This is a genomic window from Streptomyces sp. NPDC014889 (assembly GCF_043081205.1).
In the GTDB taxonomy this organism is placed as follows: Bacteria; Actinomycetota; Actinomycetes; order Streptomycetales; family Streptomycetaceae; genus Streptomyces.
The window spans coordinates 1-113,353 of sequence record NZ_JBIBWH010000001.1; the positions used below are offsets into that span (position 1 = coordinate 1).

At 72.0% G+C, this 113,353-nt stretch carries 100 protein-coding genes, 4 tRNA genes and 1 pseudogene (1 of these 105 cut by a window edge); 46 read left to right on the top strand and 59 right to left on the bottom strand.

What is annotated here, in order from left to right; all coding sequences use genetic code 11:
• Positions 1-173: 173 nt before the first annotated feature.
• The 3 genes from ACF09J_RS00005 to ACF09J_RS00015 all read left to right on the top strand — a co-directional run bounded on the left by ACF09J_RS00005 (position 174) and on the right by ACF09J_RS00015 (position 3,280).
• Positions 174-872: an alpha/beta hydrolase gene (locus tag ACF09J_RS00005; protein WP_392303080.1), complete on the top strand. Its 699-nt coding sequence runs from the start codon at positions 174-176 to the stop codon at positions 870-872.
• Between the two features lie 172 nt (positions 873-1,044).
• Positions 1,045-1,989 carry an RNA polymerase sigma factor SigJ gene (gene sigJ, locus ACF09J_RS00010; RefSeq protein ID WP_392303081.1) on the top strand — a complete coding sequence of 315 codons (945 nt, stop codon included), beginning with the start codon at positions 1,045-1,047 and terminating at the stop codon, positions 1,987-1,989.
• A gap of 91 nt (positions 1,990-2,080) precedes the next feature.
• Positions 2,081-3,280 carry an NAD(P)/FAD-dependent oxidoreductase gene (locus tag ACF09J_RS00015; protein WP_392303082.1) on the top strand — a complete coding sequence of 400 codons (1,200 nt, stop codon included), beginning with the start codon at positions 2,081-2,083 and terminating at the stop codon, positions 3,278-3,280.
• Positions 3,281-3,339: 59 nt separating this feature from the next.
• Here ACF09J_RS00015 and ACF09J_RS00020 read toward each other — a convergent pair whose 3' ends face one another.
• Positions 3,340-4,983, bottom strand: a complete 1,644-nt coding sequence (locus ACF09J_RS00020; RefSeq protein ID WP_392303083.1) for a M4 family metallopeptidase — start codon at positions 4,981-4,983, stop codon at positions 3,340-3,342.
• A 130-nt stretch (positions 4,984-5,113) separates the two neighbouring features.
• On the opposite strand from ACF09J_RS00020, the gene ACF09J_RS00025 reads away from it, so the two are divergent.
• Positions 5,114-5,566 carry a gamma-glutamylcyclotransferase family protein gene (locus ACF09J_RS00025; protein WP_392303084.1) on the top strand — a complete coding sequence of 151 codons (453 nt, stop codon included), beginning with the start codon at positions 5,114-5,116 and terminating at the stop codon, positions 5,564-5,566.
• Positions 5,567-5,596: 30 nt separating this feature from the next.
• Here the strand turns inward: ACF09J_RS00025 and ACF09J_RS00030 are convergent, their stop codons facing one another.
• Positions 5,597-6,340, bottom strand: coding sequence for a vancomycin high temperature exclusion protein (locus ACF09J_RS00030; RefSeq protein WP_392303617.1), 744 nt, complete (start codon positions 6,338-6,340; stop codon positions 5,597-5,599).
• Between the two features lie 865 nt (positions 6,341-7,205).
• Here ACF09J_RS00030 and ACF09J_RS00035 point away from each other — a divergent pair.
• From ACF09J_RS00035 to ACF09J_RS00050, 4 genes are all read left to right on the top strand, one after another.
• Positions 7,206-8,552, top strand: coding sequence for a deoxyguanosinetriphosphate triphosphohydrolase (locus tag ACF09J_RS00035; protein WP_392303085.1), 1,347 nt, complete (start codon positions 7,206-7,208; stop codon positions 8,550-8,552).
• Positions 8,553-8,778: 226 nt separating this feature from the next.
• Positions 8,779-10,044 carry an NAD(P)/FAD-dependent oxidoreductase gene (locus ACF09J_RS00040; RefSeq protein WP_392303086.1) on the top strand — a complete coding sequence of 422 codons (1,266 nt, stop codon included), beginning with the start codon at positions 8,779-8,781 and terminating at the stop codon, positions 10,042-10,044.
• A gap of 39 nt (positions 10,045-10,083) precedes the next feature.
• Positions 10,084-11,994, top strand: a complete 1,911-nt coding sequence (gene dnaG, locus ACF09J_RS00045) for a DNA primase (RefSeq protein WP_392303087.1) — start codon at positions 10,084-10,086, stop codon at positions 11,992-11,994.
• A 161-nt stretch (positions 11,995-12,155) separates the two neighbouring features.
• Positions 12,156-13,307 (top strand): RNA polymerase sigma factor, encoded by a 1,152-nt coding sequence (locus ACF09J_RS00050; RefSeq protein ID WP_392303618.1) that lies wholly within the window; start codon positions 12,156-12,158, stop codon positions 13,305-13,307.
• A 78-nt stretch (positions 13,308-13,385) separates the two neighbouring features.
• On the opposite strand, the gene ACF09J_RS00055 is transcribed toward ACF09J_RS00050, so the two are convergent.
• The 4 genes from ACF09J_RS00055 to ACF09J_RS00070 all read right to left on the bottom strand — a co-directional run bounded on the left by ACF09J_RS00055 (position 13,386) and on the right by ACF09J_RS00070 (position 19,175).
• A complete protein-coding gene (locus ACF09J_RS00055) occupies positions 13,386-15,314 on the bottom strand; it encodes an ABC transporter ATP-binding protein (protein ID WP_392303088.1) in 1,929 nt (642 codons plus the stop codon).
• Complete coding sequence (locus ACF09J_RS00060) at positions 15,314-17,047, bottom strand: ABC transporter ATP-binding protein (protein WP_392303089.1); 1,734 nt, start codon at positions 17,045-17,047, stop codon at positions 15,314-15,316. The genes ACF09J_RS00055 and ACF09J_RS00060 overlap by 1 nt, the downstream gene beginning before the upstream one ends.
• 277 nt (positions 17,048-17,324) lie before the next feature.
• Positions 17,325-18,779 carry an FGGY family carbohydrate kinase gene (locus tag ACF09J_RS00065; protein ID WP_392303090.1) on the bottom strand — a complete coding sequence of 485 codons (1,455 nt, stop codon included), beginning with the start codon at positions 18,777-18,779 and terminating at the stop codon, positions 17,325-17,327.
• Positions 18,780-18,872: 93 nt separating this feature from the next.
• Positions 18,873-19,175: a YtxH domain-containing protein gene (locus ACF09J_RS00070; protein ID WP_392303091.1), complete on the bottom strand. Its 303-nt coding sequence runs from the start codon at positions 19,173-19,175 to the stop codon at positions 18,873-18,875.
• A 146-nt stretch (positions 19,176-19,321) separates the two neighbouring features.
• Here ACF09J_RS00070 and ACF09J_RS00075 point away from each other — a divergent pair.
• The 3 genes from ACF09J_RS00075 (at position 19,322) to ACF09J_RS00085 (ending at position 19,738) form a co-directional block, all read left to right on the top strand.
• Positions 19,322-19,394: transfer RNA gene (locus ACF09J_RS00075), tRNA-Asn, on the top strand.
• A gap of 5 nt (positions 19,395-19,399) precedes the next feature.
• Positions 19,400-19,472, top strand: a tRNA-Asn gene (locus ACF09J_RS00080).
• A gap of 189 nt (positions 19,473-19,661) precedes the next feature.
• Positions 19,662-19,738, top strand: a tRNA-Ile gene (locus ACF09J_RS00085).
• Positions 19,739-19,910: 172 nt separating this feature from the next.
• Here ACF09J_RS00085 and ACF09J_RS00090 read toward each other — a convergent pair.
• The gene (locus tag ACF09J_RS00090) at positions 19,911-20,072 is read right to left on the bottom strand and encodes a hypothetical protein (RefSeq protein ID WP_392303092.1); all 162 of its coding nucleotides are present in this window, start codon (positions 20,070-20,072) and stop codon (positions 19,911-19,913) included.
• Between the two features lie 83 nt (positions 20,073-20,155).
• Positions 20,156-20,935, bottom strand: a complete 780-nt coding sequence (locus ACF09J_RS00095; RefSeq protein WP_392303093.1) for an ANTAR domain-containing response regulator — start codon at positions 20,933-20,935, stop codon at positions 20,156-20,158.
• A gap of 632 nt (positions 20,936-21,567) precedes the next feature.
• On the opposite strand from ACF09J_RS00095, the gene ACF09J_RS00100 reads away from it, so the two are divergent.
• Entirely contained in the window at positions 21,568-22,500 is a 933-nt protein-coding gene (locus ACF09J_RS00100) for an anti-sigma factor RsbA family regulatory protein (protein WP_392303094.1), read from the top strand.
• 335 nt (positions 22,501-22,835) lie between these two features.
• On the opposite strand, the gene ACF09J_RS00105 is transcribed toward ACF09J_RS00100, so the two are convergent.
• Positions 22,836-23,876 (bottom strand): rod shape-determining protein, encoded by a 1,041-nt coding sequence (locus ACF09J_RS00105; RefSeq protein ID WP_392303095.1) that lies wholly within the window; start codon positions 23,874-23,876, stop codon positions 22,836-22,838.
• Between the two features lie 467 nt (positions 23,877-24,343).
• Between ACF09J_RS00105 and ACF09J_RS00110 the strand changes: the two genes are divergently transcribed.
• The gene (locus tag ACF09J_RS00110; protein ID WP_392303096.1) at positions 24,344-25,213 is read left to right on the top strand and encodes a RimK family alpha-L-glutamate ligase; all 870 of its coding nucleotides are present in this window, start codon (positions 24,344-24,346) and stop codon (positions 25,211-25,213) included.
• A 4-nt stretch (positions 25,214-25,217) separates the two neighbouring features.
• Here ACF09J_RS00110 and ACF09J_RS00115 read toward each other — a convergent pair whose 3' ends face one another.
• Positions 25,218-25,814 carry a hypothetical protein gene (locus tag ACF09J_RS00115; RefSeq protein ID WP_392303097.1) on the bottom strand — a complete coding sequence of 199 codons (597 nt, stop codon included), beginning with the start codon at positions 25,812-25,814 and terminating at the stop codon, positions 25,218-25,220.
• A gap of 155 nt (positions 25,815-25,969) precedes the next feature.
• Here ACF09J_RS00115 and ACF09J_RS00120 point away from each other — a divergent pair, with 155 nt between their 5' ends.
• A complete protein-coding gene (locus ACF09J_RS00120) occupies positions 25,970-26,743 on the top strand; it encodes an IclR family transcriptional regulator (RefSeq protein ID WP_392303098.1) in 774 nt (257 codons plus the stop codon).
• A complete protein-coding gene (locus ACF09J_RS00125; protein WP_392303099.1) occupies positions 26,740-27,585 on the top strand; it encodes an SMP-30/gluconolactonase/LRE family protein in 846 nt (281 codons plus the stop codon). The genes ACF09J_RS00120 and ACF09J_RS00125 overlap by 4 nt, the downstream gene beginning before the upstream one ends.
• A 49-nt stretch (positions 27,586-27,634) precedes the next feature.
• Here the strand turns inward: ACF09J_RS00125 and ACF09J_RS00130 are convergent, their stop codons facing one another.
• The 13 genes from ACF09J_RS00130 to ACF09J_RS00190 all read right to left on the bottom strand — a co-directional run bounded on the left by ACF09J_RS00130 (position 27,635) and on the right by ACF09J_RS00190 (position 46,440).
• Complete coding sequence (locus tag ACF09J_RS00130; protein WP_392303100.1) at positions 27,635-29,032, bottom strand: FAD-dependent monooxygenase; 1,398 nt, start codon at positions 29,030-29,032, stop codon at positions 27,635-27,637.
• A gap of 26 nt (positions 29,033-29,058) precedes the next feature.
• Complete coding sequence (locus ACF09J_RS00135; RefSeq protein ID WP_392303101.1) at positions 29,059-30,234, bottom strand: MAB_1171c family putative transporter; 1,176 nt, start codon at positions 30,232-30,234, stop codon at positions 29,059-29,061.
• Between the two features lie 328 nt (positions 30,235-30,562).
• Positions 30,563-31,729, bottom strand: a complete 1,167-nt coding sequence (locus tag ACF09J_RS00140; RefSeq protein ID WP_392303102.1) for an MAB_1171c family putative transporter — start codon at positions 31,727-31,729, stop codon at positions 30,563-30,565.
• Positions 31,726-32,241: a toxin gene (locus tag ACF09J_RS00145; protein WP_392303619.1), complete on the bottom strand. Its 516-nt coding sequence runs from the start codon at positions 32,239-32,241 to the stop codon at positions 31,726-31,728. Before ACF09J_RS00145 ends, ACF09J_RS00140 begins: the two co-directional genes overlap by 4 nt.
• A 110-nt stretch (positions 32,242-32,351) precedes the next feature.
• Complete coding sequence (locus tag ACF09J_RS00150; protein WP_392303103.1) at positions 32,352-33,599, bottom strand: MAB_1171c family putative transporter; 1,248 nt, start codon at positions 33,597-33,599, stop codon at positions 32,352-32,354.
• 157 nt (positions 33,600-33,756) lie between these two features.
• On the bottom strand, positions 33,757-36,723 hold the full coding sequence (locus ACF09J_RS00155) for a beta-galactosidase (RefSeq protein ID WP_392303104.1): 2,967 nt from the start codon (positions 36,721-36,723) through the stop codon (positions 33,757-33,759).
• A gap of 645 nt (positions 36,724-37,368) precedes the next feature.
• Positions 37,369-38,964 carry a pyridoxal phosphate-dependent aminotransferase gene (locus tag ACF09J_RS00160; protein ID WP_392303105.1) on the bottom strand — a complete coding sequence of 532 codons (1,596 nt, stop codon included), beginning with the start codon at positions 38,962-38,964 and terminating at the stop codon, positions 37,369-37,371.
• Positions 38,965-39,145: 181 nt separating this feature from the next.
• A complete protein-coding gene (gene mmsB, locus ACF09J_RS00165) occupies positions 39,146-40,390 on the bottom strand; it encodes a multiple monosaccharide ABC transporter permease (RefSeq protein ID WP_392303106.1) in 1,245 nt (414 codons plus the stop codon).
• Positions 40,387-41,946, bottom strand: coding sequence for a multiple monosaccharide ABC transporter ATP-binding protein (gene mmsA, locus ACF09J_RS00170; RefSeq protein WP_392303107.1), 1,560 nt, complete (start codon positions 41,944-41,946; stop codon positions 40,387-40,389). The genes mmsB and mmsA overlap by 4 nt, the downstream gene beginning before the upstream one ends.
• Positions 41,947-41,999: 53 nt before the next feature.
• Entirely contained in the window at positions 42,000-43,109 is a 1,110-nt protein-coding gene (gene chvE / locus ACF09J_RS00175) for a multiple monosaccharide ABC transporter substrate-binding protein (protein WP_392303108.1), read from the bottom strand.
• A 60-nt stretch (positions 43,110-43,169) separates the two neighbouring features.
• The gene (locus ACF09J_RS00180; protein WP_392303109.1) at positions 43,170-44,138 is read right to left on the bottom strand and encodes a hypothetical protein; all 969 of its coding nucleotides are present in this window, start codon (positions 44,136-44,138) and stop codon (positions 43,170-43,172) included.
• A gap of 137 nt (positions 44,139-44,275) precedes the next feature.
• On the bottom strand, positions 44,276-45,280 hold the full coding sequence (locus ACF09J_RS00185; protein WP_392303110.1) for a zinc-binding dehydrogenase: 1,005 nt from the start codon (positions 45,278-45,280) through the stop codon (positions 44,276-44,278).
• On the bottom strand, positions 45,277-46,440 hold the full coding sequence (locus ACF09J_RS00190) for a mandelate racemase/muconate lactonizing enzyme family protein (RefSeq protein ID WP_392303111.1): 1,164 nt from the start codon (positions 46,438-46,440) through the stop codon (positions 45,277-45,279). The genes ACF09J_RS00185 and ACF09J_RS00190 overlap by 4 nt, the downstream gene beginning before the upstream one ends.
• A 220-nt stretch (positions 46,441-46,660) precedes the next feature.
• Here ACF09J_RS00190 and ACF09J_RS00195 point away from each other — a divergent pair, with 220 nt between their 5' ends.
• Positions 46,661-47,572 carry a hypothetical protein gene (locus ACF09J_RS00195; protein ID WP_392303112.1) on the top strand — a complete coding sequence of 304 codons (912 nt, stop codon included), beginning with the start codon at positions 46,661-46,663 and terminating at the stop codon, positions 47,570-47,572.
• Positions 47,573-47,913: 341 nt separating this feature from the next.
• Here ACF09J_RS00195 and ACF09J_RS00200 read toward each other — a convergent pair whose 3' ends face one another.
• A complete protein-coding gene (locus tag ACF09J_RS00200) occupies positions 47,914-48,363 on the bottom strand; it encodes a MarR family winged helix-turn-helix transcriptional regulator (RefSeq protein WP_392303113.1) in 450 nt (149 codons plus the stop codon).
• 87 nt (positions 48,364-48,450) lie between these two features.
• Between ACF09J_RS00200 and ACF09J_RS00205 the strand changes: the two genes are divergently transcribed.
• Entirely contained in the window at positions 48,451-49,449 is a 999-nt protein-coding gene (locus ACF09J_RS00205; RefSeq protein WP_392303114.1) for an NADP-dependent oxidoreductase, read from the top strand.
• Between the two features lie 119 nt (positions 49,450-49,568).
• Positions 49,569-49,988: an organic hydroperoxide resistance protein gene (locus ACF09J_RS00210; RefSeq protein WP_392303115.1), complete on the top strand. Its 420-nt coding sequence runs from the start codon at positions 49,569-49,571 to the stop codon at positions 49,986-49,988.
• 201 nt (positions 49,989-50,189) lie between these two features.
• Here ACF09J_RS00210 and ACF09J_RS00215 read toward each other — a convergent pair whose 3' ends face one another.
• Complete coding sequence (locus ACF09J_RS00215) at positions 50,190-51,338, bottom strand: serine hydrolase domain-containing protein (protein WP_392303116.1); 1,149 nt, start codon at positions 51,336-51,338, stop codon at positions 50,190-50,192.
• Between the two features lie 136 nt (positions 51,339-51,474).
• Between ACF09J_RS00215 and ACF09J_RS00220 the strand changes: the two genes are divergently transcribed.
• Positions 51,475-52,284: an EI24 domain-containing protein gene (locus ACF09J_RS00220; protein ID WP_392303117.1), complete on the top strand. Its 810-nt coding sequence runs from the start codon at positions 51,475-51,477 to the stop codon at positions 52,282-52,284.
• A 182-nt stretch (positions 52,285-52,466) separates the two neighbouring features.
• Here ACF09J_RS00220 and ACF09J_RS00225 read toward each other — a convergent pair whose 3' ends face one another.
• On the bottom strand, positions 52,467-53,438 hold the full coding sequence (locus tag ACF09J_RS00225) for an aldose epimerase family protein (protein ID WP_392303118.1): 972 nt from the start codon (positions 53,436-53,438) through the stop codon (positions 52,467-52,469).
• A 67-nt stretch (positions 53,439-53,505) separates the two neighbouring features.
• Positions 53,506-54,384 carry an SGNH/GDSL hydrolase family protein gene (locus ACF09J_RS00230; RefSeq protein WP_392303119.1) on the bottom strand — a complete coding sequence of 293 codons (879 nt, stop codon included), beginning with the start codon at positions 54,382-54,384 and terminating at the stop codon, positions 53,506-53,508.
• A 255-nt stretch (positions 54,385-54,639) separates the two neighbouring features.
• Between ACF09J_RS00230 and ACF09J_RS00235 the strand changes: the two genes are divergently transcribed.
• On the top strand, positions 54,640-55,134 hold the full coding sequence (locus tag ACF09J_RS00235) for a DUF3145 domain-containing protein (protein WP_326802325.1): 495 nt from the start codon (positions 54,640-54,642) through the stop codon (positions 55,132-55,134).
• A gap of 115 nt (positions 55,135-55,249) precedes the next feature.
• Here ACF09J_RS00235 and fabF read toward each other — a convergent pair whose 3' ends face one another.
• The 5 genes from fabF to fasR form a co-directional block, all read right to left on the bottom strand.
• Complete coding sequence (gene fabF / locus ACF09J_RS00240; RefSeq protein ID WP_392303120.1) at positions 55,250-56,521, bottom strand: beta-ketoacyl-ACP synthase II; 1,272 nt, start codon at positions 56,519-56,521, stop codon at positions 55,250-55,252.
• An 86-nt stretch (positions 56,522-56,607) separates the two neighbouring features.
• Complete coding sequence (locus ACF09J_RS00245) at positions 56,608-56,856, bottom strand: acyl carrier protein (protein ID WP_003989952.1); 249 nt, start codon at positions 56,854-56,856, stop codon at positions 56,608-56,610.
• Between the two features lie 100 nt (positions 56,857-56,956).
• Positions 56,957-57,988 carry a ketoacyl-ACP synthase III gene (locus ACF09J_RS00250; RefSeq protein ID WP_392303121.1) on the bottom strand — a complete coding sequence of 344 codons (1,032 nt, stop codon included), beginning with the start codon at positions 57,986-57,988 and terminating at the stop codon, positions 56,957-56,959.
• 21 nt (positions 57,989-58,009) lie between these two features.
• Complete coding sequence (locus ACF09J_RS00255) at positions 58,010-58,927, bottom strand: ACP S-malonyltransferase (RefSeq protein WP_392303122.1); 918 nt, start codon at positions 58,925-58,927, stop codon at positions 58,010-58,012.
• Between the two features lie 89 nt (positions 58,928-59,016).
• Positions 59,017-60,222, bottom strand: coding sequence for a fatty acid biosynthesis transcriptional regulator FasR (fasR, locus tag ACF09J_RS00260; protein ID WP_392303123.1), 1,206 nt, complete (start codon positions 60,220-60,222; stop codon positions 59,017-59,019).
• Between the two features lie 95 nt (positions 60,223-60,317).
• Here fasR and ACF09J_RS00265 point away from each other — a divergent pair, with 95 nt between their 5' ends.
• A complete protein-coding gene (locus ACF09J_RS00265) occupies positions 60,318-60,980 on the top strand; it encodes a pirin family protein (RefSeq protein ID WP_392303124.1) in 663 nt (220 codons plus the stop codon).
• A gap of 29 nt (positions 60,981-61,009) precedes the next feature.
• On the opposite strand, the gene ACF09J_RS00270 is transcribed toward ACF09J_RS00265, so the two are convergent.
• The 3 genes from ACF09J_RS00270 to ACF09J_RS00280 are packed head-to-tail and all read right to left on the bottom strand — an operon-like array spanning position 61,010 to position 62,894.
• Complete coding sequence (locus tag ACF09J_RS00270) at positions 61,010-61,567, bottom strand: GNAT family N-acetyltransferase (protein ID WP_392303125.1); 558 nt, start codon at positions 61,565-61,567, stop codon at positions 61,010-61,012.
• A gap of 13 nt (positions 61,568-61,580) precedes the next feature.
• Positions 61,581-62,405, bottom strand: coding sequence for a serine hydrolase domain-containing protein (locus tag ACF09J_RS00275; protein WP_392303126.1), 825 nt, complete (start codon positions 62,403-62,405; stop codon positions 61,581-61,583).
• A gap of 18 nt (positions 62,406-62,423) precedes the next feature.
• Complete coding sequence (locus ACF09J_RS00280) at positions 62,424-62,894, bottom strand: GNAT family N-acetyltransferase (protein WP_392303127.1); 471 nt, start codon at positions 62,892-62,894, stop codon at positions 62,424-62,426.
• 106 nt (positions 62,895-63,000) lie between these two features.
• Between ACF09J_RS00280 and ACF09J_RS00285 the strand changes: the two genes are divergently transcribed.
• Together ACF09J_RS00285 and ACF09J_RS00290 are read left to right on the top strand one after the other, a co-directional pair.
• A complete protein-coding gene (locus ACF09J_RS00285; protein ID WP_392303128.1) occupies positions 63,001-63,474 on the top strand; it encodes a MerR family transcriptional regulator in 474 nt (157 codons plus the stop codon).
• A 67-nt stretch (positions 63,475-63,541) separates the two neighbouring features.
• Positions 63,542-64,564 (top strand): aldo/keto reductase, encoded by a 1,023-nt coding sequence (locus tag ACF09J_RS00290; RefSeq protein ID WP_392303129.1) that lies wholly within the window; start codon positions 63,542-63,544, stop codon positions 64,562-64,564.
• Positions 64,565-64,592: 28 nt separating this feature from the next.
• Here ACF09J_RS00290 and ACF09J_RS00295 read toward each other — a convergent pair whose 3' ends face one another.
• From ACF09J_RS00295 to ACF09J_RS00305, 3 genes are all read right to left on the bottom strand, one after another.
• Entirely contained in the window at positions 64,593-65,441 is an 849-nt protein-coding gene (locus tag ACF09J_RS00295) for a DUF4429 domain-containing protein (protein WP_392303130.1), read from the bottom strand.
• 66 nt (positions 65,442-65,507) lie between these two features.
• Entirely contained in the window at positions 65,508-66,725 is a 1,218-nt protein-coding gene (locus ACF09J_RS00300) for an alpha/beta hydrolase (protein WP_392303131.1), read from the bottom strand.
• A gap of 149 nt (positions 66,726-66,874) precedes the next feature.
• A complete protein-coding gene (locus tag ACF09J_RS00305; protein WP_392303132.1) occupies positions 66,875-67,567 on the bottom strand; it encodes a TetR family transcriptional regulator in 693 nt (230 codons plus the stop codon).
• A gap of 142 nt (positions 67,568-67,709) precedes the next feature.
• Here ACF09J_RS00305 and ACF09J_RS00310 point away from each other — a divergent pair, with 142 nt between their 5' ends.
• Positions 67,710-69,329: an MFS transporter gene (locus ACF09J_RS00310; protein WP_392303133.1), complete on the top strand. Its 1,620-nt coding sequence runs from the start codon at positions 67,710-67,712 to the stop codon at positions 69,327-69,329.
• Positions 69,330-69,563: 234 nt separating this feature from the next.
• Positions 69,564-69,872: a small hydrophobic protein gene (locus ACF09J_RS00315; protein WP_392303620.1), complete on the top strand. Its 309-nt coding sequence runs from the start codon at positions 69,564-69,566 to the stop codon at positions 69,870-69,872.
• A 60-nt stretch (positions 69,873-69,932) separates the two neighbouring features.
• On the opposite strand, the gene aceE is transcribed toward ACF09J_RS00315, so the two are convergent.
• Complete coding sequence (gene aceE / locus ACF09J_RS00320; protein WP_392303134.1) at positions 69,933-72,680, bottom strand: pyruvate dehydrogenase (acetyl-transferring), homodimeric type; 2,748 nt, start codon at positions 72,678-72,680, stop codon at positions 69,933-69,935.
• A 412-nt stretch (positions 72,681-73,092) separates the two neighbouring features.
• Here aceE and ACF09J_RS00325 point away from each other — a divergent pair, with 412 nt between their 5' ends.
• The 6 genes from ACF09J_RS00325 to ACF09J_RS00350 all read left to right on the top strand — a co-directional run bounded on the left by ACF09J_RS00325 (position 73,093) and on the right by ACF09J_RS00350 (position 77,574).
• Complete coding sequence (locus ACF09J_RS00325) at positions 73,093-73,530, top strand: DUF3052 domain-containing protein (protein ID WP_392303135.1); 438 nt, start codon at positions 73,093-73,095, stop codon at positions 73,528-73,530.
• Positions 73,531-73,649: 119 nt separating this feature from the next.
• Entirely contained in the window at positions 73,650-74,108 is a 459-nt protein-coding gene (locus ACF09J_RS00330; protein ID WP_392303136.1) for a peroxiredoxin, read from the top strand.
• 135 nt (positions 74,109-74,243) lie between these two features.
• A complete protein-coding gene (locus ACF09J_RS00335; RefSeq protein ID WP_392303137.1) occupies positions 74,244-74,819 on the top strand; it encodes a TerD family protein in 576 nt (191 codons plus the stop codon).
• 115 nt (positions 74,820-74,934) lie between these two features.
• Positions 74,935-75,513: a TerD family protein gene (locus tag ACF09J_RS00340; protein ID WP_100567002.1), complete on the top strand. Its 579-nt coding sequence runs from the start codon at positions 74,935-74,937 to the stop codon at positions 75,511-75,513.
• A 51-nt stretch (positions 75,514-75,564) separates the two neighbouring features.
• A complete protein-coding gene (locus tag ACF09J_RS00345; RefSeq protein WP_392303138.1) occupies positions 75,565-76,716 on the top strand; it encodes a DUF475 domain-containing protein in 1,152 nt (383 codons plus the stop codon).
• Positions 76,717-76,836: 120 nt separating this feature from the next.
• Positions 76,837-77,574: a Tellurium resistance gene (locus tag ACF09J_RS00350; RefSeq protein ID WP_392303621.1), complete on the top strand. Its 738-nt coding sequence runs from the start codon at positions 76,837-76,839 to the stop codon at positions 77,572-77,574.
• 21 nt (positions 77,575-77,595) lie between these two features.
• On the opposite strand, the gene ACF09J_RS00355 is transcribed toward ACF09J_RS00350, so the two are convergent.
• Entirely contained in the window at positions 77,596-78,396 is an 801-nt protein-coding gene (locus ACF09J_RS00355; RefSeq protein WP_392303139.1) for a TerD family protein, read from the bottom strand.
• Between the two features lie 171 nt (positions 78,397-78,567).
• On the opposite strand from ACF09J_RS00355, the gene ACF09J_RS00360 reads away from it, so the two are divergent.
• Genes ACF09J_RS00360 through ACF09J_RS00370 form a run of 3 tightly spaced genes read left to right on the top strand, consistent with a single transcriptional unit; the run spans position 78,568 to position 83,172 of the window.
• Positions 78,568-79,746: an HpcH/HpaI aldolase/citrate lyase family protein gene (locus ACF09J_RS00360; protein ID WP_392303140.1), complete on the top strand. Its 1,179-nt coding sequence runs from the start codon at positions 78,568-78,570 to the stop codon at positions 79,744-79,746.
• A 37-nt stretch (positions 79,747-79,783) separates the two neighbouring features.
• A complete protein-coding gene (locus ACF09J_RS00365; protein ID WP_392303141.1) occupies positions 79,784-82,360 on the top strand; it encodes a phosphoribosyltransferase in 2,577 nt (858 codons plus the stop codon).
• On the top strand, positions 82,360-83,172 hold the full coding sequence (locus tag ACF09J_RS00370; protein ID WP_392303142.1) for an HAD family hydrolase: 813 nt from the start codon (positions 82,360-82,362) through the stop codon (positions 83,170-83,172). The genes ACF09J_RS00365 and ACF09J_RS00370 overlap by 1 nt, the downstream gene beginning before the upstream one ends.
• A 5-nt stretch (positions 83,173-83,177) precedes the next feature.
• On the opposite strand, the gene ACF09J_RS00375 is transcribed toward ACF09J_RS00370, so the two are convergent.
• The gene (locus ACF09J_RS00375) at positions 83,178-83,399 is read right to left on the bottom strand and encodes a zinc ribbon domain-containing protein (protein WP_100567009.1); all 222 of its coding nucleotides are present in this window, start codon (positions 83,397-83,399) and stop codon (positions 83,178-83,180) included.
• A gap of 383 nt (positions 83,400-83,782) precedes the next feature.
• On the opposite strand from ACF09J_RS00375, the gene ACF09J_RS00380 reads away from it, so the two are divergent.
• The 3 genes from ACF09J_RS00380 to ACF09J_RS00390 all read left to right on the top strand — a co-directional run bounded on the left by ACF09J_RS00380 (position 83,783) and on the right by ACF09J_RS00390 (position 88,804).
• A complete protein-coding gene (locus ACF09J_RS00380; protein WP_392303622.1) occupies positions 83,783-86,029 on the top strand; it encodes a transglycosylase domain-containing protein in 2,247 nt (748 codons plus the stop codon).
• Positions 86,030-86,086: 57 nt separating this feature from the next.
• A complete protein-coding gene (locus ACF09J_RS00385; protein WP_392303143.1) occupies positions 86,087-87,391 on the top strand; it encodes a hypothetical protein in 1,305 nt (434 codons plus the stop codon).
• Positions 87,392-87,565: 174 nt separating this feature from the next.
• Entirely contained in the window at positions 87,566-88,804 is a 1,239-nt protein-coding gene (locus ACF09J_RS00390; protein WP_392303623.1) for an amidase domain-containing protein, read from the top strand.
• Positions 88,805-88,835: 31 nt separating this feature from the next.
• Here the strand turns inward: ACF09J_RS00390 and ACF09J_RS00395 are convergent, their stop codons facing one another.
• The 4 genes from ACF09J_RS00395 to ACF09J_RS00410 all read right to left on the bottom strand — a co-directional run bounded on the left by ACF09J_RS00395 (position 88,836) and on the right by ACF09J_RS00410 (position 91,800).
• Positions 88,836-90,254: a hypothetical protein gene (locus tag ACF09J_RS00395; RefSeq protein ID WP_392303144.1), complete on the bottom strand. Its 1,419-nt coding sequence runs from the start codon at positions 90,252-90,254 to the stop codon at positions 88,836-88,838.
• Positions 90,255-90,328: 74 nt separating this feature from the next.
• Positions 90,329-91,099 carry a DUF4097 family beta strand repeat-containing protein gene (locus ACF09J_RS00400; RefSeq protein ID WP_392303145.1) on the bottom strand — a complete coding sequence of 257 codons (771 nt, stop codon included), beginning with the start codon at positions 91,097-91,099 and terminating at the stop codon, positions 90,329-90,331.
• Between the two features lie 215 nt (positions 91,100-91,314).
• Positions 91,315-91,386: transfer RNA gene (locus tag ACF09J_RS00405), tRNA-Val, on the bottom strand.
• Between the two features lie 51 nt (positions 91,387-91,437).
• Positions 91,438-91,800 carry a hypothetical protein gene (locus ACF09J_RS00410; protein WP_392303146.1) on the bottom strand — a complete coding sequence of 121 codons (363 nt, stop codon included), beginning with the start codon at positions 91,798-91,800 and terminating at the stop codon, positions 91,438-91,440.
• Positions 91,801-91,926: 126 nt separating this feature from the next.
• On the opposite strand from ACF09J_RS00410, the gene ACF09J_RS00415 reads away from it, so the two are divergent.
• Positions 91,927-92,157 carry a DUF2277 domain-containing protein gene (locus ACF09J_RS00415; protein WP_392303147.1) on the top strand — a complete coding sequence of 77 codons (231 nt, stop codon included), beginning with the start codon at positions 91,927-91,929 and terminating at the stop codon, positions 92,155-92,157.
• A 39-nt stretch (positions 92,158-92,196) separates the two neighbouring features.
• Here ACF09J_RS00415 and ACF09J_RS00420 read toward each other — a convergent pair whose 3' ends face one another.
• Together ACF09J_RS00420 and ACF09J_RS00425 are read right to left on the bottom strand one after the other, a co-directional pair.
• Positions 92,197-92,820, bottom strand: coding sequence for a DedA family protein (locus ACF09J_RS00420; RefSeq protein WP_392303624.1), 624 nt, complete (start codon positions 92,818-92,820; stop codon positions 92,197-92,199).
• A gap of 251 nt (positions 92,821-93,071) precedes the next feature.
• Positions 93,072-93,725 carry an HNH endonuclease family protein gene (locus ACF09J_RS00425; RefSeq protein WP_392303148.1) on the bottom strand — a complete coding sequence of 218 codons (654 nt, stop codon included), beginning with the start codon at positions 93,723-93,725 and terminating at the stop codon, positions 93,072-93,074.
• A gap of 435 nt (positions 93,726-94,160) precedes the next feature.
• Here ACF09J_RS00425 and ACF09J_RS00430 point away from each other — a divergent pair, with 435 nt between their 5' ends.
• A complete protein-coding gene (locus ACF09J_RS00430) occupies positions 94,161-94,739 on the top strand; it encodes a TMEM165/GDT1 family protein (RefSeq protein WP_392303149.1) in 579 nt (192 codons plus the stop codon).
• Positions 94,740-95,490: 751 nt separating this feature from the next.
• A complete protein-coding gene (locus ACF09J_RS00435) occupies positions 95,491-96,150 on the top strand; it encodes an HAD-IA family hydrolase (RefSeq protein ID WP_392303150.1) in 660 nt (219 codons plus the stop codon).
• A 23-nt stretch (positions 96,151-96,173) separates the two neighbouring features.
• Here ACF09J_RS00435 and ACF09J_RS00440 read toward each other — a convergent pair whose 3' ends face one another.
• Complete coding sequence (locus ACF09J_RS00440) at positions 96,174-97,421, bottom strand: peptidoglycan-binding protein (RefSeq protein ID WP_392303151.1); 1,248 nt, start codon at positions 97,419-97,421, stop codon at positions 96,174-96,176.
• Positions 97,422-97,751: 330 nt separating this feature from the next.
• Between ACF09J_RS00440 and ACF09J_RS00445 the strand changes: the two genes are divergently transcribed.
• Positions 97,752-99,995 (top strand): DHA2 family efflux MFS transporter permease subunit, encoded by a 2,244-nt coding sequence (locus tag ACF09J_RS00445; protein WP_392303625.1) that lies wholly within the window; start codon positions 97,752-97,754, stop codon positions 99,993-99,995.
• A 104-nt stretch (positions 99,996-100,099) separates the two neighbouring features.
• On the opposite strand, the gene ACF09J_RS00450 is transcribed toward ACF09J_RS00445, so the two are convergent.
• Together ACF09J_RS00450 and ACF09J_RS00455 are read right to left on the bottom strand one after the other, a co-directional pair.
• On the bottom strand, positions 100,100-100,600 hold the full coding sequence (locus tag ACF09J_RS00450) for a GNAT family N-acetyltransferase (protein ID WP_392303152.1): 501 nt from the start codon (positions 100,598-100,600) through the stop codon (positions 100,100-100,102).
• Positions 100,601-100,658: 58 nt separating this feature from the next.
• Positions 100,659-101,063, bottom strand: coding sequence for a DUF1992 domain-containing protein (locus tag ACF09J_RS00455; protein ID WP_392303153.1), 405 nt, complete (start codon positions 101,061-101,063; stop codon positions 100,659-100,661).
• A 105-nt stretch (positions 101,064-101,168) separates the two neighbouring features.
• On the opposite strand from ACF09J_RS00455, the gene ACF09J_RS00460 reads away from it, so the two are divergent.
• Positions 101,169-101,561 carry a hypothetical protein gene (locus tag ACF09J_RS00460; RefSeq protein ID WP_392303154.1) on the top strand — a complete coding sequence of 131 codons (393 nt, stop codon included), beginning with the start codon at positions 101,169-101,171 and terminating at the stop codon, positions 101,559-101,561.
• Between the two features lie 51 nt (positions 101,562-101,612).
• On the opposite strand, the gene ACF09J_RS00465 is transcribed toward ACF09J_RS00460, so the two are convergent.
• Both ACF09J_RS00465 and proP read right to left on the bottom strand, forming a co-directional pair.
• Positions 101,613-102,284, bottom strand: coding sequence for an O-methyltransferase (locus ACF09J_RS00465; protein WP_392303155.1), 672 nt, complete (start codon positions 102,282-102,284; stop codon positions 101,613-101,615).
• Between the two features lie 100 nt (positions 102,285-102,384).
• Positions 102,385-103,749: a glycine betaine/L-proline transporter ProP gene (gene proP, locus ACF09J_RS00470; protein WP_392303156.1), complete on the bottom strand. Its 1,365-nt coding sequence runs from the start codon at positions 103,747-103,749 to the stop codon at positions 102,385-102,387.
• 414 nt (positions 103,750-104,163) lie between these two features.
• Between proP and ACF09J_RS00475 the strand changes: the two genes are divergently transcribed.
• Positions 104,164-106,254 carry a bifunctional glycosyltransferase 87/phosphatase PAP2 family protein gene (locus ACF09J_RS00475; protein WP_392303157.1) on the top strand — a complete coding sequence of 697 codons (2,091 nt, stop codon included), beginning with the start codon at positions 104,164-104,166 and terminating at the stop codon, positions 106,252-106,254.
• 272 nt (positions 106,255-106,526) lie between these two features.
• On the opposite strand, the gene ACF09J_RS00480 is transcribed toward ACF09J_RS00475, so the two are convergent.
• Positions 106,527-107,015 (bottom strand): DUF3515 family protein, encoded by a 489-nt coding sequence (locus tag ACF09J_RS00480; RefSeq protein WP_392303158.1) that lies wholly within the window; start codon positions 107,013-107,015, stop codon positions 106,527-106,529.
• Positions 107,016-107,412: 397 nt separating this feature from the next.
• Between ACF09J_RS00480 and ACF09J_RS00485 the strand changes: the two genes are divergently transcribed.
• Both ACF09J_RS00485 and ACF09J_RS00490 read left to right on the top strand, forming a co-directional pair.
• Positions 107,413-107,916 carry a hypothetical protein gene (locus ACF09J_RS00485; RefSeq protein WP_392303159.1) on the top strand — a complete coding sequence of 168 codons (504 nt, stop codon included), beginning with the start codon at positions 107,413-107,415 and terminating at the stop codon, positions 107,914-107,916.
• Positions 107,913-108,494 carry a TlpA family protein disulfide reductase gene (locus ACF09J_RS00490; protein WP_392303160.1) on the top strand — a complete coding sequence of 194 codons (582 nt, stop codon included), beginning with the start codon at positions 107,913-107,915 and terminating at the stop codon, positions 108,492-108,494. Before ACF09J_RS00485 ends, ACF09J_RS00490 begins: the two co-directional genes overlap by 4 nt.
• 357 nt (positions 108,495-108,851) lie before the next feature.
• Here ACF09J_RS00490 and ACF09J_RS00495 read toward each other — a convergent pair whose 3' ends face one another.
• Positions 108,852-109,496: a response regulator gene (locus ACF09J_RS00495; RefSeq protein ID WP_392303161.1), complete on the bottom strand. Its 645-nt coding sequence runs from the start codon at positions 109,494-109,496 to the stop codon at positions 108,852-108,854.
• Positions 109,484-110,758, bottom strand: coding sequence for a histidine kinase (locus ACF09J_RS00500; protein ID WP_392303162.1), 1,275 nt, complete (start codon positions 110,756-110,758; stop codon positions 109,484-109,486). The genes ACF09J_RS00495 and ACF09J_RS00500 overlap by 13 nt, the downstream gene beginning before the upstream one ends.
• Before the next feature lie 184 nt (positions 110,759-110,942).
• Here ACF09J_RS00500 and ACF09J_RS00505 point away from each other — a divergent pair, with 184 nt between their 5' ends.
• Complete coding sequence (locus ACF09J_RS00505) at positions 110,943-111,362, top strand: hypothetical protein (protein WP_392303626.1); 420 nt, start codon at positions 110,943-110,945, stop codon at positions 111,360-111,362.
• Positions 111,363-111,365: 3 nt separating this feature from the next.
• Here ACF09J_RS00505 and ACF09J_RS00510 read toward each other — a convergent pair.
• The 4 genes and pseudogenes from ACF09J_RS00510 to ACF09J_RS00525 form a co-directional block, all read right to left on the bottom strand.
• Positions 111,366-111,590, bottom strand: a pseudogene (locus tag ACF09J_RS00510) (ATP-binding protein); the annotation flags it as partial.
• Positions 111,591-111,856: 266 nt separating this feature from the next.
• Complete coding sequence (locus ACF09J_RS00515; protein ID WP_392303163.1) at positions 111,857-112,390, bottom strand: PH domain-containing protein; 534 nt, start codon at positions 112,388-112,390, stop codon at positions 111,857-111,859.
• A gap of 62 nt (positions 112,391-112,452) precedes the next feature.
• Positions 112,453-113,136 carry a YoaK family protein gene (locus ACF09J_RS00520; protein WP_392303164.1) on the bottom strand — a complete coding sequence of 228 codons (684 nt, stop codon included), beginning with the start codon at positions 113,134-113,136 and terminating at the stop codon, positions 112,453-112,455.
• An 81-nt stretch (positions 113,137-113,217) separates the two neighbouring features.
• A protein-coding gene (locus ACF09J_RS00525) for a transglycosylase SLT domain-containing protein (RefSeq protein WP_392303165.1) crosses the window boundary here: on the bottom strand, positions 113,218-113,353 show its end. 284 nt of this gene lie beyond the right edge of the window; 136 of the gene's 420 nt are visible here — the last part of the coding sequence; the start codon falls outside the window, past its right edge — the gene reads right to left on this strand; its stop codon occupies positions 113,218-113,220.

The following is a 113,353-nucleotide window of genomic DNA, read 5'->3' on the forward strand; positions in this document are numbered from 1 at the left end:
GTTCGGTCAGCCATGAGGGAAGCGCGGGCACAGGTCTCCCCAGTGATCACAGAGCGTCGCAACTCCATGATCACCGGGACCTGTGCCCGTTCTGTTGCCGGTATCCCCAACCGCACCTATCCGCGGGACGTCTAAGATCACTGGCCTGACGCCGACTTGAGGAGGCGGGCGAATTGGCCGCCGTGGTGCTCGTTCACGGGCTGTATCACCGTCCCGAGCACTTCGCCGTGGTGGCAGAACGCTTGTGGACTGCAGGAACCGAGGTCGTCGTTCCCGAGCTCCACCGGGGCTCATTGCCTACTGACACAGCCGCGGTCCAGGCTGCCATCGACACGCTTCAGGAGCCTCCGATTGTGCTCGGTCACTCCTATGGCGGGTCAGTGATCACCGGGGTGCGCGGGGCGGGACACTTGGTCTATCTGGCGGCCTTCGTGCTGGATGTCGGCGAGAGCGCAGCCAGTCTGGGTGGGGCGTCCCCGCAGCTCCGGGACGCGATCAACCCTGAGCTCGGCGGCTCGACCAGCCTGCACCCCGACCGGGCTGTTGACACCCTCTATGGCGACTGTCCAGAACCTCTCGTCACCTGGGCAGTTGGTCTGCTGCGTGCGCAAGCCTCGGGCTGCGGGCGAGGAGTTCCAGAGCACCACAGCTGGAAGCACACACCCTCCACCTACGTCGTCTGCGCACAGGACCGGGCCATCGACCCGGGCCTGCAGCGGAGGATGGCCGCGCGCTGCAATGACGTGCGCGAGTGGCAGACGGGCCACTCGCCGTTCGTAGGACAGCCCGATCTCATCGTTGCCCTCCTGCAGGAACTGCTCGCCGCCAACACCTCGCGCAGGCGAGATGAAGGAGTCACAACCACTCGTTGATGGCTGCGAGTGAGGGCGGTCGAGTGGGGTGCCGTCGAGGACGCCGAGTGCCTGCACCGGGCGGAGACGCACAGCCAGCGAGCTGCTTGCTCGACGCGTCCGGCCTGGTCCGGCTGCTCCGCGATCCAGAACTGCAGAGTCCCGCACACCGCGGGAGCTAGGATCCGGGGCCATGGCCCTGACTGCGATTGACGTGGACCGGTTCGAGGCGTCCAGGCCGCGTCTGGAGGCTCTCGCCTACCGCCTTCTCGGCTCCGCGAGCGAGGCGGAGGACGCCGTGCAGGACACGTTCCTTCGCTGGCAGGCCGCCGACGTCGGCCGCATCGAGGTTTTTGAGGCGTGGCTGACGAAGGTTCTCACCAACCTGTGCCTCAACCAGCTCACCTCGGCCCGCGCGCGGCGCGAGACCTACGTGGGCCACTGGCTGCCGGAGCCGCTGCTGGCCGGAGACCCCATGCTCGGCCCGGCCGAAACGGCCGAGCAGCGCGAATCGGTCTCGTACGCGGTCCTGACCCTCCTGGAGCGCCTCACCCCGGGCGAGCGGGCAGTGTACGTGCTGAGGGAGGCCTTCGGATACCCGCACCGGGAGATCGCCCAGATCCTCGACATCACCGAGGCCGCCAGCCAGCAGATCCTGCACCGCGCCAAGAAGCACGTCGCGGACGGCAAGGCCCGCACCGAGATCGACGAGGCCGCCACCCGGAGGATCGTCGACGAGTTCCTCGCGGCCGCCGCCGGCGGCCGGACCGAGCCGCTCGTGCGGCTGCTCACCCAGGACGCCGTCGCGATCGGCGACGGCGGCGGCAAGGTCCCGGCCCGCGCCAAGGCGTTCGAGGGCGCCCTGGCGGTCGCGAAGTTCATGCGGGGCCTGTTCAAACCCGGCAAGGCCAAGCGCGCCCTGGTCGGCGGTTCACCCGAGGTCTACGCCGCGACCGCCAACGGCGGTCCCGCCGTCGTGGCGGTCCTCGACGGCCGGGTCGTCGGCGTGATGTGCCTGGAGGTCACTGCCGAGGGCATCGCCGCGTTCCGTAACCAGGTCAACCCCGACAAGCTCGAACGCGCGACCCGGCGGTGGGCGGCCACGGGCCACGGCGAACCGCTGTTCAACATCTTCTGAACCGATGTGAGGTGCTTCACATCGCGTTGCTGTCAGGAAACGGCGGGCCGCCCGGTTCAAGTGGCGACATCGATCGGACAGGAGCAACGACATGCAGCACCGCATCATCGTTCTCGGAGCCGGATACACCGGAGCCATCGCGGCCGGCCGTCTCGCCGGACGGCTGCACCGCGACGACGTCTCCATCACCCTCGTCAACGCCGAGCCCGACTTCGTCGAGCGGGTGCGCATGCACGAGCTCGCGGTCGGCCGCCGCCTCCGGCCCCGGCCGTTCAGCGAGATGTTCGCGGGCACCGGCGTCGAGTTGAAGCTCGCGAAGGTCACCGGCGTCGACGTCGACCGCGGGACCGTCGCCGTCGCCGAGGCGAACGATGCTGCCGGGGAGCTGGAGTACGACACCCTCGTGTACGCCCTCGGCAGCGGCTGGAACGACCAGGGCGTTCCCGGCGCCGCCGAGCACGCCCATGAGATCGCCAGTCGCCCCGGGGCGCTCCGGCTGCGCGAGCGCCTGGCCCGCCTGGACGCCGGACAGTCCGTGGTCGTGGTCGGCGGCGGCCTCACCGGCGTGGAGGCCGCGACCGAGATCGCCGGGGCCCGCCCGGACCTCGACGTCGTCCTCGCCGCCCGCGGCGGCCTCGGCGACTGGCTCTCGCCCGGAGGCGGCCGGCACCTGCGAAAGGTCTTCGGCAAGCTCCGCATCACCGTGTACGAGGACACCGCCGTGACCGCAGTCGAGGCCGAGCGCGTCGTCACGGCCGACGGCAGGTCCCTCCCGGCGGCGATCACCGTGTGGACCGCCGGCTTCGCCGTTCACCCGGTCGCGCAGGCCACCGCCCTGGAGGTCACCGGTACGGGCCGGATCGTGGTCGACGGGACGATGCGCTCGGTTTCGCATCCGGACGTGTACGCCGTCGGCGACGCGGCCATGGCGATGGGCCCCGGCGACCAGCCGCTGCGGATGTCGTGCGCCTCGGGCATCCCCACCGCCTGGCAGGCGGCCGACGCCATCGCGGCCCGCCTGACCGGCGGGAAGCTCCCGAACGTACCGCTGAGGTACTTCAACCAATGTGTCTCGCTGGGCCGCGGGGAAGGCCTGATCCAGTACGTCACCGCCGACGACCGTGCCGTCCGGGCGGTCCTGACGGGACGGCTCGCCGCCGTCTACAAGGAACTGGTCTGCAAAGGCGCGGCCTGGGCCGTCGCCAACCCGATGGCAGGGCTGCCGTCCCGGCGCCGCCGCACCGTACAGGAGCCGGCCCGGACGGGCTCGGCGGTGGGGGCGTCGGCCTGACCCGCACGGCGGAGCGGGCGCCCTCGTGTCGAGGACGCCCGCTCCACTGCCGGTGCGCCTCAGCTCACGTTGACCGCGGACCAGGCCGCTGCCACCGCGTTGTACTCCGTGCTGCCGGCGCCGTAGAGGTCCTTGGCGGCGTTCAGGGTCGCCGTCCTCGCGCCCGCGTACTTCGTGGAGGACGTCATGTAGACCGTCAGGGCCCGGTACCAGATCTGGCCGAGCTTGTCGCGGCCGATGCCCGTCACCGAGGAGCTGTTGCAGGTGGGGGAGTCGTAGGCGACGCCGTTCACGGCCTTGGCGCCGCTGCCCTCGGCGAGCAGGTAGGCGAAGTGGTTGGCGACGCCCGAGGAGTAGTGGACGTCGAGGTTGCCCACCGAACTGCTCCAGCAGTCGGCCGAACTGCCGTCCTTGGAGGGCTTGTCCATGTAGCGCAGGGCCGACTTGCCGAAGCCGGAGCGGACGATCTTCTCGCCGATCAGGTAGTCACCGGGGTCGGCGGGGTTGTTCGCGTACCACTCCACCAGCGTGCCGAGGATGTCGGAGGTCGCCTCGTTCAGGCCGCCGGACTCGCCGGAGTACGTCAGTGCCGCCGTCTTCGACGTCACGCCGTGGCTCATCTCGTGGCCGGCCACATCGAGGGCGACCAGCGGACCGAACGTGGTGCCGTCACCGTCGCCGTACGTCATGCAGAAGCAACTGTCGTCCCAGAAGGCGTTGTTGTAGTTGCTGCCGTAGTGGACGCGGTTGTACGAGCCCTTGCCGTCGCCCGCGATGCCGTTCCGGCCGTGGACGTTCTTGTAGTAGTCCCAGGTCTCGTTGGTGCCGTACTGCGCGTCGACCGCCGCCGTCGCGCGGTCCGCGGTCGTGCCGGTGCCCCAGTGGTTGTCGGCGTCCGTGAACAGCGTGGCGGGGGCGCGCTGGAAGCAGATGCCGAAGAAGCACGCGTCGGTCTTGTTCTCCGCGTCGCCCGTGTACGTGTTGCCGCGCGTCGGGTCCTTGAGCTGGTACGCCGAGCCCGAGAGCGTGGTCTCCAGCGGCACCGTGCCGCTGTAGAGCGACTGTCCGTCGCCCGTCGCCGTCTCGATGCTGTCCCAGGCGTCGATCTGCGCGCCCGTGCGGGCGTCGGTGAGCACTGTACGGGCCACCGGGTTGCCGAGTGAGTCCAGCCCGACCGCGTTGGTGCGCCAGGCCAGGCGCGGGGTGCCGTGCAGTGCGTCGACGATCAACTCCGGTTTGGCCTTGACCTGTTGCAGCTTCGTTCCCAGGTTCTCCGCGCGCAGCGCGTTCACCGCGAGGTCGGCCGCCTTCGGGGCGGTGAGGTCGGGCGTGGTGCTCGGCAGGGACACCGTGCCCCTCGAGGCCCGGTCGGCGCCGCGGTAGTTGCCGTCCGGAGCGATGTGGACGATGAAGTCTCCGCCCAGTACGGGCAGTTGGCGGTAGGCGCGGTCGTAGCGGACGTGCTGTGCGCCGTCCTTGTCGACGATCACGTCCCGTACGGTGGCGTCCTCGGCGGAGGTGAGGCCGAGGGCCGTGGAGTGGTGCACGAGCGCCGACTCGGCGTTGTGGATGGCGGTGGCCCGGGTGGGTCTGCCCTCCGCGTGCGCGGCGGGGGAGAGGGCGGCGGCCAGCAGGGTGGCGGCGGTGGCGGCCACACCGGCCGTGGCAAGGCGGGAACCTCGGATGTGCCGTGTCCGACTCATCGGTCTCCTTGAGCGCGGGCGCCCTGGGGGCGCGAGGGGGTGCGCTGGCTGTTGCTGAGATTTAAGTGCTCATGACATGTCATGTCCATAGCGCCTCGGGGTGGGTGTGAGGGGGGAGAGAATCGTTTCCGTGACGACTTCGACCACTCCGACGCCGCCGCCCGCGCCGCTCCCGTTCTTCGTCTACGGCACCCTGCGCCCGGGCGAGGGCAACCACGGCCTGCTCCTGCGCGGCCGCACCCGCTCCGAGGAGCCCGCCCGGCTGTCCGGCGCGGTGCTCTACGACGGGCCCGGTTACCCGTACGCCGTGGAGGAGCCGGGCGGTCTGGTGCGGGGTGACCTGGTCGCGGCCCGGCCGGAGGAGTACGGCGAGGTGCTCACCGCCCTGGACCGGCTGGAGGAATACGTGGTCGGCGACCCGCACAGCCTCTACGAGCGCATCGAGCGCGAAGTGGTCCGCGAGACCGACGGAACGACCGTGCGGGCCTGGGTCTACGTCGCCGGACCGTCCGTCAGCCGACGGCTGCGCGCCGAGGGCGTGCGCATCGAGGGCGGCGACTGGCGCACACGGAGACCGGTCTGACGCTTGGTCCTCAGCGGACCTCAGCGGGCCTCAGCGGGCCTCAGTGGGTGTCGACGGACGCCGGTGGGCGTCGGCCAGGGCCCGGGTCACGCCGTGCTCCGTGCGGCCCAAAAACTTCGGGTCCGGCTGGAACACCGCCTCCAGGGCCGCCTTGCCGGCCGCGAACACCTCGCGGGTGCCGCCGTAGTACCAGGTGACGTCGTGCTTGGCGTCGACGCCGACACCGTAGGAGTCGATGCCCGCCGCGTCGCACAGGGCGACCGCACGACGGACGTGGAAACCCTGGGTGACCAGGACCGCCCGGTCCACGCCGAAGATCTTCTTCGCGCGGACGCAGGAACTCCAGGTGTCGAAGCCGGCGTAGTCGCTCACGATCCGCGCGCCGGGCACGCCCCGCTTGGTCAGGTAGGCGCGCATCGCGTCCGGCTCGTCGTAGTCCTCGCGGCTGTTGTCGCCGGTCACCAGGAGCACCTTGACCCGGCCCTCGTGGTACAGCTTCGCCGCCGCGTCCAGCCGGTGCGCCAGGTACGGCGACGGCTTCCCCTGCCACAGGCCCGCGCCGAAGACGACGGCGACGTCGGTGCGCGGTGCGTCCGCCGTGGTCCGCAGCCGGTCGCCGGCCGTGACGTAGGTCCAGGTCGCCGGGAGCAGTGCCAGTACGCACCCGGCCATCACCACCTGCGTCAGCAGCCGCCGCCCGGCACGGGTGCGCGGCAGACGCGGACGAGTCCACGGCACCCGGCGCGGCGAGCGCGGCCCATCCGTCAAGCGCATCATTCGATCCCCTCCCCAGGCACCCTTACGGCCCCCCCGAACAGCAAGGACGCACCCCAGCCCGCCCCGGTTCACCCCCGACGCCCCATTCTCCCGCCGACGGCCACGGGACCGTGGCCCGGGGCGGACCGCGCGCCCGCCACAGCCCGGCGAGCGGGGCCAGAGTTGGGGGGTGGGGTCCGCGTCCGCTGCTGGACCGGCCGCCCTGGCCTCCGGTGGGTCCCGTAAGGGGGCCGCGCTTGTCACGGCCCGGCGGGCTGCATTCGGGTCCGCGCGGGGTGTGCCGGTCGTGGCCTGACGGGTGGTGGGGCAGGGCTCACCTGGGGGCCGGAGGCCGGTCGGAGCCGGGGTGGGGCGCCCGGCGGGCGGCACCGGGGTCCGGGCGGGGGTGCGCCGGTCGTTGCCTGGCGGGGTGGGGCCGGGGTCCGGAGTGAGGCGGGGCACCGGGCGGCCACGTCCCGGCGGGTGGCATCGAGGCCGTGCCGGGCTCACGCCCGCGCCCGTGCCGGGCTTACGCCCGTGCCGGGCCCGCCGGGGGACCGGGCGGAGCCGGGGTGGGTCCGCGTCCACTGACGGACCGGCCGTCCCGGCCTCCGGCGCGCGGGTGTCCCGCTCGAAGGGCCGCGCACGCCACGGACCGGTGGGCAGCGGGGAGTCCAAGGACGGATCCCGCCCGCCACGGCCGCTGGGCGGCATCCGGGCGTGGGGTCGGAACGCCGGGCCGGCGCGGGTCAGCGGGTGGTTCCGGAGTCCGGGAAGGGGGCCGAGGCCGCCGCTTGCGGTGGCTTCGGGTACCCCGCGCCGCAGTGAGGTGGAGTTGGATGGCGACATCCCGATTGTCCGTGGGTGCGCTTACTGTCGAACCATGGAAGGGATCGCATCCGAGGCAGCGCGGCCGCGCGGGCACGCCCACCGGTCGTCCGGGAACCATGTGCCGCCGGCCGGATATGAGGCGCCGGCCGTCGAGCGGTGGGCCGTCGAGCCGGACAAGCGGCCGGGGCGTACCGCCTTCCAGCGCGACCGCGCGCGCGTGCTGCACTCCGCCGCCCTCAGACGGCTGGCCGGCAAGACCCAGGTGGTCACGCCGGGCACATACAGCCAGGTCTGGGACGCCAGTCCCCGCACCCGGCTCACCCACTCGCTCGAATGTGCCCAGGTCGGCCGGGAACTGGGCGCCGCCCTCGGCTGCGACCCCGACCTGGTGGAGGCGGCCTGCCTCTCCCACGACCTGGGCCACCCGCCCTTCGGGCACAACGGCGAACAGGCGCTGAACGAGTTCGCGCGCGACTGCGGCGGATTCGAGGGCAACGCCCAGTCCCTGCGCCTGCTCACCCGCATCGAACCCAAGCGCTTCGTCGTCGACGCCGAGACGGACGAACTCGTCAGCGTCGGCCTCAACCTCACCCGCGCCGCCCTCGACGCCGCCACCAAGTACCCCTGGCCGCGCGGCGCCCACCCCACCGACCCGGCCTCGCCCAAGTTCGGCGTCTACGAGGACGACCGGCCGGTCTTCGACTGGGTGCGCAAGGACGCGCCCGGCACCCGCACCTGCTTCGAGGCCCAGGTCATGGACTGGGCGGACGACGTGGCCTACTCGGTGCACGACGTGGAGGACGGACTGCACGCCGGCCACATCGACCCCGGCTGCCTGCACGCCGAACCCGAACGGCAGGCGGTCTTCGCGGTCGCCGTCGGTCGCTACGTCCCCGCCGGCACCGACCCCGAGGAGCTCGCCGAGGCCCTCGACCGCCTCCTGGACCAGGAGTGGTGGCCGCACGGCTACGACGGCTCGGCGGTCGCCCAGGCCCGCCTGAAGGACGCCACCAGCCAGCTCATCGGACGCTTCTGCCTGGCCGCCGAGGGGGCCACCCGCGAGCGGTACGGCAGCGGGCGCCTCACGCGCTACGCCGCCGAGCTCGTCGTCCCCCGGACCACCCGAATGGAGTGCGCGGTCCTCAAGGCCGTCGCCGACCGGTACGTCATGCAGCGCGCCGAGCAGGAGCGGCTGCGCGCCGACCAGCGGATCGTGGTCGCCGAGCTGGCCGAGGCGCTGACCGCCCGCGCCCCGTACGGCCTGGACCCCCAGTTCCGCGCCCTGTTCGACCAGGCCGCCGACGACCGTGCCCGCAAGCGGGTGCTCGTCGACCAGATCGCCTCCCTCACCGACGCCTCGGCCCGTTCCCTGCACGCCCGTCTGAGGGAGCACGCATGACGGGGAGGGCGCACGCATGACATTGACAGCGCGTTTACGGACAGCCGTGGTACCGGTGGGACGAGAGTGAACGAAGTGACCCCGACCGGGTCCCCGGGTGACCCTCCGTGGCCTGATCGGGCCACCCCCTCTTCCCGCACCACGCTCCGTGCGGGACGCTCCCATGTGGCGGCACCCACAGTGTTCTCTGGGGGACACCCCCCAGACCCCCGGCAGGAGGCATCAAGTGGTCGACGCGGATCAGACATTCGTCATCGTCGGAGGAGGACTGGCCGGCGCGAAGGCGGCGGAGACCCTGCGCGCGGAGGGCTTCAGCGGCCGCGTGATCCTCGTCTGCGACGAGCGCGACCACCCCTACGAGCGGCCGCCGCTGTCCAAGGGGTACCTGCTCGGCAAGGAGGAGCGCGACAGCGTCTTCGTGCACGAGCCCGCCTGGTACGCGCAGAACGACATCGAGCTGCACCTCGGCCAGACGGTCGTCGCGATCGACCGCGCCGCCAAAACCGTCCACTACGGGGACGACGGCACCCATGTGCGCTACGACAAGCTGCTGCTGGCCACCGGCGCCGAGCCGCGCCGCCTGGACATCCCCGGCACCGAGCTCGCCGGCGTCCACCACCTGCGCCGCCTCGCCCACGCCGAGCGCCTGAAGCACGTCCTGACCCACCTCGGCCGGGACAACGGCCACCTCGTGATCGCGGGCGCCGGCTGGATCGGCCTGGAGGTCGCGGCGGCGGCCCGCGAGTACGGCGCCGAGGTCACCGTCGTCGAGCCGTCCGCCACCCCGCTGCACGGCGCGCTCGGCCCCGAGCTCGGCCAGCTCTTCGCCGAGCTGCACCGCGAGCACGGCGTCCGCTTCCACTTCGGCGCCCGGCTCACCGAGATCGTCGGGCAGGACGGCATGGTGCTCGCCGTGCGGACCGACGACGGCGAGGAGCACCCCTGCCACGACGTGCTCGCCGCGATCGGAGCCGCGCCGCGCGTCGCCCTCGCGGAGTCGGCCGGCCTGGAGCTGGCCGACCGCGCCCACGGCGGCGGCGTCAAGGTCGACGAGCGGCTGCGCACCTCCGACCCGGACATCCACGCGGCCGGCGACGTGGCCTCCTTCCCGCACGGGCTGTTCGACACCCGGCTGCGGGTGGAGCACTGGGCCAACGCGCTGAACGGCGGCCCGGCCGCGGCCCGCGCGATGCTCGGCCAGGAGGTCCTCTACGACCGCGTGCCCTACTTCTTCACCGACCAGTACGACCTGGGCATGGAGTACAGCGGCTGGGCGCCCCCCGGCTCCTACGACGAGGTGGTGATCCGCGGGGACGCCGGAAAGCGCGAGTTCATCGCCTTCTGGGTGAAGGAGGGCCGCGTCCTGGCCGGGATGAACGTCAACGTGTGGGACGTCACGGACCCGATCCAGCACCTGATCCGTACGAGGGCGCGGGTGGACACGGAGGCGCTCGCCGACCCGCACGTGCCGCTGGACACCCTCGCCCCGTAGCCGGACGGGAGCCCCGGCGGACCACCGTAGACTTCTGGCGTGGCTGGACGGATCAACGACGAGGACGTGAAGGCGGTACGGGACGCGGTCCCGATCGACGCCGTGGTGTCCGAGTACCTCCAGCTGCGGAACGCGGGCGGGGGCAACCTCAAGGGCCTCTGCCCCTTCCACGACGAGAAGTCGCCGTCCTTCCAGGTCAGCCCGAGCAAGGGACTCTTCCACTGCTTCGGGTGCCAGGAGGGCGGCGACACCATCACGTTCGTGATGAAGATCGACCACCTCTCCTTCTCGGAGGCGGTCGAGCGGCTGGCCGCCCAGGCCGGCATCACCCTGCGCTACGAGGAGGGCGGGTACAACCCCGCCCACCAGCGCGGCGAGCGCATCCGCCTGGTGGAGGCGCACAAGCTGGCCGCCGACTGGTACGCCGAACAGCTCGCGAACTCCGCCGAGGCCGAGACCGGCCGGGTCTTCCTCGCCGAACGCGGCTTCGACCAGGGCGCCGCCCTCCACTTCGGCGTCGGCTACAGCCCCCAGGGCTGGGACCACCTCACCCGCTTTCTGCGCGGCAAGGGCTTCACCGACAAGGAACTGATCCTCTCCGGCCTCGCCCAGGAGGGCCGCCGCGGCCCCATCGACCGCTTCCGGGGCCGGCTGATGTGGCCGATCCGCGACATCGGCGGCGACGTGGTGGGCTTCGGCGCGCGCAAGCTGTACGAGGCGGACAACGGGCCGAAGTACCTCAACACCCCCGACACGGCGATCTACAGGAAGTCCCAGGTGCTGTACGGGATCGACCTGGCGAAGAAGGAGATCGCGAAGACCTCCCGCGCGGTGGTGGTCGAGGGCTACACCGACGTCATGGCCTGCCACCTGGCCGGCGTGCCCACCGCCATCGCCACCTGCGGCACGGCGTTCGGCGGCGACCACATCAAGATCCTGCGCCGGCTGCTGATGGACAACGGCTCCGCGCGGGTGATCTTCACCTTCGACGGCGACGCGGCCGGGCAGAAGGCGGCCCTGCGGGCCTTCGAGGACGACCAGAAGTTCGCCGCCGAGACCTACATCGCGATCGCCCCGGACGGCATGGACCCCTGCGACCTGCGGCTGGCCAAGGGCGACGAGGCGGTCGCCGACCTGGTCGAACCGCGCACCCCGCTGTTCGAGTTCGCGTTGCGCCAGATCGTGGCCCGCTACGACCTCGACACCCCGGCCGGCCGCGCCTCCGCCCTGGACGAGGCCGCGCCGGTCGTCGCCCGGATCAAGAACAGCGGCGCCCAGCACGAGGTCGCGGTGCAGCTCGCCGGGCTGCTCGGCATCCTCGACACCCAGTTCGTGGTCAAGCGGGTGGCCCAGCTGGCCCGCTGGGCACGCGAACGCGGCGGCCGCGGCCCGGCGCCGGACCAGCGGCAGCGGGGGGCGCAGCAGCAGCACGCGCCGACGCGTCCCGCGCCCCGGGGCCCGGCGCTCAACCTGCGCAACCCGGTCTTCGCCACCGAACGCGAACTGCTCAAACTCGCCCTGCAACGTCCGGAGCTGGTCTCCCCGGCGTTCGACGCCTACGGCGTGGACGAGTTCACCGCCCCGCCCTACGCCGCCGTACGCCAGGCGGTCCTGGACGCGGGCGGCGCCGAGTACGGCGTCGGCGACCCGCAGGAGTACCTGGCCCGGGTCCGCGAGGCCGCCCCGGACGACGCGGTCCGGGCGATGGTCACCGAGCTCGCGGTCGAGGCGATCCTGCTCCGCCGGGAGGTCGACGAGGCCTACGCGGGCGCCCAGCTGGTGACGGTCCGCCGGCGCGCGGTCGAACGCCGCATCCGCGACCTCCAGAGCACGGTCGCCCGCCTCGGCACCGGCGGCGACCCCGCTCAACTGGCCTCGACCCAGAACGAGTTGTGGATCCTCCAGCAGTACGACCAGGCCCTGCGCGAGCGCGGTGTGGCAGCGCTGTGAGCGTGAACCGGGCCGTCGGACGGTCTGAGTAACCGGCCGGTCACGCACCGGTCGCAAAAAGTCGTCGCACGCCCCTCGTGGCGGCGATGTGTCGTACCCCACACTGGGTCCGGTTGCCTGAGTCCTCGGAGCGCGGCCGCTCCGCCCCTCCCGGGTGACGCATCCCCGCGGCTGTGCTCTTCGCGTACGGGACGGACGGCGGCGGCGAGACCGCCGACTCCGCCCCGCTGGTACCGCTGCCGCACGCCTCAGCAGCGATCATCCTGGAGGTCGCCCCCGTGCAGACCCAGACCCTCACCCAGACCGACGTCCCCGCCGGACCGGGCAGCGCCGGACCTGACCCGGAGGCGGAGGCCCAGGCCGAGCTTCCGGAGCCGGTTCCCGCCCGTACCGAGAGCGGCGGTCCCTCCTCCGATCTGTTCCGCCAGTACCTGCGGGAGATCGGCCGGATCCCGCTGCTCACCGCCGCCGAGGAGGTCGAGCTGGCCCGGCGTGTGGAGGCCGGTCTGTTCGCGGAGGAGAAGCTGACCACCACCCCGGACCTGGACAGCCGGCTCGCCCTGGACCTGGACCGGATCGTCGTCCTGGGCCGGATGGCCAAGCGCCGGCTGATCGAGGCGAACCTGCGGCTGGTGGTGTCCGTGGCAAAGCGGTACGTCGGCCGGGGGCTCACCATGCTCGACCTCGTGCAGGAGGGCAACCTCGGGCTCATCCGGGCCGTGGAGAAGTTCGACTACGCCCGCGGCTACAAGTTCTCCACCTACGCCACCTGGTGGATCCGCCAGGCCATGTCCCGCGCCCTGGCCGACCAGGCCCGCACCATCCGCGTGCCCGTGCACGTCGTCGAACTCATCAACCGGGTCGTACGGGTGCAGCGGCGGATGCTCCAGGAACGTGGCTACGAGCCGCCCCCCGAGGAGGTCGCCGCCCATCTCGACCTGCCGCCCGAGCGGGTGAGCGAGGTCCTGCGGCTCGCCCAGGAGCCGGTCTCCCTGCACGCCCCGGTCGGCGAGGAGGACGAGGTCGCCCTCGGTGACCTGATCGAGGACGGCGACGCCGCCTCGCCCGTGGAGTCGGCGGCGTTCCTGCTGCTGCGCGAGCACCTGGAGGCCGTGCTGTCCACGCTGGGGGAGCGCGAGCGCAAGGTCGTGCAACTGCGGTACGGGCTCGTCGACGGGCGCCCGCGCACGCTGGAGGAGATAGGGCGCATCTTCGGCGTGACCCGCGAGCGCATACGCCAGATCGAGTCGAAGACCCTCAGCAAGCTGCGCGACCACGCCTTCGCCGACCAGCTCCGCGGTTACCTGGACTGACCTGGGGCCTGTCCGGCGGAACAGGCCGCAGGGCCGCTCACCCCGGGCGAGCGGCCCTGCGGCACCAGGCACCGCCGGTCAGTCCACTTCGGCGACCGCCTGCGCGAACTGCGCCTTGTACAGGCGCGCGTACGCCCCGTCGGCCGCCAGCAGCTCGTCGTGGGCGCCCTGTTCGACGATGGCGCCGTTCTCCATGACGAGGATCGTGTCCGCGTCCCGGATCGTGGAGAGCCGGTGGGCGATGACGAACGACGTCCTGCCGTGCTGGAGTTTGGTCATCGCCTTCTGGATCAGCACCTCGGTACGGGTGTCGACCGAGCTGGTCGCCTCGTCCAGGACGAGGATCACCGGGTCGGACAGGAACGCCCGCGCGATGGTGATGAGCTGCTTCTCACCGGCGCTCACCCCGGAACCCTCGTCGTCGATCACGGTGTCGTAGCCGTCGGGCAGCGTACGCACGAACCGGTCGGCGTGCGCGGCCCGCGCCGCCTCCTCGATCTCGCCGCGGGTGACCTCGCGGGAGGCGCCGTAAGCGATGTTCTCCGCGATGGTGCCGCCGAACAGCCAGGTGTCCTGGAGCACCATGCCGATCCCGGACCGCAGCTCGTCCCGCGACATCTTCCCGATGTCGATGCCGTCGAGCGTGACGCGCCCGCCGGTGACGTCGTAGAACCGCATCAGCAGGTTGACCAGCGTGGTCTTGCCCGCGCCGGTCGGGCCGACGATCGCGACCTTGTGGCCGGGCTCCACCGTCAGCGACAGGTCCTCGATGAGCGGCTTCTCGGGGTCGTAGCGGAACGACACGTGCTCCAGCGCGACCCGCCCGCGCAGCTCCTCCGGCCGTACGCCCGGCACCGGGTCCGCCGACTGCTCCTCGGCGTCGAGCAGTTCGAAGACGCGCTCGGCCGAGGCGACGCCGGACTGCACCAGGTTCGCCATGGAGGCCACCTGGGTCAGCGGCATCGAGAACTGCCGCGAGTACTGGATGAAGGCCTGCACGTCACCGATGGACAGCGTGCCGGAGGCGACCCGGAGACCGCCGACGACGGCCACCAGCACATAGTTGATGTTCGAGACGAACATCATCAGCGGCTGCATGATGCCGCTGTTGAACTGCGCCTTGAACCCGGCCTCGTACAACGCCTCGTTCTGCTCGGCGAACTGCTGCGCCGACTCCTCCTGCCGGCCGAACACCTTCACCAGGGTGTGCCCGGTGTACATCTCCTCGATGTGCGCGTTGAGCTGGCCCGTCGAGCGCCACTGCTGCACGAAGTGCGGCTGCGACCGCTTGCCCACGCGGGTGGCGACGACGAACGACAGCGGCACGGTCACCAGCGCGACCAGCGCCAGAATCCAGGAGACGTAGAACATCATGACGAGCACGCCGATGATGGTCAGCAACGAGTTGATCAGCTGGCCCATCGACTGGTTCAGCGTCTGCCCGATGTTGTCGATGTCGTTGGTGGCGCGGGAGAGCACCTCGCCGCGCTGGCGCTTGTCGAAGTACGACAGCGGCAGCCGCGACAGCTTGGTCTGCACGTCCTCGCGCATCCGGAACACGGTGCGGTTCACCGACCGGTTCACCAGTCGCGTCGCCACCCCCATCAGCAGGCCGGCCACCAGGAACGTGCTCAGCGCGAACAGCAGGACCTCACCGACGGAACCGAAGTCGATGCCCTTGCCGGGGGTGAAGTCGGTGCTCCTGAGCATGTCGGCGATCGCGCCCTGGCCGCGCTCCCGCATGGAGGCGAGGATCTCGTCCTTGGTCGCCCCGGCCGGCATCTGCCGGCCGACGATCCCCGCGAAGACCAGGTCGGTGGCCTTGCCGAGGATCTTCGGCCCGATCACGCTGAGCGTGACGCTCACGACCACGCACAGCACCAGAGCGGCGACGGTGACCCGTTCGGGCTTGAACTGGGCGATGAGCCGTTTGCTCGACTCCTTGAAGTTCAGCGAGCGGTTGTCGGGCCCGGACCCGCCCATCATGCGCCCCATCGGCCCGGCCATCAGGCTGCCTCCGCTTCCGTGAGCTGGGAGAGCACGATCTCCCGGTAGGTCTCGTTGTCCGCCATCAGCTCGTGGTGGCGGCCGGTGCCGACGACCCGTCCCTCGTCCAGGACGACGATCCGGTCGGCGTCGCGGATGGTGGCCACGCGCTGGGCGACGATGACGACGGTCGCCTCGGCGGTCTCGCGTCCCAGCGCCGCCCGCAGGGCCGCGTCGGTGGCGTAGTCGAGGGCCGAGAAGGAGTCGTCGAAGAGGTAGATCTCCGGGCGCTGCACCAGGGTGCGGGCGATGGCCAGGCGCTGGCGCTGGCCGCCGGAGACATTGGTGCCGCCCTGGGAGATCGGCGCGTCCAGGCCGCCCTCAAGACCGCTGACGAAGTCCCTGGCCTGCGCCACCTTCAGCGCGTGCCACAGTTCCTCGTCGGTGGCGTCCGGATTGCCGTAACGCAGGTTGGTCGCGACGGTGCCCGCGAACAGGTACGGCTTCTGCGGCACCAGGCCGACCGTCCTGGCGAGCAGCTCCGGACCCACGGTGCGCACGTCCACGCCGTCGACGAGGACCTCTCCGTCGGTCGCGTCGAACAGCCGGGGCACCAGACCGAGCAGGGTGGACTTGCCGCTGCCGGTCGAGCCGATGACGGCGGTCACCTCGCCGGGGCGGGCGACCAGGTCGATGGCCCGCAGCACGGGCTCCTCGGCCCCCGGGTAGCGGAAGCCCGCACCGCGGATCTCCAGATGTCCGTGGCGGCGCAGCTCGGTCACGGGCGCGACGGGCGGCACGACGCTGGACTCGGTGTCCAGGACCTCCTGGATGCGCTCGGCGCACACCTCCGCGCGCGGCACCATCATGAACATGAAGGTGGCCATCATCACGGACATCACGATCTGCATCAGATAGGCGAGGAACGCGGTCAGGTCGCCGATCTGCATCCCGCCGCTGTCGATACGGTGGGCGCCGAACCACACCACGGCGATGGACGACAGGTTGACCACCGTCATCACCATCGGGAACATCAGCGCGAGCAGCCGGCCGGTGGCCAGCGACATCTCCGTCAGGTCCGCGTTGGCCCTGCGGAAGCGGTCCTTCTCGTACTCGTCGCGGACGAAGGCGCGGATCACTCGGTTGCCGGTGATCTGCTCGCGCAGCACCCGGTTCACCACGTCCAGGCGCTTCTGCATGGACCGGAACAGCGGACGCAGCCGGCGCACGATCAGGGTCACGCAGATGCCGAGCACGGGGACGACCGCGACCAGCACCGCGGACAGCGGCACGTCGAGGCCGAGGGCCAGGACGACACCGCCCACACACATGATGGGCGCCGACACCATCAGGGTGAACGTCATCAGGACCAGCATCTGGACCTGCTGAACGTCGTTCGTCGTCCGCGTGATGAGGGAGGGCGCCCCGAAGTTGCCGACCTCGCGGGCAGAGAAGGACTGCACACGGTCGAACACGGCAGCCCGTACGTCCCGGCCGAGCGCCGAGGCGGTGCGGGCGCCGAAGTAGACGGCACCGATGTTGCACACGACCTGTGCAAGGGAGATGCCGATCATCACGGCGCCGAACGTCAGGATGTATCCGGTGTCACCCTTCACCACACCGTTGTCGATAATGTGGGCGTTCAGCGTGGGCAGGTAGAGCGTGGCGCAGGTCTGCAGGAACTGCAGCAGCACCAGCAGGGCGATGGGTTTCTTGTAGGGCCTGAGATAGGTCCGCAGGAGTCTTATGAGCACGCTGGGTCTCTCGCAGTCGGCGGTGGGGGCGGTCGGTGTCCCCTGGCACCTATCGTCGAACACTCCACCCGTGTTACCTCAACCGATTAACCCGCCCGCGGGTCAATGAGCGAGCCTTGGCCGGCCCTTGACCTCGCGTCGGGCGATCCACCGCACGAGTGAACCGTTATGTCTCAAACGCCCTCGTACGGGTGGCTGTTGCGACCTCGCACTTGCCCCCTTATGTCCTATAAGCCCGAAAAAGGCTGTGGGTCGGAAGAGATGACGAGGCGCGGCGTCAACCGAGAAACGCTCCCGGGTGAACCTGCTCACGTACCGACACGTACTGCTGGCGCACCGCCTGGCCCACCGCCAGATCCTCGCCGGGCTCGAGGACCTGGGCCACCGCGCCCTGCCAGGCCGGCGGTGTGCGCGGATCGAGGGCGCCCCGGGAGGCGCCGAGCGCCCAGGCGGCCTGCCGGGCGGCGCCGATCGCGGCGTAGTCGGCCGGCTGTGGTACGACGACCTGCGCGCCGAACACCGCCGGCGCGACGGCCTGTACGGCGGGCAGTTCGGCGGCGGGGCCGAGCAGGAAGACCCTGCGCACCTCGACGCCCCGGCCGCGCAGCACGTCGAGCGCGTCCGCGAGCCCGCACAGCATGCCCTCGAACGCGGCCCGCGCCACATGCTCCGCCTTCATCGACTCCCGCCGGAGCCCGGCGAGCATCCCGGCGGTGTGCGGCAGGTTGGGCGTCCGCTCGCCCTCCAGATAGGGCAGCAGCACGAGCCCGTGCGAGCCCGGCGTCGACTTCATCGCCAGGTCCGACAGGCCCTCCAGGTCGGACATGCCCAGCAGTTCGGCGGTGCCGCGCAGCGCCCGCACCGCGTTCAGCGTGGTCACGACCGGAAGGTGCATGCCGGTGGCGTCGGCGAGCGAGGTGATCATCCCCGTCGGGTCGACGAGCGCCTCGGGGTGAACGGCCATCACCGAACCGGAGGCACCGAGGGAGACGACCGCGTCGCCCAGGCCGAGCCCCAGGCCGAAGGCCGCGGCCATGGTCTCTCCGGTCCCGGCCGAGATCAGCAGCCCCTCCGGGGTGGTGCCGGCCGCCTCGGCCGGGCCGATCACGTCGGGCAGCGCGGCCTGCCGGCCGAGCGCCAGCTCCACGAGGTCGGGCCGGTAGGCACCGGTGGCGGCGGACCAGTAGCCGGTGCCGGAGGCGCCGCCGCGGTCGGTGGTGCGGCGCAGCGGCCGCCCCAGCAACTGCCACACCAGCCAGTCGTGCGCCTGGAGCAGGAGCGCGGTGCGCCGGGCGGCCTCGGGCTCGTTCTTGGCGAACCAGCGCAGCTTGGTCACCGGCAGCGGGGCCTGCGGCACACAGCCGACCGCCTGCGCCCAGACCTCGCGGCCGCCGAGCGCGTCGATCAGGTCCGCCGCGGCGACCTGCGCCCGCCGGTCGCCGCCGACCATCGCGGGCCGCACGGTGGCTCCCTGGGCGTCGATCGGGACCAGCGCGTTCTGCTGCGCGGAGACGCCGATCGCCTGCACACCCTCCAGGAGCCCGCCGCCCGCGGCCTCCCCGAGGGACAGCAGCCAGGCCTGCGGATCGACGTCGGCGGAACGCCCGCCGCCCTCCGGCGTCTCCACCGGATGCGGCGCATATCCCTGCCTGAGTACGGACCCCGTGTCCGCGTCACAAACGACGATACGAGTGAAATCGGGCGAACTGTCCAACCCGGCGACTATCCCCATGGCCGAAATTCTGCCGTACCGCCGCCCTTGCTCGGGCCGCGGCCGCCCCGGCGCCGCAAGGGGTGTGCACGCGGTGCCGCCGGGGCGGGCCGGTCACGTGTTGCTGGTGCCCCAGTCGTCCTCGCCGCTGCCGTTGGCGTGGGCGCGCAGGGAGCGCACCCGCTGGGCGACCGACTCGGGAATGCGGTCGCCGACCTTCTCGCTGACCGTGTGGTAGGCCCGGTCCGCGAACTGCCGGCCCTGCTGCGCCGCGGTCTCGGCGGTGTTGCGCACGGCGGGGTTCCGGGCGATCCGGTCGGCGTAGACCTTCAGCTGCTCGTAGCGCTCACGTCCGGCCCTCGTGCCCAGCACGTAACCCACGGCGATCCCTGCGATGAACGTGAGCCGGTAACGCATGGCGGCCACCCTTCCCTTGCCTCGAGGTCACAGCCGGGGAGAACCGATTGGCGGAGCACCCCCCTGCTTGCGCTAATGTATGTGTCGCAGCGAGCGCGCGCCCCCTGGCGGATACCCAGGTAGGTGCGTTCGATGCAACGAGGCATTCCTCCGTAGCTCAATTGGCAGAGCAGCCGGCTGTTAACCGGCAGGTTACTGGTTCGAGTCCAGTCGGGGGAGCTCGGTCCTCCGTAGCTCAATTGGCAGAGCAGCCGGCTGTTAACCGGCAGGTTACTGGTTCGAGTCCAGTCGGGGGAGCATGCTGAACGAGGACCCTCCGGGGTCCTTTTTCATGTCCGGTTTCATGCCCTTGGGGAACCGCCGCGGTCGCGGTGAAGTCCTCCAGGTCGTGAAGGGCCGCGGAAGACGACCATCCGAAGCAGGAGATCGTATGAGCGGCTATGCTGCGGCAGACGGCGCGCACACTTGTACGCGACGCGCCGCAAAGGGGCGGTAGCTCAGCCGGTTAGAGCAGCGGACTCATAATCCGTCGGCCGTGGGTTCGAGTCCCACCCGCCCCACCAGGCGCTACCCGCGCAGAATCGATGTGACCAGCGGTTAAGCCGGTCATTTCCAGCCAGTCTGTGGCCCCCGGAAGTGGATCCGGGGGCCATCGGCGCGTGTTGGCGCGTTTTGCACTCTGCCGGAGCAACGGCTCGCGCGGACGGGCCACTGACGGGTCACTGGCGGGCCGCTTCAGGAACGGTCGTCGGCGGGGTCGGCGGTCTCCGGCAGATCGTCGCGGTCGCCCTCGGCCTGGGAAGGGGTCGGGTACGGCGTCTCCGGCGGTTCTGCGGCGCGCTGCGCGCCCTCGTCGTCGCGTTCGCCCTCGGCCTGGGAAGGGGTGTGCTCTCTCATGGTGGTGACTCCTGCGGAGGGGTGACTCCTGCGGACGGGGCTGGTCACTCGTCCGCGTTCCGGGTACCCCGGTGGCGGGTCCGTCACCGTGCCGGCGGTGTGTCCGGGCCCTCCACATGGTCCGGGCCGTCTTCGGGCCGCGGTGTGTCCGGGCCGGGGCCGGTGTGCCGGGCGAGCGCGGCCCGCAGGGCCGTACGGATCTCCGGGGGCGGCGCGGGGCCGTCGTCGCGGGCGCCGGCGGTGATCGCGGCGGCCACCGTGTGCAGCTTGGTGTTGGACCGCTGGGAGGCCTCCCGGAGGATGTCCCAGGCCTGTTCCGCGGTGCACGCGTGGGTGGCCATCAGGATGCCGCGGGCCTGGTCGATCACCGGACGGGACGACATGGCGCGGCGGAGTTGATCGACCTCCGTCTCGAGCTGGAGCAGCCGTTCCATCCGCTCCAGGGCCACCGCCGAGGCGCCCTGCGGCGCCGGCCGCTCCGGATCCGCGGCGCCGGCCGACGGCCGGGGCGGGTCCGCGCCGTCCAGGCCGGTCAGCTCCAGGACGCGGCGCGGCTGCCCCGTCCAGCCGGACGCGGTCACCCGGACCGGCGGACGCCGGCCGCGGTCGTCGAGGGTGTCCAGGAGTTCCAGTCCGGCGGTGTCCATGAACGTCACCCCGGACACGTCCAGGTCGACCCGTTCGATGTCCGGCGGCAGCTCGGCCAGCGCCTGGGCCAGGGCCTCGGCGCAGCCGTGGACCAGCTCACCGCGCGCGGTGAGCGACGCCCGGTCGGCCACCGGGTCCGTGCGGACGTCGACGGTGAGCGTGCCGGCCGGGGTGCTCCGCCGTCGTACGTGAACTCGTGGTGCCGCTGCGGCCATCTCCGCCTCGTCCGTCCTCGTCCGTCCTCGGCAGTCCTCGCGCGTCTTCGCGACGTCGCGCTCCCCGTCCTCCGCCGGTCCGTACGCGGACGCACGCCGCGGCGCTAGGTCCTGTCGTCAAATTCCCGTCGTCGCCCGAAGGGCGGCCCCGCGGCGTCTGGTGCGTGCTCTGGGGGTCCCCCCTGCTCGAAGAGCTTGGGGGAGTGCCGGGCGGAAGTCCTCGTACTGGGCGTACTCGGGCTTTCGCCCGGTGCGGCGAGTGGGGGTGCCCCCTGCTCGAAGAGCTTGGGGGAGCGTGCCAGACGTCGCGGGGCAGACGGGAATTTGACGACAGGACCTAGGTAGCCACGGAACCCCGGCGGTGCTGTCCTGCGTCTGCCCGCTCCCCGCACGACTACACACGCCCGGGAACGGGCCTGCCAGGGCGCACGGAGCGAAGGGAGGGGCGAACGTGTCCCGCGACACCGGAGCCGGTCCGTGTGAGCCTCGTTCATGGATCGACGGGCCTTGCCGGGAGAGCAGTGGGTACGCGTATGGCGTAGGTGCCGGACGGGCGGAGGACAGTGGGCCTCGCGTCCGGCGGCAACGGAGATGTTCTGGCCCGCGCTGCCGGGGACGGAGGTGTCGACGTCATGACCGCGACCGCGGAACCCTTCGGCCACCCCGCCCTGTTCTACCGGGACGAGCGGGAGTACCTCGCGGGCACCGTGCCCTTCGTGCGCGAAGGACTGGAGTCCGGCGAGCCGGTCGCGGTGGCCGTGCCCGGTGACAACCTCCGGCTGATCGAGGCCGGTCTCGGCGCCGACGCCGGGTCCGTACGGCTGCTCGACATGCGCGAGGTCGGGCGCAACCCCGGGCGGATCATCCCCGCGGTGCTGCGGGCCTTCGCCGACGCCCAGCCGCCCGGACGCCGGGTGCGGATCATCGGCGAGCCGGTCTGGGACGGCCGTACGCCCGTCGAGTACCCGGCCTGCGCCCAGCACGAGGCGCTGATCAACCCGGCCTTCCATGGCCGCGAGGTCACCATCCTGTGCCCGTACGACGCCGCCCGGCTCGGTGGACGGGCCCTCGCGGACGCGCACGCCACCCACCCCGTGGTCATTCCCTCCGGTGCCGCCGGGGAGCGGGAGAGCGCCTCCTACGCCCCCGAGCGGGTCGTCGCCCGGTACAACGAGCCGCTGCCGCCGGTGCCGGACGCGTTGTCGTTCTCCTTCACGGCGGGCTCGTTGTCGCAGGCCCGGCACGTCGCTGTCGCCGAGGGCGCGCGCCTCGGGTCCGCGGCCACCCGGCTGGAGGACCTGGCCCTGGTCGTGGCCGAGCTGACCACCAACAGCGTGGTGCACGCGGGCGGTTCGGGCGAGCTGCGGATGTGGGCGCAGGACGGGTGCGTGCTGTGCGAGGTGCGGGACAAGGGCCGCCTGGACGATCCACTGGCCGGCCGCCGGCCCGCCCCCCGCGACCAGCGCGGCGGCCGCGGCCTGCTGCTGGTCAACCTCGTCGCCGACCTGGTCCGCGTGCACACTGGCGAGGAAGGCACCACGGTCCGCTGCTGGTTCACCGACTGACCCCCACCGTGGCCCCGGCACCTCGGCGATTCAACAGCCGACACTTCGGACCGGGTTGACCGCCACAGTGCCCCTGGCACCCTGGGCGGTCGACGCGCCGCCGTGCCTCGGGCCTTCCTCGCGGTCGACGTGCTTGTGCCCCGGCCGGGTTGGCCGCGATCGGACCATCGGCACCTCGGGCGTTCAACGCGTCTACGCCTCCGGGCGGGCTGGTCGTCACCGGGCGCCCGGTGCCCCGGCCGGTCAACGCGCTTACCCTCCAGGGGGTTGGCCGCCGCCGCGCCTCCGGGGATTCAGGCGGTTGACGCGCCTATGGTCCCGGCCGGTCGACGCGCCTACGCCCCCAGTGGGTTGAGTACCATCGGCTCGATCTCGCCCTCCAGCATCGCGCCGAGGCCCTGGATCGCGCACACGTCGGGGCGTTCGGCGATGTGCACCGGCATGCCGGTGGCGTCGCGGAGCATCTGGTCCAGGCCCGGCAGCAGCGCGGAGCCGCCGACCATCATGATCCCGCGGTCGGCGAGGTCGGCCACCAGATCGGGCGGGCACACGCGGAGCACCTTGTAGATGCCGTCGAGCACGGCGGTCAACGGCGTCTGGATGGCCTCCCGCACGGCGGCCGTGTCGATCCGCACGGACCGGGCCAGCCCGGTGGCCACGTCGCGCCCGTGGATCTCGGTGGACGCCGGGCCCGACGGGGTGAGCCCGTTGGCGGACAGGGCGATCTGGAGCGGCCGAAGGGACTGGCTGGGCAGCGTCAACGAGTGGGCGAGGCGCAGGTGTTGCACGATGGCCTGGTCGACGGCCTCCCCGCCGACGGGAATGCGTTCGGCGGCGACGATCGAGCCGAGCGAGAGGACGGCCACCTGGGTGGCCGCGGCCCCGCACACCATGATCATGGTGGCCTCGGGCCGCTCCACGGGCAGCCCGCAGCCGACGGCGGCGGCGATGAGCGTGTCGACGAGTTCCACGCGCCGCGCGCCGAGCCCGACCAGCGTCTCGATCGTGGCCCGCTGGGCGAGCGGATCGGCGTCGTGCGGGGTGCAGGCGGCGGCCCGCAGCCGGGGCGCCTTGCGGCGCAGGGCGCGGCGCGTCCCGTCGCCGAGCAGGTGCCGCAGCATGCGCTGCGCCATCTCGATGTCGACGACCGTGCCGCCGGAGACCGGGCGGACGACCCGGATGTACGCGGGGGTGCGGCCCGTCATCCTCTCCGCGAACTCCCCGACCGCGATCAGGGCCCCGTTACGGGTGTTCACGGCCGCGACCGAGGGCTGGTCGACGACGAGTCCGGGGCCCTTGACGTAGACACGGGTCCGTGCCGCTCCCAGGTCGACGGCGAAGTGGCAGCGGCGCAACTGCTCCAGAGTGGCGGACATGGCGGAGCCTCCTGAGAGCGCGGACCGTGGCGGCCACCGGGCGGAGGCCTCCCTGGCATCGTGCTCGGGCGGCACGGCGGGCGCCTGTTCAAGGGGGCCGGGCGGGTCGCCGCTGGACGGGTGCATTCCGGCGCTCCCGCGCGTAAGAAGCGGCGCAGGAGGACACAGGACCGGCCCTCGCCGCCGGTTGGGCGCGCGAGGGGGCCGACGGGGCAGGGCCTTCGCAGGCCACCGTTCGGCCGGCGCGTCCAGGGCGGTGGCCGCACGTCCCGCACATCGACGTCGAGCCGCTCCAACCCCTCGAGCGCTGCGGGCAGTTCGTCCCCGGGCACGGCGGCCACCCCGGCCGGCCGGGTCCGGTGGCCGACGTTCCCGCACCAGGGGCGACCGTACGCGCCGACGTGGGCGGTTGTTAGCCTGCGAGGCCCGTCACTGTTCGAAGCCCTGTACGAGGATGGAGGCCCTCCGTGCCCCGCATCGCGCTCGTCACCTGCCGGCCCGCGCCCGGTATCAGCGACGACCGGGACCTTCCGGTCCTGGTGGAGGCGCTGGCGGAGGCCGGGGCCGAGGCCCGGGCCGTGGCGTGGGACGACCCCGGGACCGACTGGGGCGGGTTCGATCTCGCCGTGATCCGGTCGACCTGGGACTACAGCTGGCGGGTGGCGGAGTTCACGGAGTGGGCCGAGCGGTGCGCCAAGGCCACGCGGCTGGCCAATCCCGTCGACGTCGTGCGGTGGAACGTCGACAAGCGGTACCTCGGGCAGCTCGGGGCGGCCGGCGTGCCCGTCGTGCCGACCCGGTACCTGGCACCCGGGGACCCGGCCGACCTGCCCGACGGCCACGAGTACGTGATCAAGCCGGCGTCCGGGGCCGGCGCGCGGTTCGCCGCCCGGTACGCGCCCGGCGAGCGTGACACGGCCGTACGGCAGCTCGCGCGGATGCACGCCGAAGGGCTCACGGCCATGGTGCAGCCGTACATGCGGCGCATCGACGCGGGCGGGGAGCGGGCGCTCCAGTTCTTCGGCGGACGGCTGCTGCACGCCGGCCGCAAGGGCGCCGTCCTCGCCCCCGGCGTCGCCTACGACGAGCGCAAGGCGGCCCACCCGGGCATCGCGCCCTGGACCCCGACCCCGGCCGAACTCGCGGTCGCCGAACGCGCGTTGGCCGCCGTGCCCGGCGCTCCCGAGCTGCTCTTCGCCCGGGTCGACCTGGTGGACGGCGAGGACGGCGAACCCCGGCTCATGGAGCTGGAGTTGGTGGAGCCGAACCTGTTCCTGTGGCTGCACCCGGAGTCGGTGGCGGCGGTGACGCGGGCGATCCTGGCCGCCGCGGGCTGAGCCGCTACGCGCTCACGCGCGTGCGTTGCAGCAGGCCCCAGGTGAACTCGGCCACGACCTCCCGGGGAACGCCCTGGCCGTCCGGGGCCCGGAAGGCCAGGCCCCAGCGGGTCGGGGCGGTGCCCTCCAGGGGGCGGGCCGGGGCGAAGGCGCGGGCGGCCTCGTCGACCGTGCAGGACCAGGGGGTCAGATCGGCCACGGTCCGCAGGTCGGGCCCCTCGGCCCCGTCGGCGCGTACCAGCCACTCGTTCCAGACCCGGCCGCCCGGGGCGACCAGTACCTCCAGGCGCAGGTCGGGCCAGAGCGGGACGGGCCACCTGCGCGCCTCGCAGTCCAGATCGCCGATACGGCGGGCGGTCGTCGACTCGGCCTCGCCCAGGATCGAGCGGTAGCGCGACGCCGCCGAGCGGGCCCGGGGCGAGCGGGCCATCGCCTGCCAGCGCTTGTTGGCCTCGCGCATCCGCGCGCGGGAGGCGCCCAGCCTACGGAGGGCGTCCTCCACCAGGTCCGGGTTGTGGTCGGCCATGCGGCGCAGCAGCACCAGCTGGAGGTCCAGCGGGGTGAACGGGCCGGCGGGGCGTTTTCCGGAGGGCGTGGTCATGCGGTCCATCGTCGCCCGAACCCGACCTCGCGCGGCCCTTCCCCCATTGCCCGCGCATTCCGCTCTGACTAGCCTGTGTTCGTCATGCCGACCGCCTTTTGAGATTTCGAACAGGCTCAGATCACACAGGCGCAAATCAAGGGAGGGGGCCGGTCGTGGGACGCCTCGTACCTGCCGTGACCCGGGCTCTGGACATACTCGAGCTCTTCCTCGACGGGGACGGGACGCTCTCCGCCCCCGACATCGTGCGCAGGCTGGGACTGCCGCGCACCACGGTGCACGAGCTGGTCACCACGCTCGCAGCCCGCCAGTACATCGTCCCCGTGACCGGGCAGCCCGGACGCTACCGGCTGGGCGTACGCCCGTACCAGCTCGGCAGCCGCTACGCGGAGCAGCTGGATCTCGCCGCCGAGGGCCAGTCGGTCGCCCGCTCGGTCGCGGAGACCTGCGACGAGACCGTGCACGTGGCGATCCTGGAGGACACCGACGTCATCTACATCGCCAAGGTGGACTCCACGCACGCGGTGCGCATGGTCTCCGCGGCCGGCCGCCGCCTCCCGGCGCACTGCACGTCGGTCGGCAAGATGCTGCTCGCCTCCCTGCCCGAGGAGGAGCTCGGCGCGCGCATCCCGGACGACGCCGAACTGGTCGCGATGACGCCGAACAGCATCACCGACCCGGCCACGCTGCGCGAGGCCCTGGGCGAGGTCCGGCGGCGGGGCGTGGCGGTGGAGAGCCGCGAGTCCAACCCGGACGTGAGCTGTGTGGCCGCGCCGGTGCGCGACCGTACGGGGCGGGTGGTCGCGGCCCTGTCCATCTCGGTGCCCATGATCCGCTGGAGCGAGGAGCGGCGGGCGGAGCTGGAGCTGCTCGTCGCGCAGGGCGCTGCCGGGCTGTCCGAGCGGCTCGGCCACCGGGGCGGGGCATGACGGGCTACGAGGTCGCCGTCCCCGCGCGGGCGGAGCTGGGCGAGGGCCCGACCTGGGACGCGGCGGCCGGGCGGTTGCTCTGGGTCGACATCCTCTCGTCCCGGGTGCACGCCTACGACCCCTCGTCGGGCCGGTGCACGGTCCGTACGACCGAGCAGCACGTGGGCGCGGCGAAACCCCGCGCGGGCGGCGGGCTCGTGCTCAACCTCCGGGACGGTGTGGGTCTGGTGGACCCCGACGACGCCTTCCGCTGGCTGCACCACGACCCGGCTCCCGGCCGGCGTGGAAACGACGCCGCCGTGGCACCCGACGGCTCCCTGTGGGCCGGCACCATGCGCTACGACGAGGCCCCGGGAGGCGGCACCCTGTCCCGCCTCACCGGCGACGGCACGGCCGAGGTGGTGCTGCCCGCCGTGACGGTGAGCAACGGCACCGCCTGGAGCCCCGACGGCCGCCTGATGTACTACGTCGACTCGCCGACCCGCCGTGTCGACGTCTTCGACTTCGACGGCCGGCGGATCACGGGCAGGCGACCGTTGGCCCAGGTCGAGGAGGGCGCCGGCTTCCCTGACGGCCTCACGGTCGATGCCGACGGCTGTGTCTGGGTGGCCCTGTGGGACGGCGCCGCGATCCGCCGCTACACCCCCGCCGGCACTCTGGACCGCGTGCTCGCGCTCCCCACCTCCCGCCCCACGGCCTGCGCCTTCGCCGGCCCCGGCCTGACCGACCTCTACGTCACCACGGCCCGCACGGGCCTGGCCGCCGCCCACCCCCTGGCGGGCTCACTCCTCGTCGTCCCCGACGCGGGGCGGGGCCTGCCCCAGCCCGCCTTCGCGGGCTGACTTCAGGGGCCGGCACCCTCCCGGCCCGGGGCTCGTCGGTGGCGCCGGGTCAGGAGTTCGTCCGGTCCAGCCCCTCCAGGATCTTGCGTTCGGCCGGAGTCAGCGGCGGGCCCGCCAGCGGCGGCAGGAGCGGGCCGTTCAGGACGTCGAGGAGGGTGTCCGGGCGGAGGAGGCGCTCCGGGCCGCTGCGCAGGCTGGTCACCTCCCAGAGGGCGGCCGCGGCACGGTAGGAGCCGGTGGCCGCCCGCGTCAGCCGGCGGCTGTAGGCGGTGACCAGGCGGTCGGCGGCGCCGGGCCGGGCGCCGCGGCTGTCCGGGTACCAGACGTCCTGCCCGACCGCGGCCGCCCAGGCCGCGTCGACCGGGCGGGCGGCGCCGCGCTGCACCCGGCGGGCGAGTCCCGGCGCGTCCGGGCCGGTGCGGCGCAGTTCGTCGCGCAGCAGCCGGACACCGAGCGCGGCCACCGACATGCCCTGCCCGTAGCCCGGGTTGTAGGTGGCCACCGCGTCGCCCAGTGCCACGAAGCCCTCCGGCCACCGCGGCAGTTTCTCCAGATAGCGGCGCGCATTGCTGGTGCTGCGGCTGATGTACACGTCGGTGAGGGGCTCGGCGCCGGAGACGAGCCTGCCGACCAGTGGGGACGGCAGGGCGAGGGCGTAGCGCAGGAACCCCTCCGGATCCGACGGGGGTTCACCGCCGCGCGTGCCGGCGAGGCTGACCATCCAGCGGTCGCCCTCGATCGGCAGCACCATGCCGCTGCGGCCGGGTCGGCCCGCGTACGGGTCGGCCTGCACCATCGTCAGCGGGAACTGCTCGGCCCCCGCGGGCGTGCGGTACACGCGGGTGGCGTTGACGAGCCCGGCGTCCACGCCGCGCTCCCCCACCCCGAAGATCCCGAGCTCGCCGAGCCAGGTCACCACCCGTGTCCCGCGCCCGCTGGCGTCGACCACGAAGTCCGCGGCCAGCACCTCCTCCGTCCCGGAAGCGGCGACGCGGACACCGCGCACGCGCCGCGCGTCGCCCGCCAGACCGACTGCCTGCGCCTTGCGGATCACCGTCCCGGTGTGGGCGAGGACAGTGGAGCGGACCGTGAAGTCCAGCAGGGCGCGGGTGCAGCTCAGCATCCGCGGCCCGTCGTGTCGCCAGCGCCGCAGCCAGCCCTCGGGGGTCAGGGCCACCAGGCCGTGGCCCAGCGGTATCTCACGGGCGCCCGCGGCCAGCAGCCGCTGCCGGATGCTCCCGCCCGGCATCAGCTCCTCCATGGCGGCCAGGCCGCCGGCCATGAGCAGATGGGCGTGGCGCCCCTGCGGCAGTCCTCTGCGGTGTTCCGGCCCCTCGGGCAGGTCGTCGCGGTCCAGTACGACCACCTCGTCCACGACGTCGGACAGCACCGCCGCGGCCAGCATGCCGGCCAGTCCGGCACCGATGACGACAGCTCTACGGGGCATGGGGCTCCTCGGAGTCGGTCATGGCCTCAGCCATGGGTGGTCCTCACCGTTCCTGCTCGTACGGCGGTTTCGGAGGGTGTACGGACCAGCGCCTGCGCCAGTTCCACGAGACCGCTGGTTCCGGACACCTCCGTGGCGTGGAGGCGGTAGCCGCTCGGCGCCGTGAGTGGCTCCTCGCGGGCGGCGGCGCGGCGCGCGGCGTCGGCGAGCATCGCCGCCTCCGCCGCGATCCGCGCCTCGTGAGCGCCGCGGCCCGCGCGCCGGGCGGCGGCCAGCGCACGTTCGCGGACCGCGTCGTCGAAGTACGGGGCGAGGCCCAGCAGCGCGTCGTGGATGGAGACCTCGCGCCACTGCAGGCGGGCCAGCGGCAACTGCCACCACGGGCTCGGCGGCTTGGGCGCGGTGGACCCGAACCGCACCCGCGACCACAGCGGGCCCAGCCGCCGGTGGTCGCGCAGGGCGCGCGCCTGGGCGAGGGCCGCCGGGAGCAGCCTGGGCAGCACGAAGCCCGCCGAGCACAGCAGCGCGGCGAGAGCGGCCATCGGCGGGGCGACCTTCGTGGACAGCACGTCCAGGTCGTGTCCCGTCCAACGGGCCGCGACCGCCGTGTACTTGGTCAGCTGGAAGCCCACCACGTCCAGCGCCGAGCCGGCCAGGATCAGCCGCAGCCCCGCCCGCAGCAGCCCGGTGACCTCGCGGCTCCACTTGACGCACAGCGCGCACGCCGCCAGGGTCGCCGCGCTGTGCCCGAGCAGGTAGAGCAGGATCATCTCGCGCAGGTACGGCGTGTTGGCGTAGTAGGTGTCCAGGTCGGTGAGCCGCTCGGTGCGGGGGTCGCCGAGCGCGAACAGCACGACGATGGCGACGATCAGCGGGGCGTAGACGGCGATGCTGCGCAGCACCGTGCGCCGCACCCGCTCACGCGGGCCGCCCCGCCAGTTGATCAGCAGGATGAGCAGCGAGCAGCTGTACGCGGAGAGCATCCCGTAGGTCAGCGGCGCACCGAAGTTGGGGATGCCGGTGAGCTCGTTGACGGTGGCCAGCGTCAACGGCGCCGAACAGACGAACACCAGCGAGCCGAGCACGATCGCCGCGCAGGTGGACACGGTCAGCGGATTCCGCACCGCGGTACGCGGCCGGCGCAGCAACACGGTGGCGGACAGTCCGAAGATCCCGGCCGCCAGATAGACGACAAGACTCACCCCGGCCACCTCCGCCCACGTCTCGCGAGCGCGGGGTGCGGGCCGGCCGCACGCGGACCGGTCCGGCGGGCGGCGGCCGCGCGCGTGGTGGTCCCGCGCGGGCCGGGACGCCGAGTTGTCGCGCGGCGCGCGTCGGTCCCGCAGGCGACTGCCGCACGGTCGACCGCCCCGGATGCGACGGCCGGGTACGCACGGCCCGGGCGCGGGGCCGTCCCCTGCCGGCTGCGCGGCGGTGCTGTTGTTCCGCGGGCCGTCGAGAGCCTTGCCGTCACGGGCGCGGCTGGAAAGAGGAGTTCCTGCGGCGGTCGTCGCGCCGCCCGGACGGCGGTCATGGGGTGCTCGTGGGGGTCGGGCCCGTGGGGATGCGGGGCGTGGTCACGGCGGGCGGGGAGGTCAGGGCGTCCGCGACGCGGATCAGGGCGGCCGGGCCCGGTACCCGGACGGTCAGGCGGCCCGCCTCGGCGGGCGTCGGGCCGCCGGGCTCGCGCACGGCGGCGGCGATGACCGCCGCCCACGCGGCGGCCTCGGCGCGCTCGGAGTCACCGGTCGCCCCCAGCACCGCCTCGTGGGTCCGCTCGTACAGGGACCGGTCGAAGGACGCGTCCAGATAGCTGAGCGCGTTGTGGATGCTGGTCTGACGCCACATCAGCCGTGTGGTGGGCGTGGCCCAGCGGGGCCGCGGCAGCCGCAGGCAGCGGCGGGTGAGCAGGTCGTCCAGCTCGCGCTCCAGCGGTTCCAGCCGCGCGTACGCCAGCCGGGACCGCCGCCACTCGGTGAGGCGGGGGCCGGCCAGCGGCACCAGGATGCCCACCGACGTCAGCAGCGCGCCCAGTCCGGCGGCGGCCGGCGAGACGTTCGTGCTCAGCCCCGACCAGTCCCGCCCGCACCAGCGGGCGACCACGGCGACGAGCTTGGTCACGCTGTACCCGGCGCCGCACAGCGACCCCACCCCCAGGACCACCAGCCCCGCCCGCAGCCAGCCGGCCACGTCGCGCGCCCAGCGCAGCGCGGACACCGCGGTGACGCTGACGGCGCAGAGATGCCCGACCAGGTACAGCACGATCATCTCGGCGAGGAACGGCGTCGTCGCGTAGTAGGTGTCCAGGTCGGTGCGCCGCTCCACCGGCGCCTCGCCGAGCGCGAACATGGCGGCGATGCCGACGAGCACCAGCGTGTAGGCCACGATCCAGCGCCGGGCCACCCGGTGCACGCGCGCGCCGCCCCGCCAGTGGACGACGAGGACCTGGGAGGCCGCGCTGTAGGCGGTGATCGTCGCGTACGTCAGCGGCGCGGCGAGGTTCGGCACACCGCTGAGCCGGTTGACCGCGCCGACCGTCGGCGGGGCCCCGAGCAGGAAGCAGAAGCCGCCCAGGCCCAGCACCGCGCAGATCGCGCGCAGATAGGGATCGCTCCGGTGGCGGGCCAGATCGGGCGCCTTCACCGCCAGACCCAGCCACAGCACACCGCAGCTGACGTAGTTGACCAGGCCGCTCATCTTCCGCGGTGCCCCCGGTAGTTGAGCGCCGCCCCGATCCGCCCCGCGAGGTCCTGGCCGTGCTCGGGGCCCTCCGCACGCGGGTCCACCGGCGCCTCCAGCCAGGTCCGCAGCCGACGGCCCATCAACATGCCGAACAGGTCCGCCTCCTGCTCGTCGGCCAGGCTGAAGTCGGTGCGCGCCGCGACCGGCCGGGGCGGGCCGGCGGCCGGCGCGGCATCGCCCTGCCGCCGGCTCATGTGCCACACCTCGTGGCAGAAGATCACTAACTGGTGCCACACGGCGGCCCGCTGGTCGACGACGACCACGTCCTGGGTTTCGCCCTCCAGCCACAGCCCGCTGGCGGTGTGCGGCGGGAACACCTCCCGCCGGACCACGACCCGGCGGCCCCGCCAGGCGCTGACGGAGTCGACGAGCGCGGCCAGCAGCACCTCCGGGTCGGCGGGCACCGGCACCTGGATCGGGTCGATGAGCGCGTCGGCGAGCCGCCGCATCTCCCTCTTCCTACGCACCATGTTCCCCCGTGCATCTCCCAGGCCTGCCCTCATCATCCCCGGGCCGCCCGCCGTGGCGGAAGGTCCTTCTCTCCTCGCTCACTTGACTCATGAACAGATCACTCGTGTCACTCATGGACGGGTACGCTCCCTGCCGGCGCGGCGGCCCTGAGCCGTACCGCCGCGATACGGTCGGGGTCGCGCAGGGCCCGGGAGACCGCGCCGATCTCCCGCAGCAGCTCCGTGGTGTCGCGCTCGCCTTCGGTGTCGTCCCGCGGCGCGTCCTCCCGCCTCTCCACGGCGTCCAGCACCGCCACCGCGGCGGCCAGCGGCTTGGCCGCCTCCGGCGCGAACCCCATGTCCAGCGCGGCCTGGTAGGCCCGCCGGCGCAGTTCCTGGTCGATGCGGCGGGCCAGCGCCAGCAGCACATCGCGGATGAACGTCTCCCGCCGGGTCAGCCTGAGGTCCGGACCGCCCCACGGCAGTGACGCCGGGCGGCCGCCGCCGTCGACGGTCCGCATCAGCAGGTACAGGGGCCGCAGTTCGCGGTGGGCGAGCCGGACGTGCCAGCGGTCGTGCAGGTACTGGCCGGCGTGCGGGAGGATGAAACCCACCGCGATCAGGATCGCCGACACGCAGGCGACGGGCGGCGCCACGTCCGTGCTCAGCCAGTCCAGGTCGTGCCCGGTCCAACGGGCCGCCACGGCCGTCAGTTTGGCGGCGTCGAAGATCAGGTTCAGGCCGTAGCCGACGCCCAGGGACTTCAGCCCGCAGCGCAGCCACACGTCAAGACCCTCGGTGCGGACCCAGTTCCAGATCACCCGGGACGTGACGAAGGCGGCGACGGCGTGGGCGCCCAGGTAGAGCAGGACTTCCTCGCGCATGAACGGGGTGCCGGCGTAGTACGTGTCCAGGTCCCGCAGCCGCTCCACGGGCACGTCGGCCAGGGCGAACAGCACCCACAGGGCGACGATCACCGCCGAGTAGACCGACACCACCCGGCGGATGGCGCGCCGGGTCGCCGCCGACCGGTCGGACAGCCCGGCCCGCCAGGCGGTGATCAGCACCAGGCAAGCCGCGCAGAACGCGGTGAGCAGCGAATACACCCAGGGCGCCGAGATGTTCGGCACGCCCGTGACCCGGTTGGTCCAGTGGATCGTCGAGGGCGCCACGAACACGAACACCGCGCAGGCGAGCAGCAGCAGCCCGCCGACCGCGCGCAGCATCGGGTCCTGCCACAGCCGGATGATCGTGGGCAGTTTGATCATCAGGGCCGCGGTGAGCACGGCGGCCGCGATCCAGAAGGAGACGGAGGACTGCCCGGCGAGGACGGCGGGGTCCAGGGCGAGGCGGACCGGCCCGCCCGCTGAGTCCATCGCCACACCCCTTCCGGCCCCCCGTCACGGGGGCCGTCCGAGCGTACGCGGCCGGAGTTGCCCGCGTCATGCGATCCGGCGACCGTTGTGCGACCGGAAACGACCGCCGCCTTCCGCGCGATGGGCGCCCGCCAGGGCCGGTCACCGCCCCGTCCGGTCACCGCCCCGGCGAGGGCAGCGGCGTCACCGGCACCCCGCCGGCCGCCGCGCCCAGCAGTGCCAGCCGTACCTGCCCTGGGCCCGACAGTGTGGTGAACTCCGACAGCACCGCCAGAGCAAGGGTGTTGGTGCCCCGTGTGCGCAGGATCCCGTTCGGCAGGACGAACGTGTGCTGCGGACCCACATCGTTGATGTACTGGCCCATGTTCCAGCCGTTGAGGAAGATCTGCGCCCGGTAGGAGCGGTACCGGTCGTCGTCCAGGGTGAGCCCGATCGAGGCGTCCACGCCCTGCTCCACGGCCAGCCGGAACGTGGTCCGGTACCAGGTCACGCCCTGCCGCCGCGCCCCGCGCGGAAACGTCACCGGCTCCCAGCCGCCGTCCGCGAACCCCGGCAGGTGCCAGCCCTCGCGCTCCCCGTACAAGCCGCCGTTGTTCAGGGGCCCGCGCACCGGGTCCGGCGCGGCCTCGCCCTGGATCCGCCACCGCACCTTCGGCGCGCCCCCCTTGAAGGTGACCGCCGTCAGACCGCGCGCCGCCTTGTGCGTGTCGCGAGCGGCGCCGTCCTGGTCGTGCTGCATCCGGCGCACCAGGACCGACAGCACATGCCGGCCGGACCCGCGCCGCGCCTCGCCCACGGGGAACACCGCCGTGCCCGACCAAGTGCCCTGCCGGATCGTGCTGTTGTCGGGCACCGGCAGCCGGTGGGTGCCCAGCGGCTCACCGTCCAGCCAGGCCATCAGCAGCCCCTGCGTGCCGGCGCTGTAGGAGAGGGAGACCGATTCGATGCCGGCGGCGCCCGTGAACGTGCCGCGGTACCAGACGTCCCCGTAGTGGAAGCCGTAGTCGTCGGCGAACAGCACCGGCTGCCCCTTCGGCACGGGGGTCGTGCTGTACGAGGACGTCCGGTCGGCCGCCTTCCACGCCGAGTCGTCGAAGCCCGGCCCGGACTCGGGGTTCTCGGCGCGCATCCGCCAGCCGCCGAGCGCGGGCAGCGTCACCTCGGGCACGCCCGGCAGCGGTGCCCCGGCCCGCACGCTCTCCGAGCCGGTGGCCGACACCGGCACCGCGCGGCCGTTCCACGTCACTCCGTCGATGCCGCGCGGCCCCCACATCTCCAGACCGGTCTCCCCGACGGTGTCGCCGGTGAGGTGCACCGTGGAGCCGCGCACGGTGGCGGTGCGCAGCAGCGCGGGGCCGTGGACCAGCACGGAGCCCGACGGGGTGTCGTACGGCCACAGGCGCATCGAGGTCGCCTCGTCGGCGAAGAGCAGCAGCAGCGGGCGGCCGTTCCCGTCGCCCTCCACCCGGACCCCGATCAGCCCGCCGGCGCCGAGCGGGACGGTCAGGCGCAGCAGGCCCCGGTCGTAGGCGTACGCGGCCTGCTGGCTCAGCCGGGTGACGAGCGGCTCCTCAGCGGCCTCCAGCGCCACGCGCGCCAGTTCGCCCTGCCGTCCGCAGAACACGGCGACGTCCTGCCGTCCGGCGGTGAGGAACAGCATCGGCTGCGCGGTGGAGTACCGCACCTTCCCCTGCCCCAGCGTCAGTCCGGTCACCATCAGCCGGGCGTCCCGGGCCGGCACGGTCACCGGCAGGTCGGCGCCGGCCGCGCGCAGCGTCGAGGAGACCTCCTGCGCGCCGTCGTTGCGCAGGACGTAGACGTGCGCGCCGGTGTCCGGGTTCTTCAGGTGGTACGTCTTCAGCCCGCGCACCTTCACATCGGCCGCGCGGTCCAGCCGGGCGAAGTCGGGGACGCGCTGGAGCATGTGCCCGATCTGGTGCATCGGCACCAGCTTGTCGGTGGGCCGGCGGCCCTCGTCGAGCGCCGCCCCGTAGTCGTACGACGTGTAGACGACCGGCGCGGGCAGCCAGCCCCAGGAGGTGCCGCCGAAGGCCATGTACACGTTGTGGACGGTGATGCCGTTGGCGAGGTGGGTCAGGTAGAAGCGCCGCTCGTACGCCGCGTCCCGGGTGCGCCGCGACTCCGCGTACCCCTTGCCCTTGGACCAGGCACCGCCCCACGGATCGAACCAGCCGCCGCCGGACTCCGGCATGAACCCGGGTGTACGGGGACTGGCGCTCGCCCCGCCGGTCCTCCCGCCGCCGCCGAAGCGCCCCCAGTCGGGCGGGGTCTGGGACGGCGAGGGGTACCCGTCGAACCCGTACAGCCAGCCCCGCTTCTCACCGCCGGTGTCGAACGAGCCGGGGGTCCAGTGGCCGTTCCTGCCCTTGTCGTTGTGGAAGAGGGGGACGTCGATGCCGTCGGCGCGCACCTTCTTGTACAGGTGGGACATGTAGGCGCGCCCGGTCGGCTCGTCCACGTGGGTGTCGTACTCGTTCTCGATCTGGTAGAGCAGGACCGTGCCCCCGCCCCGGGTGAACAGGTGCCGGGCGGCGATGGCGTCGACGCGGCTCAGCCACTCGTCGACGTGCCTCAGGTACGTCGGGTCCGCGGTCCGCGCGGTGCCCTTGGTGCAGGTCAGCCAGCCGGGGAAGCCGCCGCCGTCGACCTCGGCGTTGATGTAGGGGCCGGGGCGCAGGATGACGTAGAGGCCGGTCTCGGCCGCCGTGCGCAGGAACAGGTCCAGATCCCGTACCCCGGTGAAGTCGTACCGGCCCGGGGCGGGGGAGTGGTAGTTCCAGGCCACGTAGACGCTGACGGCGTTGAACCCGTACGCGCGCATCTTCTGGAGCACGTCCCGCCACAGCGCCGGGCTCGGCAGCCGGAAAGGGTGCATCTCGCCCGACCACAGCACCAGCCGCCGGCCGTCGACGAGCAGCGAGTAGGAGTCGAAACCGACGCTGTGCCGCCGTCCGTCGGCGCTCGGCGGGGGCGGCGGCGGGCCCGTGGGCACGGAACGCGCGGCGAAGGCCGACGGGGCCCCCGGGCCACCACTGCCGCCCAGGGCCAGCCCGAGCGCGGCGGTGCCCGCGAGGGCGCTGAATGAACGTCTGCTGAGCGCCAAGGGTGTGCCTCCGGGGCGATCTTACGGGTCGCGGGTCCCGCCATTCTCCACGGAACACACCGGCCCCACGCACACCCACGCAACTCGGCACGGCCACGTGGCGCCGCACGGGCTCCCCTGCAGCGAAGACACCCCTGCCCCAGCCGCGCCGAAGCCCCTGCGACGGAGGCGCCCCCGGGCCCAGTCCGCCCTGTCCCACGCCCGCCGCGTCCGGCCGCCCGGCGGCCGGGGGGCAGGCTCAGACCGGGGCGATCGTGCCGCGCGTTCGACCGGCGGCGAGGCCGCCGCGGCCGGCCCCGGCAACCGGAGCGGGCGCCGGGACGAGCCCGCCGGGGGCGGCGCCGGCTCGCTCGACGCGGGCCCCGGTCCGCGTCCGTGGCCGGCTCCGGCCCCGGTCGGCCGCGTTGCTACCCCGCCCGGCTCATGCCTGCCGCGCGCCGGGCGCTGGGCCGGCTGGCTGCCGTGGCGAGCCGGGTGCCTGCGGCGTTGGGCCAGTTCTGGGGGCGGGGCCAGCCGGCTGCCGGGGCGGGGGTGAGGCGGGTGGGGGATGCCGCCGCGGACTTGGTCGGTGGTGAGGCCGCCGCGGTTGGGGTCGCCCGGTGGGTCCGGGCCCGGCGGGGTTGCGGGGGCGTCCCGGCTCCGCAGCTATCCGGCCTGGTTCATGCCTGCGGCGTTGGGCCAGTTCTGGGGGCTGGGCCAGCCGGCTGCCGGGGCGGGGGTGAGGTCGGGGGCGGCGGGGGGTGGGGCGGTCATGCCGCGTACCTGGGCGGCGGTGAGGCCGCCGCGGGCGGGGACGCCCGGCGGGGTCGGTCCGGGTGCCGGGGCCGGAGCCTGTTGCGCCGCCGGTGCCGGCGGCCGCATCGGGGCCTGCGGCAGGGGCGCGCCGGGGGGCGCGGCCGCCGTGGCGGGGAGCGGCATCGCGCTGCCGGCGGCCGGGGCGGCCATTCCCGGGACCGCCATTGCCGGGGCGGCGGCGATTACCTGGGCGGGGCCCGCCACGGCCGCTGCCACGGCGGGCGGCATCCGCAGTCCGCCCCCGTTGGTCTCGCTGACCAGTCGGTCCACCGCCGCCGTCCCCGAGCTGTAGTTGGTCCCTGTCCCCAACTCGGGTACGGTGGCTCCCTTCCTGCTGCCGTAGAGCACCTGTTCCAAGGCGGACACGAGACGACGCACGTCCACCTCGGGGCGCACCACGAGCCGCAGGAAGCGGCTGGAGGAGCCGATCTTGTTGCCGCACTCGCGGACCAGGATCCGGTGCTCGGTGAGCAGCCGGTCCCGGACCACGGTGCCCTCGGCGCCCACGGGAAGGCGCACGAAGAGGAAGTTGCCCTGGGACGGGTAGACCGTCAGACCGGGCAGCGCCGAGAGATGGGCGGCCATCTCCATCCGGTCGCGACGCACCTGCTGAAGGCTCTGCCGGTACTCCGCGCCGTGCTCCTTGAGCATGAACACCACGTGCTCGGCGAAGGAGTTGAGGTTCCACTTCGGCAGCATCGAGCGCACCTTGCCCGCCAGCGCCGGATTGGCGACCAGGTACCCGAAGCGGATGCCGTGCAGGCCGAAGTTCTTGCCCAGGCTGCGCAGCACGACCACGTTCGGGCGCAGCATCGCCTCCTGCACCACGCTCGGCTCGGCCTCGGCGTCGGCGAACTCCAGGAACGACTCGTCGATCACCACCAGGTCCAGGTCGGCCAGGGAGTCCATGAACTGCATCAGGGCGTGCTTGGGCACGAAGCCACCGTCGGGGTTGTTGGGGTTGCAGACCACGGCGACCCTGGTCCCCCGCGCCCGGATGAACTCGGCGTACTGCGCCAGGTCCAGGGCGAACCCGCTGGACTCCTGGAGCGGGAACATGTCGACCCGCTTGCCGGTCTCCATCGGCTGGTCGGTCCAGCGGCCGAAGGTGGGGACGGGGACGGCCAGGGACTCGCGCACCAGCAGGTGGTCGATCCAGGTGATCAGCTCGGTCGAGCCATTGCCCATCGCCACGCACTGCGGCGGCAGTTGGAGCAGGTCGCACAGCTCGGCCGTGATCGTGTCGGCGCTGGACGGGTAGTACGTGACGATCTCACGCAACCGTGCCGCCATGTCCTGGAACATGTCCGGCGTGGGGAAGTAGGGGTTGCACGGAATGCAGAAGTCCACCGGACCGGCCCCGTCGCCGCCCTCCCGCGTCAGCGCCGCCATCGACGGACTGTGCGCCGCGGTGCTGCGGAACAGCGAGGTGACGTTGTCGGCCATGGAACCTCCCTATGGGGCGGGCCCGGTGGGGGCGGCCGGGTCCGTCGTTCTGGGGTGGCCCGCGCGGGGGGAGCGCGGGCCACTCATGGATACGGAGACGGAGGCGGCGCTGTTCAAGTCATGTGTGGGAAGTGTGATTTCCGGGTAACCGCGGCCCCGCGCGGGTGCGGCGCGAGTCGGTCTAGGAACCGGACCTGCGCTTGTTCCACACGTCGAACCCGACCGCCGCCAGCAGCGCCAGCCCCTTGATGACCTGCTGCCAGTCGGTGCCGACGCTGAGCAGGTTCATGCCGTTGTTCAGCACGCCGAGGACGAGCCCGCCGATGATCGCGCCGAGCACGGTTCCGACCCCGCCGCTCATGGACGCGCCACCGATGAACGACGAGGCGATGGCCTCCAGTTCGTAGTTCACGCCGGCCTTCGGAGAGGCCGCGTTCAGGCGGGCGGCCACCACCAGTCCCGCCAGGGCCGCGAGCACGCCCATGTTCAGGAACACCTGGAAGGTGACCCTCCTGTCCTTGACGCCGGACAGCTTCGCGGCGGGCAGGTTGCCACCGATGGCGTAGATGTGGCGGCCGAAGACGGCGTTGCGCATCACATAGCCGTAGCCGACCACCAGCACGCCGAGGACGATCAGCACGATCGGCGCGCCCTTGTAGCTGGCGAGCAGCAGCGTGACGACCAGGACGGCGGCGACGAGGGCGACGAGCTTGAGCGCGAACAGCCGCGCGGGCAGCACGTCGAGGGAGAACTCCTGCTGCCGGCGCCGGTCGCGCACCTCCTGCCACACCACGGAGGCGATCAGGACGAGGCCGAGGAGCAGGGTGAGGTTGTGGTAGTTGGTGCTCGGCCCGACTTCGGGCAGGAAGCCGTTGCCCATCTTCTGCAGCCCGCCCGGGAACGGGCCGAGGGTCTGGCCCTTGAGCAGGATCTCCGTCAGTCCGCGGAAGAGCAGCATCCCGGCGAGGGTGACGATGAACGACGGTATGCCCAGATAGGCGATCATGAATCCCTGCAGCGAGCCCGCGGCCGCCCCCACCAGCAGGCACAGGCCCACCGCCGCCGGCCACGGCACCTGGTGGCTGACCGTCAGGGCCGCCGCCACCGCCCCGACGAACGCGGTCAGCGAGCCGACCGACAGGTCGATGTGGCCCGCGATGATCACCATCATCATGCCGATGGCCAGGATCAGGATGTAGCTGTTCTGGAGCACCAGGTTGGAGACGTTGCGCGGCAGCAGCAGGTCCCCTCCGGTCCAGATCTCGAACAGGACGACGATCAGCCCGAGCGCGATCAGCATGCCGTACTGCCGCATGTTGCGGCGCAGGCCGTTCAGCACCAGCCCGAGCAGACCGCGGCCGGTGGCCGCCGCGCCGCGCTCCGGTGGCGCGGGGGCCGGAGTCTGCGCGGTCACGTCCGTGCTCATCCCGTCACCTCTTCGTCCTTCGTGTTCTTCGTCATGTGGCGCATCAGCACTTCCTGGGTGGCCTCCGCCCGCGGCACCTCACCGGTCAGCCGCCCCGCGGCCATCGTGTAGATGCGGTCGCACATGCCCAGCAGTTCCGGCAGTTCGGAGGAGATGAAGACGACCGCCTTGCCCTGGGCGGCCAACTGGTTGATGACCGTGTAGATCTCGTACTTGGCGCCCACGTCGATGCCACGCGTGGGCTCGTCGAGGATCAGCACGTCCGGACCGGCGAAGATCCACTTGCTGAGGACGACCTTCTGCTGGTTGCCGCCGGACAGTCTGCCCACCGGCTCGAAGACGGTCGGCGCCTTGATGTTCATGGACGTGCGGAATTCCTCGGCGACCTGCCGTTCCTCGTGCTCGTCCACCACGCCCCGCCGGGCCACCTTGCGCAGCGCGGTCAGCGAGATGTTCCGGTGGACGGTGTCCATGAGGTTCAGGCCGTAGTGTTTGCGGTCCTCGGTGACGTAGGCGATGCCGTGCCCGACCGCCTCCGCGACGGTCCTGGTGCGGATCTCCCGGCCGTCCTTGAGGACCGTGCCGGCCGCGTACCGGCCGTAGGTGCGGCCGAAGACACTCATCGCCAGCTCGGTGCGGCCGGCGCCCATCAGGCCCGCGATGCCGACGATCTCGCCGCGCCGCACCCGGACCGACACGTCGTCGACGACCCGGCGCTGCCGGTCGAGCGGGTGGAACACGGTCCAGCCCCGGATCTCCAGGGCCGGGGCCGCGTCTTCCCGGGTCGGGTGCGGGGTGCGTTCGGGGAAGCGGTGGTCGAGGTCGCGGCCGACCATGCCGGCGATGATCCGCTCCTCGGTGGTGCCGGCCGCCTTCACGTCCAGGGTCTCGATGGTGCGGCCGTCGCGCAGGATCGTCACCGAGTCGGCGACCTGGCGAATCTCGTTGAGCTTGTGGGAGATGATGATCGAGGTGATGCCCTGGTCCTTCAACTCAAGGATCAGGCGCAGGAGTTTGCCGCTGTCCTCGTCGTTCAGGGCCGCCGTCGGCTCGTCCAGGATGAGCAGCTTCACGGACTTCGACAGCGCCTTGGCGATCTCCACGAGCTGCTGCTTGCCGACACCGATGTCGGCGACCCGGGTCTCGGGGTGCTCGTCGAGGCCGACGCGGCGCAGCAGTGCGGTGGCGTGCCGGAGGGTGTCGTTCCAGTTGATGAACCCGCGCGTGGCGTGTTCGTTGCCGAGGAAGATGTTCTCCGCGATGGACAGGTACGGCACCAGCGCCAGCTCCTGATGGATGATGACGATGCCGCGCCGCTCGCTGGCCCGGATGTCCTTGAAGCGGCAGACCTCCTGCTCGAAGAGGATCTCGCCCTCGTAACTCCCGTGCGGATGGACGCCGGAGAGCACCTTCATCAGGGTGGACTTGCCGGCGCCGTTCTCCCCGCAGATGGCGTGCACCTCGCCCCGGCGAACCGTCAGCGTGACGTCCGACAGCGCCTTGACACCGGGAAAGGTCTTGCCGATCGAGCGCATTTCCAGGACGGGTCCCGCCATGGTCGTGCCTTCCAGTCGGTTGGGGTCGGTGGATGCGGCGGTCGCTTCCCCGGCTACTTGTTCAGCTCGGCGTCGGTGTAGTAGCCGCCCTTGACCAGGACCTCCTCGTAGTTGCTCTTGTCGACGCTCACCGGTTGCAGCAGGTAGGCGGGCACCACCTTCGAGCCGTTGTCGTAGGTCTTGGTGTCGTTGACCTCAGGCTTCTTGCCCTTCAGCGAGTCGTCGACCATCGCCGAGGCCACCTCGGCGAGCTTGCGGGTGTCCTTGTAGACGGTCTGCGTCTGCTCGCCCGCGATGATCGACTTCACCGAGGCCAGCTCGGCGTCCTGACCGGTGACGACGGGCAGCGGCTTGCTCCCCGAGCCGTAGCCGTCCGATTTCAGCGCCGAGAGGATGCCGATGGATATGCCGTCGTAGGGCGAGAGCACCGCGTCGACCCGGCCGCTCTTGTAGGAGGAGGTGAGGATGTCGTCCATGCGCCGCTGCGCGGTCGCGCCGTCCCAGCGCAGGGTGGTGACCTTGGTGAGCTGCGTCTGGCCGGACCTCACCTTCAGCTTGCCGCTGTCCAGGTACGGCTTCAGGACGCTCATCGCGCCGTTGAAGAAGTACTTGGTGTTGTTGTCGTCGTTGGAGCCGGCGAACAGCTCGATGTTGAACGGGCCCTTGCCGTCCTTCAGGCCGAGCTTGTCGACGATGTAGCCGGCCTGGAGCCGGCCGACCTTCTCGTTGTCGAAGGAGGCGTAGTAGTCGACGTGCTCCGTGCCGAGGATCAGCCGGTCGTAGGCGATGACCGGGATGCCCGCGTCCGCCGCTTCCTGGAGCACGTTGTTCAGCGACTTGTTGTCGATGGCGGCGACGATCAGGCCCTTGACGCCCTGGGTGATCAGGTTCTCGATCTGGGAGACCTGGGTGTCGGGGTTGTCCTCGCCGAAGACCAGCTTGGTCCGGTAGCCCTTGGCCTGGAGGTCCTTGACGACGTTGTCGCCGTCGGAGATCCACCGCTCGGAGGACTTCGTCGGCATCGCGATGCCGATGGTGGCGCCCTTGGTGCTGCCCGACTTCTCCTTGCTGCCGCCCTCGCTGTTCTGCCCGCAGGCGGAGAGGGTCAGGGCGAGGGACGCGGCTGCGGCCGTGGCGGCGAGGGCGGCTCTGCGGTTGCGCATGGTGATCAGTCCTTGTCCGTCTGGTCGGTGTGGGGCGTGGGGAGGTGCTCGCGGCGTCCGTCAGGCGCCGGTGGGGAAGCGGTGGAGCGGGCCCGGCAGCCGGGAGCCGAGCGGTGCCATGTCACCGGCGGCGCCGTGGCGGGCGAGCAGGTCCAGGGCGAGCCGGCCGCGCCGCACCCGTTCCCGGGCGGTGGCCAGGGTGAGCTCCCGCAGGTGGTGTCCGTACGGGTAGATGCCGGGCGCCTTGGACAGGCCGAACTTCAGATAGAGCGGCGCGCCGCGCCGGATCAGCTCGGCGACCTCGTACATTCGCACATAGCCGCCGAGATCATCGGGCGCCTCGATGTACATGTCCATGGGGGCGCCCGACACCCGCCGGATCTCGGTGAGGTGGTCGAGCGTCAGATCGCTGGGCACGTTCACGGAGTCGGCGCCCAGCCGCTCGAAGACGGCGTACGACGCCGGGTTCACCGGGCCGATCAGCGCGGACACCTTCAGGGTGGTGTCGGCCGCGATCAGGCCCGTCGTACGGGCCCGGTGCAGCGTCCACAGCACCCCCTCGTCGGCCACCAGCAGACAGCGCACGCCCAGCTCCGTGGCCCGTACGGCGTCTTCGACGCACCCGGCGACCGCGTCGTGGCCCCGGGCGCGCAGCCCCGCCCCGCGCGAGTCGGAGCGCACCGAGCCGCCGGTGTCCCAGGTGCCGCGCGGGCCGGTGAACAGGCACAGTTCGACGTCGTGTGCGGTACTGGCGTCGACCATCTCGGTGATCTCGGCGTCGGTCAGCATCCACACGCCGCTGCCCTGGCTGATCCGGTGGACCGGCACATCGAGCCGTGCGGCCTCGTCGAGGACCACCGCCAGCGCCTCCGGGCCCTCGCACGAGGGGATCTCGGTGCGCCAGCGGCCGCCGTCCGGGAAGGCGTGGGGCGAGGCGTCGGCGGGGTCGAGGGCGGGGGCGCCCAGGCCCAGTGCGGTGAGCTCCTGCTCACCGGGCCTGCGGGCGGCCGTGGCGGAAGCGTCGGTCACAGGCTGTCCTTCGTGTTCGGTATCTCGGACAAGGTTCGTGGCACCGGGTGTGAGGGGCCGTGCACGGGACCGGCGGTGAGCCGGGCCCGGGGTGCCGCTCGCGGCGTCCTCGGATCACGCCGTGGGCGGCACACGGGTCACGGGCGGAGCAGCACCTTGCCCACCTTCGGATCGCCCGCCCCCACCAGGTCGACGGCGCGCGAGAACTCGGTGAGCGGGAGCTCGTGGGTGACGAGCGGGAGCGGATCGAGCAGCCCGGCCGCGAACATCCGCACCGTGTGCGCCCACGCGTGCGGCGGCGCCCCGAAGACGGTGTGCACCTCCAACTGCCGTACGACCAGGTCGGTCGGGTCCAGCCCCTCGGCGCCCGGTGCCGGGATGCCCGTCAGGACCAGCCGCCCACCGCGTCTGAGCAGCGCGGTGGCGGTACGCGCCGCGTCCGCCGACCCGGCCGTCTCGATCACCACGTCGAAGCCGCCGGGCAGCAGCCCGTCCTTGGTGGAGAAGCCGGTGGCGCCGAACCGCCGGGCCAGGGCCGCACGGTCGTCGCGCGTGCCGACGACCAGCAGCTCGGCCGGGGAGACGGCCTTGAGGAACTGCGCGGCGAACATCCCGAGCGTGCCGGTGCCGACCACGGCGACCCGCTCGCCCGGCCGGGCGTCCGCCTTCAGCGCGGCGGCCGCGACACAGGCGGCCGGCTCCAGCAGCGCGGCGGCGGTGAGGTCGGCGTCCTCGGGCAGCACGTGCAGCAGCCGGGCCGGCAGCGTCAGCGTGGTGGCCATCGCGCCGGGCCGGGTGAAGCCGGTCTCCTCGTACCCCGCCGTGCACAGCGTCGTCTCGCCCGCGTGGCAGCGGTCGCACACCTGGCAGTTGCGGAAACCCTCGCCGACCACCTTGCGGCCCACGAGACCGCCGGGCACCCCGGCGCCCACCCCCCGGACCGTCCCGGACCACTCGTGGCCCGGCGTCAGCGGGTAACGGACGTACCCCTCGGGCCGGTTGCCCTGGTACACCTCGCGGTCGCTGCCGCAGATCCCCACGGCGTGCACGGCGACCAGCGCCTCGCCCGGACCCGGGTCGCGCGGTGTGTGTCCGGCGATCCGGTGCGTGCCCGGGGCCTCGACGACGACCTCGGTGCTCACTTCGTCCCCTTCGGCCTGCGCTGCTCCCAGCCCTCGGCCCACAGGTCGAACCGGGCCTGCTGCTGGGGGAATTCGGCCGCCGCGTCGACATCCAGCTCGACGCCGAGCCCGGGCGCGTCGGAGAGGTGGAAGCAGCCGTCCTCCGGGTCCACCCGGGGCGCGCCCCTGACCACCTTCTTGATCTCCGCGTCCGCGAAGTCGTTGAAGTGCTCCAGGATCTTGAAGTTCGGTGTGGTGAAGCCCACTTGGAGCGAGGCGGCGGTGAGCACGGACCCGCCGACGTTGTGCGGGGCGACGAGCATGTAGTGCGTCTCGGCGGTCGCGGCCAGCTTCCGGGTCTCCCAGATGCCGCCGATGTGGCCGACGTCCGGCTGGATGATGTCGGCGGACTGGTCGTCGAAGAGCTCGCGGAACTCGATCCGGTCGTGGATGCGCTCGCCGGTGGCGACCGGGATGTCGACCTTGGCGGCGACCTTCCGCAGCGCCTTCAGGTTCTCCGGCGGCACCGGCTCCTCCAGCCAGGCCGGGGCGAAGGGTGCCATCTCCCTGGCCAGCCGGACGGCGGTGGCGGGGGAGAAGCGGCCGTGCATCTCCAGCATCAGCTCCGCGTCCGGGCCGATGGCGTCCCGTACGGCCTCGATGAGCGAGACGGCGTACAGGGTCCCCTCGTGGTCGAGTTCGAAGTGCCCGGTGCCGAAAGGGTCGATCTTGAGCGCCCGGTAACCGCGCTCCACGACCCCCTGCGCGGCCTTGTGGTACGCCTCCGGGGTGCGCTCGGTGGTGTACCAGCCGTTGGCGTACGCCTTCACCCGGTCGGTGACCTTGCCGCCGAGCAGCTGCCACACGGGGACGCCGAGCGCCTTGCCCTTGATGTCCCAGCAGGCCATCTCGACGACCGCGATGCCGGACATCACGATCTCACCCGCGCGGCCGAAGTCGCCGTACTTCATCCGGCGGACGAGGTCCTCGGCGGCGAACGGGTCCGAGCCGAGGATGTGGTTGGCCTCGGCCTCCCTCAAGTAGCCGATCAGAGCGTCGGTGTGGCCCAGCATCCGGGTCTCGCCGACCCCCGTGACGCCCTCGTCGGTGTGCACCTGGACGTAGGTCAGGTTGCGCCACGGCGTCCCGACCACATGGGTGCTGATTCCGGTGATGCGCACGGCGCCCGCCCCTCAGCTGCTCGACATCGCTGTCATTGTTCGAGATTTCGTCAGTCGTTCGAAATGCTGGCGCGACAGTAGGGAGGGGGTGGCGAGGGTGTCAATGGGTCCGACAGATAACGGTTTCGGCGAGCCTGTCGGTCACTTTTTCGATCCCGCACAGAACCTTCACAGGGGTGCCTAGGAACCGCGGCCATCCGGAACTTACTCTTCCCGCGTCATGAACTACTGCCACCCGTGCCGACGGCACCTCAACGGCGCCCTCGCCTGCCCGGGGTGCGGCAACCCAGTGGAGACGCTTCCCGCGTACGCGGACGACCCGGGGGCGAGCGCGAAGCCGCCTGCTTCCCAAGTCCCGCAGGAGAGCGGCGAGGTCCATCCCGACGAGGGGCGCGCCGAGCGCGCTGGGGACGACGAGGACGACGACCCTGCCGAGCCCGAGGGGCGGGCGGGGCGGCGCCGCTCACGCGGCCGTGGCCGGGGCGGAGCGGCCGTGGCCGGGGACGACGGCGAGGCGGACGATCGGCACGTCGAGGACGTCGAGGACGTCGAGGACGACGCCGAGGACCCGGGGGGCCGGGGTGCGAGCCGGCGGGACCGCAAGGCCGCGGCCCACCGCAGGCGCCGCCGCCGGGTCCTGTTGATAACCGTCGGCTTCGTCCTGGCGGGCGGCGGTCTGAGCTTCGCCGAACTCGGCGTCGACGCGCCGGGCCTGCCGGGCTTCTCCAGCCAGGAGCCGGCCGCGGTCGGCGACGACGTGGGAGAGGACGACGCGTCCCCCTCGGGCGCCGGCGAGTCGGCCGGGCCGGCCGACGGCGCGCCGGGGAGCGCCACGGGCACGTCCACGCCGGACGCCTCGAAGTCGGCCTCGCCCTCCGCCTCCGCGGAGGACGGGAAACCGAAACCGGACGCGAGTGACACGACCAGCCCCCGGCAGCCGGCCGAGGCGACGGCGCAGAACGATACGGGCGGGAGCGCGGACCGGCCGGGCGCACCGGATCCCGCGACTCCGGAGGCACCCCAGCCGGCGGATCCCCCGGCGAGCGACCCCGCCCCGCCGCCCCCTCAGCCGGACCCGACACCCACCCCGACGCGCCACACCTGCGACCGCTTCCTGTGGTGGTGCACCTAGTGCCCCGACAGGCAACGTCCGCCCTGTCGCGACGCCCGGCACGGCACCTCGCCGCGTTGTCGCATCACCCGAGTACATCCAGTACGCGGGCGATGCTCCGCCTTGCGATGCTCCCCCACTGCCTGAAGGGCGTGGGCGGTGCCCCCAGCACCGGACGCCGCGAGCTTCCCGGCAAACCTTTCCGGCCCCAGCACTGGGGCGCGACGCGCAGGCCTGCGGGCCCGGGCCGGACCGTCGCCGAACAGGGGCGCCGGCTCCCGCTGACGCGCGGGCCCGGGCCGCGGCCCTGACGGTGCCGGGCCGCGTGGCCCCGTGACGGCGGCCGCGGCCGGCCGAGCCCGTCAGTCGGGCTCCCCCTGGTCCGACATCCGCCGCAGCAGGTCCCGCAGCGCCAGCCGCTCCCCCTCGGAGAGGCCCGCCAGCGGCTCCCGGGCGAAGCGCAGCCCCTCCCGCAGTTCCCGGGCCACCCGCCGCCCCTCCTCCGTCGCAGCCGCCAGCTTCACGCGCCGGTCGCCCGGATCCGGCCGACGCTCCACCAGCCCCCGCGTCTCCAGCCGGTCCACGATCCCGGTGACGTTCGACGGCTCGCACTTCAGCTTCCGCGCCAGCCTCCGCATCGGCAGCGGCTCCAGCGACAGCAGGCTCAGCAGCCGCGCCTGCGCCCCCGTCAGCGCGTGCTCCCCGGCGGCCTCCTCGTAGTCCTCGTAGAACCGGGCCACGACGTCCCCGATCAGCTCCACGACCTCCAGGGTCAGCGCGTCGGGTCGGCGGGTGTTCGGTGCAGCGGCCATGCGTCCAGCGTACCGGCTTACTTGACTTCATGAAATATTTAGGCGCATGGTTGTTTCAGGAACTGAAATAAACGAAAGGCGCCTGCCGTGATCAACCGAGAATGGCACCTGCTCAGCCGCCCGGTCGGCCGGCCGAAGCCCGAGGACTTCGCTCTGGTCGAGGCCGAGGTCCCGCAGCCGGGCGAGGGTCAGGTCCTCGTGCGCAACGAGTACCTCTCCGTCGACCCTTATATGCGGGGAAGAATGAACGCGGCCAGGTCGTACGCCGCGCCGTACGAACTGGGCAGGCCGATGCAGGGCGGTGCCGTTGGCGAGGTCGTCGCCTCGAAGGCCGAGGGGACCGCCGTCGGCGACCACGTCCTGCACTTCGGCGGCTGGCGCGAGTACGCCGCCGTCAACGGCCGCAGCGCCGTCAAGGTCGACCCCGCTGCCGCGCCCCTGTCGGCGTACCTCGGTGTGCTGGGCATGACGGGGCTGACCGCCTACGCCGGACTGCTGCGCATCGCCTCCTTCAAGGAGGGCGACGCCGTCTTCGTCTCCGGCGCGGCCGGCGCGGTCGGCGGCCAGGTCGGGCAGATCGCCAGGCTCAAGGGCGCCTCCCGGGTGATCGGCTCCGCGGGCTCCGACGACAAGGTCCGGCTGCTCACCGAGGAGTACGGCTTCGACGCCGCCTTCAACTACAGGAACGGCCCGGTGGCCGAGCAGTTGAGGGCCGCCGCCCCGGACGGCGTCGACGTCTACTTCGACAATGTCGGCGGCGAGCACCTCGAAGCCGCCATCGGCTCCCTCAACCTGGGCGGCCGCATCGCGATCTGCGGCATGATCTCGGGGTACAACAACACCGAGCCCGCCCCGGGACCGAGGAACCTCGCCCGGCTGATCCAGACCCGCGGCCGCATCGAGGGCTTCCTCGTCGGCGACCACTCCGACCTCCAGCCCGAGTTCGTGCGGGAGGTCGGCGCCTGGGTGCGTTCGGGCGAGCTGAAGTACCGCGAGACCGTCGTCGAGGGCATCGAGAACACCCTGGAGGCCTTCCTCGGCCTGCTGCGCGGGGACAACACCGGAAAGATGATCGTCAAGCTGTGACCCCGTCCGGCGGCCGTTCCCTGCGGTTTCGGTATGCGGTAAGTTCTTTCCGGAACCCGAAACCGCCAGGTGCGATCGTGGGCGCGAGTCGCGGCGGACGCAGGAAGGAACGCAATCCCATGCCCATCCAGCACTCCGACGTTCTGTACACCGCCGTCGCCACCGCCGAGAACGGCCGCGACGGCCGGGTCGCCACCGACGACGGCAAGCTCGACGTCGTCGTCAACCCGCCCAAGGAGATGGGCGGCAGCGGCGCCGGCACCAACCCGGAGCAGCTCTTCGCCGCCGGCTACAGCGCCTGCTTCCAGGGCGCCCTCGGCGTCGTCGCCCGCCAGGAGGGCGCCGACATCTCCGGCTCCACCGTCACCGCGAAGGTCGGCATCGGCAAGAACGAGGACGGGTTCGGGATCATCGTGGAGATCTCGGCGGACATCCCGAACGTCGACGCCGCCACGGCGAAGAGCCTGGTGGAGAAGGCCCACCAGGTCTGCCCCTACTCGAAGGCGACCCGCGGCAACATCACGGTGACCCTGGGCTGAGCTTCACGGCTCGGTCGCCCGCGGGCGCTTCCAGCCGGTGCCGGGGGCACGTTCGTGCTCAGCGCCTCGCGCCTCCGCGCGTCGTGCCTCAGCGCCTCGCGCCTCCGCGCGTGCCCTCGGCGCCGGCGCGCCCTTCGGCTCCCTCGCGGCCGGCGCCTGCCCACCCGCCGGTGCCCGAGCCCGGCTCCCGCCCCTCGACGCTCAACCTGCCGGCGCGGCCCTGTGCACCGCCCCCGCCAGGCGGTCGTTCTCCGGGGCCGCGCCGCCCGGGAAGGCGAAGCGGCGGCGGGTGTAGCCGTAGGCCAGGCCGCTCGCCGGGTCGGCGAAGCCCTGGGAGCCGGCGGCGCCGCTGTGGCCGAACGAGCCCGCGCCCAGGAACGGGTGCCAGGTGTCGGCGGTGGCCTGGAACCCCAGGCCGTACGACTTGTGGCCCCGGGCCACCAGGTCGTAGCCGACGGAGTGGAACTGGCCGAACTCCGCCACCGTGTCCGGCTTCAGCAGCGGAGCCTTGCCGTCGACCTCGCTGATCGCCGCCGCGTACAGGCCGGCGAGGCCGCGCGCGGAGGCGACACCGCCGACCGAGGCGGGGCCCTGGGCGCGGATCAGCCGGTCGTTCGGGAGCGTCTGGAGGTCGGTCGGGAAGGCGCCCTGGCGGTTGAACGCGATCGACGCCAGCGTGTGCGGCCCGCCGGTCCGCGCGTCCAGCAGCGCCTGCTGCCCGGGGGTCGGGGACATCGGCTGCGTGGAGCGGAAACGGGGCTCCTGGCTGCCGGGCAGGCCCAGGAAGAAGTCCAGGCCGTAGGGGGCGCGGACGCGCTCCTCGTGCAGCTCCTGGATCGTACGGCCGGTGGCGCGGCGCACGATCTCGCCGGTGAGCGCGCCGATCACCAGGGCGTGGTAGCCGAACGCGGTGCCGGGACGCCAGAACGGCCGCTGGTCGGCGAGGCGTTCGGCGATCGCCCGGTCGTCGGCCAGCTCGGCGGGCGTGAAGCCGCCGTCGGCGCCGACCAGGCCCGCCCGGTGCGCGAGCACGTCCCGCAGGGTCAGCCCGCCCTTGCCCTCGGCCGCGAACTCCGGCCAGTAGTACGTCACTTTGCGGTCCAGCTCCAGGGTGCCGTCCTGCACGAGCAGCGCGACCACGAGGTGCGCGGCGCCCTTGGTCGACGAGTACACCCCGTACAACGCGTCGGCGCCGTCCGGTCCCGCCCACAGGTCGACCACCCGCCGCCCGTGGACGTACGCGCACAACTGCCCTTCGTAATCCGTACCTTGATCCGCCACGAAGGCGGCGAACTCCTCCCGCACCGGTTCGTAGCCGTCGGCGACGGTGCCGTGGATCTCCTGGGTCATCCGCTCTCCTCAACTGACCGTTGGTGGCCGGCGACACAGTGGGCCCCACCGATCGGTACGGCGCCGCCCCGCCGTTCGACTCAACGGGCGCGCACCCGGAGGATGAGCGGGTGCCGGTGCCGCATACAGTTTTCCCATGCGTGACCTCGGGGCCGGTTTCGCCCATCTCCTCAAAGGCCAGCGCTGGATGACCCGGCACGGGCAGTCGTACCGCTTCGGACTGCTCCCCGGTCTGATCACCCTCGTGCTGTACGCGGCGGCGCTCACCGCGCTCGCGCTGTGGGGCGACGACGCGGTCACCTGGGCCACCCCCTTCGCCGACGGCTGGCCGGGCCCCTGGGCCGGTGTCTTCCGCTGCCTGCTCACCGCCGTGCTGTTCGCCCTGGGGCTGCTCCTCGCCGTGGTCACCTTCACCGCGGTCACGCTCCTGATCGGCCAGCCCTTCTACGAGAGCCTGTCCGAGCAGGTGGACCGGGACGTGTCGCCCGACGGCACGGCGCCCGAGTCCGCTCTGCCGTTCTGGCGCGAGCTGTGGATCTCGGCCCGTGACAGCCTGCGGATCGTCGTGCGGGCCGCGCTGTGGGGCGTGCTGCTCTTCGCGCTGGGCCTCCTGCCGTTCGTCGGACAGACGGTCGTGCCGGTGGTCGGCGTGTTCGTCACCGGCTTCTTCCTGACCGAGGAGCTCACCGCCGTCGCCCTCCAGCGCCGGGGCGTCGGACTCGGTGACCGGCTGGCCCTCCTGCGCTCCCGCAAGCCGCTGGTCTGGGGCTTCGGCGCCCCGCTCGGCCTGGTCTTCCTGGTGCCGTTCGTGGCGGTGTTCCTCATGCCGGGCGCGGTCGCGGGCGCCACCCTGCTCGCCCGTGAGCTGCTGGACGAGCAGACCGACGACGCGCTCACCCCGGTACCGCGGACGCCGTCTCCGTCCGAGTCGCCGGCACCCGCCTGACGCGGGGGCCGCGGCACGGCCCGCGAAGCCGCCGGTGTTTGTGAAGGGTTCGTACGAGATCGAGGCCCGGGGGCCGATGACCGGCCCCCTTCTCCGCGCGGCGGTTACCGTCTGGTGCGGGCCGAGTCCGCCCACCGGAAGCCCCGGCCCGGGACCTGACCCCTGGGCCGGGGCCGGCGCGCTCAGCGCGCCGAGAAGCCGTACACCGTCCGCGAGCGGAAGACCTCGCCCGGCCTGAGCTCGGTGCTCGGGAAGCCGGGGCGGTTGGGGGAGTCCGGGAAGTGCTGGGTCTCCAGGGCGATCCCGTCGCCGGGAGCGAAGGGGGCGGGGAGATGGTCGCCGGTGTAGAGCTGGAGGCCCGGCTCGGTCGTCGCCACCGTCAGCACCCGGCCGGACGCCGGATCGTACAGCTCGGCGACCTCCACCGGTTCGTCGGTGACGCCCTTGTCGAGGACCAGGTTGTGGTCGTAGCCGGAGCCCACCTTGCGCGGCCGGCGGAAGTCGAAGCGGGTGCCCGCCACCTCGTCGAGGGCGCCGGTCGGGATCAGATCCGCGTCCACCGGCGTGTACCGGGAGGCGGCGAGCCGCAGTTCGTGGCCGCCCGCGTCGCCGGAGCCGCCGAGGTTCCAGTACGAGTGGCTGGTGAGGTTGACGACGGTCGGCGCGTCCGTGACCGCCGTGTAGGCGAGGTGCAGGGCGCCCGCCTCGTCCAGGGTGTACGTCACCGCGACCTCCAGGCGGCCCGGGAAGCCCTCCTCGCCGTGCGGCCCGACCCGGCTGAGCCGCACCCCGTGCTCGACCGGCTCGATCTCCCACATCCGCTTGTCGAAGCCGCCGTCCCCGCCGTGCAGTGAGTTGCCGCCCTCGTTCTGCTCCAGCGCGTACGTCCGCCCGTCCAGCGGGAAGCGGCCCCCGGCGATCCGGTTGGCGTACCGCCCGATCAGCGCGCCGAGGAACGGCTCGGGATGGGCCAGGTAGCCGTCCAGGCCGGGGAAGCCCAGCACCACGTCCGCGGTGCGCCCGTCGCGGTCCGGCACCTCGACCGACTGCACGATCCCGCCGTACGACAGCACCCGTACCCGCACCCCGGCCCGCTCCAGCGTCCAGCGGTGCACCTCGGTGCCGTCGGCCAGCGTGCCGAAGAGTTCGCTCATGGGGAAACCCTAAGTCCTGTCGTCAGGGGGCCTTCAGGGGCTCTGCAAGGGCTGTTCGAGGACGTCGTCAGGGGGTCTTCGCGGTGACGGTCCGGTAGGCGATCTCGGCGAGCCGGGCCTGGCCGTCGCGGCTCGGGTGGAACCAGTCCCAGCGGCTCAGCTGGTCGGTGCCGAAGCGGTAGTCGAAGACGGCGTTGTTGTCGAAGCGGCAGCGGCGGTCCTTCGCGCAGACCTCCTTCAGCACCTCGTTGTACGCCCGCACCCGGGCCTGCACGGTGTCGCGCCGCTTGGTGGCCGCCGCGTCCAGCGAGTCGGCGTCGCCCAGCATGGACGGGCAGATGCCGAGCTTCCAGATCTGCTTGCCCAGCGCGTTCGTACGGCCCTCGGACCACAGCCGCTTCAGGTCCGGCACGCTGGAGACGTACACCTGTGTCTTGGGCAGGGCCTGACGCAGTGTGTCCATCGCGGACTCGAACTCGGCCCGGAAGACCGCCACCGGAGTCATTGCATCCAGGGAGTCCCGGCAGGCGTCGTTGGCTCCGGCCATCACCGTCACGAGCTGCGGCTTCTTCTTCACGGCCTGGGCCATCTGGCTGTGCAGATCGGACATCCGGGACCCGGTCACCGCGAAGTTCCAGCTCCGCTTGGCCGCCCCGGTCAGTCCGAGCAGCCGCACCGCCAGGCTGTTGACCGACGCGTCGCTGCCCGTCGCCCAGGACGCCTCCGGGCAGTCCGTCAGCACCATGCACGAGTCGAAGCCGCGGGTGATGGAGTCGCCGACCGCGGCGACCGAGTCCGGGCTGGTGTTCCAGTCGGGTGGTGCCGCGGACGGGCGGGAGGCCCCGGCCCCGGCTCCGAGACCGGCGGCGTTGCAGCCCGCAGTGGTCAGTACGGCCGCCGCCACGACGGCGTGAGCGGCCCGGGTACGGTGACGTCGTTTCCGCATGCCCTGGTGATCCCCTCGGTCGTCGTGAAGTGCTCCCCTCCATGAGAACGCGCGAGGGTTCCCGCCCCCACTCGAGTGGGCGGCGCGCACCCGTACAAGCGTCCCCCTGGGTGAATGGAGGGCGTTTCCTGGCACTGGGACCGACGGTACGTCACACTCCTTGCCCCGTCTCACGGTAGCCTCGCCATCACGTGGCCTCACAGGCCGCCGCTGTCCGCCCGCCCGCACCATGTCCCGCTCTGCCCGGAGGTCCCGGTGACGACACGTGGAGTTCTGTACGTGCACTCCGCGCCGCGCGCGCTGTGCCCGCACGTCGAGTGGGCCGTCGCCGGGGTGCTCGGCACGCGCGTCAGCCTGGACTGGATCCGGCAGCCCGCCTCACCCGGCACCTGGCGCTCGGAGTTCTCCTGGCAGGGCCAGCCCGGCACCGCGTCCAAGCTCGCCTCCGCGCTGCGCGGCTGGCAGCTGCTGCGCTTCGAGGTCACCGCCGAGCCCTGCCCCACCGCGGAGGGCGAGCGCTACAGCTGCACCCCCGACCTCGGCATCTTCCACGCCGTCACCGGCATCCACGGCGACATCCTCATCCCCGAGGACCGGCTGCGCGCCGCCCTGCTGCGCTCCCAGCGCGGCGAGACGGACCTGGAGGCCGAACTCGCCAAGCTCCTGGGCAAGCCCTGGGACGACGAGCTGGAGCCGTTCCGCTACGCGGGTGAAGGCGCCCCCGTGCGCTGGCTGCATCAGGTGGTCTGACCGCCGCGTTTCGGGGGCCGACCGCTTCCGGATCCGCTTCGGGAGACGACCGCCCGAAGAACCGAAGGGCCCCCACCGATCGGTGGGGGCCCTTCGGACATCCGCTGCCGGGGTCTCAGACCGACCGGAACGCCAGCACGACGTTGTGCCCGCCGAAGCCGAACGAGTCGTTCAGCGCGGCGATACGGCCCTCGGCGGGCAGCTTGCGCGCCTCGCCGCGGACCACGTCCGCGTTCGCCTCGGCCTCGGGGTCGATGTTGTCGACGTTGACGGTCGGCGGAGCCACCCGGTGGTACAGCGCCAGCACCGTGGCCACCGACTCCACGCCGCCCGCGCCACCGAGCAGGTGGCCGGTCATCGACTTGGTCGCGGAGACCGCCATGTGGTCGGCGTGGTCGCCGAAGACCTTGCGCAGCGCCTTCAGCTCGGCGATGTCACCCGCCGGCGTCGAGGTGGCGTGCGCGTTGACGTGCACGATCTCGGCCGGGTCCAGGCCGGTGTTCTCGAGCAGGTGCTGCAGGGCGTGCGAGATGCCCCGGCCCTCCGGCTCCGGCTGGACGATGTCGTGGGAGTCGGCGGAGATGCCCTGGCCGACCGCCTCCGCGTAGACGCGGGCACCGCGCTTGGCGGCGTGCTCGGCGGACTCCAGGACGAGCACACCCGCGCCCTCGCCGAGGACGAAGCCGTCCCGGTCGACGTCGTAGGGGCGGGAGGCGCCCTCGGGGTTCTCGTTGTTCTTCGACATCGCCATCATGTTGCCGAACGCGGCGATGGGCAGCGGGTGGATGGCCGCCTCCGTGCCTCCGGCGACGACGACGTCGGCCCGGCCGGTGCGGATCATCTCGATGGCGTAGCCGATGGCCTCGGCACCCGAGGCACACGCGGAGACCGGCGTGTGCACGCCCGCGCGGGCGCCCACGAGCAGGCCCACGTTGGCCGAGGGGCCGTTCGGCATCAGCATGGGGACGGTGTGCGGGGAGACGCGGCGTACGCCCTTCTCCTTCAGCACGTCGTACTGGTCCAGCAGGGTGGTGACACCGCCGATGCCGGAGGCGACGACCGTGCCGAGCCGGTCCGGGTCGATGGACCCGTCCTCACCGGCCTTGCCGGTGAAACCGGCGTCCTTCCAGGCCTCCTGAGCCGCGATCAGCGCGAACTGCGCGGAGCGGTCCAGCCGGCGCGCCTGCGGCCGCGGGATGACCTCGGTCGGCTCCACGGCCACCGGAGCCGCGATGCGGACGGCCTGGTCGGCGGCCCACTCCTGGGTCAGGGGCTTGACACCGGACTTGCCGGCGACCAGGCCGTCCCAGGTGGAAGCTACGTCGCCACCCAGCGGTGTGGTTGCGCCGATACCGGTGACGACCACGGTGCGATTGGTCGAGCTCACGGGAATTCTTTCTCCAACGGAACGAGGATTCGTACGGCGCCACCGCCGGGTGGCGGGGCAGTCAGCCCAAGGCTGTGATCGGTCGATCAGCCCTGGTGCTTGAGGATGTAGTCGGTCGCGTCGCCGACCGTCTTGAGGTTCTTGACGTCCTCGTCGGGGATCTTGACGTCGAAGCGCTCTTCGGCGGCGACGACGACCTCGACCATGGACAGCGAGTCGACGTCCAGGTCGTCGGTGAAGGACTTGTCCAGCTGGACGTCCTCGACCGGGATCCCGGCGATCTCGTTCACGATCTCCGCGAGACCGGCGACGATCTCTTCCTGAGTGGCGGCCATGTCGGCGCTCCTTCGTAGATTTCCAGAGGGTGTGGCGCCCACCGCGTCAGCGGCAGGGGTGTGCGGTCCCGCACCGGAAGCATGATCCGGCACGGAGTGCCTAGGGGAGGGTAACGACCGTCGCGGCGTACACGAGACCCGCCCCGAAGCCGATGACGAGCGCGGTGTCGCCGCTCTTCGCCTCGCCGGTCGCCAGGAGCCGCTCCATCGCGAGCGGGATCGAGGCGGCCGAGGTGTTGCCGGTGGTGCGGATGTCACGGGCGACCGTGACGTGCTCCGGCAGCTTGAGCGTCTTCACCATCGAGTCGATGATCCGCACGTTGGCCTGGTGCGGGATGAAGACGTCCAGGTCGTCCGGGGCGATCCCGGCCGCGTCCAGCGCCTGCTGGGCGACCTTCGCCATCTCGAACACGGCCCAGCGGAACACCGCCTGGCCTTCCTGCGTGATCGCGGGGAACTTGACGTTGCCCTCGCTGTCGACGGGCAGCTGGGAGACGTCGCCGATCCGGAAACGGTCCCACGGCACGGTCTGCTTGATCGTCTCGGCCTTGTCGCCCTCCGAGCCCCACACGGTCGGGCCGATCGCGGGCTCCTGCGAGGGGCCGACCACGACCGCGCCGGCGCCGTCGCCGAACAGGAAGGCCGTGGCCCGGTCTTCCAGGTCGGTCAGGTCGGAGAGCCGCTCCACGCCGATGACCAGCACGTACTCCGCCGAGCCCTCGACGACCAGGCCCTTGGCCAGGGTGAGGCCGTAGCCGAAGCCGGCGCAGCCCGCCGAGATGTCGAAGGCGGCCGCCTTGTCCGTGCCGAGCCGGTCCGCGATCTCGGTGGCGATGGCCGGGGTCTGGCTGAAGTGCGAGACCGTCGAGACGACCACGGCGCCGATCTGAGAGGCGTCGATCCCGGCGTCCGCGATCGCCTTGCCGGAGGCCTCGATCGACATCGCCGCGACGGTCTCCTCGGGCGACGCCCAGTGCCGGGTCTCGATGCCCGAGCGCGAGCGGATCCACTCGTCGGACGAGTCGATCCTCTCGAGGATCACCTCGTTGGGCACCACCCGTGTGGGCCGGTAGCCGCCCACACCGAGGATGCGCGCGTACGGGGCACCCTTGCTGGGCTTGATCTTCGACATGCTCGTCGGCTCCTTAAGGCGTCAGGCGCTCGCGTGCTCGGCGATGAGCGCGCGGGCCGCGTCGAGGTCGTCGGGGGTCTTCAGCGCCAGCGTCTTGACGCCGGGCAGCGCGCGCCGGGCCAGACCGGTCAGGGTGCCGCCGGGGCACACCTCGACCAGGGCGGTGGCGCCCAGCTCCTTGAAGGTCTCCATGCACAGGTCCCAGCGGACCGGGTTGGCGACCTGCCCGACCAGCCGCTCGACGACCTCGTCGCCGCTGTGGACGACCCGGCCGTCCTTGTTGGAGACGTAGGTGACCTTCGGGTCGGCGGGCGAGAGCGACCTGGCCGCCTCCGCCAGCTTCTCGACCGCGGGCGCCATGTGGTACGTGTGGAAGGCGCCGGCCACCTTCAGCGGGACGACCTTGCGCACGCCCTCCGGCATGTCCTCGTTCAGCGCGGCGAGCTGCTCCATGGTCCCGGCGGCCACGATCTGACCGGCCCCGTTGACGTTCGCCGGGGTCAGGCCCAGCTTGCCCAGGTGCGCCGTGGACACGTCCGGGTCGCCTCCGAGGAGCGCCGACATGCCCGTCTCGGTGATCGCGGCGGCCTCGGCCATGGCCAGGCCGCGCCGGCGGACCAGGGTCAGGGCGGCGGTGTCGTCCAGGACGCCCGCGAACGCGGCGGCGGTGATCTCGCCGACGCTGTGACCCGCGACCACGTCCGCACCGGTGTCACCCAGTGCCGCGGCCGACAGCAGCCCGGCGGCGACCAGCAGCGGCTGGGCCACCGCGGTGTCGCGGATCGCGTCCGCGTCGGCCTGCGTGCCGTAGTGGACGAGGTCCAGGCCGATGGCGTCGGACCAGGCGGCCACACGGTCGGCGGCGCCGGGCAGTTCGAGCCAGGGAGTCAGGAAGCCGGGCGTCTGGGCGCCTTGGCCGGGAGCGACGAGTACGAGCACTCTCACACTCTCTCTTGGGGACGGCCGCGACCGCCCGTGGGGACAGGGACGAAGAACGGGAAGGGGTTTTGTGGGCCCCCGACAAAAGCCTAGGCCTGGGGATCTCCGTCGGCCAGACGCCCCAGGATCAGTGCGATCCGCAGGGTGAACGCGGATCGTACATCGGAGGGTGACCAACCGGTGACGTCAGTCACACGTCGGAGCCGGTAGCGCACGGTGTTCGGGTGAACGAAGAGCATTCTGGCCGCGCCTTCCAGACTGCTCGCCTGCTCCAGATAGACGCTGAGCGTTTCGAGCAGCGCGGAGCCCGCCTCCTCCAGCGGTCTGTAGATCTCCTCTACCAACTGCTCCCGCGCGCCCGGGTCTCCGGCGATGGCGCGCTCCGGCAGCAGATCGTCCGCAAGCACCGGCCGCGGCGCGTCCTGCCAGGCCGAGCAGGCCTTCAGCCCGGCCGCGGCGGCCTGTGCGGACCGGGTCGCGGCGAGCAGATCGGGCACCACGGGCCCGGCGACGACGGGACCCGGGGCATAGGGTCCGATCAGCGACTTGGCCACCGCCAGCGGGTTGTCGCTGCCGCCGGCGATCACGACCAGCCGGTCCCCGAGAACCCCGGTGAGCACCTGGAGCTTGGCGTGCCGGGCGGCCCGCCGGATGGCCTCCACGGTCAGCTCGGAGTCGCCGTCGGGCGCGGTACCGAGCACCACGCACACGTGTTCGGGGGAGTTCCAGCCCAGGGCGGCGGCCCGCGACACGGCCCCCTCGTCGGCCTCCCCGCTGAGCACCGCGTTGACGACCAGGGACTCCAGCCGGGCGTCCCAGGCACCGCGTGCCTCGGCGGCCTGGGCGTAGACCTGGGCGGTGGCGAAGGCGATCTCACGGGCGTAGACGAGCAGCGCCTCGCGGAGCACGGACTCGTCGCCCGGCGCCGCCACCTCGTCGATGGCCGACTCCATGACCTCGATCGTGGTGCGCACCATCTCCACGGTCTGCCGCAGCGTGATCGCCCGCGTCAGCTCGCGCGGCGCGGTCCCGAACACATCGGTGGAGATCGCCTGGGGCGCGTCCGGGTGCCGGAACCACTCGGTGAAGGCGGCGATGCCCGCCTGGGCGACCAGACCGATCCAGGAACGGTTCTCCGGGGGCATCGCCCGGTACCACGGCAGCGTCTCGTCCATCCGCGCGATCGCCTGCGCGGCCAGCGACCCGGAGGACTTCTCCAGTCTCTTCAGGGTCGCGGCGTGCGGATGGGGGGAGTGGGCTGAGGCTTCGGCCTGGCGGGATTCGGGTTCGGGCACGGGGACAAGACTGCCTCATCCGGACGTGCGTGCGTGTCGCCGGGTCGGCGCTGGGCTGCCAGGGCCCCTCGCGGCCGGGGACTACGGTGGTCCGTGTGACGACGGAAGTACGGCGCGCGGCAGAGCGCTACGAGGGCGGCGAGCCGGCCGCCGGAATCACCTCACGGCACGCCTTCTCCTTCGGCCCGCACTACGACCCGGACAACCTCGGCTTCGGCGCGATGATCGCCTGCAACGAGGAACACCTGGCCCCCGGCGCCGGTTTCGACGAGCACCGGCACAGCCACACCGAGATCGTCACCTGGGTCGTCGAGGGCGAACTGACCCACCGCGACTCCACGGGCCACGAGACGGTGGTACGCCCCGGCGACGTACAGCGCCTGAGCTCGGCGGGCGGCGTCCACCACGTGGAACGCAACGCCGGCCCGACCCCCCTGACCTTCGTCCAGACCTGGCTGGCCCCCCTGGAGCCCGGCGGCACCCCCTGCTACGAACTCGTCCACGGCATCGCCGACTCCACCCCGTACGCCGTCCCGGAGGCCGGCGCCATGCTCCACGTCCGCCGCCTGACGACGGGGGAGCGGACGGCGGTACCGGACGCGGCGTATGCGTACGTCCATGTGGTGCGGGGCGAGGTACGGCTGGAGGGGCAGCAGTTGGGACCGGGCGACGCGGCCCGCATCACGTCGGCCAGGGACGTCGAGACGGTGGCCCTGACGGACGCGGAGCTGCTGGTGTGGGAGATGGCGGCCGGCTGACCCCGTGCACGGCGACGACGCCCGGCCCGTTACCTCTCCGGCCCCCGGCCGACGGGCTCGTCGTCCCACTGGGGCGGCGTGACGCGGCCGGTCAGCCAGTCGCGGCGCAGGATCGCGTAGCCGACCGTGTCGTGGAGCGTTCCGTCCTGGGCCGGCCAGGCGTCCCGGTAGTGGGCCTCCTTGGCGTAGCCGCAGCGCAGGAAGACGCGGCGCATCGGGTGGTTGTCCTGGCGTGTGGTCCCCTCGATGCGATGGATGTGCGGGAACTCCTCGAACAGGTACCGCGTCAGCCAGGTCACGGCCTCGTGGCCGATGCCGCGCCCCCGGTGCCCGGCCCGCAGGCGGAGGTCGAACAGGGGCGTGTCGTCGGCCAGGTCCATGAGCCGGACCAGGCCGACGGGTTGCGCACCGGTCAGGATCCAGAAGCTCCTGGTCTCCCCGCTTTCGAAGCGTCCTTCGCCGATCCATCGGCGCGCCGTGTCGCCGTCCACCTCGCTGACGCTGTGGAACGGCCAGCTCTCACCGGTCAGGAAGCGGACCAGGGGCTCGGTGTCGGAGGGAAGCAGGCGCCGGAACGTGAGGTCCATGGCAGGCCTGTTCTCAGCGGGCCCGCAGCTCGGACAGCACCGCGTCCGTGAACGGCGGCCAGGCCTCGGTCGCCCATGGGCCGAAGGCGCGGTCGGTCAGGGCGACGCAGGCCGCGCCCGCGGCGGGGTCGGTCCACAGGAACGTGCCGGACTGGCCGAAGTGGCCGAAGGTGCGGGGGGAGGAGGAAGTGCCCGTCCAGTGGGGGGACTTGGAGTCGCGGATCTCGAAGCCGAGGCCCCAGTCGTTGGGGTTCTGGTGGCCGTAGCCCGGCAGGACGCCCTTGGTGCCGGGGTACTGGACCGTCATCGCCTCGGCGACCGTGCGCGGGTCCAGCAGGCGTGGGGCCTGGAGCTCGGCGGCGAAGAGGAGCAGGTCGTCGACCGTCGAGACCGCGTCCTTCGCGGGGGAGCCGTCCAGGGTGGTCCGCGTCATGCCGAGCGGGGCCAGGACCGCCTGGCGCAGGTACTCCGCGAACGGGATGTCCGTGGCCTTCGCCACATGGTCGCCGAGCTGCTCGAAGCCCGCGTTGGAGTACAGCCGCCGCTCGCCGGGCGGGGCCGTCACCCGGTGTTCGTCGAAGGCCAGGCCCGAGGTGTGGGCGAGCAGGTGCCGGACGGTCGCGCCGGGCGGGCCGGCCGGCTCGTCCAGCTCGATCGCGCCCTCCTCGTAGGCGACGAGCACCGCGTAGGCCGCCAGCGGCTTGGTGACCGAGGCCAGCGGGAAGGGGCGCGCGGTCGGGCCGTGGGTGCCCAGGACCGTGCCGTCCGCGCGGACCACGCCCGCCGCCGCGGTGGGGACCGGCCAGTTCTCGATCGACGCCAGGGAGTTCAACGACATGACGTCGAGCCTATGCGCTCACAGCCACAGCTCCAGCAACGGGTCGGGCTTGGGCCGGAAGCCGAGGGAGGTGTACAGCGGCGCCCCTTCGGTGGACGTGGTGAGCTGCACCCGGCCGGCACCGCGCTCGCGGAACCAGTCCAGCAGCGTCTCCATGCACGCGCGCGCGTACCCGCGTCGGCGGACGTCCGGATCCGTCGCGACGCTGAAGACGTAGCCGACCGCGCCCCCCGGGTGGCCCGCCCGGCCGATCCGGTAGTCGATCGTGCCCGCCACCAGCGCGGCCAGCGCCCCAGGTCGTTCCGGGTGGTCCACGACGTACGCCGCGAAGTCCCCGTCCGGGTCCGCCAGCTTCGCGCGCAGGGTGGGCAGGGACTGAGCATGCCAGTCGGTGGAAGGATCGGTGCCGTGCACCGAGTCGATCATCACCTGGCGCAGTCGCAGCACTTCCGCGGCGTCCTCGGGCTCAGCACGTCGTACGAGACTCATGCCCGGCACGCTAACGACCGCGCCCGCCCCGCGTCGCGCGCATTTCTCGCCGCACTGCCGGGCCCGGCTTGCCTGGAGTGCACTCGAAGGTCATAGCGTTGAGGCCATGACGGTGACGCAGACCACGGCCGTGACCATCGAGAAGACCGAGGAAGCCCCCACCCGTGCCGACCTCTGTTCCGCCCCGTCCCGACGGCACCCGCGCCCGGACGGGCAGGACGGCTACACGATCAGCGAGGTCGTCGCCTTCACCGGGCTGACGGCGCACACCCTGCGCTGGTACGAGCGGATCGGCCTGATGCCCCACGTCGACCGCTCCCACACCGGGCAGCGCCGGTACACCAACAGCGACCTCGACTGGCTCGACCTGGTCGGCAAGCTCCGGCTGACCGGGATGCCGGTCGCCGACATGGTCCGGTACGCGGAGCTGGTGCGCGCGGGCGAGAGCACCTACGGCGAGCGGTACGCGCTGCTGGAGGCGACCCGCCGGGACGTCCTGGCCCGGATCGCCGAACTCCGGGACACGCTCGCGGTACTGGACCGCAAGATCAGCTTCTACGGGGACGCCGGACGCCACTGAGCGGCGGACACCGAGAAGTCACAGATCACCGACACACCGCACGCCCCCGAGAAGCGGAGACAACGCGATGACCGGAAGCAGGATCCCGACCGTACGGCTGGGCGAGGACGGACCGGAGGTCGGCGTACAGGGCCTCGGCTGCATGGGCATGAGCTTCGCCTACGGCCCCGCGGACGCGGAGGAGTCTCGCGCAGCCCTGGAACGCGCCCTGGAACTGGGCGTGACCCTCTACGACACGGCGGACGCCTACGGACGGGGCGAGAACGAGCGGTTCCTCGCGCCGTTCCTCAAGGCGCACCGGGACGAGGTCGTGATCGCCACCAAGTTCGCCCTGTCGATCCCGCCGGACGAGCCGACGAGGCGGATCATCCGCAACGACCCGCCCTACATCCGGCAAGCCGTTGAGGCGAGCCTGCGCCGCCTGGACGTCGACGTAATCGACCTCTACTACATGCACCGTCGTGACGTGAACGTCCCGATCGAGGAGAGCGTCGGGACCATGGCCGACCTGGTGCGCGAGGGCAAGGTGAAGCACCTGGGCCTGAGCGAGGTCACGGCCGACGAGCTGCGGGCCGCGCGGGCCGTGCACCCGATCGCCGCCGTGCAGTCGGAGTGGTCGCTGTTCAGCCGCGACATCGAGACGCACGTGGTGCCCGCGGCACGCGATCTCGGCGTGGCGCTGGTGCCGTACTCGCCGCTCGGCCGGGGCTTTCTGACCGGCGGGTTCGTCGACGCCGAGAAGGACCTGACCGGCGACGACCTCCGCCGCACCATGCCGCGCTTCCAGGGGGAGAACGCGGTGGCCAACGCCGCGCTGCTGGAGCCGGTCCGCGCGGTCGCCGAGGCCCACGGAGCCTCCCTCGCGCAGATCGCGCTGGCCTGGGTGCAGCAGCAGTCGTCCGTGCACGGCCTCCCGGTCGTCCAGATCCCCGGCACCCGCAGGGCGAGCCGGGTGGAGGAGAACGCGGCGGCGACCCGGATCGTCCTGACCGGCGAGGAACTGGCGCTGCTGGACCCGATCGCCGCGAAGGTGTCGGGGCCGCGTTACGCCGACATGTCGTTCACGTCGCGGGGCCGGGAGCAGCAGTAGCCCCTACGACCCGGCCGAGCGGCAGCCCCTACAGCTCGGCCAGGAGTTCCGCCTTCTTCACCGAGAACTCCTCGTCGGTGACCAGCCCCGCGTGATGCAGCTCCCCGAGGTGGCGGATCCGCTCCGCGATGTCGGCGGGGTCGCGGCGCGGGGCCGGCACCGGCACCGGCGTCGCCGGACCCGCCTCCCGCACCGCCGCCAGGACGGCCGCGGCGAACGGCAGCGACTCGTGCACCGGACCGTATCCGCGCCCGAACACCACCGCGGCCGGATCCTGGTCCGGCTGCGGTGCGGCGGCGCCCGGATCGCGCGGCAGCAGCCGCAGATGCCCCTCGAAGGCCTCGGGAGAACGCCACTCCACCCCGCCCATGTCGGTGACGGGGAAGCTCTGGTCGCCGGCCTTCCACTTGGCCGAGGAGGCCCCGGTCCACGACCACCGGAACCGCACCGCCGTACCGTCGAAGGACGCTTTCCCGTCGTACGCCTTGAACTGCAGCGGGGCCCGCGGCGCCGCCACCAGGTGGCGGTCGGCCGGTCCGCTCGCGAAGAGCCGGGCGCGCAGTTCCTCGGCGTAGCGCTCGGCCAGCGTCTCCCGTTCGGCGGGCAGCACCAGGCGGTACGGGTCGCAGCTCTCCTTGAGCTGCCCGTCGGCCGCGTCCATCAGTGGATCGGCGCCCGCTCTGGGCTCGGCACGCAGGACCACGGTGCCGCGGCGGCCCGCGCCGAACGTCACGCCCGCGAGCGCCGCCAGCGGGATCCGGCGGGCACCGAGGGCCTGGAAGAGCTTGGGTGTTCGAATCCCCCGTTCGTAGCGGATGAGCACGGAATCGGACTCGAACTCCCAGGCAGCATGAAATCCGGCCAGTACATCACCCATGCGGCTCATCGTAGGGGGCTGGGGCTCCCTCGTCCCTCCCCGGGCGGACCGCACTTCCTGCTGTCTCTACGCGCGTCCGGCCGGTGTCGTGCCGGACAAATCCGCCCGGCATCCGTCGTCGTCATGTGCGCACCGCACCGAGTCGTACGCGCCGACTCCGATCTCGGCGAAGTTGGTCAGGCTGTCGGTGCCCGGCTCGAAGTAGCCGGCGTGGCCCTTGGCACCCTGTGCCGACAGAACTCGCGCCCCGAACGCCGGGGAGACCGGGTCGGCGCCGTGGCCGAGGCCGCCGAGTTCGAGGTAGGGCACGTCCTGGATCCAGTCGGTGGCGTCCCGCATGGCCCACACCCGGGCGGAGGTGCGCAGGTGGGAGGCGCTCTGCACGCGCATACCGGGGCTGGCGGCCACCGCTATGTCGGAGACCCGCCGCGGCAGGGTCCGCGCCGCCACGCCGCACACCACCGATCCGTAGCTGTGGCAGAACAGCGAGACGGAGGAATCGCCGGGCAGTCCCCGCAGCAGTTTGTTCAGCCGTACCGCGCCCTCCTCGGCGCGCATCGCCGTGGCCGCGTCCACGCCGAGCCCGCTGGGCGAGGTGTAGTCGGCCCAGGCGATCACGGCCGTACGGGCCGAGGGGTCCGCCTCCCGCTCGGCCGTGTACAGCGACTTCGCCATGCCGTACGGCGCCGAGTACGGGCGGTAGGTCTTCCGGAAGGTGATCAGGTCGGTGTCGACGCCGGGGACGACGACGGAGACCCGCTCGGCCCTGCGCAGATCGCCGAAGACCTCGGCAACCCGGCCCGAGCCCTCGGGGTCGAAGGCCAGGATCTGCCGGCCCTTCGCCATCAGTGAGGCGTAGCGCTGCATGCGGCGGCCCGCGTCCTGCTGTCCGGCCGGTGAGAGCCGGCTGTCGTGCGTGCGGGTGCGCTCGATCCTGCGCGCCTGGCGAAGCGCGATGCGGTTGGCCTGGTAGCGCAGCCGGACCGGGGCGCCGTCCATGTTGCCGACCGCGAGCGGATAGCGGCGGGCGAGCCGGCCGCGGTCCTGTGCGCCGAGCGAGTCGAAGAAGCGCCGCAGCAGGGCGGGGGAGGCGTCCGCGTCCGGCAGCGGGTGCCCGTGCAGACGGCCGTGGTCCCAGGCGGTCAGCGACGCCTGGAGGGCGGTGGTCCCGCGATGGCCCTGCACCGCGGTCCAGCCGGTGGTGGCCAGCATCACGAAGACCACGGCCAGCGCGAGCAGTGCGCGCCAGACGTTGAGTTGTGGGGAGGTGTCGAAGGAAGTCACTGGAAGGACACACTAGGAGAACGAGACGGTCTCGCGTTAACCGAGTGACAGGTATCACGTTTCGAGCGGTGTGACGGTGACCTCAGCCGGTGAGCGTGTCCAAGATCCGGCAGGCGTACGGCAGTTCAAGATCGGTGGAATGTTCCGTCTCAAGACCGGGGGCTCGTACGCCAGTTCCCGGTGAGTGCGGGTCCCACCTGATCGAGGTGGTCGGCGGTGAGTTCGCGCATGGCCTCGGCGCCGGCGTCCTCGCGCGTGCTCCACTGGCGGCTCGTCACCCGCATCACCGCGCCGAACACGGCCACCGCCAGCCGCGGCCGCGGGTCGGCGTCCACGTCGAGGCCCTCGCGCTCGGCGAGCAGCCGCGCGATCTGCTCCTCGGTCTCCGCCGAGCGGCGCAGATGCTCGGCGAGCAGGGCCGGCGTCGACTCGATCAACCGGAACATGCGCAGGTACAGCTCCACGGGCACGACGCTCCCCACCGCGTCGCTGATCGTGTCCCAGCCCTCCAGCAGGCTCCGGCGCAGCGCCTCCAGGGGAGCCTCCCCGGGCGGGCGGGCGCGCAGCGAGTCGACGAAGTGCGCCTCCACGATCTCCTGCACGGCGAAGGCGGCCTCCTCCTTGCCCGGGAAGTAGCGGAAGAAGGTGCGCTGGGAGACGTCGACGGCCTCGACGATCTCGTCGACCGTCGTCCGTTCGTACCCCTGGGTGGTGAACAGTTCCAGCGCCGCCCGCAGCAGCGCGTCGCGGGTGCGCCGCTTCTTGCGTTCGCGCAGTCCCGGCCGTGCCGCCGTCCGCGACAGCGTCCGTGGCGCCGTCCTGGCGGTCGCCGCCGTCTCCATGGGCCTCTCCGGACCTGTTTCCCGCACCGCTTCCCCGAATGCGAACCGTTTCCCCTGATCAGACTATAGGGGAGCGACACGTCAGTGACTGACTAGTGAATTGGTTTGTCGTTTGTCAGTGGCTGTCATTAGCCTCGAACGTATGACTAGTCAGACCACCATCGACACGACGGGGCCGGGGGACGACGCCCCGGCGGGCCCGTCGGAGCCCACGCCCGCCAAGGGGCTGCGCGGGCACCCGTGGGTCACCCTGATCACCGTCGCCGTAGGGGTCATGATGGTGGCCCTCGACGGCACCATCGTGGCCATCGCCAACCCCGCCATCCGGGACGATCTGCACGCCACCCTCGCCGATGTGCAGTGGATCACCAACGCCTACTTCCTCGCCCTCGCGGTCTCCCTGATCACCGCGGGCAAGCTCGGTGACCGCTTCGGGCACCGGCAGACCTTCCTCATCGGTGTGACCGGCTTCGCCGCCGCCTCCGGGGCCATCGGGCTGTCCCACACCATCGCCATGGTCGTCACCTTCCGGGTTTTGCAGGGTCTGTTCGGCGCGCTGCTGATGCCGGCCGCGCTCGGCCTGCTGCGGGCCACCTTCCCGGCCGAGAAGCTGAACATGGCCATCGGCATCTGGGGCATGGTCATCGGCGCCTCCACCGCCGGCGGCCCGATCCTCGGCGGTGTGCTCGTCGAGCACGTCAACTGGCAGTCGGTGTTCTTCATCAACGTGCCCGTCGGCGTCCTCGCCCTGGTCCTGGGCCTGCTGATCCTGCTCGACCACCGCGCCGAGAACGCGCCCCGCTCCTTCGACATCCTGGGCATCGTCCTGCTCTCCGCAGCGGTGTTCTGCCTGGTGTGGGCCCTGATCAAGGCTCCGGTCCGGGGCTGGGGCGACGGCACGACGTGGACGTTCATCGCCGTCTCCGTGCTGGGCTTCGCCGCCTTCGCCTTCTGGGAGACGAGGGTGAAGGAGCCGCTGATCCCGCCGGCGCTGTTCCGCTCGGTCCCGCTGTCCGCCGGCGTGGTGCTCATGGTGCTGATGGCCATCGCGTTCATGGGCGGCCTGTTCTTCGTCACCTTCTACCTACAGAACGTGCACGGGATGAGCCCGATCGAGGCGGGCACGCATCTCCTCCCGCTCACCGGCATGATGATCGTCGGCTCCCCGCTCGCCGGCTTCATGATCACCAAGGTGGGGCCGCGCATCCCGCTGGCGGGCGGCATGGCCGCCACCGCGCTCGCCATGTACGGCATGTCCACGCTTGAGACGGGCACCAGCGGCCTCACCATGTCGCTCTGGTTCGCCCTCCTCGGTCTCGGACTCGCCCCCGTCATGGTCGGCGCCACCGAGGTCATCGTCGGCAACGCGCCCCTGGAGCTGTCCGGTGTGGCCGGCGGTCTCCAGCAGTCCGCCATGCAGATCGGCGGCAGCCTCGGCACGGCCGTGCTGGGCGCGGTGATGGCCTCCAAGGTCAACAGCGACCTGGCCGGCAACTGGAAGGACGCGGGGCTCCCGCCGCTCACTCCGGCCCAGTTGGGCCAGGCCTCGGAGGCGGTCCAGGTCGGCGTGGCGCCGGTGCAGGAGGGCACACCCGAGGCGATCGCCACGAAGATCACCTCCGTCGCGCACGAGACGTTCATCTCCGGGATGAGCCGCGCCTCCCTCGTGGCCGCCGGGATCGCGGCCGTGGCCGTCCTGGTGGCGCTGCTCACCAAGCGCGGGGAGAACGCGGAGGCGGGCGCGGGCGTCGGCCATATCTGACGGCGCCCGCTACCGGCGGAGTTCGCCCGTCAGGGTGACTCCGCCGAAGACCACTCGCCTCCGGTACGCACCCCGGGTGACAGTGGGTCAAGTCCTCCGCAGGGGACGGGAGAAGCGGCTGCCGCGCGCTGCTGGAGGGGAGCAGCGCGCGGGCGGCTTCAGCGGCCGGAACCGGGGTACCCGCACATACGAAACCCAATGGAACTCCAACTGGACAGGTGTCAAAGGGAGTTGATGATGGCGGGCTTCGGAGGCGGAACGCGCGGGTACCCCCGTTCACGCGGCCGGACGTGGCAGCGGAACCGGCCGGACCGCGCGACCCTCGGGATCATCGGGACCATCTGCGCGGTCGCGGGCTTCTTCGCACTGGGCATCATCCTCGGCCCGGTGGCGGTCGTCTGCGGCTGGCTCGCGATGGGCCGCACCTGGGCGGGCGACCGCTCGCTCCCGGCTCTGGTCGCCGTGGTCCTGGGCGCCGTCGACACACTCCTGGCCGTCGTCTGGCTGGCCGGAGCGGCAACCCCGGGCAACGGCCTGTTCTGACACCGGACAGGAGGGCGGCGGACCGACGGTCCGCCGCCCTCCTTCTGTTCCTCCACGGCCCTACGCGTCGCCGCCCGCCGTGCCCGGGTCGGCCGCCGACACCTCCAGGATCCGGTAGCGGTCCAGGGCCTGCTTCAGCACCGACCGGTCGACCTTGCCCTCCCGGGCCAGCTCCGTCAGCACCGCCAGCACGATCGACTGGGCGTCGATGTGGAAGAACCGCCGCGCCGCCCCACGGGTGTCGGCGAAGCCGAAGCCGTCGGCGCCCAGCGACTGGTACGTCCCCGGCACCCAGCGCGCGATCTGGTCCGGCACCGAGCGCATCCAGTCGGAGACGGCCACGAACGGCCCCTCGGCCGCGCTCAGCCTCCGCGTCACCCACGGCACCCGCTGCTCCTCCTCCGGGTGCAGCAGGTTGTACTCCTCGCACGCCACGGCCTCGCGCCGCAGTTCGTTCCAGGAGGTCGCCGACCAGACGCCCGCCCGGACGTTCCACTCCTCGGCGAGGATCCGCTGCGCCTGAAGGGCCCACGGGACCGCCACGCCCGACGCCATGATCTGCGCCGGGATGTCGCCCGCCGCGCCCTCGCCGAGCCGGTGCAGGCCCTTGAGGATGCCCTCGACGTCCACGTCCGCCGGCTCGGCCGGCTGCTGGATGGGCTCGTTGTAGACGGTGAGGTAGTAGAAGACGTCCTCGCCGTGCGGATGCCGCTCGTCGCCGCCGTACATGCGGCGCAGTCCGTCCTGCACGATGTGCGCGATCTCGTACCCGTACGCCGGGTCGTAGGCCACGCACGCCGGGTTGGTGGAGGCCAGCAGCTGGGAGTGGCCGTCGGCGTGCTGGAGGCCCTCACCGGTCAGAGTCGTACGGCCGGCGGTCGCGCCCAGGACGAAACCACGCGCCAACTGGTCGGCCATCTGCCAGAACTGGTCGCCGGTGCGCTGGAAACCGAACATCGAGTAGAAGACGTACACCGGGATCAGCGGTTCGCCGTGGGTGGCGTAGGCCGAGCCCGCCGCGATCAGCGAGGCCGTGCAGCCCGCCTCCGAGATTCCGTCGTGCAGCATCTGCCCGGTCGGCGACTCCTTGTAGGCGAGCAGCAGATCGCGGTCGACGGACTCGTACTGCTGGCCGAGCGGGTTGTAGATCTTCGCACTCGGGAAGAAGGAGTCCATGCCGAACGTCCGGTACTCGTCCGGCGCGATCAGCACGAACCGCCTGCCGATCTCCTTGTCCCGCATGAGGTCCTTCAGCAACCGCACGAAGGCCATGGTGGTCGCGATGGACTGCTGACCCGAGCCCTTCTTCACGGACGCGTACGTCCGGTCGCCCGGCAGCCGAAGCGGCTTGGAGCGCACGATCCGCGTCGGCACGTAGCCGCCGCAGCCCTTGCGGCGGTCGTGCATGTACTGCATCTCCTCGGTGTCCCGGCCCGGGTGGTAGTACGGCGGCGGGCCGGACTCCAGCTCCCGGTCGGAGATCGGCAGGTGCAGCCGGTCGCGGAAGCGCTTGAGGTCGTCGACCGTCAGCTTCTTCATCTGGTGCGTGGCGTTGCGGCCCTCGAAGTTCGGGCCGAGGGTCCAGCCCTTGACCGTCTTGGCCAGGATGACCGTCGGCTGGCCCTTGTGCTCCAGGGCCGCCTTGTAGGCCGCGTAGATCTTCCGGTGGTCGTGGCCGCCGCGGCCCAGGTGCAGGATCTGCTGGTCGGTCATGTGCTCGACCATCTTGCGCAGCCGGTGGTCGTCGCCGAAGAAGTGCTCGCGGATGTAGGCGCCGGACTCGGTTGCGTAGGTCTGGAACGCGCCGTCCGGCGTGGTGTTCATCCTGTTCACCAGCACGCCGTCGCGGTCCTGGGCCAGCAGCGGGTCCCAGGTGCGGTCCCAGATCAGCTTGATCACGTTCCAGCCGGCGCCGCGGAAGACCGACTCCAGCTCCTGGATGATCTTGCCGTTGCCGCGCACCGGGCCGTCCAGGCGCTGGAGGTTGCAGTTGACCACGAAGGTCAGGTTGTCCAGGCCCTCGCGGGCGGCGATGGACAGCTGGCCGAGCGACTCGGGCTCGTCCATCTCGCCGTCGCCGAGGAAGGCCCACACGTGCGAGTCGGAGGTGTCCGCGATCCCGCGCGCATGCATGTAGCGGTTCATCCGGGCCTGGAAGATCGCGCCGATCGGGCCGAGGCCCATGGATACCGTCGGGAACTCCCAGAAGTCCGGCATCGAACGCGGGTGCGGATAGCTGGACAGTCCGTGCGGTGCCTTCGACTTCTCCTGGCGGAAGCCGTCCAGGTTCTCCTCGGTGAGCCGGTCCAGCAGGTACGCGCGCGCGTAGATGCCCGGTGAGGCGTGCCCCTGGAAGAAGACCTGGTCGCCGCCCCTGCCGTCGTCCTTGCCGCGGAAGAAGTGGTTGAAGCCGACGTCGTAGAGGGAGGCGGAGGAGGCGAAGGTGGCGATGTGGCCGCCGACGCCGATGCCCGGCCGCTGGGCGCGGGAGACCATCACCGCGGCGTTCCAGCGTGTGGCGTTGAGGATCCTGCGCTCGATCTCCTCGTTGCCGGGGAAGAACGGCTCGCTCTTGGTGGGGATCGTGTTGACGTAGTCCGTGCTGCGCATCTCGGGCACGGCCACGCGCTTCTCGCGGGCCCGCTCGATCAGCCGGAGCATGAGGTAGCGGGCCCGCTCACGGCCTCGCTCGTCGACCGCGGCGTCGAGCGAGTCGAGCCACTCCTGGGTCTCCTCGGGATCGAAGTCAGGAACCTGACTCGGGAGGCCGCCAATGATGATCGGGTTTCGATCGGATCCGGAAGCCACGCTGTTCCTTACCTGTCAGAGGGCTGACATGTCTGGGGCGTATCTGGGTTCGTTCTGTCGGTTTCCTGGGTTCCTGTAGGTTTGTCTGCCTGTGCCTGCACCGGTCCCCATCGTGTACCTCACGGAAGCCGCACGTCATCTCTACCGCGGGGTAACCCCGGTTCTCTCCGGCATCCCCTGCCCGGAGGTGTGCTCCCGAACACGCGAACCGGACAGAACGGTGTGGTGTGTGTCACCGCTGATCGCGATACCGTGTCAGGAGTTGCGGCGACACAGCCGGGATCGTCACCGTTTCGGCGGTCTGAACCGCCGGGTACTTGCGCGATCCGGCCCGCCCGTGTGGACTACGGCCAATGCTTCGCGCACGCGCGTGGCTGAAGACCTAAATCGCAACATCATCAGGAGGCAACCCGTGAGCGCGACCGCGGACCACGCGGAGGAGCGGACTAACCCGGCCGCCAGGCTGGGATTCCAGCCCAGGCAGGTGGTCCAGGAGATCGGCTACGACGACGACGTAGACCAGGACCTCCGCGAGGCCATCGAGGAAGCGATCGGCAGCGAGCTCGTGGACGAGGACTACGACGACGTGGCCGACGCCGTGGTGCTGTGGTTCCGCGACGACGACGGCGACCTGACAGATGTACTGGTGGACGCCACCACGTACATCGAGGAGGGTGGCGCGATCCTGCTCCTCACGCCGAAGACGGGCCGTGCCGGCTACGTGGAGCCGAGTGACATCTCGGAAGCCGCGACCACGGCAGGTCTGTCGGCGAGCAAGAGCGTCAGCGTCGGCAAGGACTGGAGCGGCAGCCGACTCGCGACGCCCAAGGCAGCCAAGTCCAAGAAGTAGTTCCCCTTCGTCCCCGGACCGACGGACGGGCCGACTCGTGTCGGCCCGTCCGTCGGCCTGCGGTGATCACTGCGTAGGGTGGCATCACCCGAACAGGCCCACCGAAGGGAAGCAGGACGATGGCGATCCAGGTCGGCGACAAGGCGCCCGACTTCGAGCTCAAGGACAACCACGGCCGGACCGTGAGGCTGTCCGACTTCCGCGGCGAGAAGAACGTGGTGCTCCTCTTCTACCCGTTCGCCTTCACCGGAGTGTGCACCGGCGAGCTGTGCGCCCTGCGCGACAACCTGCCGAAGTTCGTCAACGACGACACCCAGCTCCTCGCCGTCTCCAACGACTCGATCCACACCCTGCGCGTCTTCGGCGAGCAGGAGGGCCTGGAATACCCGCTGCTGAGCGATTTCTGGCCGCACGGCAACACTTCCCGCGCCTACGGCGTCTTCGACGAGGGCAAGGGCTGCGCGGTGCGCGGCACCTTCATCATCGACAAGGAGGGCGTCGTGCGCTGGACCGTGGTCAACGACCTGCCGGACGCGCGCGACCTGAACGACTACGTGAAGGCGCTCGACACCCTGTGATCCGGTGACCCGACACCGGTGATTCTTCGGCTCCAGGGCCTGCGTGGCGCGGGAACCCGTCACTAGGATCGAGTCGTTGATCCCATATCCGATGCACGACGGGGCTCCCCGCCCCAGGACACCAATGGAGGACTCGTGGGAGTCAGCCTCAGCAAGGGCGGCAACGTATCGCTGACGAAGGAGGCCCCGGGCCTGACCGCGGTCCTCGTCGGACTGGGCTGGGACGCCCGCACCACGACCGGGAGCGACTTCGACCTCGACGCCAGCGCGCTGCTGCTGAACAACTCCGGCAAGGTGGTCACCGACCAGCACTTCGTCTTCTTCAACAACCTCAAGAGCCCGGACGGCTCGGTGGAGCACACCGGCGACAACCTCACCGGTGAGGGCGAGGGCGACGACGAGACGATCAAGGTCAACCTGGCCGGCGTCCCGGCCGACGTCGACAAGATCGTCTTCCCGGTCTCGATCTACGACGCCGAGAACCGGCAGCAGTCCTTCGGACAGGTGCGCAACGCGTACATCCGCGTGGTGAACCAGGCCGGCGGCCAGGAGATCGCGCGGTACGACCTCAGTGAGGACGCCTCGACCGAGACGGCCATGGTCTTCGGCGAGCTGTACCGGCACGGCGCCGAGTGGAAGTTCCGCGCCATCGGCCAGGGCTACGCCTCGGGCCTGCGCGGCATCGCCCAGGACTTCGGCGTGAACGTCTGAGCCCAGGTCCGCACGGCTTCACACCAATTCCGACCCGTCCGGCGTCGCGCGTTTCAGCGCGGCGCCGGACGCGCAGGACAACCACACAGGCACCACCTCGGGGAGGACCAGCATCATGGGCGTCACGCTCGCCAAGGGAGGCAATGTCTCCCTCTCGAAGGCCGCACCGAACCTGACCAACGTCATGGTCGGACTCGGCTGGGAGGAGCGCTCCACCACCGGAGCCCCCTTCGACCTCGACGCCAGCGCGCTGCTGTGCACCGGCGCCAACCGGGTGCTGGGCGACGAGTGGTTCGTGTTCTACAACCAGCTCACGAGCCCGGACGGCTCGGTGGAGCACACCGGCGACAACCTCACCGGTGAGGGCGAGGGCGACGACGAGACGATCCTGGTGGACCTCACCAGAGTGCCCTCGCAGTGCGAGAAGATCGTCTTCCCGGTCTCCATCCACATGGCCGACGAGCGCGGCCAGACGTTCGGGCAGGTCTCGGACGCCTACATCCGGGTGCTGAACCAGGCCGACGGCACGGAACTCGCCCGCTACGACCTGAGCGAGGACGCCAGCACCGAAACGGCGATGATCTTCGGCGAGCTCTACCGCTACCGAGGCGAATGGAAGTTCCGCGCGGTGGGCCAGGGGTACGCGTCGGGGCTGCGCGGAATCGCTCTAGACTTCGGAGTCAACGTTTCGTAAAGCCAAGTGCGGCGCGGGGGAGACCCGTACCGGATACGGATGGGGTAGCCAGTGCTTCTGAAAACCTTCGGCTGGTCGTTCGCGGTGACCGCGGTCGGCCTGGCAGCGGCGGTCTTGTACGGGGGATGGACCGCCTTCGGGATCGTGGCGATCCTTTCCGTCCTCGAGATCTCGCTGTCCTTCGACAACGCGGTGGTCAACGCCGGAATCCTGAAGAAGATGAATGCCTTCTGGCAGAAGATCTTCCTCACGGTCGGCGTGCTCATCGCGGTCTTCGGCATGCGGCTGGTCTTCCCCGTCGTGATCGTCGCCGTCACCGCCAAGATGGGCCCCGTCGAGGCCGTCGACCTCGCGCTCAACAACAAGGACCGCTACCAGCAGCTGGTCACGGACGCCCACCCCGCGATCGCCGCGTTCGGTGGCATGTTCCTGTTGATGATCTTCCTGGACTTCATCTTCGAGGACCGGGACATCAAGTGGCTGCAATGGCTCGAGCGGCCGCTCGCCAAGCTCGGCAGGATCGACATGCTGTCGGTCTGCATCGCCCTGGCCGTGCTGCTCATCACCTCCTTCACCTTCGCCACCCACGCCCACCAGCACGGCGGCGCGCACGTCGACAAGGCCCAGACGGTGCTGATCGCCGGCATCGCCGGACTGATCACGTACATGGTCGTCGGCGGACTGTCCGGCTACTTCGAGGACAAGCTCGAGGAGGACGAGGAACGCGAGCACGAGGAGGAGGAAGAGGCCGCGCGCACCGGCAAGAAGCGCTCGGCGATCGCCCTGGCCGGCAAGGCCGCCTTCTTCATGTTCCTCTACCTCGAGGTGCTCGACGCGTCCTTCTCCTTCGACGGAGTGATCGGCGCCTTCGCCATCACCAACGACATCGTCCTGATGGCCCTCGGCCTCGGCATCGGCGCCATGTACGTCCGTTCGCTCACGGTCTACCTGGTCCGCCAGGGCACCCTCGACGACTACGTCTACCTGGAGCACGGCGCTCACTACGCGATCGGCGCGCTGGCCGTGATCCTCATGGTCACCATCCAGCACGAGATCAACGAGGTGATCACCGGTCTGGTCGGCGTCGTCCTGATCGCCTGGTCCTTCTGGTCGTCGGTACGCCGCAACCGCGCCCTGGCGGCGGCCGAGGCGAGCCCGGCGGGAGCGGCGGACACGCAGAGCGAGGTCTCCTCAGGGGTGTGACAGCCCTCCGAGTGAGGGAACGCTCTTGAGCGGGGCGGCCGACGGGGACCGGGTCGAACCGGTCCTTCGGGGCCGCCCCGTCGCGTGGGTCCGGTGGGTGAACTGGGGGCGGAAAGGGACATGGGCTTCTTCGACGGTCTGCTGGGAGGACGCGCGGCCGAATTCGACTCGGGCAGCGCCTCGACCAACGCGATCGAGCTGACCAAACGGCACCACCACGTGTCGCTGACCAAGCAGGGCGCGGCCACCGGGCATCTGCGCATCAACCTGGCCTGGCGGATGCGCACCTCCGACTTCGGCGGTCCGACCCGGGAGAGCCTGCTGCGGCACCCGTTCAGGGCGCTCAAGCCGCCTGAGGTGCTCGGGCACAGCCAGAGCATGGTCAACGTGGACCTCGACCTCGGCTGCATGTACGAGCTGGCCGACGGCACCAAGGGCGTCGTCCAGCCCCTCGGCGGCTTCCTCGGCGACGTGAACGCGCCGCCGTACGTCAAACTCAGCGGCGACGACCGGTTCGGGTCCGCGTCCGGCGAGACCATGTACATCAACCTCGACCACCGGGACGAGATCAAACGGCTGCTGGTCTTCGTCTACATCTACGACCAGACACCCGCCTTCGACCGCACCCACGCGATCGTCACGATGTACCCGAGCAACGGCCCGCGCATCGAGATCGGCCTCGACGAACGCCATCCGCAGGCACGCTCGTGCGCGGTGGTCCTGATCGAGAACGTCAAGGGCGAACTGGTCGTCCGCCGCGAGGTCAAGTTCGTCTACGGCTTCCAGTCGGAACTGGACCGCCTGTACGGCTGGGGCCTCCAGTGGGGCCGCGGCTACAAGTCCAAGACCGACCGGTAGCACGCCCGCCCCGGCCCTGACCTACTGCCCGATGAACTGCGGCCCCTGCGGCGGCAGCCGGAAGTCCGGGTCGGGCGCGGCCGCCACCGGCTGCGGGTACCCGTACCCCGACGGGGCCGTGGCCGCCGGCGGCTGCTGCGGGTACCCGTACGCGGGTTGCGGATAGCCGTAGGCCGGCTGCGGGTACCCGTACGCCGGCTGAGCCGCGGCGGGCACCGGCGCGGGCTGCTCCGGCGGCAGCGGCTGCGCGGCCGGAGCCGCACCCTGCGCCTCCTCCGACGACTCGTCCACCGAGATGCCGAAGTCCGTGGCGAGGCCCTTCAGACCGTTCGAGTAGCCCTCGCCGAGCGCGCGGAACTTCCAGCCCTCGCCCCGCCGGTACAGCTCACCGCAGATCAGCGCGGTCTCCTGGCCGGTCTCCGGCGTGATGTCGAAGTAGGCCAGCGGGTCCTCACCGGCGGCCGTCGCGTCGTACAGCAGGATGCGCAGCCCCTGTACGACGTCGAAGGCGACGCCGTCCGCGGAGGCGACCAGCAGGATCCGGCCCACCTCGGGGTCGAGCCCGGCGAGATCCGCCTGGACCGTGTCCGTCAGACCGTCGGCGATCCGCTTCTTGCCCAGCCGCCAGACCTTCCCGGACGGATGCCGCGGCTGGTTGTAGAAGACGAAGTCCTCGTCGGAGCGCACACGGCCGCCGGGACCGAGGAGCAGCGCCGAGGCGTCGACGTCCGGGACCCCCTGCCCGGGCGTCCAACGCACCACGGCCCGTACCGTGGTGGCGTCCAGCGGGACGTTCGACCCCTTCAGCATCGCGTGCGTCATGCGGTCATCCTGCCTTCTCCGTCCTGATCACGACAACGCGGGGCGTCGACACGGCGGGGTTACCTGAAATTCATGCCCCACGGGAACCTCCGACATGGATTCGTACGTACTATTACCGGCCACCTTTTGACAGTCTTCGCAGGCCGCTCGATGCGCCACGGGGGGAGTTTCATGCGTCACTTCGGGCATCTCGCCACCGAGGTGCGGCAGCGCCTGTTCCACCGGGAGCCGTGCGAATTCACCGCCGACTCCCCGGCCCGGACGCTCTCCGCGGCCCTCGGCGCCACGCTGTACAGCCCGGCCACCCGGCCGCGGCTCGCCGCCGACATCGTCAAGCAGGCGCGTCGTGGCGTGGTCTCGATGGTGCTGTGCCTGGAGGACTCGATCGACGACGCCGAGGTGGAGTTCGGCGAGGAGAACCTGGTCCGGCAGTTCGCCGAACTGGCCTCGCCGCCCCGGAGACCCGGCTCCGTGGAGCTCCCGCTGCTGTTCATCCGGGTGCGCGCCCCCGAGCAGATACCCGACCTGGTGCGGCGCCTCGGGCCCGCGGTGCGCCTGCTGTCCGGGTTCGTGCTGCCGAAGTTCACCGGGGAGCGGGGCGTGCCGTTCCTGGAGGCGGTCGAGGCCGCCGAGACGGAGAGCGGACGGCGGCTGTTCGCCATGCCGGTCCTCGAATCGCCCGAACTGCTCTACCGTGAGTCGCGGGTGGAGACCCTGGAGGGGATCTTCCGCGCGGTCGACAAGCACCGCGACCGGGTGCTCGCGCTGCGCCTCGGCGTGACGGACTTCTGCTCCTCGTACGGACTGCGCAGGGCCCCCGACATGACGGCCTACGACCTCCAGGTCGTCGCCTCCGTGATCGCCGACGTGGTGAACATGCTGGGGCGCGCCGACGGCACCGGGTTCACGGTGACCGGGCCGGTGTGGGAGTACTTCCGGGTACAGGAGCGCATGTTCAAGCCACAGTTGCGCCAGAGCCCCTTCATGGAGGTGCAGGCGGTCGAGCTGCGCGCGAAGCTGATCGAGCACGCGATGGACGGGCTGCTGCGGGAGATCTCCCTGGACCACGCCAACGGACTGCTCGGCAAGACCTGCATCCACCCCTCCCACGTCCTGCCCGTGCACGCACTGTCCGTGGTCAGTCACGAGGAGTTCAGTGACGCGGCGGACATCCTGCGGCCCGAGCGGGGCGGCGGGGGCGTGCTGAGGTCGGCGTACACGAACAAGATGAACGAGGTGAAGCCGCACCGCGCGTGGGCCGAGCGGACCCTGCTGCGCGCCGAGGTCTTCGGCGTCGCGCGGGACGAGGTCGGCTTCGTGGAACTGCTGGCTGCCGCGGTCTCCGACTGACCGCACCGCATCACCGCCGAGGGCACACAAGGAAGGCATGAACAAGCCAGTGAACGACGGGCTCTGGTCCGGCACCTGGGTCGCGGAGCGGCTCGGCGTCGAACTCCTGGGCGACGACCGGCTGACGGGCCTTGTGGGCCTCGCGCTGCGCCGCAACCCCAAGCGGGCGCACCTGCTCGTGTCCAACGTGCTCGGCAAGCACGTGCCGCAGGCGCCCTCGGTCGTGTACGGCCACGGGTTCGCCCTGGGCCGCCGGGTCCGGGACCTGCTGGGCGCGGAGCAGTCCGGCCGGGCGGTCGTCCTGGGCTACGCGGAGACCGCGACGGGCCTCGGCCACGCGGTCGCGGACGGCCTCGGCAGCGCGCCGTACCTGCACTCCACGCGCCGCCCGGTGCCCGGCATCGCCCCGGCCGGCGGCTTCGAGGAGTCCCACTCGCACGCCACCTCCCACCTCCTGCTGCCCGAGGACCCCGCCCTGCTGGCCTGCGACGGCCCGCTGGTCCTGGTGGACGACGAGTTCTCCACCGGCAACACGGTCCTGAACACCATCCGCGCCCTGCACGCCCGCCACCCGCGCAGGCACTATGTCGTGGTCGCCCTGATCGACATGCGGTCCCCGTCCGACGCGGACCGCCTACGGCAGTTCGCCGACCGGATGGACGCCCAGGTCTCCCTGATCACCACGGCCTCCGGCACACTCAGCCTTCCGGCGGACGTCCTGGAGCGGGGCCAAGCACTCGTCGCCCAGCACGAAAGCGCCCAACAGGCCGCGTCCGACACGGAGCAGACGCCGTCCCGGGCCAGTGCTCCCACGGGGGTGGAGGGCGCCGACGTGCGTGAGGCGCCGGACAGTCAGCGGCCGTGGGGGGCCCGACGGGTGCGGCGGGTCGAATTGTGGTGGCCGCGCGGTGTGCCGGACGGGGGGCGGCACGGGTTCATGCCGGTGCACCGGGGGCGGCTGGAGCGGGCGCTGCCCGCCATGGCCGCCCGGATCGCCGAGGCGCTGCCCCGGGACGCGCGGCAGGTCCTGGTGCTCGGCTGCGAGGAACTGATGTACGCGCCGCTGCGGCTGGCGCGGGAGCTGGAGCAGGTCGTGGAGGCCGAGGTGCGGTACTCCACCACCACCCGCTCGCCCGTACTGGCCGTCGACGACCCCGGTTACGCGATCCGCACCCGGCTGGTCTTCCCGGCCCACGACGACCCGGCCGACGGCCCCGGCGAGCGCTACGCCTACAACGTGGCCGGCGGCGGCTTCGACGCCGTGGTCGCCGTCGTCGACTCCACCGCCGACACCCCAGGACTGCACGCGCCCGACGGCCTGCTGGCCCGGCTCGCCGAGCACACCCCGCGCGTCCTGCTCGCGGTCGTGCCCTCGTACCTCCCCGTGCCCCCGCACGCCCCCGAAAGGTCCCCGATGCTGCCCGAGCCCCTCCGCGGCCCCGCCTTCTCCTCGTACGCGCCCGACGAGGTCGGCTGGCTGCTCCAGGACCTCTCGGACGTGACGCTGGAGGCGCCGACGGAGGAGCGCGAGGAGGCCATCCAGAGCGGCGGCGCACACTACGCCGAGTCGCTTCCGCTGGAGTACCAGCCCAGCGAGCAGTACCAGGAGCTGTTCCACACGGCCCTGACCGCCTCCGCCGCGCGCATCGCCCGGGCCGTGGGCGTGGTCACCGAGACGATCCTCGCCGAGGTCCCCCTGCGCCGTAAGAGCCGGGCCGGGACGGACGAGACCCCCGGCACCGGCCCCGTGCTCGTCTCGCTCGCCCGCGCCGGCACCCCCGTCGGCGTACTGATGCGGCGCTGGGCCCGCTTCCGGCACGGCCGGGACCTGCCGCACTACGCCGTGTCGATCGTGCGCGGCCGCGGCATCGACACCAACGCGCTGCGCTGGCTCGCCGCCCGCCACGACCCCCACGACGTCGTCTTCGTCGACGGCTGGACCGGCAAGGGCGCCATCACCCGCGAACTGGCGCAGGCCATCAGGGAGTTCGAGGAGCGCGAAGGGATCACCGGGTTCGACCCCGAGATCGCCGTGCTGGCCGACCCCGGCTCGTGCGTGCGGACGTACGGCACCCGGGAGGACTTCCTCATACCCTCCGCCTGCCTCAACTCCACCGTCTCCGGCCTGATCTCACGGACAGTGCTGCGCGCCGACCTGGTCGGCGCGCACGACTTCCACGGCGCGAAGTTCTACCGTGAACTGGCCGGCGCCGACGTCTCGAACGTCTTCCTCGACGCCGTCTCCCAGTGCTTCCCCGAGGTCGCGGACGGCGTCGACGTCGCCGCCAAGGAACTGCTGTCCACCGACCGCACCCCCACCTGGGAGGGCTGGGGGGCGGTCGAGCGCATCAGCGAGGACTACGGCATCCACGACGTGAACCTGGTCAAGCCCGGCGTCGGCGAGACCACCCGGGTGCTGCTGCGCCGGGTGCCGTGGAAGATCCTGGCGCGGGCCGGCGCCGGAGCCGACCTGGACCATGTGCGGCTGCTCGCCGGGCAACGCGGTGTCCCCGTCGAGGAGGTCGACGAACTGCCGTACAGCTGCGTGGGGTTGATCCACCCCCGGTACACGCGCGGGGCGACCGGCGCCAACGGCAGGACGGTGACCCGCTGATGCCGGTCCTGGTGGCGAGCGATCTCGACCGTACGCTCATCTACTCCGCCGCCGCCCTGGCGCTGACCATGCCGGACGCGCGGGCCCCGAGGCTGCTGTGCGTGGAGGTGCACGAGAGCAAGCCGCTGTCGTACCTGACCGAGACGGCCGCCCAGCTGCTCACCGATCTCGCCGACACGGCGGTGTTCGTGCCCGCCACGACCCGCACCCGCAAGCAGTACCTGCGCATCAACCTGCCGGGCCCGGCCCCGACGTACGCCGTCTGCGCCAACGGCGGCCACCTGCTCGTGGACGGCGTGCCGGACGGCGACTGGCACCGGCGGGTGATCAGGCGGCTGGCCGACGAGTGCGCGCCGCTCGCGGAGGTCCAGGAGCATCTGCTGCGCACCGCCGACCCCGTCTGGGTGCGCGGGCAACGCGTCGCCGAGGACCTGTTCGCCTACCTCGTGGTCGAGCGCGAGCTCCTGCCCGAGGACTGGGTGAAGGAGCTGGCCGTGTGGGCGGCAGGGCGCGGCTGGACGGTCTCCCTGCAGGGCCGCAAGATCTACGCCGTTCCCAAGCCGCTGACCAAGAGCGCCGCCGTCCGCGAGGTCGCCCGCCGCACCGGCGCCGACCTCGTTCTCGGCGCCGGCGACTCGCTGCTGGACGCCGACCTGCTGCACGCCGTGGACCGCGGCTGGCGCCCCGGACACGGCGAACTGGCCGACTCGGGCTGGACGGCACCCGGCATCGCCGCCCTGCCCGAGCGCGGGGTGCTCGCCGGGGAGCGGATCGTCCGGGAGTTCCTCAAGGCGGCCCGGGCGCCCCGGTAGGGACGTCAGCCGCAGCAGCCTCCGCCGCAGCACCCGCCGCCGCCCGAGCCGGACCGCGGCGCGGGTGCCGGGGCGGCCGCGGAGCCGCCCACCGCGACCGTGGACAGCAGCTTGACCGTGTCGTCGTGCCCGGCGGGGCAGCTGGCCGGGGCGGACGACTCCGCCATGGGACGACTCAGTTCGAAGGTGTCGCCGCAGCTCCGGCAGCGGTACTCGTAGCGAGGCATGCGCCCAGATTAACGGGCGTGACCGGACACACAGCCCTTCGTGTTTCTTATGTCTTGGTTTCTGTCCAGTTCTTGTGCGGAGATTTGGAAAAGACGGCTGATAATTTTGTAGCGCCGCGAGGGCCGCGTGGTGGCTGCGAACAAGGGGGAGAGCAGCCGCAGTTGCGGTGAATGTTCCGACCCGCGAGCACCAGGAAAGTGCGGAGGAGGACGCAGTCGTGACGGAGGCAGGGCGGGGGGAAGGTCTTCCGGAGGAGGACCGCCGGTCCGGCGGACGCCGCGCCGGGACCGGAGAGCCGGACCAGTCGCAGAGGGACCGGCCGGTACGTGCGGACGAAACGATCCAGCTGAAGGTCGACGCCCTGCGCCGGGCGGACGAGACCATGCAGCTCAAGGTCGACAGCCTCCGCGACCGGCATACGAGCGCGCAACCGCACGAGACGATGCAGTTACGCGCCTTACAGTCCACGCCGCCGGACCCGCCGGACCCGCCGGACCCGTCCGACCGGTCCGGTGGGTCCAGCCCGTCCGACCCGCCCGACCGGTCCGACCCGTCCGCACCGGCCGACGGCCCGCCCCGGCGCCGCGCCGACCGCCGCAAGCCGCGCACCGGGCCCACGCTCCCGCCGGCCCTGACCCGGCGCGTCGCCCCCCTCGTCGCGGTGGCCGCGCCGTACGCCAGGAAACTCAAACCCGTCTACCCGCGCCCCGGCCGCACCGGCTGGCGCCGCTGGCTCCCCTCCTGGAAGCAGTGGCTCGGCGCCGCCTTCGCGGCCCTGGGCCTGAGCACCTTCCTGCTGGCCATCGCCTACGCCGCGACCGACATCCCGCCGAACCTGAACACCTACGCCACCCAGCAGGACAACGTCTACTTCTGGTCCGACGGCACCCCCATGGCCCGTACCGGCTGGGTGCAGCGCCAGGCGATGCCGCTGAAGGACATACCCCAGGACGTGCGCTGGGCCGTCCTCGCGGCCGAGAACGAGAGCTTCTACAGCGACCCCGGCATCTCCTTCACCGGCATCGGCCGGGCCCTGTGGCGCACCGTCGGCGAGGGCGACACCCAGGGCGGCTCCACCATCACCCAGCAGTACGTCAAGAACGTCTACCTCTCCCAGGACCAGTCCGTCAGCCGCAAGTTCACCGAGGCGATGATCGCGCTCAAGCTGGACAACCGGATGAGCAAGGACAAGATCCTGGAGGGCTACCTCAACACCAGCTGGTTCGGCCGCGGCACCTACGGCATCCAGCGCGCCGCCCAGGCCTACTACGGCAAGGACGTCGGCGACCTCAACGCCGGCGAGGCCGCCTTCCTCGCCTCACTGCTCAAGGGCGCCGGGCTCTACGACCCCACCCTCAGCGAGGCCAACCACCGCCGTGCCGTGGAGCGCTGGAGCTGGACCCTCGACCGCATGGTCAAGATCGGCAAGCTGTCGAAGGACGAACGCGCGAAGTTCCGGACGTTCCCCGAGCCGCTCAAGCGCAACCCGCTCTACGACACCGGCCGGCAGAGCGACTACCTGGTCGAACTGGCCTCGCAGTACGCCAGGAACTCCGCGCACATCACCGACCAGGAGTACGACCTGGGCGGCTACCAGATCTACACCACCTTCGACCGCAAACGGGAGAGCGCCCTGACCGACGAGGTCACCAAGGCCCGCAAGAAGGCGGGCAAGGCCACCCCGGGCCCGGCGAAGACCGTGCACTACGGCGCCGCCTCCGTGGCCGCCGACGGCCGCATCCTCGCCGTCTACGGCGGGCCCGACCACCGCACCCAGGGCTACAACGAGTCCAACGCCTCGACCGTCCCGGCCGGTTCGGCCTTCCTGCCGTTCGTCTACGCGGCCGGACTCGAGCACGGCGTCACCAAGCGGCGTGACGTGCCCACGGAGCAGGTCACCCCCCAGACCCTCTACGACGGCGACGACGACGTGCCCGTCACTACCCCCGAGGGCCCCTACTGGGACCGCAGCGGAAAGAAGGTGTCCGCCCACAACGACGACCGGAAGTCCTGGGGGCGGATCAGCCTGCACCAGGCGCTCGCCAACTCCGTGAACACGCCGTTCATGCAACTCGGCATGGACACCGGCCTGGACAAGGTCAAGCAGACCGCCCAGGCGGCCGGACTGCTGCCCTCCAGCATGGGCCCGCAGGTGCCCGCGCTGTCCCTCGGCAGCTCCACCCCGAGCGCGATCCGGATGGCGAGCGGTTACGCCACCTTCGCCGCCAACGGCATGCACACCGAGCCGTACTCGGTGCGGCGCATCACCCGCAACGGCTCCTCCGTCCGGCTGGACACCCCGGCCACGCAGCGCGCGGTCGGCCGGGACGTGGCCGAGGCGGTCACCGAGGCGCTCGGCGAGTCCTACCGCACCGCCCACCCGGCCGCGGCGCCCGGCACGGCGGCGGAGGCGGCCACGGCCACGGTTGCGGGCAAGGGCGGCACCACCGAGGACGACACCGCCTCCTGGTACGTGGGCACCGCCCGGTCCGTGTCCACGGCGGTCGTGGTCTACCGCATGGACCTGGCCAAGAGCCTCGAACCGCTGCCGCTGGAAGGAGTCGCCGGCACCCGGGCCGACAGCGTTCCCTACGGGATCTGGGCCGGTGCGATGAACCCACTCGGCTGAACCCGGCGGCCCGGCCGCGTCCACCCCCCACCACCCCCCTCGCAGATTGAGCCCCCCATGAAGTCAAACGGCCGTCGGCGCAAGGCGCGTGCGCCCCGCCGCGCCACCCGCCCCGAGTTCCTGACCCTGGCCGCCCTGCTGGTCGTCGCCTCCGTGGTGGCGGGCTTCCTGACGCTCACCCGCACCGACTCGACCGCGCCGACCGCGTCCGCCGGATCCAGGGGCGAGGAGGCCAGGAACGGCCCCAAGAACGCCGGTTCGCCGTCCAAGGCGGCCACGGAGCCCGAGTGGGACGGCAAGGTCCGGGTGCTCGGCGACGGCTCGACCTCCTACACGGGCCCGCAGAAGGCCGAGTGGAAGCCCAAGCCACTCAAACCCGGCGAGAAACCGCCGCAGTTCGTGGTCTTCTCCTGGGACGGCGCCCTGGAGGGCGACGACCACCTGTTCTCGCACTACCGGGAGCTGGCCAAGGAGAACGACGCCCACATGACCTTCTTCCTCACCGGCATCTACCTGCTGCCCAAGGCCAAAAAGGACCTCTACCACCCGCCGCAGCACTCGCTGGGCGCCGCCGCCATCGACTACGCCACCGTCGACCACATCCGCACCACTCTGGAGCAGCTCCGCAAGGCCTACGAGGACGGCAACGAGATCGGCACCCACTTCAACGGCCACTTCTGCGGCGAGAAGGGCGGCGGCGACTGGAGCGTCGAGGAGTGGAAGAGCGAGATCGACCAGTTCTACGGCTTCGCCGAGAAGTGGAAGACCAACTCCGGCCTCACCGACGTCCCGCCGCTGCCCTTCGACTTCCGCAAGGAGGTCACCGGCGGACGCGCGCCCTGCCTCGAGGGACAGCCCAACCTGCTGAAGGCCGTCAAGGACTACGGCTGGCGCTACGACGCCAGCTCGCCCGGCGACTTCCAGATCTGGCCGGCGAAGAAGGAGGGCATCTGGGACTTCCCGCTCCAGATGCTCCCCTACGAGGACGGCAAGTACCAGGGCCTGTCGATGGACTTCAACTTCCTCTACAACCAGTCCGACGGCGAGACCCACGGCGATCCGGCCAACTACCCGCAGTGGGAGCAGCAGACCGTCGACTCCTACATGGCCGGATTCAACCGTGTCTACTACGGCAGCCGGGCGCCCCTGTTCATCGGCAACCACTTCGAGGACTGGAACGGCGGCATCTACATGAAGGCCGTCGACCAGGTCGTCAAGAACATCTGCACCAAGAAGGACGTCAAGTGCGTGTCGTTCCGGGAGCTCGCCGACTGGCTGGACGTGCAGAAACCGGAAACGCTGCAACGGCTGCGCGGTCTGGACCCGGCCCAGTCGCCCGACTGGTCGACCGTGGTCAACTGACCTGTAGGACGCGGGAGTTCCGCTTGTGGCCCCCGCTCCACAGCGGCTTCACACCGCATGCGAAGATGCCGTCGCCCGGTAGGTCTACCGGCGTAGAGGGGAACACCATTGAAATCGAGAAGATTAAGCCGTAAGCGGCGTCGCGCCACCATAATCTCGGCGGCGGCCGCCTCCCTGGTCGCCGGCGTCGCGCTGGTGCCCAACTGGAGCGCCGGCGCGGCCGTCACCGACGACCCGACGGTGGACGCGGCCACCAGGGCCACCTTCCAGAAGCTGGCCGACGCGGTCTTCACCGACCGCACCCAGGCACTGGTGGACGACGGTTCGAGCAGCAAGGCCCGCGGCCACCGGCTGACCTCCGGCTTCTCCGGCAAGGTCCGCCTGTCCGGCACGCAGTCGCGCCAGGAGAGCTCCGCACTGGACCGGCTGCGCGGCCGCAAGGCACGGCTCGCGAAGCTGGGTGAGAGGTACAGCGCCGCCAAGACCAGCGTGTCGCTGGACGCCACCCAGGTGAAGGGCCGCGACGCCAAGGTCGCCGTCACCGAGACCACGACGCTGACATACCGGAAGATCCGCGGCAACGAGCCGAAGACCACCGGCTTCCAGGCCCACCACGAGCTGACGTTCAAGGCCGACGGGCGCGGCAACTGGCAGCTGACCGGCATCCGCGACACGGACGACGGCGTCGCCGTCAACCAGGTCGCCGAACCGTCCGTCGTCACGCCGCCCACCGCGAAGCCGTCGACCACGGCACCGACCGCGAAGGCGTCGACCAAGCCGTCCACCACGGCCCCGGCGACCCCCGCTCCGACCACCGCGGCTCCGGCGCCCTCCACCACGGCACCGGGCGTCGCCGCCGGCGACAACCCGCCCGTGGCCCCTCGCGCGGCCATCACCACGAAGCCGCCCGCCGCACCGAAGAACCTCACCGGCGGGGCCTACGACTACAAGGCCATGGCGGCGTACGCCACGAAGTACTGGAACAACTACAACCCCGAGTACCCCGACTTCAACGGGGCAGGGGCCGGCGGCGACTGCACCAACTTCGTCAGCCAGTCCCTCAAGGCGGGTGGCTGGAAGCACGAACCCGGCTACACGTACGACTTCCACAAGTGGTTCGGCAACGCCGAGATCCAGTCGGACTCGTTCGTCGGCGTCAACGAGTTCTCCTGGTTCGCCCTGTCCTCGAAGCGGGTCACCAGCCTCGCCAACGTCTACCAGATGGACGTCGGCGACGTGCTCCAGGTGGACTTCAACCGGGACGGGTCCAAGGACCACTCCATGATCGTCACATCCCGCACCGCGCAGGGCGTGCCGTATCTGTCGTACCACTCCACCAACACCTACAACAGGTCGGTGGCGAGCATCATCGCCTCCTACCCGGACGCGTACTACTACGCCTACCGCACCTGACCGGTGACCCCCGGGAGCGGGGAGCGGGCCGTCAGTGGCCGGCTCCCCGCTCCCCGCGGATCCGGGCCACCACCGCGGCCACCGTCTGCCGTACCGCCTCGGTCTCCGTCAGGAAGTGCCAGTAGTCGGGATGGCGGCCCTCCAGCGTCGCCACCGCCCGCTCGAGCCGGCCCACCGAGTCGTCCAGCGGGCCGGCGTGCCGCGGATCCGGCGTCGTACGGCCCGACATGGCCAGCCGCTGCGCGTCCCTGATCGCGAACCGGGTCCGCTCGATCTCCGCCTGCGGGTCCTTCTGCACCTCGTTCAGCCGCCGCAGCCGGTCCCCGGCGGCCGACACCGCCTCGTCCGTGGTGTTCAGCAGCGCCCGTACCGTCGACAGCAGCGCCGTCGCGTCCGGCCAGCGCTGGGCGTCCCGCGCGGCCCGCGCCTCCCGGAGCTTCGCCTCCGCCTCCCGCACACTCCCGGCGGCCTGCTCCGGAACCTGCTGAAGATCCTGCCAGCAGGCGACCGTGAACCGCCGCCGCAGCTCGCTGAGCACCGGCTCCACCTGCCCGGCGCGCGTACTGAGCGCCTGCGCCCGGGTGCGCAACGACACCAGCCGGTGATCGATCTCGGCGGCCTGCTCCGGCAGCCGCACCGCCTCCGCCCGGATCGCCTCCGCCTCCCGCGCCACCCGCTCGGCGCGCTCCAGCGTCGGCTGCACACCGTGCTGTCCCGCGCCCTGGTTGAGCCTGGTCAGCTCGGGGGAGAGCGCGGCGAGCCGGGCGGCCAGGCCGTCCGCCCCGAGTCCGGACCCACGGGCGTCGTCCAGCGCGCCGGCGGCGGCGCTCAGGGCCTGCCGGGCGCGCTCAACGGCGGGCGCCACCCGGGCCAGTTGGGTCTCGGCCTTGCCGAGCAGCGGTCCGAGGCCACTGCCGAAACGGTCCAGCTCCCTCTTGACGCCCAGCAGTTCGTCCTTGGCGGCGGTCAGGTCGACACGCGCCCGGGAGGCGACGGAGGCCTCCAGGTCGTCGCGGTCCAGGTCCTGGGCGTCGACGGCCTGGATATAACGCTGACTGACCTCGTCGATGCGCCGCCCGAACGCCTCGAACTCGTCGATCGCGCGCCGGGCGGCGGGGGAGTCGTCGACCGCCGCGATCGTCTCGATCGAGATCCGCAGATCGCGCTGGGCGGTGTCCAGCTCGTAGAAGGCCGCCGCGGCGGCGTCCTTGGCGGCCTGCGCCTCGGCCCGCTGCGTCTCGGCCCGCCCCCCGAACCAGCGCCGGGTGCCGCCGCCCGCGAAGGCGGCCGGCAGCGCGAGCAGGGCGAGCACGGGCAGGCCCATCAGCACGAGGACGTCACGGACCTCACGGGCGGCCGTGGCGCGCGCCGGACTCGGACAGGCGCTCCGAGGCCGGGGCCGTGCATACGGCGAGTGCGGCTGTGCGGGGGTCGCCGGTGTCGCCGTCACATCCCTCTCCCGTGCTGTGGTCCGCCATGCGTGTGGTCATTCTCCCATTCACGGCGGACGAACACACGGGCCGGTCAGGCAGCCGTACGAACTGTGATCCCTCCGTCGCCGGTGGTCGCGGACACCACGTGGGAACCGGCGTCGTCCCGGGGCACGGAGACGTTCACCGAGCCGTCGCCGGTCTTCGTCGTCACCCGGTACGCGGAGTGCGGCAGCGTGATGCCGACGGAGCCGTCCCCGGACCTGGTCTCCACCAGGTCCGGCACTGCGCCCAGCTCCAGGCGGATCGAGCCGTCGCCTGTGGTGGCCCGCACCCGGCGCGAGGAGACCTCGGCCCGTACGGACCCGTCGCCCGAGCGCAGCTCCAGGGGCCCGGTGGAGTCGGTGACGTGCACGGACCCGTCGCCGGTACGGATGCTCAGCGCGTCCTTGAACCCGCGCGCCCGCACACTGCCGTCGCGGTCTTCGACCTTCACGGCGATCCCGCGCGGGACCTCGATCCGGTGCTTGGCGGAGCAGTCGGCGACGATCCCCGAGCACTTCAGCCGCAGCACCAGCCGGTCGTCCTTCATGGACCAGGTCACCCGCGGATCGTCCCCGATCAGCACGGACCCGCGGAACCACCGGGTGACCCCCACGGCCCCCGCCTTCGCCGAACCGCCGGAGACGATCTCCAGCGCCGAGTCGTCCGAGTCGACGGTCAGGGTGTCCCCGTGCACCGCGAACGAGCGCCGCTCGGGACTGGTGTCGTCCTCGGCGGAGCCCCCGCAGGCCGTGGCCGTGGCGACGAGCACCACGACGACCCCGGCGACGGCGGCGACACGAGCGGGCACGGAACGGGACATGACGATCTCCCCCTGACGACGGACGACGAGCCCCCACGGCTCTGTGAAGACCGTAGAAAGAAGCCCCGCCCCGGAGAATCCGGCGTGCTACCGGACGGGGGGTGGGGTAAACCCCCGCAGCGCCGGTTCCGTTGACACGACGAGGGCCCAGTTCCACGGGTGTCACCCGTGGAACTGGGCCCTCGTCGTGCACTGCGGCCATGTACCGCAAACGGTGGGCGCGGACGGTTTCGAACCGCCGACATCCTGCTTGTAAGGCAGGCGCTCTACCCCTGAGCTACGCACCCGGACGAGTCGACAGCCTACCTTGCTGGGGGAGCTGTCCCGCAAACCCGTGTTCAGGCGGTCGAGGGCGGCGTCTCGCCCTCGGGCTCCGGAGGTTCGTGGGCGTGTTTCAGGTGGCTGCGGGCGGTGACGCCGTCCGGGCCGGGGAGGTCCGACCAATAGCGGTGGGTGCTGACGAACACCGCGAGTTCGTGCTCGCGGCGGCGGAGCTTTTCCACCGCGGCCTGTTCGTCGGGCGTCCAGCCCGGTGAGGCCGGGCGCTCCACCTTGCGCCAGCCGCCGTCGTCGCTGAACCCGTCCAGCGGTTCGACCGACCAGGGCAGCCGCTTGAGCAGGGCCGCCAGTTCGGCCCGGACCTGGTGCAGTTCCTCCTGACCGGCGAGGAGGTCACTCGGGAAGTCATAGCGCGTACCCACGGTGCAATGCTACGCCTGTTCGAATTTGGGGCGCGAGCGCAATGGGGTGGGTTCATGCGTTCGAAGTCGCTTCAAGGTCGCCGGGGTGCTTGCGCGGGGCGCGCGGGGCGTGGTGACACTGGGGGCATGTGCCGGAGCATCAAGACACTGCGCCCGCCCGCGTTGCCCGAGGAGGCGACCGAGGAGGAGATCCGCGCGGCCGCGTTGCAGTACGTGCGGAAGGTCTCGGGGTTCCGGGCGCCTGCCGCGCACAACCAGGACGTCTTCGACCGGGCGGTCGACGCGGTCGCGCAGGCCACGCAGGAGTTGCTGGCGGGGCTGGAAGTGCGGGGGCGGGTGCGGTCCGGTGGTGGGTGACCGGTGGGCGCCGGGTGGGGTGCCTGTCGGCGTTTGCGCCTACGGGGCCTCGGCCGGCTTCGGCGGGCGGCGCATCAGGTAGGCCGCTCCCGCGCCCGCCGCGAAGAGTGCCGCCACCGATACGCAGGTCGCCAGCCAGGCTGTGCCCAGCCAGCGGGTGCCGAAGTAGCCGAGGGCCACGCTGTAGGTCGCCCAGGACAGGCCGGCCAGCGCGGACCAGGGCAGGAACTCGCGGACCCGGCGGTGAGCGGCGCCGGCGCTGAAGGAGACCACCGAGCGGCCGGCCGGTGCGAAGCGGGCGAGGACGACCAGTGCGCCGCCGCCCCGGGACAGGGCCGTGCCGAGCCGTTCCTGCGCCCTGCTCAGCCGCCTGGAGCGGGAGATCGCGCGGTCGAGGCGCTCGCCGCCGTGCCGGGCCAGGCGGTAGGCGACGAGGTCGCCCAGTACGGATGCCGTCGCCGCGCAGAGGGTCAGGGCCAGGATGTCGGGCACGTTCTGCGGGACGCGCCCGGTCGCCGCGCCGGTGCCCGCGGCCGCCGCCGTGGCGGCCGTCACTATCAGCACGCCGCTGGGCAGGACCGGCAGGAACACGTCCAGCAACACGGAAGCGGCCACCATGACGTAGATCCATGGAGTGCCGGTGAGTGCCCCCACCCTCGCCATAGTCTCCAGCACCGGAACTCCCCCCGTCACCCCCGTGAACCGCGGACCGTGCCGCGGTGTCGCGCGGGAGCGGCAGAAGCGGCCTGTGAAACCTATACAGCGTACGCCCGGAGTGTGACAGAAGTTTCACCGGGGGTGTATGTGAAGGAAAGGGAGGGCTTGGGGACGGTCCGGAGGGTTCGGTGGCGGTCCGGTCGGCCTCCGCCGCCCTGGTGGTGCGGGGCGACGGAGGCGGGTGGGGACGCCGGGGATCAGCAGCCGGCGAGGTAGTTCTGGAGCGCGCTCTTCTCCGCCGTGTCGACGGAGAGGTTGTAGTAGTACTTCACCTGCACCCAGGCGCGGACGTAGGTGCAGCGGTACGAGGTCTGGGTCGGCATCCACTCGGCCGGGTCCTTGTCGCCCTTGGACCGGTTGGAGCTGGCCGACACCGCGATCAGCTGGGGGCGGGTCAGGTCGTTGGCGAACGCCTGGCGCTGGGCGGTGGTCCACTTGCTCGCGCCGGAGTCCCAGGCCTCGGCGAGCGGCACGAGGTGGTCGATGTCGAAGCCGGAGGAGACGGTGGTGGTGACGCCGTCGTACGGGGAGGTCCAGTTGCCGCTGGTGGCGGCGCAGTTGGCGTCGGTGACGACGTTCGAGCCGTCCCGCTTGAGGACCGTCTCGCGGGTGTCGCACTTGCCGCTGATCGTGATCCAGTGCGGGAAGAGGGCGCGGTCGTAGCCGGTGCGGTTCTCGGCTGCCACGGTGAGGGAGGCCAGGTAGGTGCGGGCGGTGGCCGCGCTGACGGGGGTGGGGAGGGCCGCGGAGGCGGTCGGACCGTTCAACAGGCCTATGGAGGCTATGAGTCCGGTGATCGCCGCGACTATGCTGAGTCGTTGACGCGCGTAGAGCTTGAATCTGCGGGACATGTGAACTCCCTTGGGGGTGAGGGGCGTTGCCTGCGAGCAGGGGGAGGCGAGGGAATGCTCGCCGCGCAGTGTTGCGGGCGGGTGAGCGTGCGGTGAGAAGTTAGTGACGTGCGCATGACACGGCAAGGGGTGTGACTGGACTTGCTCCTCGCTGTGATGTGGATCTCGGTGCCGGCCGGGGCGTGCGGGCGGTCGCGTACGATGGGGGGCGCGGAAGGGGAGTAGCTCTTCGCCGGACCGTCGACATACTGCTCAGCTCGGCTGAGCCGGCGCCCGGAGGCGGGCCTCGTGAGCGAGGCCGGCCAGCGAGACCTTCGGTAAGCAGTGCACGCCCGTGCCGTACGGCAGGGGTGAACCGTGTGCTGCCCTGCCGAGGCGTCTTATCGCAGCAGTCGCAGCACTCTCGGCGGGGTGGCCCCGACCGATTGAGGAACAGTGATCACCTTCAGCGTCCTGGCGCTCGTCTTCGGCGTCGTCTTCCTCGCGGAGCTGCCGGACAAGACGGCACTCGCGGGGCTCGTCCTCGGTACGCGGTACCGGGCCTCGTACGTCTTCGCCGGTGTCGCCGCCGCGTTTCTTCTCCATGTGGTGCTGGCTGTGGCGGCCGGCAGTGTGCTGACACTGCTGCCGCAGCGGATCGTGCACGCGCTCACGGGTGTGCTGTTCCTCGGTGGCGCGGCCGTGCTGCTGCTCAAGAAGGGGGACGGTGAGGAGGAGGTCCGGCGGCCTGAGGACCAGTCCTTCTGGAAGGTCGCGGGGACCGGGTTCATGCTGATCCTGGTCGCGGAGTTCGGTGACCTCACACAGATCATGACGGCGAATCTCGCGGCTCGCTACGACGATCCGCTGTCGGTCGGGGTGGGGGCGGTGCTGGCGCTGTGGGCGGTGGCGGGACTGGGGATCGTGGGGGGCAGGGCGTTGATGCGGCGCGTGCCGTTGGCGTTGATCACCAAGGTGGCGGCGTTGGTGATGGTGGGGTTGGGGGTGTGGGGGCTGTGGGAGGCGGTGGCGTGACGGTCGGCTCCGCGCGGCGTGCTGCGCCCCTGTGCCCCCGGTTTCCCACCCGCCCGCCCGTCTCGGTGGGCTGAGGGGCCCGTCCTGGGGCTCCGCCCCAGACCCCGGCGGGGGCTTTGCCTCCTATGCCCCCGGTTCCCGCCCGCCCGTCTCGGTGGGTGAGGGGGTCCTGCCGTGGGGCTCTGCCCCGGGCCCCGGCGGGGGCTTTGCCTCCTGTGCCCCCGGTTCCCGCCCGCCCGTCTCGGTGGGTGAGGGGGTCCTGCCGTGGGGCTCTGCCCCGGGCCCCGGCGGGGGCTCTGCCCCCTGTGCCCCCGGTTCCCGCCCGCCCGTCTCGGTGGGTGAGGGGGTCCTGCCGTGGGGCTCTGCCCCGGGCCCCGGCGGGGGCTTCGCCCCCTGCGCCCCCGGTTCCCGCCCGCCCGTCTCGGTGGGTGAGGGGGCCCCGCCGTGGGGCTCTGCCCCGGGCCCCGGCGGGGGCTCTGCCCCCTGCACCCCTGCTGTCCCACCCGCCCCGGGCCCGGCGGGGGCTTTGCCCCTGCGCTCCCGCACCTTCCCCCGTTCAGCCACCCACTGGGCCTCTTCCCAGGCTTCGTCCTCGCTTCAGGTCGGAGGCGTGGTGGCGGGATGCCGGGATGTTTTGTACCGTGGGGAAACAAAGTGGCTCCCGTCCGCTTTCCCTGACCGGTGGACGGGGCCGCCTTGTTTCTTCGGGGCGTGCTCCCACGCCCCCTTCGCCGTGTCTTGGAGTCTGCCGATGACGGCCACCGCCGTGTTCACCGCCCGCGCCCTCCTGCTGGACATGGACGGCACCCTCGTCAATTCCGACGCCGTCGTCGAGCGGATCTGGCGTCGCTGGGCCGACCGGCACGGGCTGGACGGCGACGAGGTGATGAAGGTCGTCCACGGTCGTCAGGGGCACGCCTCGATGGCGCTGCTGCTGCCGGACCGGCCCGTGGAGCGGAACCTCGCCGACAACGCGCGCATGCTGGCCGAGGAGACCTCGGACATGGACGGCGTGATCCCGATCCCCGGGGCGGCGGAGTTCCTCGCGGGGCTGCGGGACGTGCCGCACGCCCTCGTCACCTCCGCCGACGTGGCCCTCTCCACGGCCCGGATGGCCGCCGCCGGCCTGGCGCTGCCCGACGTGCGCGTCACCGCCGAGTCCGTCGGGGCGAGCAAGCCCGACCCCGAGGGCTTCCTCAAGGGCGCCGCCGAACTGGGTGTCGCGCCCGCCGACTGCGTGGTCTTCGAGGACTCCGGAGCCGGGATCGCGGCCGGCCGCGCCGCGGGCATGCGGGTGATCGGGGTCGGTCCGCGCGCCGGGTTCCACCGGCCGGACGCCGTCGTGCGGGACCTGACCCAGGTGCGGGTCGAGACCCTCGGCGACGGGAGCGTCCGGCTGCACGTCGCCTAGGGGCTCGTTCGGGCCGGGTCGGCTCAGGGTGCCTTTGTCTCCGACTCCAGGCGCGCCCTCGTCGCCGGTCCGTACACCCCGGGTTCGTCGGCGCTGATGCCGCGGGTCCATTGGTACGCGCGTACGGAATTCTCCAGCCTGCGGCTGAAGACGCCGTCGACCTTCCCCGGGAAGAGGAACAACTGGCCCAGCCGTAGCTGGAGTCCGGTCACCTCGGCGCCCTGGTCGCCGCGGCGCAGCACCGGTGCCGGGGCCGCCGGGGCGCTTTCGCGCAAGGCCGTCGCCGTCTCCGTCGGTCCGGCCGACTCCGAACCCGGGGCAGGAGCGTTCCCGGCCTCGGATCCGGACGGCGACGGCTCCGCCGTCCCCGACGCCGAGGCGGACGCGGACGGCGAGGCGCTCGCGCCGGGCGCCGGCGACTCGTTCGCCGCCGCCGGGGCCGACGGCGCGTACGACGGCGCGGTCGCCGTCGACGCCGACGCCGACGCCGTGGGCGTCTCCACCCACGCGTCCGGCACGCTCTCCCGTACCTGACGGGAGGCATGGTCCCGCTCGGGCGACTCGTAGGAGAACAGTCCGCTCGCGAACCCCGCCCCCGCCACGATCGTGACCACGGCCGCGCCGGCGGCGACCACGACGGCGGGGCGGGTGCGCCGGCCGCCGCGCCGGGCGCCCGCCCGGCCCGGTCGAGCCTCGGGGCCCTCGGTGTCGGCGGCGGCCGGCCCCCGGGCGGCAGCAGGGTCCGCCGCCGTCGTCGTGTCGAACATGCTCACGTCGGCCGTGCTCGGTTCACCCGGCGGCGGTGGGAACAGGCCGGGCGCGGGTGGAGTGGTGCGAGTCGGCGGCTGTGCGGGGAGGGCCCGTAGCGCCATCGTGGGATCGGCGGGGGTGCCCTGCTGTCCCGTCTGCTTGTCAGCGGGCGCGGTCCCTCGTGCCGACGCGGCCCCCGCGGCCTCGGCGGGCAGCGCCCGCAACGCCATCGTGGCGTCGGCGGGGGAGGCGGACTGCGGCCCCTGCCCGGTGGCCCCGGGGGCCTCGGTGGCCCTGGGGACTTCGGTGGCGCCAGTCGCCCCGGTGGTTGCCGCGGCTCCGGCGGCTCCGGTGGCTTCCGGGGGCGCGCCTGCCGCAGCGGCTTCGGCGGCTTCGGCTGTTCCGACTGCTCCCTCGACTCCGGCGGCCCCGGCGGTTTCAGCGGCCCCCGCCGGCGCGCCCTCCGTCAGGGCGCCCTCCAGCGCCGTGCCCGTCGGCGCCGGTGGCTCCTCGATGTCCACGTACGGCCGTATCCGCAGTGGATTGAAGTCCTCCGCCGCCGCGGCCTCGGCCGTTCGGGTGTTGCGGAGAGCGTCCGACGCCCGGCTTCCGCAGGCGCATGACGGGGTGTCGTCCAAGCCCCGGGGCATCCCGCACTCGGGGCAGACATGCCCCTTCCGCTCTTCCACGCGTCGGTCCCCTCCCGTGCGAACTCCAAGGATTATGCAGATCCTCCACACACCTTCTCCCCGAAGGGCCCCCGGAATGGCGGCTTCCGGGAGGACTCAACAGGCCATAACTGGACACACCGATGACGATGGGAGATGTCACGAGAGCGTCGGGAGGACTCCATGGCCGGCGATGGGCACGGCAGGACCGGCATGACGGGGACGACGGGCGACGCCCCGGGCGGTGTCCCGGGCGGCGACCGGCCGTCGTCGGCCGTCCCCGCGTCCCCGCAGGCCCCGCAGGCCGAGCAGGGGCCGAAGGCCGGGCACGGTCCGAAGCCGGGGCAGGGCCCGCCGGGCCCGCCCGGTCCACAGGATGCGGGGGCGCCACCCGGTGACGCCGCTGCGCCCGCACAAGTGCCGGGCAATGTCCTCGTGTCGATCGGCGCACTGCTCCTCGGCATGCTGCTGGCCGCGCTCGACCAGACCATCGTGTCGACCGCGCTGCCCACCATCGTCAGCGACCTCGGCGGCCTGGAGCATCTGTCCTGGGTGGTCACGGCCTATCTGCTGGCGTCGACCGCCGCTACTCCGCTGTGGGGCAAGCTCGGTGACCAGTACGGGCGCAAGAAGCTCTTCCAGACCGCGATCGTGATCTTTTTGATCGGTTCCGCGCTGTGCGGCATGGCGCGGAACATGCCCGAGCTGATCGGGTTCCGGGCCCTGCAGGGCCTGGGCGGCGGCGGGCTGATGGTGCTGTCGATGGCGATCGTCGGCGATGTCGTCTCGCCCCGCGAACGCGGCCGCTACCAGGGCCTGTTCGGCGCGGTGTTCGGCACGACCAGTGTGCTCGGGCCACTGCTCGGCGGGCTGTTCACCCAGCACCTGAGCTGGCGCTGGGTGTTCTACGTCAACATCCCCGTCGGCATGGTCGCGCTCGCCGTGATCGCCGCCGCCCTGCGCATCTCGCCCCGTTCGCAGCGGCACGTCATCGACTACCTCGGCACCCTCCTCATCGCCTCCGTCGCCACCTGCCTGGTGCTGGTCGCCTCGCTCGGCGGCACCACCTGGGGCTGGGGCTCGCCGCAGATCATCGGCCTGGCGGTGGTCGGCGTCGTGCTCGTCCTCGCGTTCCTCGCCGTGGAGCGGAGGGCGGCCGAGCCGGTGCTGCCGCTGAAGCTGTTCGGCATCCGCACGTTCTCCCTCTCCGCGGTCATCAGCTTCATCGTCGGCTTCGCCATGTTCGGCGCGATGACCTACCTGCCGACGTTCCTCCAGGTCGTGCGGGGCATCTCGCCGACGGTGTCCGGCGTGCACATGCTGCCGATGGTGGTGGGCATGCTGTCGGCCTCCACCGGTTCCGGGCAGATCGTCAGCCGCACCGGCCGCTGGAAGGTGTTCCCCGTCGTGGGCACCGCCGTCACCGCGATCGGCCTGCTCCTGCTGCACCAGCTCGACGAGCACAGCTCGACGGTCGTGATGAGCATCTGCTTCTTCGTCTTCGGCGTGGGCCTCGGCCTGGTCATGCAGGTGCTCGTCCTCATCGTGCAGAACGCCGTCAGCTACGAGGACCTGGGTGTCGCCACCTCCGGCGCCACCTTCTTCCGTTCCATCGGCGCCTCCTTCGGCGTGGCCATCTTCGGTACGGTCTTCGCGAGCCGCCTCGGCGACAAACTGAACGCCGCCTTCAAGGGCGTGCCGCTGCCGTCCGGGGTGTCGGCGAGCACGCTGAAGTCCGATCCGCGCGGCATCGCCGCCCTGCCGGCCGCGCTGCGCCCCGCGGCCCTGCACGCGTACGCGTCCGCGATCACCGACGTCTTCGTCTACGCCGCCCCGGTCGCCCTCCTCGGCTTCCTGCTGGCCTGGTTCCTGAAGGAGGACCGGCTGCGCGGCTCGGTCACGGCCCCCGACGTGACGGAGACGTACGCCACCAACCCGGTCGAACGGTCCTCGTACGACGAGGTGTGCCGGGCGCTGTCCGTGCTGGGCACCCGCGAGGGACGGCGCGAGATCTACCGGGAGATCACCGTGCGGGCGGGCTACGACCTCGACCCCGCGGCGAGCTGGCTGGTGCTGCGGATCAAGAAGTTCGGCTGGGTGGAGCCCGCCCTGCTGGCCGAGCGCAGCACCCTCCCGCTGAGTGCCATCATCGGGGCCACCCGCCAGGTCGAGGAACGGCACCTCGGCGAGCGCCGCGGTGTGGACCTCGTACTGACCGACGCGGGCCTGGAGGCCGCCGAGCGTCTGGCGCGCGCCCGGGAGGAGTCGCTCGCCGGACTGCTCGGCGACTGGTGGGGCCCGGAGCGGCCGACCGACCTGGTGCAGCTCGTGAAGGAGCTGACGGAGGAGCTGTGCGGGTCGGATCGGGAGCGGCCGGACCGGGAACGCCCGCAGGACAGCCGGCGCCCGGCTCCCCGCCCCACGTGAGTCCGCGGCCGGCGGTCACCCGCTGTTCGCTCAGCCATGGTTGCCGGGCCGCCGCCGAGGTCCAGCGTGTGGACCGGGTCCAGTTCGCCGTGGGAGACGGAGGCTCAGCGCAGGGACTTGCCGAACCAGTGCTCGGCGTACGGGTCGTTGTTGTGCGGGGTGGTCTCCGTGTAGCCGAGCCGGGCGTACAGGGCGCGGGCCTCCACGAGGTCGCTGCGGGTGTCGAGGACCATCCGGCGGGCGCCGAGCGCGCGGGCGGCGTTCTCGGCCGCGGCGACCAGCAGCGCGGCGCCGCCCTTGCCGCGCGTCTCCTCGCGCAGGAACACGCGTGTGAGTTCGGCCCGTTCCGCGTCCAGCAGCCGTACGCCCGCGGTGCCGGCCGGGCTGCCGTCGTACCGTGCGAGGAGCAACTGCCCGGCGGGCGGGACGAGTTCGGTGCCCGTCCGGGCGGCGATCTCCCGTTCGAGCTCGGCGGGGTCGGTGCGGTGTCCCTCGTGCAGCAGGTACCAGCGGTCGCTGACCTCCGTGTAGTACGCGCGCCACAGTGCGGCGGCCGCGGGGGAGTTGACGGGTTCCGGGGCGATGGTCCAGGTCACGACCGACATTGTGGGGACGCCGAGAGGGGCGGGCGCAAGCGGTTAAAGCGCGGTGGGAGGACGGCGCCTACTCGGCTGCCGCCCGCCGCGTCCGCCACTCCTGGACTACCTCCTCGACGTCGTACCGCTTCAGGCCCAGCGGCGGGCCCGGCGGCGGCTTCAGCATCATGTCGAGGATCTTCGTGTTGATGTCCGCGATGACGGCGCGGGCGACCCGCTCCGAGGGGGCCGCGAGGGCCGCCGCGAGCGCGTCCTCGGCCTGCTTGCGCAGGGCGAGCGACGGCGGCAGGCAGGACAGGCCCTCGCGGGCCATCTTCCGCTTGACCCACCACAGCTCGTCGTACGTCATGTCGTCCGGCAACGGCTTGCCCGCGCCCGGCAGGCGGTCGAACTCTCCACGCCCCTGCGCATCGCGGATCTGCTTTTCGACCCAGGAGCCGAACGGAACACCGGGTGGCTTTCGCTCGGTCATGGGTCCATTGTGCCGGACGTGGCCCCGTCGGGCGTTTTATCATTCGGCGGCGGTGGGGCAATCCGGCCGCCGCGCGAAGGACGTCGCCGAACAGGGAGAACCCACGTGCTCGAACTGACCATGGCCTCCGTCTCCGGGACGGACGCGGGCGCCACGGCCGGGATGCTCATGGCCGACGCTCCCAGCGAGCCGGGCGCCGCGCTGCGGGTGGGCCGGGACCCGGCCGTCTGCCGCCTGGTGACACCCGACGACTGGCTGTTCGTCTCCCGGGTCCACCTGGAGTTCCTGTGCGCGGCCGACGGGACCTGGCAGGTCACCTGGCTGCGCGGCTCCCAGCCCGAGCCCTCCTCCGAGGTCCGGCTGACCCTCGGCGAGCACACCGAGCCGCTCGTCTACGGCGGGACCGTCGCGCTGCCCCGGGGCGGCTCCGGCGACATCGTCGTGCAGGACCGTACGAGTCCGCGCAGCGTCAACGTCGGGTTCTTCCACGAGGTGTGAGCACCGCCGGGGCGACGGAGGAGTAGGCGCGGCCCCGGCCGGTCGCTCCGGTCAGTCCAGCACCCGCACCAGCGCGAAGCCGTCGTGGCCCTTGCTGCCGACCGTCTGGATCGCCGTGCCGTCCAGCCTGGGGTGCTCGGCGACGAGTTCGAGGGCGGCGCGGGTGCCGAGCACGCTCGGGTCGGTGCTGGTGGGGTCGGTGACGTGGCCGCCGCGTACGACGTTGTCCAGGACGATCAGGCTGCCGGTGCGGGTCAGGCGCAGGGCCCACTCCACGTAGTGCTGGTTGTTGGCCTTGTCGGCGTCGATGAAGACAAGGTCGAAGGGCGGCGGGTTCTCGTCGGCGAGCTGGGGCAGCGACTCCAGGGCGGGGCCCACCCGCACCTCGGCGACCCGGTCCAGACCGGCGCGCGCGATGTTGCGGCGGGCCACGTCGGCGTGGCGGGGGTCGTACTCCAGGGAGATCAGCCGTCCGTCGGCGGGCAGCGCGCGGGCCAGCCAGATGGTGCTGTAGCCGCCGAGCGTGCCGATCTCCAGGATGGCGCGGGCGCCTTGGACCTGGGCGAGGAGGTGCAGCAGCTTGCCCTGGTTCGCGGTGACGTTGATGTGCGGCAGGCCCTCCGCGTCGCTGTCGCGCACCGTGGCCTGAAGGGGTTCGTCCTCCGGGGAGAGCAGAGTGGTGAAGTAGGCATCCACGTCGTCCCACAGCTGCGAGTCGCTCATGCACCGGGCCTTTCGTACGCTAGTTAGATTCTCTAAGTAGCTGCGCTAACGAATATAGCCGGGTGCGGAGGCGCTGTCAGGCAATGACGGTCGGGGAGGGTCACGCCTCCACGGACGGCGCCGAGCCCGGCAGCGGACGGCCCGCCGACTCCGCCATGAACCAGACCGCCGCGCCGCCGATCAGCGACGCCGCCATCATGTAGTAGGCGGGCATCATCAGGTTGCCGGTCGCGCCGATGAGGGCGGTGACCACCAGCGGGGTCGTCCCGCCGAACAGCGAGACGGAGATGTTGAAGCCGATCGACAGCGAGCCGTAGCGGACCCGGGTGGGGAACAGCGCCGGCAGCGCGGACGGCATCGCGGCCGTGAAGCAGACCAGGAGCAGGCCCAGGGCCGCCATGCCGAGGCCCACCGCTACCAGGCTGCCCTGGCGGATCAGCAGCAGCGCCGGGACCGACAGGAACAGGAAGCCCGCGCAGCCGGCGGCGATCACCGGACGGCGCCCGACACGGTCGGTCAGCGCGCCCGCGAACGGCTGGACGATCATCATCAGGGCCATCACGCAGAGCACGACCAGCAGGCCGTGCGTCTCGTCGTACTTGAGCACGCTGGTCAGATAGCTCGGCATGTACGACAGCAGCATGTAGTCGGTGACGTTGAAGACCAGCACCAGGCCCACGCACAGCAGCAGGGCCTTCCACTGGCCGGCGATCATCTCGCGCAGCGGCACCTTCCGGCGGCTGGACTCGCACCTGTCGGCCTCCGCCGCGAACGCCGGGGTCTCCTCCAGACGCATCCGCAGATAGAGGCCGATGATGCCCATGGGGCCCGCGATCAGGAACGGGATCCGCCAGCCCCAGGAGGTCATCTGGTCCGAGGACAGCAGGGCCGTCATCAGGGTGACCAGGCCCGCGCCGCCGATGTAACCGGCCAGCGTGCCGAACTCCAGCCAGCTCCCGAGGAAGCCGCGCCGCTTGTCCGGGGCGAACTCGGCGATGAAGGTGGACGCCCCCGCATACTCGCCGCCGGTGGAGAAGCCCTGCACCAGCCGGGCCGCGAGCAGCAGCAGCGGCGCGCCGACGCCGATCGTCGCGTAGGACGGGATCAGGCCGATCGCGAAGGTGCCCACGGCCATCATGATCATGGTGAAGGCCAGCACCTTCTGGCGGCCGATGCGGTCGCCCAGCGGGCCGAAGACCATGCCGCCGAGCGGGCGGACCAGGAAGGCCGCGGCGAAGGCGCCGAACGTGGAGAGCAACTGCGCCGACGGGTTGCCGGAGGGGAAGAAGACCTTGCCCAGCGTCACCGCGATGTAGCTGTAGACACCGAAGTCGAACCACTCCATGGCGTTGCCCAGCGCGGCGGCCTTCACGGCGCGCCGGACGAGCACCGGGTCGGTGACGGTGGTGTGGCGGCTCTTGGTGAGAGAGACGGACCGGGGTGCGGTGACGGTGACTGCTGACAAGGCTTCGCTCGCCTGCCTTTCGACGGGGACAGGGACCCGGCCCGTGCGGCGGCGCTGACGCGGGGGCCGGATACAGCCCACCTCGGCAGGCCGAAAATCGACCATACGACTGTTGATGTCCGTTACGCACGGTACGCACGTCGGTGCATACTGCACCTAAATGTGCAGTGTCCAGGCACTTAGCCCCCGCACGGACCGTGATCGGCCGTTCCGCACTGTGATCCTTCTCGCGCCCGGCCTGAGGAACCGAACCCGCCGCGGACTGTCGTCATCCTGACAAAAGGCGAGCGGACGACAGGTGAATCGGGGGTTGCCGCGTCCTCTCCGGGGGAGGGGCGAGCCTCTCCGGGGTCGGCGAAAGGGTTCCCGGCGCGGGAAGAGCGCGGGACGTACGGGGCGGGAGGCCGAAGGGGCGTGGCGGATGCGCAGCACAGTGGGGGAGCGGCGGCGGCGCTCGGAGCGGCGGCGGACCCTGTCACGGCGCGCCTGCACGCGACCCGCCTCGGTCTGTGGCTGATCGCCGGGACCCTCGCGATACGGCAGGTGGCCGCCGTCCTCACCACCCCGCGCGGCAGCCGGCTCACCGACCTGGAGACCTGGGTCGGACCGAGCGGAGTCCTGCACGTCAAGGGGTCGCTGTACGAGTCGACGCAGTTCACCGGCACCCCGTTCGGCGGTCTGGTGCTCAAGCCGCTGACCAGGGCAGCCGAGCAGGCCCTCGGCTGGGGATGGACCTTCGGCACGCTGCTGCTCGTGGTCGCCCTCGGGCTGATCGCCGCCCGCGCCCTGCCCGATCCGGTCGGCCGCCGCACCTCCCTGCTGGCAGCGCCCGTCGCGATCAGCCTGCTCATGCTGTCGCTGCCGGTGCGCAACGCGCTCCGGCTCGGCCAGACCAGCATCATCCCGGTCCTGCTCGTCCTGCTCGGCTGCTTCGTCGTGCGCGGGCAGCGGGCCGGCGGCGCGCTGATCGGCCTCGCGGCCGCCCTGCAGCCCACGGTGCTCCTCTTCGTACCCCTGCTGTGGTTCACCCGGCGCCGACGGGCCGCAGTGTCCTCCGCCGTCACGTTCGCCGTGTGCACCGCGCTGGCCTGGGCCGCGATGCCGCACGACTCCTACACCTACTGGGTGCACCATGTGGCGGGCGTGGGCCTCGGCGGCCGCGCCGACGCCCTCGCCAACCAGTCCCTGCACGGCGCCCTGCTGCGGCTCGGCCTGACCGGCCCGCTGGAGACAGGCCTGTTCCTGCTGCTCGGCGCGGCGGTCGCCGTGCTCGGCCTGCGCCGGGCCGTGCGCTACGCCCGCGACGGCCAGCTCCTGCTCGCCGTCGCCATCACCGGCTGCGCGGCGATAGCGGTGTCGCCCACCACCTGGCAGCACCAGCTCCTGTGGGTGCTGCTCGCGGTCGTCGGCCGGGTCGGCCGCCGCGCCTCCGACCGGTACGTCTGGCCGGTCGCCGTCATCCTCGTCATCACCCTGCCGGCCCAGATGATGCTGCCGCACATGGCGGTCCTGAACCCGCTGCGGGACAACGTCGTCCTGCTGGCCGCCCTCGCCGCCGCGACGGCCGTGCCGTTCCTGTCCCGCGCCTCGGAGCACTACGCCTCACCCGTCCCCACCCCGTACGCGCCGCCGGTCCCCGCCCGCTTCCGGCGGGTCCCCCTGCTGCCCTTCCTGCGCCGGGTCCTCACCCGCCCGAACCTGCTCCTGCGGGTCCCCCTGCTGCCCTTCCTGCGCCGGGTCCTCACCCGCCCGAACCTGCTCCTGGAACTGCTCCTCATACGTGTCACCTACGCCGCCTACCAGCAGGTCCGCCTCGCCGCGACGGGCGGCACCATCTCCGGCGGCCGGGCCCGCGCCGAGCGGCACGGCGACGAGATCCTCTCCATCGAGCGCTTCCTGCACATCGACATCGAGCACGCGGTCAACCACGCCGTGGTGAAGATCGGCTGGCTGCGGGACTTCTTCGACTTCTACTACGAGTCCTTCCACTTCGTCGTCCCGCTGACGGTCCTCGGCGTCCTCTACTGGCGCCGCCCGGTCGACTACCGCTGGGCCCGCGCGGCCCTCGGCTTCGCCACGCTCCTCGCCCTCGTCGGCTTCTGGCTCTACCCCCTGGCCCCGCCCCGCCTGATGCCGGCCCTCGGCATCATCGACACGGTCCACGGCGTCCAGGACTTCTCCCAGCCGGACTACGGCACCCTGACGGCCCTGACCAACCAGTACGCCGCGATGCCGTCCCTGCACTTCGGCTGGTCGCTGTGGTGCGGCGTGGTCATCGCGGTCGTCGCCCCGAAGTGGTGGATGAAGGCCCTCGGCCTCCTCCACCCCCTCTGCACGGTCTCGGCCATCGTCGCCACCGGCAACCACTGGGTGCTGGACGCGGTCGGCGGCGCGATCGTCGTCGGCGCGGGCTTCGGGCTGACGTACCTGCTCTCCGGCCCGCGCGCGGCCGGCGTACCCGCCACACCGGAGAGGCAACCGACAGCCGAACCCGCCCTCCGCTGACGAGCCGCACAACGAACGGCCCCGTTGGGTCACGGAAGGCGTCCAGAGCGGACGCAGGCCGCGATCGTCGCCGCTCTGGCCCACGACGCGTTGTGCCCGGATCCGGCGTGCGCGCGGCACCTGGCGAGGGTTCCGGTTCCGGGGCAGAGACGTCAGTCCTCCGCCGCATAGCCGCATGGCGGCACAACTGCACAGCCGTACAAGCCTTACAGGAGTACGGCCGTGCAGAGGAGGCTCTGTGCCCGTCCGTCATCGGACGGGCGCGGGGCCGGTCACTCCGCCGCGAGGCAGTGGGACGCCGGCGGGATGGGGGCGACGAGCCTGGAGAGGTTCACCAGGGCGGCGTCGGTCTTCGTCGCGCCGTCGAAGACCACCTGGGTGGCGGGGGTGCGGCCGTAGGTGACGACGACTTTCCTGCTGCCGGCGGACTGGGCCAGGTCGATGACCCAGTCCACGCCGTCGACCGCGAAACACGGGTCGCCGGTCGGCCCGGGAGGGGTGACTCCGCAGCGCAGCACGATGTCGCGGTCCCCCCAGACGGTGATGCCGGGAAGGTCGCTGTCGCGGCGGGGAAGGCCGCCGAGCGACGCGGGGGCGGCGGCGGTGATGCGGTGGCAGTGCGGGGCGCCGGAGGCCTTCGCGGGGCGTATCCCGGCGTCGGCACCGGTGTCGGCGAAGGTGCAGGCGGTGAGGGCGGCGCCGGCGGCGACGACGCACACTCCCGCGATCAGTGCGGGCCGCGAGCGGCGGGTGGAGGGCATGCTCGGGGTCGTCTTCCCGGGGCGGGGGCGGCTGGGTCGGGCGCAACGGTAAGGCATCGGTACGGACGCGGTTGACGCGGCCCGGGTTCATGTCCTTTCAGGCATTGCCTCTTTGGACACCTCCCCAACGGACGTGGTGGCGACGGTTGTTCGTGCCTAGTGCCGCGCAAGCAGATCGACTGTTCAGGATGAGCAGCCTGCTGTGCCTGTCCCAGCCGATGTGCGAGCTCGGCACGATCGGCAACAACGGCGGCTACTGACCCCCGAATCCGACCCCGAATCCGACCCCGGGGCCGGCGCCCCGGCCCCGGTCACGGTCGTCGGGGCACGGGCAGGACAATGATCGGTGAAGCGGGTCGCCACTGCGCGGGCGGCCCGTGACCAAAGGGGGAATGACGTGACTGTCACCTGGCGCAGCGCCGTGTCCTACGCGCTCACCGTCGTAGTCCTGTCCTGGCTGACCGGGGTGGCCGTGGACCTGGCGTGGACGACCGCTTCCGGCGGCGGACTCGGGGGGTGGGTCTCCCTCTGGGTGAAGGACCCGTGGAACGCGGTCTTCGTCGTGGCTGCCACCGCGTCCCTGACGCTGACCAGGGGTCTGCTGGCCGCGCTGCCGCGCTGGCGCGTGGTCCTGGTCGACGGGTCCGTCTACCTGGTGATGCTGCTGGCCTGCTCGGGGCTGTCGGCGTGGGCCGGTGGCGACGCCCCGGCGGACATGGCGTGCATGATGGCGGTCTACGCGCTGTTCACGCTGCAACTCCCCGCGGCGTGGCTGCTGTGCGTGTGGCGGACGGGGCACCTGGAGGTCGTGCTCAGCCGGGCCGGATGGAACGGGACGCACGGCGAGCACAAGAACCACAGCGACCACGGGGACGACCAGCGGGAGGCGACCGGGCGATGACGACGACCCGACGCCCGTACGCGGCCGTGGTGGTGGCCGTCGCCGGTGCAATCCTCGTCGGCTGCTCGACCCCGGACCCGATCGGCGACACCACCCCCGGGGAGCAGCTCACCAGGATCCTGAAGGAGGGCGAGCGACCTGCCGCTCCCGACTTCTCCGGCACCTCCCTGGAGGGCGACGAGATCCACCTGTCCGACTACCGGGGCAAGGTCGTGCTGGTCAATGCCTGGGCCTCCTGGTGCGGTCCCTGCCGGGCGGAGGCGCCCGAGTTGAAGAGGATCCAGGAGAAGTGGGGCGGCCGCGGCGTCCAGGTACTGGGGCTCGACAACGACGGCAACCGAGCCGATGGACTCGCCTTCCAGAAGGAGTTCCGTCCCGGCTACCCGTCCCTGCACGATCCGGCGGGCAAGCAGGCCCTGAGGCTGCCACACGGGTTGGTGAACACGCAGACGCTCCCGTTCACGATCGTCATCGACCCGGCCGGAAAGGTGGCGGCGACCCGCATGGGAGCGGTGACGGAGCCGCAGATCGCGAAGGTCATAGCCCCGCTGCTGGCCGCCGCGGGGCCCCCTTCGTGAGGTCTGGACCGACGCGTCCACCATGCCGACGCATCCATGACAGTCACGCGCTTCGGGACGGTCACCGTGCGCGGATTCTTGGTCAGGGTCACACTCGCCGCCGTACGCCGTGATCCTCAACAACCACACCAGCACGACGCGTTGGTGCTGCGGAGTGGACGGCAACGAACGCTGGAACGCGAGCCGGTCCACCGAGGCCTGGGAGAACGACTGGGTGTTCATGGCGCCGCTACCGGGACGACCACGAGTACCTGGCCGGAATCGCCCGCACGGGGCGCCTGGCCTCCAGTCGCACCCCGGACGCCCTCTACTGCCGGAAGCTGAACTGAGGGGCGCTCCCTCATGCCGGGGGACTTCTCACGCCGAGGCCAGGAACCGCAGTACCGCCAGCACCCGGCGGTGGTCGCCGTCGGCCGGGGGCAGGTCGAGCTTGGTGAAGATGCTGTTGATGTGCTTGGCCACCGCGCTGTCCCCGACCACCAGGGCCTCGGCGATGCCCGCGTTGGAGCGGCCTTCCGCCATCAGACCGAGGACCTCGCGCTCCCTGGGCGTGAGCCGGTCCAGCGGGTCGCTGCGGCGGCGGAGCAGAAGCTGGGAGACCACCTCCGGGTCGAGCGCGGTGCCCCCGGCGGCCACCCGGCGCAGCGCCGCGACGAACTCCTCGACGTCGGAGACCCTCTCCTTGAGCAGGTAGCCGATCCCCCGGTTGTGGTCGGCGATCAGGTCCGCCGCGTAGCGCTCCTCCACGTACTGGGAGAGCAGCAGGACCGCCACGTCGGGCCACTGCCGGCGGATCACCAGCGCCGCCCGCACGCCCTCGTCGGTGAAGCCGGGCGGCATCCGGACGTCGACGACCACCATGCCGGGCCGGTGTTCCTCCACCGCCGCCAGCAGCGCCTCGGCATCGCCCACCGCCGCCCCCACTTCGAAGCCGGCTGCCTCCACCACCTTGACCAGGCCGATCCTGAGCAGGACCGAGTCCTCGGCGATCACGGCGCGCACGGCAACTCCACGGTGACGGTGGTGGGCCCCCCGACGGGGCTGTCGACCGAGAAGGTACCGTCCACCGACCCGGCACGCTTGGCCAGTCCACTCAGACCCGTGCCCCGCCCGCTGTCGGCGCCGCCGGGACCGTCGTCCACGACGACGATCCGCAGCACGTCGTCCCGCCGGTGGATCCGGACCTCCGCCTGGGTGGCGCCCTTCGCGTGCCGGGCGACATTGGCCAGCGCCTCCGAGACGACGAAGTAGGCCACGGACTCCACGGTCGGCGAGGGGCGTTCCGGCAGGTCGACCGTGAGCCGCACCGGCACCGGGGAGCGGGCCGCGATGCCCGAGAGCGCGGCGTCAAGACCGCGGTCCTCGAGGACGGCGGGGTGCAGACCGCGGACCAGGGTGCGCAGCTCGGCGATGGCCTCCTTGGCCTCCCGGTGGGCCTCGTCGATGACCTGGCGGGCCTCCTCGGGCAGGTCGGGGAGAGTGGCCCGGGCCAGGCCCAGGTTGAGGGCGAGGGAGACCAGCCGCTGCTGGGCGCCGTCGTGCAGGTCGCGTTCGATGCGGCGGCGCTCGGCGTCGGCGGCGTCCACCACCCCGGCCCGCTTCTCGGTGAGGTCGTCGACCCGCAGTTGCAGCCGTTCGGCGCGGCTGGGGCCGAGCAACCACAGCGCGGCCCGCGTGTCCGTGCGTACGGCGGCCCCGGTGAGCCAGCAGGCGAGGAGCAGCAGCAGAGCTCCGGTCAGAGAGAAGAGGGAGATCTCGAACAAAGTGCCCCCCTTGATGCGTGCCTCCGGTGGCACCAGCCATATCCACAGCAGGACCGTGCCGAGCCCGGTGCCCACGACCCAGCAGAGCAGGGCCAGCACGGTGCCCGCGGAGGCCCAGGGCCCCGCCAGCAGGTGGTAGCCGACCATCCGCCACGTTGCCGCGGACCGCAGCCAGGCCATGACCGCCTGCGGACTGCGGCGCCGCCCGGCGGGCGGCGCGGGGATCCGTATCCCCAGCCGCACCTGGAATCTCTTCCGCTGCGCCCTGGAGAGCGCGCCGCTCATCAGCGCCATCACGAGAACCGGGACGAAGAGGGCGGCCTGGATCTCGACGAGGCTGACCGGCACGAACAGCAGCCACGGCTCCGCCAGCACCAGCAGGCCGACGAGGTGCAGCGGTATCCCGGCCACGGCGAACACGGTGTTCGCCCGCAGTTCGGCGGCCCGCCGCGCGACGGCGGCCCGGCCGGGCAAAGGCCGCGGTGCGGCGGTGAGAGGCATGGCCACACGGTATGCGGCCGGTGGCTCCGGGGGCCATGGAGCCTGTGGGAGGGCCGGCGGTGTACCTGGCTTCACCCCCGGTTCGTACACAGACGTTACCGACGGCGCCTCCCGGGCCGGACAGGGTTGGTGGCGGGATCCGGCGCCGGGCCGGAGCGGAGAGGGGAACGGGACGGTGGCCTCCATGGAGCTGCGCGGCGCGGTGGACCACGGGCCGGGGGAGCCCGGTCGGCGGCAGCGGTGGGCGAGCGCGGCCCTGGTGGTGGCCGGCCTGGCGCTGCTCCCGTGGCTGCTGGTGCTGGCGGGGTGCCTGCCCGGCGGTTCCGGGCCGGTGCGGTGGACCATGGCGTGGGTGGGTCTTGACGCGCTGGAGTCACTGGGGCTGGTGGTGACGGGGCTGCTCCTGGCCCGGGGGGACGCCCGCCGCTGCGTCACCGCCGCGGCGACCGCGGCTCTGCTGGCGACGGATGCCTGGTTCGACACGACCACGGCGTCGGCGGGCGAGGCGGGGACCGCCCTGACGATGGCCTTCTGCGCGGAGCTGCCGCTGGCGGCGGTGTGCGCGCTGGTCGCCTGCCGAGCCCTGCCAGGACGGGGCCGGTGAAGCGGTCCTTCCGGCCCCTCCGCGCGGCTCCACGCCCCACTTGTCGGTCACGGCGTCGACCAGCAGCAGTCCCCGTCCGCCCTCCGCCTCCGGCGACAAGTCCAAGGGCGCGGAGGGCAGTTGCGGCGACCCGTCCGTCACCTCCACACGGACCCCATCCGTCTGCCGCAGCACCAGCAGCGTGCAGCGCCGGTCCGGGACATGCCGTACGACGTTGGCGATCAGCTCGGCTCTTCTGGTCCGTGCTCAGCGAGACCGTGCTGCACCAGAACCAACCAGCGTCAACGTCCAGGTCCTGCCGCGCTTTCGCTCAGGGATTCGGCGGAGTTGATCCGGCGCGTGATGAGGGGGACCAGGGCGCTTCCTGCGTCGAGTGTTCGCCGCTCGGCGCCCTGGCCTGGCGCAAGTCGTCGTACAGCGGTGACCAGGCAATCTCCGCGCCCGCCGTCTTCACCGAGTTCCTGTCGTGGGCGGCTGCGGACGCCGACTGATCGTCAGCCGGCGACCGGCGGCACCTGCCCGCCCCACTGGTGGCTGCGCTGCTCGTTCTCCACGGCCTCGTAGATCAGGCCCTGGAGGCCCTCCGGGTCCGAGACGTGCTTCAGTTCCAGCATTCCGTGCTCCGAGGCCGACTGGACGGTCAGCGTCCCCTCGTGCAGGATGCGCTCCCACAGCGTGGCGCGGAACTCGACGTCGTTGACGCGGGTCAGCGGGATGCTGTGCCCGGTCTTCGTCAGGAAGCCGGTGCGCACGGAGACCCGCTTCGTCGTGACGATGTAGACGGTGCTGCGCCAGATCAGCAGGGGCCGCAGCCAGAACCAGACGGAGATCACCACCGCCACGCCCAGCACCACGTAACGGGCCACGGTGCCCCAGTCCTCGCCGGACGGGATCACCCACGCCAGCGCGCCCGCCACGGCCCAGACGAGGACGAGCACGACGAACTCGCCCACCATCTGCGTCCAGTGCTGGCGGGTTGCATGTATCAGTTCCTCGTCATCGGCCAGATGACGGTCCACGTTCACCATGGGCGGCATCCTGGCACATCAGGTCCCGTATGAGTACGGCCCCTCCCACCCCGGGGAAGGCGTCATTCGCGTCCCGACGTCACCGCCGCCAGGATGCCCGCCATGGCCGCCGCGAGCAGCAGCGGGATGCCCAGGTCGTGGTGGACGACCAGCCAGGCGCCGAGGACGGCGCCGGCCAGCATCGCGATCACGGAGGCCGTGCGGCGCGGGGAGCGGCGGCCGGTGCCTCCGCCGGCCCTGGAGTCGGCGGCGAGACCCGTCAGGGTCCTGGTCAGGACGGTGGTCGTCAGGTCGGGCACGTTCAGCTTGACGACCGTCGCGTTGCGCAGGCCCATCGCGAAGGCGGTCAGGGCGATGACGGAGTACACCATGGCCTCCGTGCCCGGCGCGGCGAAGGCGACGGCCGCCGAGGCCGCGACCAGGACGGCCTCCGCGGCGAGGGTCACCCTGGCCCAGGTGCGGCGCGAGCCGGTGCCGTAGCGCAGGGCGACCCGGCCGCCGACCGTCGCGCCGACCAGGAAGCACACCAGGGAGGTGGCGGTGTGCGAAACCGAGAAGCCCGGCGCCCCGGCGGCGGCGAAGCCGAGCACGACCACGTTGCCGGTCATGTTGGCGGTGAAGACGTGTCCGAGCCCGAGGTAGCTGACCGCGTCGATCAGTCCGCTGACCACGGTCAGCCCCAGGAGCACCGCCACCAGACGCAGTCCGCGTGCCTCGGGGTCCTCCGGTGGCGGGTCCGTCTTCATGGGGTCAGGAAAGCAGAACCCGGGGGCGGTGGCGGCCGGACACGGCGAAGGCGGCGGCCCGGTGCCGGCGGCGGGGCCGACTCAGTACCAGCCGTGGGCCTTCCAGAACCTCCAGGCGCCGGCCGGGCTGCCGTAGCGGGACTTCATGTACTTCAAGCCCCACTTGATCTGCGTTCTCGGGTTGGTCCGCCAGTCGGCGCCGGCCGAGGCCATCTTG

Bases quoted from the DNA above. Each gene is read 5' to 3' on its own strand.
- ACF09J_RS00480 (WP_392303158.1), bottom strand. From the start codon at position 107,015: ATGCCCTCCACCCGCCGCTCGCGGCCCGCACTGATCGCGGGAGTGTGC.
- ACF09J_RS00020 (WP_392303083.1), bottom strand. From the start codon at position 4,983: ATGAGTCGGACACGGCACATCCGAGGTTCCCGCCTTGCCACGGCCGGT.
- ACF09J_RS00500 (WP_392303162.1), bottom strand. From the start codon at position 110,758: ATGCCTCTCACCGCCGCACCGCGGCCTTTGCCCGGCCGGGCCGCCGTC.
- ACF09J_RS00035 (WP_392303085.1), top strand. From the start codon at position 7,206: ATGGAAGGGATCGCATCCGAGGCAGCGCGGCCGCGCGGGCACGCCCAC.
- ACF09J_RS00515 (WP_392303163.1), bottom strand. From the start codon at position 112,390: ATGGTGAACGTGGACCGTCATCTGGCCGATGACGAGGAACTGATACAT.
- ACF09J_RS00420 (WP_392303624.1), bottom strand. From the start codon at position 92,820: ATGGCGAGGGTGGGGGCACTCACCGGCACTCCATGGATCTACGTCATG.
- ACF09J_RS00245 (WP_003989952.1), bottom strand. From the start codon at position 56,856: ATGGCCGCCACTCAGGAAGAGATCGTCGCCGGTCTCGCGGAGATCGTG.
- mmsA (WP_392303107.1), bottom strand. From the start codon at position 41,946: ATGGCGGGACCCGTCCTGGAAATGCGCTCGATCGGCAAGACCTTTCCC.
- ACF09J_RS00505 (WP_392303626.1), top strand. From the start codon at position 110,943: ATGGAGCTGCGCGGCGCGGTGGACCACGGGCCGGGGGAGCCCGGTCGG.
- chvE (WP_392303108.1), bottom strand. From the start codon at position 43,109: ATGCGCAACCGCAGAGCCGCCCTCGCCGCCACGGCCGCAGCCGCGTCC.
- ACF09J_RS00105 (WP_392303095.1), bottom strand. From the start codon at position 23,876: ATGTCCGCCACTCTGGAGCAGTTGCGCCGCTGCCACTTCGCCGTCGAC.
- ACF09J_RS00230 (WP_392303119.1), bottom strand. From the start codon at position 54,384: ATGCGGAAACGACGTCACCGTACCCGGGCCGCTCACGCCGTCGTGGCG.
- ACF09J_RS00385 (WP_392303143.1), top strand. From the start codon at position 86,087: ATGAAGTCAAACGGCCGTCGGCGCAAGGCGCGTGCGCCCCGCCGCGCC.
- ACF09J_RS00220 (WP_392303117.1), top strand. From the start codon at position 51,475: ATGCGTGACCTCGGGGCCGGTTTCGCCCATCTCCTCAAAGGCCAGCGC.
- ACF09J_RS00100 (WP_392303094.1), top strand. From the start codon at position 21,568: ATGACCGCGACCGCGGAACCCTTCGGCCACCCCGCCCTGTTCTACCGG.
- ACF09J_RS00315 (WP_392303620.1), top strand. From the start codon at position 69,564: ATGATGGCGGGCTTCGGAGGCGGAACGCGCGGGTACCCCCGTTCACGC.
- ACF09J_RS00425 (WP_392303148.1), bottom strand. From the start codon at position 93,725: ATGTCCCGCAGATTCAAGCTCTACGCGCGTCAACGACTCAGCATAGTC.
- ACF09J_RS00195 (WP_392303112.1), top strand. From the start codon at position 46,661: ATGAACTACTGCCACCCGTGCCGACGGCACCTCAACGGCGCCCTCGCC.
- ACF09J_RS00380 (WP_392303622.1), top strand. From the start codon at position 83,783: ATGCAGCTCAAGGTCGACAGCCTCCGCGACCGGCATACGAGCGCGCAA.
- ACF09J_RS00055 (WP_392303088.1), bottom strand. From the start codon at position 15,314: ATGGCCGGGCCGATGGGGCGCATGATGGGCGGGTCCGGGCCCGACAAC.
- ACF09J_RS00030 (WP_392303617.1), bottom strand. From the start codon at position 6,340: ATGCGCTTGACGGATGGGCCGCGCTCGCCGCGCCGGGTGCCGTGGACT.
- ACF09J_RS00065 (WP_392303090.1), bottom strand. From the start codon at position 18,779: ATGGGGATAGTCGCCGGGTTGGACAGTTCGCCCGATTTCACTCGTATC.
- sigJ (WP_392303081.1), top strand. From the start codon at position 1,045: ATGGCCCTGACTGCGATTGACGTGGACCGGTTCGAGGCGTCCAGGCCG.
- ACF09J_RS00330 (WP_392303136.1), top strand. From the start codon at position 73,650: ATGGCGATCCAGGTCGGCGACAAGGCGCCCGACTTCGAGCTCAAGGAC.
- mmsB (WP_392303106.1), bottom strand. From the start codon at position 40,390: ATGAGCACGGACGTGACCGCGCAGACTCCGGCCCCCGCGCCACCGGAG.
- ACF09J_RS00360 (WP_392303140.1), top strand. From the start codon at position 78,568: ATGCGTCACTTCGGGCATCTCGCCACCGAGGTGCGGCAGCGCCTGTTC.
- ACF09J_RS00290 (WP_392303129.1), top strand. From the start codon at position 63,542: ATGACCGGAAGCAGGATCCCGACCGTACGGCTGGGCGAGGACGGACCG.
- ACF09J_RS00370 (WP_392303142.1), top strand. From the start codon at position 82,360: ATGCCGGTCCTGGTGGCGAGCGATCTCGACCGTACGCTCATCTACTCC.
- ACF09J_RS00310 (WP_392303133.1), top strand. From the start codon at position 67,710: ATGACTAGTCAGACCACCATCGACACGACGGGGCCGGGGGACGACGCC.
- ACF09J_RS00465 (WP_392303155.1), bottom strand. From the start codon at position 102,284: ATGAGCGACTCGCAGCTGTGGGACGACGTGGATGCCTACTTCACCACT.
- ACF09J_RS00340 (WP_100567002.1), top strand. From the start codon at position 74,935: ATGGGCGTCACGCTCGCCAAGGGAGGCAATGTCTCCCTCTCGAAGGCC.
- ACF09J_RS00275 (WP_392303126.1), bottom strand. From the start codon at position 62,405: ATGTCGTTGAACTCCCTGGCGTCGATCGAGAACTGGCCGGTCCCCACC.
- ACF09J_RS00200 (WP_392303113.1), bottom strand. From the start codon at position 48,363: ATGGCCGCTGCACCGAACACCCGCCGACCCGACGCGCTGACCCTGGAG.
- ACF09J_RS00455 (WP_392303153.1), bottom strand. From the start codon at position 101,063: ATGACCGAGCGAAAGCCACCCGGTGTTCCGTTCGGCTCCTGGGTCGAA.
- ACF09J_RS00270 (WP_392303125.1), bottom strand. From the start codon at position 61,567: ATGGACCTCACGTTCCGGCGCCTGCTTCCCTCCGACACCGAGCCCCTG.
- ACF09J_RS00115 (WP_392303097.1), bottom strand. From the start codon at position 25,814: ATGACCACGCCCTCCGGAAAACGCCCCGCCGGCCCGTTCACCCCGCTG.
- ACF09J_RS00285 (WP_392303128.1), top strand. From the start codon at position 63,001: ATGACGGTGACGCAGACCACGGCCGTGACCATCGAGAAGACCGAGGAA.
- ACF09J_RS00295 (WP_392303130.1), bottom strand. From the start codon at position 65,441: ATGGGTGATGTACTGGCCGGATTTCATGCTGCCTGGGAGTTCGAGTCC.
- ACF09J_RS00445 (WP_392303625.1), top strand. From the start codon at position 97,752: ATGGCCGGCGATGGGCACGGCAGGACCGGCATGACGGGGACGACGGGC.
- ACF09J_RS00215 (WP_392303116.1), bottom strand. From the start codon at position 51,338: ATGACCCAGGAGATCCACGGCACCGTCGCCGACGGCTACGAACCGGTG.
- ACF09J_RS00160 (WP_392303105.1), bottom strand. From the start codon at position 38,964: ATGGCCGACAACGTCACCTCGCTGTTCCGCAGCACCGCGGCGCACAGT.
- ACF09J_RS00365 (WP_392303141.1), top strand. From the start codon at position 79,784: ATGAACAAGCCAGTGAACGACGGGCTCTGGTCCGGCACCTGGGTCGCG.
- ACF09J_RS00520 (WP_392303164.1), bottom strand. From the start codon at position 113,136: ATGAAGACGGACCCGCCACCGGAGGACCCCGAGGCACGCGGACTGCGT.
- ACF09J_RS00070 (WP_392303091.1), bottom strand. From the start codon at position 19,175: ATGCGTTACCGGCTCACGTTCATCGCAGGGATCGCCGTGGGTTACGTG.
- ACF09J_RS00375 (WP_100567009.1), bottom strand. From the start codon at position 83,399: ATGCCTCGCTACGAGTACCGCTGCCGGAGCTGCGGCGACACCTTCGAA.
- ACF09J_RS00355 (WP_392303139.1), bottom strand. From the start codon at position 78,396: ATGACGCACGCGATGCTGAAGGGGTCGAACGTCCCGCTGGACGCCACC.
- ACF09J_RS00305 (WP_392303132.1), bottom strand. From the start codon at position 67,567: ATGGAGACGGCGGCGACCGCCAGGACGGCGCCACGGACGCTGTCGCGG.
- ACF09J_RS00130 (WP_392303100.1), bottom strand. From the start codon at position 29,032: ATGCCCCGTAGAGCTGTCGTCATCGGTGCCGGACTGGCCGGCATGCTG.
- ACF09J_RS00095 (WP_392303093.1), bottom strand. From the start codon at position 20,935: ATGGCCGCAGCGGCACCACGAGTTCACGTACGACGGCGGAGCACCCCG.
- ACF09J_RS00400 (WP_392303145.1), bottom strand. From the start codon at position 91,099: ATGTCCCGTTCCGTGCCCGCTCGTGTCGCCGCCGTCGCCGGGGTCGTC.
- ACF09J_RS00415 (WP_392303147.1), top strand. From the start codon at position 91,927: ATGTGCCGGAGCATCAAGACACTGCGCCCGCCCGCGTTGCCCGAGGAG.
- ACF09J_RS00125 (WP_392303099.1), top strand. From the start codon at position 26,740: ATGACGGGCTACGAGGTCGCCGTCCCCGCGCGGGCGGAGCTGGGCGAG.
- ACF09J_RS00225 (WP_392303118.1), bottom strand. From the start codon at position 53,438: ATGAGCGAACTCTTCGGCACGCTGGCCGACGGCACCGAGGTGCACCGC.
- ACF09J_RS00490 (WP_392303160.1), top strand. From the start codon at position 107,913: ATGACGACGACCCGACGCCCGTACGCGGCCGTGGTGGTGGCCGTCGCC.
- ACF09J_RS00350 (WP_392303621.1), top strand. From the start codon at position 76,837: ATGGGCTTCTTCGACGGTCTGCTGGGAGGACGCGCGGCCGAATTCGAC.
- ACF09J_RS00450 (WP_392303152.1), bottom strand. From the start codon at position 100,600: ATGTCGGTCGTGACCTGGACCATCGCCCCGGAACCCGTCAACTCCCCC.
- ACF09J_RS00210 (WP_392303115.1), top strand. From the start codon at position 49,569: ATGCCCATCCAGCACTCCGACGTTCTGTACACCGCCGTCGCCACCGCC.
- ACF09J_RS00280 (WP_392303127.1), bottom strand. From the start codon at position 62,894: ATGAGTCTCGTACGACGTGCTGAGCCCGAGGACGCCGCGGAAGTGCTG.
- ACF09J_RS00250 (WP_392303121.1), bottom strand. From the start codon at position 57,988: ATGTCGAAGATCAAGCCCAGCAAGGGTGCCCCGTACGCGCGCATCCTC.
- ACF09J_RS00090 (WP_392303092.1), bottom strand. From the start codon at position 20,072: ATGAGAGAGCACACCCCTTCCCAGGCCGAGGGCGAACGCGACGACGAG.
- ACF09J_RS00015 (WP_392303082.1), top strand. From the start codon at position 2,081: ATGCAGCACCGCATCATCGTTCTCGGAGCCGGATACACCGGAGCCATC.
- ACF09J_RS00435 (WP_392303150.1), top strand. From the start codon at position 95,491: ATGACGGCCACCGCCGTGTTCACCGCCCGCGCCCTCCTGCTGGACATG.
- ACF09J_RS00140 (WP_392303102.1), bottom strand. From the start codon at position 31,729: ATGAGCGGCCTGGTCAACTACGTCAGCTGCGGTGTGCTGTGGCTGGGT.
- ACF09J_RS00150 (WP_392303103.1), bottom strand. From the start codon at position 33,599: ATGGACTCAGCGGGCGGGCCGGTCCGCCTCGCCCTGGACCCCGCCGTC.